The 100,585-nt window shown below is 61.7% G+C and carries 74 protein-coding genes and 2 tRNA genes; 32 read left to right on the top strand and 44 right to left on the bottom strand.

Translation table 11 applies throughout. The features are described from left to right. Positions 1-205: 205 nt before the first annotated feature. Positions 206-913 carry a cell division protein CrgA gene (locus ACO48X_RS00380; protein WP_484999455.1) on the top strand — a complete coding sequence of 236 codons (708 nt, stop codon included), beginning with the start codon at positions 206-208 and terminating at the stop codon, positions 911-913. Positions 914-1,016: 103 nt separating this feature from the next. Here ACO48X_RS00380 and ACO48X_RS00375 read toward each other — a convergent pair whose 3' ends face one another. Both ACO48X_RS00375 and ACO48X_RS00370 read right to left on the bottom strand, forming a co-directional pair. Then, entirely contained in the window at positions 1,017-1,745 is a 729-nt protein-coding gene (locus ACO48X_RS00375; protein WP_484999453.1) for a rhomboid family intramembrane serine protease, read from the bottom strand. Positions 1,746-1,845: 100 nt separating this feature from the next. Continuing rightward, a complete protein-coding gene (locus tag ACO48X_RS00370) occupies positions 1,846-2,355 on the bottom strand; it encodes a peptidylprolyl isomerase (protein WP_009198059.1) in 510 nt (169 codons plus the stop codon). Between the two features lie 196 nt (positions 2,356-2,551). Here ACO48X_RS00370 and ACO48X_RS00365 point away from each other — a divergent pair, with 196 nt between their 5' ends. Continuing rightward, positions 2,552-3,109, top strand: coding sequence for a hypothetical protein (locus ACO48X_RS00365; RefSeq protein ID WP_484999451.1), 558 nt, complete (start codon positions 2,552-2,554; stop codon positions 3,107-3,109). A 200-nt stretch (positions 3,110-3,309) separates the two neighbouring features. Then, positions 3,310-4,320: a YhdH/YhfP family quinone oxidoreductase gene (locus tag ACO48X_RS00360; protein WP_484999449.1), complete on the top strand. Its 1,011-nt coding sequence runs from the start codon at positions 3,310-3,312 to the stop codon at positions 4,318-4,320. Between the two features lie 137 nt (positions 4,321-4,457). On the opposite strand, the gene hemQ is transcribed toward ACO48X_RS00360, so the two are convergent. Together hemQ and ACO48X_RS00350 are read right to left on the bottom strand one after the other, a co-directional pair. Further along, positions 4,458-5,195 (bottom strand): hydrogen peroxide-dependent heme synthase, encoded by a 738-nt coding sequence (gene hemQ, locus ACO48X_RS00355; protein ID WP_484999447.1) that lies wholly within the window; start codon positions 5,193-5,195, stop codon positions 4,458-4,460. Positions 5,196-5,393: 198 nt separating this feature from the next. Then, positions 5,394-6,704: a ferrochelatase gene (locus tag ACO48X_RS00350; protein WP_484999445.1), complete on the bottom strand. Its 1,311-nt coding sequence runs from the start codon at positions 6,702-6,704 to the stop codon at positions 5,394-5,396. Between the two features lie 285 nt (positions 6,705-6,989). Here ACO48X_RS00350 and ACO48X_RS00345 point away from each other — a divergent pair, with 285 nt between their 5' ends. The 5 genes from ACO48X_RS00345 to ACO48X_RS00325 all read left to right on the top strand — a co-directional run bounded on the left by ACO48X_RS00345 (position 6,990) and on the right by ACO48X_RS00325 (position 11,000). After that, positions 6,990-7,922: an ABC transporter ATP-binding protein gene (locus ACO48X_RS00345; RefSeq protein WP_484999444.1), complete on the top strand. Its 933-nt coding sequence runs from the start codon at positions 6,990-6,992 to the stop codon at positions 7,920-7,922. 146 nt (positions 7,923-8,068) lie between these two features. Next, entirely contained in the window at positions 8,069-8,770 is a 702-nt protein-coding gene (locus ACO48X_RS00340) for an ABC transporter permease (protein ID WP_484999442.1), read from the top strand. A 155-nt stretch (positions 8,771-8,925) separates the two neighbouring features. Next, positions 8,926-9,135: a helix-turn-helix transcriptional regulator gene (locus ACO48X_RS00335; protein WP_040323003.1), complete on the top strand. Its 210-nt coding sequence runs from the start codon at positions 8,926-8,928 to the stop codon at positions 9,133-9,135. 148 nt (positions 9,136-9,283) lie between these two features. After that, the gene (locus tag ACO48X_RS00330; RefSeq protein WP_484999440.1) at positions 9,284-10,009 is read left to right on the top strand and encodes a M50 family metallopeptidase; all 726 of its coding nucleotides are present in this window, start codon (positions 9,284-9,286) and stop codon (positions 10,007-10,009) included. A gap of 262 nt (positions 10,010-10,271) precedes the next feature. Beyond that, positions 10,272-11,000, top strand: a complete 729-nt coding sequence (locus ACO48X_RS00325) for a class I SAM-dependent methyltransferase (protein ID WP_484999438.1) — start codon at positions 10,272-10,274, stop codon at positions 10,998-11,000. A 246-nt stretch (positions 11,001-11,246) separates the two neighbouring features. Here the strand turns inward: ACO48X_RS00325 and ACO48X_RS00320 are convergent, their stop codons facing one another. Then, entirely contained in the window at positions 11,247-14,918 is a 3,672-nt protein-coding gene (locus ACO48X_RS00320; protein WP_484999436.1) for a leucine-rich repeat protein, read from the bottom strand. A gap of 573 nt (positions 14,919-15,491) precedes the next feature. On the opposite strand from ACO48X_RS00320, the gene ACO48X_RS00315 reads away from it, so the two are divergent. After that, complete coding sequence (locus ACO48X_RS00315) at positions 15,492-15,992, top strand: GNAT family N-acetyltransferase (protein ID WP_484999434.1); 501 nt, start codon at positions 15,492-15,494, stop codon at positions 15,990-15,992. Positions 15,993-16,322: 330 nt separating this feature from the next. Here ACO48X_RS00315 and ACO48X_RS00310 read toward each other — a convergent pair. From ACO48X_RS00310 to dnaA, 9 genes are all read right to left on the bottom strand, one after another. Beyond that, a tRNA-Ala gene (locus ACO48X_RS00310) sits at positions 16,323-16,395 on the bottom strand. Between the two features lie 180 nt (positions 16,396-16,575). Then, positions 16,576-16,649 (bottom strand) — tRNA-Ile (locus tag ACO48X_RS00305). A 177-nt stretch (positions 16,650-16,826) separates the two neighbouring features. Beyond that, a complete protein-coding gene (locus tag ACO48X_RS00300) occupies positions 16,827-17,342 on the bottom strand; it encodes a DUF3566 domain-containing protein (protein ID WP_484999432.1) in 516 nt (171 codons plus the stop codon). Between the two features lie 3 nt (positions 17,343-17,345). Next, entirely contained in the window at positions 17,346-19,934 is a 2,589-nt protein-coding gene (gyrA, locus tag ACO48X_RS00295) for a DNA gyrase subunit A (RefSeq protein ID WP_484999430.1), read from the bottom strand. A gap of 12 nt (positions 19,935-19,946) precedes the next feature. Then, entirely contained in the window at positions 19,947-22,037 is a 2,091-nt protein-coding gene (gene gyrB, locus ACO48X_RS00290; RefSeq protein ID WP_484999428.1) for a DNA topoisomerase (ATP-hydrolyzing) subunit B, read from the bottom strand. 157 nt (positions 22,038-22,194) lie between these two features. Then, positions 22,195-22,812, bottom strand: a complete 618-nt coding sequence (locus tag ACO48X_RS00285) for a DciA family protein (protein ID WP_484999426.1) — start codon at positions 22,810-22,812, stop codon at positions 22,195-22,197. After that, a complete protein-coding gene (gene recF / locus ACO48X_RS00280; RefSeq protein ID WP_484999424.1) occupies positions 22,805-24,148 on the bottom strand; it encodes a DNA replication/repair protein RecF in 1,344 nt (447 codons plus the stop codon). Before recF ends, ACO48X_RS00285 begins: the two co-directional genes overlap by 8 nt. A 30-nt stretch (positions 24,149-24,178) precedes the next feature. Then, positions 24,179-25,312, bottom strand: coding sequence for a DNA polymerase III subunit beta (gene dnaN / locus ACO48X_RS00275; protein ID WP_484999422.1), 1,134 nt, complete (start codon positions 25,310-25,312; stop codon positions 24,179-24,181). 472 nt (positions 25,313-25,784) lie between these two features. Next, the gene (dnaA, locus tag ACO48X_RS00270) at positions 25,785-27,560 is read right to left on the bottom strand and encodes a chromosomal replication initiator protein DnaA (RefSeq protein ID WP_484999420.1); all 1,776 of its coding nucleotides are present in this window, start codon (positions 27,558-27,560) and stop codon (positions 25,785-25,787) included. Between the two features lie 388 nt (positions 27,561-27,948). Here dnaA and rpmH point away from each other — a divergent pair, with 388 nt between their 5' ends. From rpmH to ACO48X_RS00230, 8 genes are all read left to right on the top strand, one after another. Next, positions 27,949-28,086: a 50S ribosomal protein L34 gene (gene rpmH, locus ACO48X_RS00265; protein WP_082902995.1), complete on the top strand. Its 138-nt coding sequence runs from the start codon at positions 27,949-27,951 to the stop codon at positions 28,084-28,086. A 1-nt stretch (position 28,087) separates the two neighbouring features. Then, positions 28,088-28,570, top strand: coding sequence for a ribonuclease P protein component (locus ACO48X_RS00260; protein WP_484999419.1), 483 nt, complete (start codon positions 28,088-28,090; stop codon positions 28,568-28,570). A gap of 25 nt (positions 28,571-28,595) precedes the next feature. Then, positions 28,596-28,943 (top strand): membrane protein insertion efficiency factor YidD, encoded by a 348-nt coding sequence (gene yidD / locus ACO48X_RS00255; RefSeq protein WP_484999417.1) that lies wholly within the window; start codon positions 28,596-28,598, stop codon positions 28,941-28,943. 39 nt (positions 28,944-28,982) lie between these two features. Then, positions 28,983-30,155, top strand: coding sequence for a membrane protein insertase YidC (gene yidC, locus ACO48X_RS00250; protein WP_484999415.1), 1,173 nt, complete (start codon positions 28,983-28,985; stop codon positions 30,153-30,155). Between the two features lie 233 nt (positions 30,156-30,388). Further along, entirely contained in the window at positions 30,389-31,246 is an 858-nt protein-coding gene (locus ACO48X_RS00245; RefSeq protein ID WP_484999413.1) for a Jag family protein, read from the top strand. Positions 31,247-31,254: 8 nt separating this feature from the next. Continuing rightward, complete coding sequence (rsmG, locus tag ACO48X_RS00240; protein WP_484999411.1) at positions 31,255-31,917, top strand: 16S rRNA (guanine(527)-N(7))-methyltransferase RsmG; 663 nt, start codon at positions 31,255-31,257, stop codon at positions 31,915-31,917. 8,482 nt (positions 31,918-40,399) lie between these two features. After that, the gene (locus ACO48X_RS00235) at positions 40,400-41,236 is read left to right on the top strand and encodes a ParA family protein (RefSeq protein ID WP_484999457.1); all 837 of its coding nucleotides are present in this window, start codon (positions 40,400-40,402) and stop codon (positions 41,234-41,236) included. A 14-nt stretch (positions 41,237-41,250) separates the two neighbouring features. Beyond that, entirely contained in the window at positions 41,251-43,773 is a 2,523-nt protein-coding gene (locus ACO48X_RS00230) for a ParB/RepB/Spo0J family partition protein (RefSeq protein WP_484999409.1), read from the top strand. A 932-nt stretch (positions 43,774-44,705) separates the two neighbouring features. On the opposite strand, the gene ACO48X_RS00225 is transcribed toward ACO48X_RS00230, so the two are convergent. The 8 genes from ACO48X_RS00225 to ACO48X_RS00190 form a co-directional block, all read right to left on the bottom strand. Then, complete coding sequence (locus ACO48X_RS00225; protein ID WP_484999407.1) at positions 44,706-45,668, bottom strand: D-alanine--D-alanine ligase family protein; 963 nt, start codon at positions 45,666-45,668, stop codon at positions 44,706-44,708. Positions 45,669-45,926: 258 nt separating this feature from the next. Further along, positions 45,927-47,270: an aminotransferase-like domain-containing protein gene (locus ACO48X_RS00220; RefSeq protein WP_484999405.1), complete on the bottom strand. Its 1,344-nt coding sequence runs from the start codon at positions 47,268-47,270 to the stop codon at positions 45,927-45,929. Between the two features lie 93 nt (positions 47,271-47,363). After that, a complete protein-coding gene (locus tag ACO48X_RS00215; protein WP_484999403.1) occupies positions 47,364-47,933 on the bottom strand; it encodes a hypothetical protein in 570 nt (189 codons plus the stop codon). Continuing rightward, positions 47,923-49,725, bottom strand: a complete 1,803-nt coding sequence (locus ACO48X_RS00210; RefSeq protein ID WP_484999401.1) for an N-6 DNA methylase — start codon at positions 49,723-49,725, stop codon at positions 47,923-47,925. Before ACO48X_RS00210 ends, ACO48X_RS00215 begins: the two co-directional genes overlap by 11 nt. Positions 49,726-49,804: 79 nt before the next feature. Further along, on the bottom strand, positions 49,805-50,740 hold the full coding sequence (gene trxB, locus ACO48X_RS00205) for a thioredoxin-disulfide reductase (protein WP_484999399.1): 936 nt from the start codon (positions 50,738-50,740) through the stop codon (positions 49,805-49,807). 106 nt (positions 50,741-50,846) lie between these two features. Beyond that, a complete protein-coding gene (locus ACO48X_RS00200; protein WP_484999397.1) occupies positions 50,847-53,375 on the bottom strand; it encodes a protein kinase family protein in 2,529 nt (842 codons plus the stop codon). Between the two features lie 120 nt (positions 53,376-53,495). Further along, positions 53,496-55,892 carry a DUF6049 family protein gene (locus ACO48X_RS00195; protein WP_484999395.1) on the bottom strand — a complete coding sequence of 799 codons (2,397 nt, stop codon included), beginning with the start codon at positions 55,890-55,892 and terminating at the stop codon, positions 53,496-53,498. Further along, on the bottom strand, positions 55,885-56,415 hold the full coding sequence (locus ACO48X_RS00190; protein WP_484999393.1) for an NUDIX hydrolase: 531 nt from the start codon (positions 56,413-56,415) through the stop codon (positions 55,885-55,887). The genes ACO48X_RS00195 and ACO48X_RS00190 overlap by 8 nt, the downstream gene beginning before the upstream one ends. 75 nt (positions 56,416-56,490) lie before the next feature. Between ACO48X_RS00190 and ACO48X_RS00185 the strand changes: the two genes are divergently transcribed. The 8 genes from ACO48X_RS00185 to rplI all read left to right on the top strand — a co-directional run bounded on the left by ACO48X_RS00185 (position 56,491) and on the right by rplI (position 65,327). Next, complete coding sequence (locus ACO48X_RS00185) at positions 56,491-58,053, top strand: CCA tRNA nucleotidyltransferase (protein ID WP_484999391.1); 1,563 nt, start codon at positions 56,491-56,493, stop codon at positions 58,051-58,053. Next, on the top strand, positions 58,050-59,552 hold the full coding sequence (locus ACO48X_RS00180; protein WP_484999389.1) for an MFS transporter: 1,503 nt from the start codon (positions 58,050-58,052) through the stop codon (positions 59,550-59,552). The genes ACO48X_RS00185 and ACO48X_RS00180 overlap by 4 nt, the downstream gene beginning before the upstream one ends. 16 nt (positions 59,553-59,568) lie before the next feature. Further along, positions 59,569-60,933, top strand: coding sequence for an AI-2E family transporter (locus ACO48X_RS00175; RefSeq protein WP_484999386.1), 1,365 nt, complete (start codon positions 59,569-59,571; stop codon positions 60,931-60,933). Positions 60,934-61,071: 138 nt separating this feature from the next. After that, positions 61,072-63,522 carry a transglycosylase domain-containing protein gene (locus ACO48X_RS00170; protein WP_484999384.1) on the top strand — a complete coding sequence of 817 codons (2,451 nt, stop codon included), beginning with the start codon at positions 61,072-61,074 and terminating at the stop codon, positions 63,520-63,522. A gap of 175 nt (positions 63,523-63,697) precedes the next feature. After that, the gene (rpsF, locus tag ACO48X_RS00165; protein ID WP_484989816.1) at positions 63,698-63,985 is read left to right on the top strand and encodes a 30S ribosomal protein S6; all 288 of its coding nucleotides are present in this window, start codon (positions 63,698-63,700) and stop codon (positions 63,983-63,985) included. Between the two features lie 23 nt (positions 63,986-64,008). Beyond that, complete coding sequence (locus tag ACO48X_RS00160) at positions 64,009-64,539, top strand: single-stranded DNA-binding protein (RefSeq protein WP_484999382.1); 531 nt, start codon at positions 64,009-64,011, stop codon at positions 64,537-64,539. Positions 64,540-64,614: 75 nt separating this feature from the next. Next, positions 64,615-64,851 (top strand): 30S ribosomal protein S18, encoded by a 237-nt coding sequence (gene rpsR, locus ACO48X_RS00155; protein ID WP_009198124.1) that lies wholly within the window; start codon positions 64,615-64,617, stop codon positions 64,849-64,851. 14 nt (positions 64,852-64,865) lie between these two features. Continuing rightward, positions 64,866-65,327 (top strand): 50S ribosomal protein L9, encoded by a 462-nt coding sequence (gene rplI / locus ACO48X_RS00150; RefSeq protein ID WP_484999380.1) that lies wholly within the window; start codon positions 64,866-64,868, stop codon positions 65,325-65,327. A 121-nt stretch (positions 65,328-65,448) separates the two neighbouring features. On the opposite strand, the gene ACO48X_RS00145 is transcribed toward rplI, so the two are convergent. The 4 genes from ACO48X_RS00145 to ACO48X_RS00130 are packed head-to-tail and all read right to left on the bottom strand — an operon-like array spanning position 65,449 to position 71,999. Continuing rightward, on the bottom strand, positions 65,449-66,666 hold the full coding sequence (locus tag ACO48X_RS00145) for a type II toxin-antitoxin system HipA family toxin (protein ID WP_484999378.1): 1,218 nt from the start codon (positions 66,664-66,666) through the stop codon (positions 65,449-65,451). Beyond that, positions 66,663-68,324, bottom strand: a complete 1,662-nt coding sequence (locus ACO48X_RS00140; RefSeq protein ID WP_484999376.1) for a DUF262 domain-containing protein — start codon at positions 68,322-68,324, stop codon at positions 66,663-66,665. Before ACO48X_RS00140 ends, ACO48X_RS00145 begins: the two co-directional genes overlap by 4 nt. Positions 68,325-68,362: 38 nt before the next feature. Continuing rightward, positions 68,363-70,087: an ABC transporter ATP-binding protein gene (locus ACO48X_RS00135; RefSeq protein ID WP_484999374.1), complete on the bottom strand. Its 1,725-nt coding sequence runs from the start codon at positions 70,085-70,087 to the stop codon at positions 68,363-68,365. 1 nt (position 70,088) lies between these two features. Further along, positions 70,089-71,999: an ABC transporter ATP-binding protein gene (locus tag ACO48X_RS00130; RefSeq protein WP_484999372.1), complete on the bottom strand. Its 1,911-nt coding sequence runs from the start codon at positions 71,997-71,999 to the stop codon at positions 70,089-70,091. A 183-nt stretch (positions 72,000-72,182) separates the two neighbouring features. Between ACO48X_RS00130 and ACO48X_RS00125 the strand changes: the two genes are divergently transcribed. Next, complete coding sequence (locus ACO48X_RS00125; protein WP_484999370.1) at positions 72,183-72,338, top strand: hypothetical protein; 156 nt, start codon at positions 72,183-72,185, stop codon at positions 72,336-72,338. Between the two features lie 316 nt (positions 72,339-72,654). On the opposite strand, the gene ACO48X_RS00120 is transcribed toward ACO48X_RS00125, so the two are convergent. From ACO48X_RS00120 to ACO48X_RS00105, 4 genes are all read right to left on the bottom strand, one after another. Beyond that, the gene (locus tag ACO48X_RS00120; RefSeq protein ID WP_484999368.1) at positions 72,655-73,791 is read right to left on the bottom strand and encodes a trypsin-like serine peptidase; all 1,137 of its coding nucleotides are present in this window, start codon (positions 73,789-73,791) and stop codon (positions 72,655-72,657) included. Between the two features lie 579 nt (positions 73,792-74,370). After that, entirely contained in the window at positions 74,371-75,534 is a 1,164-nt protein-coding gene (locus ACO48X_RS00115; RefSeq protein ID WP_484999366.1) for a trypsin-like serine peptidase, read from the bottom strand. Positions 75,535-75,882: 348 nt separating this feature from the next. Then, positions 75,883-76,467 (bottom strand): hypothetical protein, encoded by a 585-nt coding sequence (locus ACO48X_RS00110; protein ID WP_484999364.1) that lies wholly within the window; start codon positions 76,465-76,467, stop codon positions 75,883-75,885. Positions 76,468-76,476: 9 nt separating this feature from the next. Further along, on the bottom strand, positions 76,477-77,631 hold the full coding sequence (locus ACO48X_RS00105) for a trypsin-like serine peptidase (protein ID WP_484999362.1): 1,155 nt from the start codon (positions 77,629-77,631) through the stop codon (positions 76,477-76,479). A gap of 636 nt (positions 77,632-78,267) precedes the next feature. Between ACO48X_RS00105 and ACO48X_RS00100 the strand changes: the two genes are divergently transcribed. From ACO48X_RS00100 to ACO48X_RS00090, 3 genes are all read left to right on the top strand, one after another. Continuing rightward, the gene (locus ACO48X_RS00100) at positions 78,268-79,233 is read left to right on the top strand and encodes a four-carbon acid sugar kinase family protein (RefSeq protein WP_484999360.1); all 966 of its coding nucleotides are present in this window, start codon (positions 78,268-78,270) and stop codon (positions 79,231-79,233) included. Then, complete coding sequence (locus ACO48X_RS00095) at positions 79,200-79,697, top strand: nucleotide-binding domain containing protein (protein ID WP_484999358.1); 498 nt, start codon at positions 79,200-79,202, stop codon at positions 79,695-79,697. The genes ACO48X_RS00100 and ACO48X_RS00095 overlap by 34 nt, the downstream gene beginning before the upstream one ends. 163 nt (positions 79,698-79,860) lie before the next feature. Then, positions 79,861-80,748: an NAD(P)-dependent oxidoreductase gene (locus ACO48X_RS00090; RefSeq protein WP_484999356.1), complete on the top strand. Its 888-nt coding sequence runs from the start codon at positions 79,861-79,863 to the stop codon at positions 80,746-80,748. A 126-nt stretch (positions 80,749-80,874) separates the two neighbouring features. Here the strand turns inward: ACO48X_RS00090 and ACO48X_RS00085 are convergent, their stop codons facing one another. Beyond that, positions 80,875-82,224: an MATE family efflux transporter gene (locus ACO48X_RS00085; RefSeq protein WP_484999354.1), complete on the bottom strand. Its 1,350-nt coding sequence runs from the start codon at positions 82,222-82,224 to the stop codon at positions 80,875-80,877. 436 nt (positions 82,225-82,660) lie between these two features. Between ACO48X_RS00085 and dnaB the strand changes: the two genes are divergently transcribed. Continuing rightward, positions 82,661-84,019: a replicative DNA helicase gene (dnaB, locus tag ACO48X_RS00080; RefSeq protein WP_484999352.1), complete on the top strand. Its 1,359-nt coding sequence runs from the start codon at positions 82,661-82,663 to the stop codon at positions 84,017-84,019. 161 nt (positions 84,020-84,180) lie between these two features. Here the strand turns inward: dnaB and thiD are convergent, their stop codons facing one another. From thiD to ACO48X_RS00020, 12 genes are all read right to left on the bottom strand, one after another. Continuing rightward, positions 84,181-84,975, bottom strand: a complete 795-nt coding sequence (gene thiD, locus ACO48X_RS00075) for a bifunctional hydroxymethylpyrimidine kinase/phosphomethylpyrimidine kinase (protein ID WP_484999350.1) — start codon at positions 84,973-84,975, stop codon at positions 84,181-84,183. 174 nt (positions 84,976-85,149) lie between these two features. Continuing rightward, a complete protein-coding gene (locus tag ACO48X_RS00070; RefSeq protein ID WP_484999348.1) occupies positions 85,150-85,995 on the bottom strand; it encodes an aldo/keto reductase in 846 nt (281 codons plus the stop codon). A 232-nt stretch (positions 85,996-86,227) separates the two neighbouring features. Further along, positions 86,228-86,548: a response regulator FrzS gene (locus ACO48X_RS00065; RefSeq protein WP_484999346.1), complete on the bottom strand. Its 321-nt coding sequence runs from the start codon at positions 86,546-86,548 to the stop codon at positions 86,228-86,230. Positions 86,549-86,628: 80 nt separating this feature from the next. Next, entirely contained in the window at positions 86,629-87,459 is an 831-nt protein-coding gene (locus ACO48X_RS00060; RefSeq protein ID WP_484999345.1) for an LppA family lipoprotein, read from the bottom strand. Positions 87,460-87,490: 31 nt separating this feature from the next. Continuing rightward, positions 87,491-88,219: an alpha/beta hydrolase gene (locus ACO48X_RS00055; protein ID WP_484999343.1), complete on the bottom strand. Its 729-nt coding sequence runs from the start codon at positions 88,217-88,219 to the stop codon at positions 87,491-87,493. After that, positions 88,150-89,121 (bottom strand): hypothetical protein, encoded by a 972-nt coding sequence (locus tag ACO48X_RS00050; RefSeq protein WP_484999341.1) that lies wholly within the window; start codon positions 89,119-89,121, stop codon positions 88,150-88,152. Before ACO48X_RS00050 ends, ACO48X_RS00055 begins: the two co-directional genes overlap by 70 nt. Before the next feature lie 210 nt (positions 89,122-89,331). Beyond that, the gene (locus tag ACO48X_RS00045) at positions 89,332-90,333 is read right to left on the bottom strand and encodes a siderophore-interacting protein (RefSeq protein WP_484999339.1); all 1,002 of its coding nucleotides are present in this window, start codon (positions 90,331-90,333) and stop codon (positions 89,332-89,334) included. Continuing rightward, positions 90,326-91,294, bottom strand: coding sequence for an ABC transporter ATP-binding protein (locus tag ACO48X_RS00040; RefSeq protein ID WP_484999337.1), 969 nt, complete (start codon positions 91,292-91,294; stop codon positions 90,326-90,328). The genes ACO48X_RS00045 and ACO48X_RS00040 overlap by 8 nt, the downstream gene beginning before the upstream one ends. A 66-nt stretch (positions 91,295-91,360) precedes the next feature. Then, on the bottom strand, positions 91,361-92,482 hold the full coding sequence (locus ACO48X_RS00035; RefSeq protein WP_484999335.1) for a FecCD family ABC transporter permease: 1,122 nt from the start codon (positions 92,480-92,482) through the stop codon (positions 91,361-91,363). Between the two features lie 17 nt (positions 92,483-92,499). Beyond that, a complete protein-coding gene (locus tag ACO48X_RS00030; RefSeq protein WP_484999333.1) occupies positions 92,500-93,639 on the bottom strand; it encodes a FecCD family ABC transporter permease in 1,140 nt (379 codons plus the stop codon). Further along, positions 93,632-94,642, bottom strand: coding sequence for a Fe2+-enterobactin ABC transporter substrate-binding protein (fepB, locus tag ACO48X_RS00025; RefSeq protein WP_484999331.1), 1,011 nt, complete (start codon positions 94,640-94,642; stop codon positions 93,632-93,634). The genes ACO48X_RS00030 and fepB overlap by 8 nt, the downstream gene beginning before the upstream one ends. A 220-nt stretch (positions 94,643-94,862) precedes the next feature. After that, positions 94,863-96,299, bottom strand: a complete 1,437-nt coding sequence (locus ACO48X_RS00020) for an NAD(P)-dependent malic enzyme (protein ID WP_484999329.1) — start codon at positions 96,297-96,299, stop codon at positions 94,863-94,865. A gap of 408 nt (positions 96,300-96,707) precedes the next feature. Between ACO48X_RS00020 and ACO48X_RS00015 the strand changes: the two genes are divergently transcribed. Beyond that, positions 96,708-98,150, top strand: coding sequence for an alpha/beta fold hydrolase (locus ACO48X_RS00015; RefSeq protein ID WP_484999327.1), 1,443 nt, complete (start codon positions 96,708-96,710; stop codon positions 98,148-98,150). 410 nt (positions 98,151-98,560) lie between these two features. After that, the gene (locus ACO48X_RS00010) at positions 98,561-99,358 is read left to right on the top strand and encodes an excalibur calcium-binding domain-containing protein (protein ID WP_484999325.1); all 798 of its coding nucleotides are present in this window, start codon (positions 98,561-98,563) and stop codon (positions 99,356-99,358) included. Between the two features lie 412 nt (positions 99,359-99,770). Here ACO48X_RS00010 and ACO48X_RS00005 read toward each other — a convergent pair. Next, a partial coding sequence (locus ACO48X_RS00005; protein WP_484999323.1) for an FG-GAP repeat domain-containing protein occupies positions 99,771-100,585 on the bottom strand: 815 nt, incomplete at its 5' end.

Here is a 100,585-nt window from a genome sequence, read left to right as displayed (position 1 = left end):
GCCGGGCGCCGGGCGCGGAGCCTCGCAGGCCCGCCGCTCCGGTTTCCGAGTCTGCTCGCCTTTCCGAGCCTGCCCGCCTTTCCGATCTCCAAGCTTGTCCACAACGATTTCGCAGCCGCGAATGTGTACAGTTTTCGATGGGCAGGTGCGCTCACTCCTGCCTTTGACTACTCTTGGCTGAGTACGCGTACCCGGAAGGACGACCATGGCTGATTCTGACAAGCTCGATTCCGACGAGCTGGGCGAAGTCGACGATCTCGACACGGCGAAAGAGGCTGAGACGACGGAAGGCTCGGACGTCGTGAACGACGCCGCCGAAGAACGAGGGGCCGACGAGGGCGGGATCGGCGCCGCTGAGGCGGACCCCGCCGAGGCAGACGGCGCTTCCGCAAAAGGCGACGAGGAGGACGTCAAGGCCGCCGCGAAAGATTCCGGCAAGGGCGAAGGGCCCGAGGAAGCCCCGGCAAAGGGCAAAAAAGGCAAGAAACGCGCATCGAAGAAGGACGCGGCGAAAGGCTCGTCTAAGAAGGACGGCTCATCTGAGGGGGAAACCACGGACGAGGCCTCGAAGACGTCTCGCAAACAGAAGGAATCCTCCGCCGAATCCTCGAAGAAAGGCTCGAAGAAGAGCTCCGGAAACCCCGAAAAGGGAACGAAGCGCTCTATAGAGAAGAAGGCCGCGGAAAAGAGGGCCTCGTCGAAGGAGCGCAAGCCGACCAGAGTCAAGGGGCTTCAATCGCCGAAGTGGTGGGCGCCCCTGCTTGTCACCCTCATGATCGTCGGCCTCGTCATCGTCGTCTCCGCCTACATTTTCGGCGGCAACTTCCCGATCAAGGGCCTGGGCAACGGCAACCTGTTCATCGGCTTCGGCTTCATGCTCACCGGATTCCTTATGACGATGGGGTGGAAGTGACGGCCTCCGGGTCGGCGCCCTTGCGGCCCGGCTTATACGGGCGCTGCGGCCTCGCATAGTCAAAGGTTTGATCGGGAAGGCGTCGCTGCCGGAGAAGACATCTTCAGGAATAGCCCCATACGGCGACGACGACGGCCAGCGTCTCGCTGAGCGCTGCGAAGACGACGGCGTCGACGATCCGCCTCTTCTCCGGCGAAAGGACGCGCGCCCGCGAAAAGGCGTACATGGTCGCCGCGCCCGCGACGAATCCGCCCGCATGGGACTGCCACGAGATCCCCGAGTCGGGGCTCAGGGAGATGACGGCGTTGAGCGCAATGAAGACCACCAAACCCGTCAGGTCCGCCCCGGACACCCGGGCGACGACGAGCTGGGCGCCCAGCAGGCCGAAGACCGCGCCCGACGCGCCGACCGTGGCGGTTAACCACGAGTTTCCCAAAGGGTCGGACGTGAGGATGACTGCGGCATTCCCGGCGACGGCCGAGAGAAGGTAGATCCCCAGGTACCTGGCGTGCCCGATGGCGGGCTCGAGAACGGATCCGAACACCCACAGCACGTACATGTTGAGCAGCAGGTGCCAAAAACTGACATGCACGAACGCCGAAGCGAGGAAACGATAAGGCTCCTGCTCCGCGAGCTTCGGCACGAACATGAGATAGGAGCCGATCGACCCCTCGACTCGGGTGACGAGGTCGACTCCTACGCAGGCCGCGATGAGCGCCATTGTCACGGCCGCTCTGGGCCAATGGCCGCTGAAGACGGTCAGCCTTCTGCGAGCGCCGCCCGCGGAGCCTCCGCCCGAGCCGCGCGCTTCGCCGGCGCTGGGAACATCCACGGAATTCCGCGGCTCCTCGGGGGTCGGCAAGTCGCCTGACGGCGAAAAGCCGGGGTCGTCTCGTTCGGAGGCAGATGCACTCATCGCGGCCTGCGGAATGTCATTCGGCGACGTCGACGGATTCGATGACGACGTCCTCGGCGGGCTTGTCGCGCATGTCGGTGGACACCTTCGCGATCTCGTCGACGACGGCCTTCGACGCGTCGTCGACCACCTTGCCGAAAACCGTGTGCTTGCCGTAAAGCCAGGTCGTCGGGGCCACGGTGATGAAGAACTGCGAGCCGTTGGTCCCCGGCCCGGCGTTCGCCATGGCGAGCACATAAGGGTCGTTGAAGTTCAACTCGGGGTGGATCTCGTCCTCAAACTGGTAGCCGGGGCCCCCGGTTCCGCGGCCCAGGGGATCGCCCCCCTGGATCATGAAGCCGTCGATCACGCGGTGGAAGATCGTGCCGTTGTAGAGCGGCTCGGTGGTCTTCTCTCCCGTAGCGGGGTTGGTCCACTCGCGCTTGCCCGTCGCCAACTCGACGAAGTTTGCGACTGTTTTGGGTGCGTGGTTAGGATACAGCTCCACGACGATGTCGCCGTGATTGGTGTGAAGTGTTGCTTCCATGCGTACATCTTCCCACAGCGCCGCGGCGGGAAGGGCAGCAGGGCGATTCACGGCAAACTAATGCGCTGCGGGCGAAAACAAGTGGGCAGAGACCGGCCAGAAAGCGCGTTCGGGCTGACATTTCGCCGAAAACCCGGCAAAATGGGAGAGTACAGTCATTTTCCGGTCGACGCCGGACAACCGAAGGAGGTTCACAGTGTTCTGCTGCCGTTCCAAGAAGAAGAAGGCTAAGAAGAAGGCCGCCGCCCAGGCTCAGGACCTCGTGGCCCAGGCCGGAGCCGCCGCGAGCCAGGCCGCCGAGAAGATCCGTCCGGTCGCCGCCCACTTGGCATCGCAAGCCCAAGAACTCGCCCACCAGGGCAAGGAGTGGGTCGCCCCCAAGGCCGCCCAAGCGGCCCATCTCGCAGCGGAGGCAAAGGAGAAGGCGGTCACCGACTACATTCCCAAGGCCAAGCGCGTCGCCCGCGCAGCCGTCGACGCCGCCCGCACGACCGAGGGCGATCTCAAGACCAAGGCCCAGGCCGTCCAAGCGTCCGCGGCAGCGGCCCTCGCCGACCCCAAGCCCAAGAAAAAGCGCCGGTTCCTCAAGGTGACGGGGACTCTGGCCATCCTCGGGGGCGCAGCAGGCGCAGCTTTCCTCCTGTGGAAGCGAAGCCAGCCCGTCGAGGACCCCTGGGCCGAGTCGTACTGGGAGGACGTCGAGGTTCCCACCGAGGCTTCCGACGAAGCCGAATCCGGCAAGCACAAGGCCTGAACGCAGACGCCCAGGGTTTGGGGCAGTTGAGGCAGCGCCCGGGGTTTGACGCAACGCCCAGGGTTTGGGGCAGTTGAGGCAGCGCCCGGGGTTTGACGCAACGTTCAGCCCCGATGCACAAGCCCGAGGTCGCAAGCCGAGAACCCGACGAACCTTTCCGCCGCGGGCTCCGCGGCTGCGCATCGAGAATTCGAGGAACGATGACGAACGACGCCGCAGCATACCAACTGTTTGAGACGCCTGAAGGAGTCCGCGGGCGATACGTGCGCGTGCCCCTCTCCGAGCTCGGGGAGGGGGACGCCCTCGTCCGGGTGACGCATTCCTCCGTCAATTACAAAGACGGACTAGCCGCGACGGGCCGAGCCCCCATCGCGCGATCGCTCCCGATGGTCGGGGGCTGCTGCGCCGTCGGCGTCGTCGTCGAACCCGGAGAATCCGGCCTCGGCGTCGGAGCTCCCGTCTCGATCGTGGGCACCACCCTTTCCGAACAGCACAGCGGCGGATACTGCGAGTATCTGCGGGTTCCCTCCGCCTGGCTCACCCCCGTGCCGTCGCGGTTTTCGCTCCTTGAGGCGGCGGCCATCGGAACGGCCGGCGTCACGGCCGCAATGGCGGTGCTCAAGCTCGAGGACGCCGGCCTCGCCCCCGGCGCCGGGCCTGTTGCGGTGACCGGGGCCAGCGGCGGCGCCGGTTCGATTGCAACAGCCCTGCTGGCCGCCCGCGGCTACGAGGTCACGGCCTTCACCGGCCGGCGGGACGCCGAAGACTACCTTGTTTCGCTCGGCGCCGCGCGCGTCGAGCCGCGGCCAGACACGTCTGGCAAGCGGCCGCTCGAAAAGGGCTTGTGGGCGGGGGCCATCGACGCCGTCGGCGGCGACACCCTCGCCTGGCTCACGCGAACGGCGGCGCCGGGAGCGTCGATCGCGGCCTTCGGCAACGCCGGCGGAAACGCTTTGAATGCCACCGTGCTCCCCTTTATTCTCCGAGGGGTCAACCTGCTCGGGGTCACTGTCACCTTCCCCTCGGACGACGTGCGGAAGCGCACGTGGCAGATTCTGACCGACTCCCTCACGGCCGACGCTCTTCGCGCGATCACCTCGGAGATCGCCTTCGACGAGCTCGAATCGTCGCTTTTCCAGATCGTCGAGGAAGGGGTTCGCGGCCGCGTCGTCGTTCGGATTTCTGAGGAGGACGCGCCCCAGTCACCGTGACAGGCCTCAATCGCCGTGACGGACCCCAATCACCGTCGTATGGCCGAGAGGCTGGTTTCCTCGATTGAAAGGACTGGTTGTTTTCGGGGGTTTCGCGCTGCGCTGCTCCTTCGACGCGCCGGTCCTCTCGCACCGCCTCAAGCTCGCGGCTGGCGTTCTCCCCACGCAATGGGATCCACGCGTCGGCCCGTGAAGAAAGGTGTGTCCTCGCGCACATAGAGGCGCGCCTCCGTGTAACGCTGCGCGTGGAGAACGCCTTCGAGGCGATCGAGCCTGTCCGCCTCGAAGCCCAGGATCCACTCGTAATCGCTCAACCCGAACGTCGCCAATGTCGAACCTTTGACGTCCGGGTACTGGCTGAAGCCGTTGCGCCCGTGTTCGGCCATGATGCGCGAACGCTCCTCTGCCTTGAGAAGGTACCAATCGTAAGATCGGACGAACGGGTAGACCATCAGCCAATCGCGCGGCGCCACGCCACTGAGGCATGCGGGCACGTGGCGACGGTTGAATTCCGCAGGAGTGTGAAGCCCCATACACGTCCAAACGGGCTCTAAAAAGCGGCCGAGGGCACTGGCGCGCAGCCTGTGATAGGCGTCTTGGAGACGCTCGGGGTCGTCGTCGATCCACCACACCATCAAATCGGCGTCGGCGCGAAAGCCCGCCGTGTCATACCAACCGCGCGTTGTGACGGCTGCGCCGTCGACGCACTCCGCGCTCTCGGCTATGAGCAGGCGTCGCGCGTCGGCGTCGGCGGGCAGTGGATCGGCCAAACGGAATACCGCGTACAACGCGTAGTGGAAAGCGTTGTTGATTGCGTCGAGGTCCACGTTCTGCGCGTCACGAGGATCGGGCACGCGCTGCATATGCTCATCCATAAGGATCTCCTTCGGGTTGGCGTGGGCGATTCGCAGTTTCTTCTGTTTCCGCCAGTCTATGCCTTTTCGCAGCCTAGAAGCCTTTCGCACCGTGGGCTGCCTGCGCGCCGCCTGGGCAAGCCCTAGTTGCTCGGCTTGGACGCCTTTCGCCCATAGGCTGCCTGCACCCGCAGCCCGCGTCTTGCGCCCTTCGGGATCTCACCGTTCGAGGCGGGGCCCGACTCGTGCCGCATCGGATTCGTCTCGCCGACGAACGCCGGGCCTCCCCGAGCGGCAACACTGCTCCGGACAAACGGTGTGGAACGGTCCGGCGCCCGTCAAGGTGACGGGCTGGACGTCTTCGCCCCGCGCTTGGGCGGCTCGCTCCTCGAGCACGTCGACGAGGCTCGCGATGAAATCCCCGTCCGTGGAAACGGTCGCGGCCCGCTCGTAGGGCAAGCCGACCTTGGCCGCGGTTTCCCGCGCTTCGACGTCAAGGTCGTAGACCACTTCCATGTGGTCGTAGATGAAACCGATGGGGGCGACGACAACCCCGCTCACCGAGGGCCTGCCGGTCGTCCCCTTGCGCGCAGGCCCCCCGTGCGTCGGCCCCCCGCCTGCCTTCCGCTCCAATTCTCGCCTTTCGCCGCCCGCGTCCTCGTCTGCCAGCTTCTCGAGAAGATCGTTGACGTCCGGTTCGAGCCACCGCGACGATGCCGGCCCGGAACGCGAACAGAACGCCAAATCCCATTCGATCCGGCTCAGCCCGAGGCTGCCGCGCACGAGAGGAAGCAACGCCCGTATCAACGCCCGGTGTTGGGCGACGTAACTGATCTCCGTCGAAAGATCGGGGGCGATCGACGATCGCTCCGCCTCGGTGGGCGCCGAGCCTTCTTCCATTGCGACCGGTATCGAGTGCGTGACCAAGACGAGGCGAACGTTTTCCACATCAATCCCATTGTCCGCGAGCTTCCGATAGGCCGCAGCGATCGCTTTCGCCTGCGCGCCGACCATTCCCGGCGTGTTGTAAAACGGACGGACTTTGTCGACGATCAACGAGGCGCCTTCGGCGTTGTCCGCACTTGACTCCGCGCCTAGCGCCGCGTGCCCGTAGCGCCCTTCGAAAGAGGCCAAAGCACTGTCAAGGTCCTCTCGATACTGGCGGCAACCGGAGTACGAAGCGTAAGCAGAGGTCGGCAGAACGAGGATGCGACGGGCACCGGCGTCGGCCAATTCCGCCAAACCTTCGTCGACGAACGGATGCCAGTTCCGATTTCCCCAACCGACGGAGATTTCGTGCCCGCGGCGGCGCAGCTCCCCGCGGAGGTCGGCAAGGAGCCTGCGGTTCCATGCGTTGATCGGCGAAACCCCCTGGAATCTCTCGTAGTGCCGGCCGACGGCGAGGAGCCTTTCATCGGGAATTCCGGTGCCTCGCGTCGCATTGCGCAAGAAGGGAAGAACGTCTTCGGGCCCGTTCGGTCCGCCGTAGGACAGCAGCAGCACGGCGTCGTAGGGGGTCAAACCTCGCATTTGTCGCCTTTCACTCAAGGAATCGGGAAAGCCGGAAACGGAAGGGCAAACGTCTGCAGCCGTCTGCGCGCATCCGCGAATTCGCCGCTGAAAGGGCTCCTGGATTCACTGGAACGGTTCAAGCTCACACTCGATGCTACACACAGGCGCTTGCTCAGGCGAGGGAAAGACGCGCACGCAAAGGGTTCGAAATGCCGGAAAGCGGCAAGCAGAATGTCGCATTGCTTGCATAGTTGATAGCACTACTGCTACATTTTGAAGTATCACTACAGTAAGGAGGGCGAGATGAAAGCCGATGCAGTCGTCAACGTCGTCAATCTGACGAAGAAGTACGGGGACGTCACAGTTCTCGACGGTCTGAACTTGCGCGTCGAGCGGGGGCAGACGGTTGCCTTGCTCGGGCCCAACGGCGCCGGAAAAACGACGACCGTCGAGATCATCAGAGGCCTGGTTCCTCGAAATGCGGGCTCCGTCGAAGTCTTCGGCGAAAATCCGACCAATAACTCCAATCCGCTTTGGCAGGCCAGGATAGGCATGACGCTCCAAGCTCAACGGGACCACGCGAAATGGCGCGTCATGGAGTTCCTAAACTGGATACGCGCCTCATACGAGGGAATCCGCGACTGCCGCGACGTCTCGGAGCTGATCGATTCTTTCGACCTGGGCAAGCATGCGTACAAGACGATCTCGACTCTCTCCGGGGGGCTGCGCAGGCGCCTCGACCTCGCTGCCGCACTCGTCATCAGTCCGGACCTCCTCATTCTCGACGAACCCACGTCCGGGCTCGATCCGACGGCAAAAAGAGCGGTTCACGACATCGTCGCCGACGAGGTCGACGCCGGAATGGCGCTGCTTCTGACAACCCACGACCTGTCGGAGGCCGACCGCCTCGCCGATGCGATTCTCATCCTCAACGAGGGACGAATCGCTGCGGAGGGGTCGCCCGAGTCTTTGCGGCTCCGTGTCGAGACGCAGGCCGAAGTCATGTGGACTTCGAATGGAAGCCGTTACGTGCACGCCACGCCGGAGCCAGAGCCATTTCTGCGAGAGCTGATGCAGGATCCGTCCGTGAGCGACCTCGAAGTTCGCAGGACGTCCCTCGAGGACGCCTACCTGGGCCTCGTCGAGGGGGCCCAGAACTCCGCCTTGACCAGAATGTCGGAGCCGACGCCCGAACCGCCGACCACAAGAAACTCGCCGAAGGAGGGCGACCAATGATCCACTCAATGCGAACTGCAGCCCGAGCGGGCTGTCTGCAGGCCCGCGCCGAACTGCGCATAGCTTTTCTTACGCGGAATTCTATCGGTCTACTATGCTTGGGCCCATTGTTCCTCCTGTTTTTGGCTTTCAACGAATGGAACGGTTTGGATTCAGAGCTGGTCCCAAACAGCGCTTTCGCCCTTGTGAGCGCGCTAGGATCGATCGGCCTGCTCGGTGCCGCTGAAATCATGGGCGAGATGTTCCGCGAACACAATGACGGCTCCTTTTTGCGTATGCGCATTTTGCCGCGCGGAACGGAATCGTGGATGTTCGGGAAGGTTCTGTCTTTTTCCGTCGTAAACGGATTCATTCTAGTAGTCGTTATGTCTGTGGGACTGCTCCTTTTCCCCGATCTGCGGCCGGCTTCCCTCACCGACTTCCTCGTCCTGGCGGCCAGCCTCGTTCTTTCCCTCGTCGTCCTCTTCCCCATCGGAGTGGCATTGGGATCGCTCGTGCACTCCACCCTGAGTTTTTTCGTCTGCTTGACCCTCCTATGCATGCTCTTCTTCGGCGCAGGCACTGTGTCTCCCATCAGCGTCTTTCCGAAGCCCCTCCAGTGGGTCACGGCCTCGACTCCGATCTACTGGGGCGCACACGCCGCCCGCAGTGCCGTGCTCCCACCCGAACTCGGATCGGTGGAGATATCCGGATCGTTCCAACCCCTGATCGCCTTCGCGGTCCTAACCGCATGGGCCGTGGCCGGATACATCGCCGCACCCCGCATTCTCCGACGCAGCATACGCCGCGAGACAATGGGATCGGTCGCGGCAGCACGGGAGAAGATCGTTTCGAGGGGTTACGCGTGAGCAGGACGAAACAACAAAGGAACCCGGATCCAAGCGGGAAAGAGGGCGGTGCGCCCGGTAAGGACGACGCTGTGGGCGCCAACGACGGCGGCACGCGCAGCAAGGACAAGAGCGCACGCACCAAAGACGACGCCGCGCGCAGTAGGGACGAACGCGTGCACAATCGCCTGGCGGTGCTGCGGGCAGCTCGCGGGGTAACGCGCCGCAAGCTTGCCGAGGAGCTCGGAATCCACTATCAGACGATGGGCTATCTCGAGCGCGGCGAGTACGCGCCCTCCCTGCATCTGGCCTTGAGGATCGCCCGATGGTTCGGCGTCCCGGTGGAATCGGTCTTCAGCCTCGACGAGTTCCCGCCGTTGATCTGAGGGAGCGTAGCCCGATTCGTCATGCGCGTGGACTGCCCGTCCGCCGCAAATGGCCTAAGCCTTAGATGCGCACCGCCCGAACGCCCAGCGTAGGGCAAGGTTCCGCCTTGTAGCCGTTTTCCAAGTTTCACGTGCAACACTGATACCCATGACGACCATCGCCGCTTCCTGGCTGGACTGGACCGAGCCTCGCTTGTCCACGAACGGACGAAGTATCGCCGTTTTGCTCATTGGGGCCGGCATTCTTGCGCTCACGCTCGCGGTCCCGGCCGTCAAGCGCGGAGGGCGCACGCTGGTAACCGTGGTCCACGAGGCCGGGCACGCCGTCGTCGGCATTGCCTGCGGACGGCGCTTCCAGGGCTTCGTCGTCCAACGCGACATGTCCGGGCATGCCGTCACAAAGGGCAAACCGACGGGCCCAGGCCGCATTCTCACCACATGGGCGGGTTATCCGGCCCCGGCGCTCCTTGGCGCTTTTCTCGTCGTCGGCGCTCTGAGCGGGTGGTCCAAGGCGATCGTCATCGTCACAATCGTGGCGCTCATCGGCCTGCTTGTCATGTCGCGATCCGTCCGAACGGTGCTGGTCATCCTCGGATCGGCGCTCGTCTTCGCCGCCCTGTGGCAGCTCGGGGACCGCATACAGGTCGGCGCGCTGGCCCAGGCGGGAGTTGTAGCGGGCATCGGTCTCGTACTCCTCATCGGCGCCTGGACCTCGCTGCAGGACGTCGCTCGCACGCGCGACCGCGAGCAGGACCACTTCACGCTGGCCGCGCTCACGCGCATGCCGTCTTGGATGTGGATCCTCACATGGTTCCTAGTCGACCTCGCCGCCAGCGCGTGGGCGGTCCACGTGGCGTTCGACGCCGTGACATGATTCCAACGCCGCAGAGTCCCACCGCCACGGAATCCCGACATCGGAGAAGCAGCGGCATTTGAGGCCGACACTTGGGAGCGCCGGCACAGAGATTGGCTTCGCGCCGTCCCCTTCCGACAACGAAATACCGACGCGGCGGGCGCGCCGTTTGCACGGCGCAACATCGACTGGCGGACCTCTGCCCTGGTTCGCCGTCGACACGCGTCCGCTCCGCAGAGTATCCTCACAGTTGTTGTAAACCATTGATACGCCAAGGAAGTCTATGAAAGTGAAACCGCGCGGATCGTATGGGATCGATGCCGCCTACGTGCCGATCCTGTGGTTCATACCCGGAGTCATGTTCGCGTCCGCGACGCTCGGGGCGCTTGGCGGCAGCGCGTGGCAGCCAATCGTCTATGGGTTGCTGGCGATCGAGTTCCTTGGGGGGACGGCAATCTACCTGCACACCACACTTCGAGGAAAGTTTGCGGTTTGGCGCAAGATTCTAAGCGAAACCGACGACGCCGCCGTCGAGCGGATCCTCGACATGGGCTGTGGTCGCGGAGCAGTGATCGTCATGGCGGCTCAGCGCTTCCCCAAGGCGAAGCTGACGGGTGTGGACCTGTGGCGCAAATCCGACCAGTCCGGCAACGGAGAAAAGGCGGCCACTGCCAACGCGAAAGCCAACGGAGTCGATTCGCGCATCGATTTCGTCACGGGCGACATGACCGAGCTTCCTTTCGAGGACGGCTCCTTCGATCTCGTCACCGCGAGCATGTCCATTCACAATATCCCGAAAGCCGAAGGCCGCGCCCGGGCGATCCGGGAAGCGGTTCGCGTGCTCAAACCGGGCGGAAGGATCGTCATCGCGGATCTTAAAGCGATGAACGAGTATGCCGACGAGCTGTCGAAGCTCGGTCTGAAGGTCGAGGGGCCGAAGAGCCTCGGCTGGCAGGTCTGGTGGAGCGGACCCTGGGTGTCCAGCAAGATGCTGCGAGCCGCGGCCGAGTAGCCGCGAGAACGCATCCTCTGACGCTTGCCGGTCCCCTGGCTTACCCTTGGCCGCTCGCCGGCCTTCTGGCGCTTTGCCGCCCTTTGACAGTCCGCCGGCCTTCTGGCGCTTTGCCTACTTTCGACGGTTTGCCCGCCTTTTGCCGTTTGCTCTTTGACGATTGGGGGTCGGTGCGACTGCATCGCACCGACTCCCAAGTCGCTTGCGCGTTGCGGCAGTTATCCGGCGCCGCTGCGCTCGCCGTTGTCACCCATGCAGTGCAAGGGTGTCGGGCGCCTTGTCCGCGAACACTCCGGAGAGGTACCGGGGAGCGCGCGCCACCTGCGACGAGTGCCCTCCCGCACCCTTCTGATCGAGGATTTGGAACGTTCCGTCGGAGACCAAGCCGATGGTGTCGGCCTTCTGACCCGAGACCCAGCGCCCGGCCAACGCGACCTCCTTGCCGTCGCCTGCGGTGAACTCGCTCGTCGCTTTGCCGCCCGCCAGCCGATCGATGAAGTAGAAGACGGCTCCGCGCCTGACTGCGAGGGTGTCCTTGCCGTCCCCGTTCCAGTCGCCGACGACCGGGGTGTCGCCGTCGCGCCCGAACATGAACGTCGCTTCGGCATTGCCGCCTTCAAGCCCTGTGTTGAGGTAGAAGGTGTGCCCGCGGCGCACCGAGATCGTCTGGCTCCCGTCGCCGTCCCAGTCGCCCACCAAAGGCGTGTCGCCTGCACGGCCGTAGGAGAAGACGACGTCGGCCTTCCCTCCCCGAATCGAATTGACCAAATAGTAGGTGTTGCCGCGCTTGACTCCCGGGGTGGCGATTCCGTCGCCGTCCCAGTCGCCCACCAAAGGCGTGTCGCCTGCGCGGCCGAAGAGCACTTCTTTGCCGCCGATGACGAACGCATTCTTGGCCGACGGCGCACCGGGCTGGGCGGTCGGCGACGCCGTGGCAGTCGGGCTGGACGTAGAAGTCGGGCTTGCCGTGGGCGAAGCGGTCGGAGAGGCCGTCGGTCCGTCAGAAGCGCTCGGCGACGGAGTCGGTGACGACGTTGCGGTCGGTGACGACGTGGGCGAAGCGGTAGGGCTGATCGAGGGAGAAGCGCTCGGCGAGGCCGTCGGCGTCGGGCTCGGCGCCGGATCGTTGCTTGCAGTGACGTCCTTCTGAACTGTCAACTCAGTGTGGTCGCGGACCTCGACCTTGACCTTCTGACCCGAGGCGGGGATGTCATACGTCAAAGTCGCCTGGTAGCCGTCGCCCACGGATTTCGCTTCAACCCAGTCCGAGGCCTTCGTCGAACCGGAACCGACGGTGAGGATCCGCGCCTGGTGGGAACCTTCGGCCACGCCGCCGCGGACGTTGACCGTAACGGTGACCTTCCCCTGAGAGGTTCGGGACTGTGTGGTCACGCTCATCGGCGCGTACCGTTTGAGCTGCTTGTTCGGATCCATGCCGACGCCCAGCATCTTCTCCCGCGCCAGCTTCCACGCGGACGAACCGGGGTCGGCAGCCACGTAGAACACTGCCGCAGCCCTTCGCGCCTCGTTCCCCCACGTGCCGTTGCCTAGCTCGAGATTCTTCAAGGTGCTGGGCAGGACGAGGACCTTCGGCAAGCGGCCGTCCGTGTACCGAATGTCCGTCATTCCCTCGCCAAAGTATGCCGACACGGTTTCATTCGAGTTCCCATAGGTCTGATCGTACTTTCCGTTCTTGCCTCCGCGCACGATGATCCGCTCGGGAGTCCTTCCGGTGAAGGCTCTGTCAATTGACGTGATTTGAGTGCCGAAATCGACCTTGTGAAGGGAATCAACTCTGTTGAAGCCGCCAACGACCTCCAAACTGTCGGGGAAATCAACGTTGCTCAGATTTGTCGCGTCCTCGAAAGAACGGCTTCCCAAAGTCTTGAGGCCCTCTGGCAGGTGGAGTGAGCGCATAGACGTAACGCCGAAGAATGCAGAGTCTCCGATCGCCACGGTGCCGTCCTTGACTCGAACGTCTGAGCCCACGGAGCCCCCGGCACACGCAACGAGGTGCAAGCCGTTCTCGCGCTTGGCGTAGAGCATCTTGCGCGAATCGTCGCTAAAGACGGGGTTGCCTTCTGCCACCTCTATCGAGCGAAGTTTCGGTGTGTCTGCGAGAGCCATTTCCTCTATAGTCGCCAGCCCGGAACCCAAGCGGATCTCGAGAAGGCTCTGGTTGGCACAGAAGGCGCGCTCGCCAATCGTCACCAGAGAGTCCGGCGTTTTCACCTTTTCCAATCCTGAATAGAAGAAGGCAAAGGCGCCGATCTCCTTGAGCCTGTTTAGCTCGGGATGCAAGTCGACGGTCTTAAGCGCCGAATCGTTCGAAAAGGCGGACGCGCCGATCTTGACGGCGCCTCCGACATCGGCGCTTTCCAAATTGGTGCATTCCGAAAAGGCGTTCTCTCCGATGCTCTCGACGCTAGAGGGAAGCTCCAGCCGCTTGAGCGCCGAATGGCTGAAAGCGAAGTCGCCGATGGTTCGAACGCTGCTTGGGAAATCGATCTCCTTGAAATCGGAGCCCGAGAACGCACTGTTGGCGATCTCTCTCACGCCGGCCGGCACTCTGTATTTTTTCACCGTGTCGTTGTCGAAAGTGCGGCCTAGGGGAATCGCGATGAGCTTGGTGCCTTCCCCGTTGAACAGCACATTGGCGATTATCTTGTAGTTTGGGTTTTCCTGGGAAACGGTGATCGTCTTAAGAGATTTGGTTCCGAAGAACGAACCGTCAAGCTGATCGGGCCCTACGCCCTTGCCAATGTGAAGGGTCACGAGTTTTCTCATGGCCCTCATCGCGCCTTTGGCTTCGACGACCGAATCGGGAATCGTCAGATCGGTGATGTCTGTGCCTGCGAAAGCCCCATCTCCAATGGACTTCAAATCCTTGTTGAAGGTCACTTTGGTCAAGTGCGAGCGGTCGAATGCGTCGTCGCCGATCGACTCCATTCCCGCGGGGAAAGTCACTTCCGTCATCGGCGAGTACCAGAAAGCATACCGGCCGATAGCCTTGAGTTTCGAAGGAAAACCCGTCGATACCCGTCCGTCCGCCCCAACGACCTTGAGAGCCTTGAGTTTGCCTGCTCTGCCGAACGCCCTGTATCCGATCTTCTCAACGTTGTCCGAGATGACGACGTCGCTGAGGAGGTTCGCGCGGAAGAAGGCCTCGTCGGAAATTTCCGTCACTCCTGCGGGCAGCGAAATCTTCTGAATCCCGCTCTTGCTGAAAACCTCCCGTCCGAGGGACGTCACCGAACGCGGGAGGGCCGTCTCCTTGAAGGCTCCCGTTCTGTAAAAGGCGAGCTCGCCGATCTTGGCCAGTTGGCTCGGTTTGGCGTCGGTGTCTTCGAATTCGACCGTCGTCAGTGAGCTGCAGCCGAAGAAGGCTCCCTTTTCGATCTCGACGACGGTGGCGGGGACCTTCGCCTTCACGACGCCGGTTTGCTTGAAGGCGTACTCGCCGATGACTTTGACGGAGTCGGGGATCGTCACGTCCGTGGCCGAACCCTTGTATCGCACGAGCTTCCCGTTGCCGTCGATGTCGAAATCCCCGGTCGGCGTAGAAGGCGTGTCAGCGGGCGTCGCGTCTGCGCTCGGGGCGTCCGCCGGAGTCGCGCCGGGGGATCCCGGAGAGGCTTTGTTTTCGGTGTTGTTCGAAGGCTCTTGCGAGGGGCCCTCGGATTCTTCCGGCGTCGGGGATTTTGACTGCGGCGAAGCGCCGTCGGGATCGTCCGGGTTGTTGTGGCCGTTCGGGTCGTCGGTTCTGTCTGCAGGGAAATGAGAGCCTAGAACGGTCGCAGCCGTCGAGGCGTCGGCGCCCTGTGTGGCCGCAGTCGCCGTTGGGGCCAACGCAGATGCGACCACGGCGAAAGCGGCGAAAGCCGCAGTGTAAGAGAATCTCTTAAAAGAGGTGGACATGATTCCCTCCATATAGTGACAATGAAGGCGTGCAAATGAGCGCGCATGGGGAGTGTGGTGGCGTCTCCGCCACGTTTGTGAGGCAATTTAAACTCTAGTCCGAGCCACTGCCGTGTCTGTCAGTACACGCGGCGAGGTGAAAAGCGCGGTTCTGCGCGAGACATTGCGTCTCGCACCTCGCCTGGGCGGCCGTCGCCGCGAGGAACTCGGAATTCTGTTTCAGTTACACATTTTCCTCCACATTAGAGGCAGGCGGTGAAGCGTTTAAGGGTGAGCGACGCGGCATCCCTGCCGCTTTAGAACGCTTTGATCCTATACCGTTTCGACGTTCGCGTCGATGGATTTCAATACCCATCCTTTCAGTTGAAAATGGAATGCCGAACTGATCGGCATTCGTTCATTGATGGAGCGGCTTATGCTCTGAATCCCTTCCGCACACCTCTTCGATTTCCGAGGCGAAGGGCTTCGATCGACGCGGCAAGAGCAAACAAAGGCGGTCGCGGCTCGATCGTTTCAATCTGGCTCGATCGTTTCAATCCGGCTCGATCGTTTCAATCCTGGTAGTTTGGACGGGTGGAAGCCACCGACCTGACCTTTAGACCTCTGTTGTCTTCGGATCGCGAGCTCATGCGAGCGGCGACGCTCGCGAACATGAACTGGACCGGCTCGCGCAGATTCACCTACGCCGACATCGATTCGACGCCGGAGTTCAGCCACTACTTCCGATTCGACGAGGAGTCGGGCGACTTCGGACTGGCCGCCGAATCAAACGGACGGCTCGTCGGCCTGGCGTGGCTGACGTTCTTCGATGCAACGGATCCGGGCTTCGGGTACATAGCGGACGGTGTTCCAGAATTGAGCATTTCCGTGTGGGACGGCTACCGACGCCGCGGCGCCGGCCGTTTGCTTCTGCGCGCGCTCCTCGGCGAGGCACGGAATCGCCGCATTGAGCGGGTGTCTCTTAGCGTCGAAGAGGGAAACGGCGCCGTCGACCTCTACAGGCAGTGCGGCTTCGCGCCCGTAGAAGGCAACCCCTACAACGCCTACATCGTTGATCTCGAGTCTGTCGCTTGATCGCCTGCCTCTCGCTCAATCTTCTGCCTCTCGCTCAACCTCCGCCTCCCGCCATTTCCTTGGGCGGCCGATTCGACGTAGGCTGATGGGCATGGAACTCGTATGCAACGTCGCATTGTGGCCGTCGAAGGTGGAATGTTCATTCAAAATGTCACGAGAGGAGATCTTGGCCGTAGGGCGCAACATTGCCTGCGTCATCGGGGGAGTCGCGTTGATCAAAGCGATCAAGGCGATTGACGTCCGCCGTCGTCGATGACGGAGCCTTTGAACGTACAGCTAAACCTCAAACGCAAACATCCCCAGTCCGAGGGAGGTCGGACTGGGGATGAGTGGAGCTAACGGGACTCGAACCCGTAACCCCCTGCTTGCAAAGCAGGTGCGCTACCAATTGCGCCATAGCCCCGAGCCGGCAGCAGTTACAAGAACATGCTTCCCGGACTATTCGACGGGATCGGAAACCTCGTACCAGACTGCCCGATCCTGAAGCTTCTTTTGAATGCCGACCCATCCGATGTATCCGATAACGAATGCGAGGGCCGTGACTGCGATCTTCTTCATGATTCATTCCCTCCGTGTTCTTGCGTGGGCCTAGCTGGACTCGAACCAGCGACCTCTTCCTTATCAGGGAAGCGCTCTAACCGACTGAGCTATAGGCCCTCGCACTTCTGGGTGCCGATCTAGATTACCCCAGTGTTTCGCTGATTTCCAAACCTAAATCAAGGGATGTGTGCGGTGCCTCAGTAAACCTCGGGCCGCTGAGCCCGCCAGACGACGCCGACGCGTTCGGCGGCGTCGAAATCCACGGAAGCAGGCGCAACTCCGGCACCCTGTTCGCTATTCGTCGGTGACGGTTATGCGTTGGCCTCCGACGAGAGAAGCTATGAGGTTGTACAGCAGCGCCCCGACTGCCGCCATCGCCGTCAGAAGCACGACGTCGATGATGGCGATGATGACGGCGAAGCTCATCCACCGCCCGAACTCGAGGTACTCGCCGAGTCTGAGCAGGTCGGGCTGGTTGAGCGTCTGAAGCAGGTCGTCGATCTGGCTGAAAACCTTCATGTTGTTCAGAACGAACCATAGGATCATCATCGCAACGACGATCATGATGCCTATCGCAACTGATGTGATGAAGCCAATCTTGAGGGCCGACAGGGGATCGATCTTTGAGATCGTCATCTTCACCCGTCGGATGCCCACTGACTGCTTCGGTTGGGGGTCGGCGGCGAACTTGGCCCCCAATGCGGCCTTTCCCTTTGCCGCTGCCGCTTTGAAACCTGTATTGCGGGTATCGGCGGCCTCGGCCTGCCCACTCGTGGGGCGCGGGGCCTCCGTCTTCGGCTTCTCACTCATCGATTACTCCGTTGCTCCAGCCTGGTTGGCGTGATCTGTGGCGGCTTCCGTGGAAACCTCCACCACAGAGGCTACCGTGTCCGCGGCGTTTTCGCCTTCGCCGTCGGCCTGCCCGACCTCCGCTTCGATCGTCGTTTCAATGTTTCGAGCGATTGCGATGATCCTGTCACCGCCGTCGGGACGGGCGAAAGTGACGCCTTGGGTGTTGCGTCCGGTCTTCGAAACCTCGGCGGCAGAGGCCCGCATCACTTTGCCCGATTCCATGATGACCATGACGTCTTCGCCCTCGGTGACGAGGGCTCCCACAAGGTCTCCCCGTTCCTCGGTGAGTTTGGCGACCTTGATTCCCAAGCCGGCACGGCCTTGGATCCGATACTCGTCGACCGACGTCCGCTTGGCGAAACCGCCCTCTGTGACGACGAAGACCTCCGCGTTGTCCCTGACCACCCTCATTGTCAGCAGCGAGTCGCCCTCGCGGAACTTCATTCCCGTCACGCCCGAGGAGGGGCGCCCCATGGGCCTCAGCGCATCGTCCGTCGCCTTGAAGCGAAGGGACATTCCCTTGCGGGAAACGAGGAGGAGGTCGTCGTCCTCATTGACCAGGCAGGCAGCCACGACATGATCTGTCCCGTTGCCGTTCTCACGGAGTTTGATCGCGATGAGACCGCCGGTGCGCGGCGAATCGTAGTCGCTCAGCCGCGTCTTCTTCACGAGGCCGTCTGCCGTGGCGAGCACGAGATACTGCGCCTGGTCGTAGTCCTTGAGCGTGATCGTCGAGGCGATCGTCTCACCCGGCTGGAAGGCGAGCAGGTTCGCAATGTGCTGGCCCTTCGCGTCGCGCCCCGCCTCGGGGATTTCATATCCCTTGATTCGATAGACCCTGCCCAGGTTCGTGAAGAAGAGATGCCATTCGTGGGTCGAGCCGACGTCGAAGTGCTCGACGACGTCGTCCCCGCGGAGCGAGGCGCCCTTGATCCCTTTGCCGCCGCGGTGCTGAGCGCGATACTCGGAGGTCTTGGTGCGTTTGATGAAGCCCCCGCGGGTGATGGTGACGACGACGTCTTCCTCGGGAATGAGGTCCTCGACCGACATCTCGCCGTCGAAGGGAAGGATCGTCGTGCGCCTGTCGTCTCCGTACTTGTCGACGATGGCGCCGAGCTCCTCGCCGATGATGGCGCGCTGGCGCTCCGGCTTGGCGATGATGTCCTTGTAGTCTGCGACGAGGGCGGCCTTCTCCTCGTACTCGTCGATGATCTTCTGGCGTTCGAGGGCCGCCAGGCGGCGCAGCTGCATCTCGAGGATCGCATTGGCCTGGTCTTCGTCGATCTCCAGCAGGTCCATGAGGCCCGTGCGGGCGAGGTCGACCGTCTGCGAGCCGCGGATGAGCGCGATGACGGCGTCCAGCTGGTCGAGCGCCTTGAGATAGCCCTCGAGGATGTGAAGGCGCTTGAGGGCCTCGCCGAGCCTGTATTCCGTGCGGCGGAGGATGACCTCCATTTGGAACGTCACCCAGTGGCGAACGAAGCCGTCAAGAGAAAGCGTGCGGGGAACGCCGTCGACGAGCGCCAGCATGTTGGCCGGGAAGTTGTTCTGAAGCTGGGTGTGCTTGTACAGGTTGTTGAGCACGACCTTGGCCACGGCGTCCTTCTTCAGAACGACGACGATGCGCTGACCGGCGCGCCCCGAGGTCTCGTCACGGATGTCGGCAATGCCGGGAAGGCGACCGTCCTTGATGCCCTCGACCATCTTGTCGAGCAGGCGGTCGGGGTTGACCTGATAAGGGAGGTCGGTGACGACGAGGCACTGCCTGCCATGGATCTCGTCCACTTCGACGATCGCCCGCTGGGTGATCGACCCGTGGCCGGTGCGATACATGTCCTCGATGCCACGGGTTCCGAGGATGAGGGCGCCCGTCGGGAAGTCAGGCCCCTTGATCCGCTGGATGAGGGCCGCGAGCAGCTCTTCTTTCGTCGCGTCGGGGTTCTCCAGATACCACTGGACGCCGGCCGCGACTTCTCGCAGGTTGTGCGGCGGAATCCGCGTCGCCATGCCGACGGCGATGCCTTCGGATCCGTTGACGAGCAGATTTGGGAAGCGCGACGTGAGAACGGTCGGCTCCAAAAGCGAGCCGTCGTAGTTGGGCTCGAAATCGACCGTCTGTTCCTTGATGTCGCGCACCATTTCCATGGCGAGGGGCGCCATCCGCACCTCGGTGTACCTGGGCGCGGCAGCGCCCAGGTCGCCGGGCGTGCCGAAGTTGCCTTGGCCCGCAACGAGCGGATAGCGCATCGACCACGGCTGAACGAGTCGCACGACGGTGTCGTAGATGGCGACGTCGCCGTGCGGGTGATAGTGGCCCATGACGTCGCCGACCACCTTCGCCGACTTCGAAAACGAGCTGTCGGGCCTGTAGCCGCCGTCGTACATCGCATAGATGACGCGCCTGTGCACGGGTTTGAGGCCGTCGCGCACGTCGGGCAGGGCGCGGCCCACGATGACCGACATTGCGTAGTCGAGGTACGACTTCTCCATCTCGCGCTGGAGGTCGACCCCCTTGATGAGGCCGTGATTGTAAACGGTGTCTTCGCTCACTGGTTCCTTGCCTTAGATGTCGAGGAATCGCACGTCGTGCGCGTTGCGCTGAATGAAGCCTCGGCGAGACTCGACGTCCTCGCCCATGAGGATGGAGAAGGTCTCGTCGGTCGCCGCGGCGTCGTCGATCGAAACCTGTTTGAGGGTGCGGGCCTCGGGATTCATCGTGGTGTCCCACAGCTCTTCGGCGTTCATCTCACCCAAGCCTTTGTATCGCTGGATGCGTTGGCTTTCCTCGCGGGGAAGGCGAAGGCCCTTGCCCTTGCCTTCGACGAGCTTCTCGTCACGCTCACGATCGGAGAAGACGTAGTCGTGGGCGGCATTCGTCCACTTGATGCGGTAGAGCGGCGGCATCGCCAGGTACACGTGCCCGCCTTCAATGAGGGGGCGCATGTATCTGTAGACGAGGGTCAGCAGCAAGGTTGCGATGTGGGACCCGTCGACGTCGGCGTCGGCCATGAACACGATCTTGTGATAGCGGAGCTTGGCCATGTCGAACTCGTCGCCGATGCCCGTGCCGAAGGCCGTGATGAGCCCCTGGATCGTGTCTGAGGAAAGCGCGCGGTCCAATCGCGCCTTCTCAACGTTGAGGATTTTCCCGCGAATCGGCATGATCGCCTGGTGTTCGGGGTCGCGCCCGTTGACGGCCGAGCCTCCTGCGGAATCGCCCTCGACGATGAAGATCTCGCACTCTTCCGGGTTGCGCGACGTGCAATCCTTGAGCTTGCCGGGCATCGATGCCGATTCGAGCACGCTTTTGCGACGCGTCGCCTCGCGGGCCTTGCGCGCCGCGGCCCTGGCGGCGAACGCCTGAAGGGCCTTGCGGATGATGTCCTTCGCCTCGTTCGGATGCATGTCGAGCCAGTCCGTCAGATGCGAATAGACCTGCTGCTGAACGAATGTCCGCGCCTCGGTGTTCCCGAGCTTCGTCTTCGTTTGGCCCTCGAACTGCGGGTTGCCGAGCTTGACCGAGATGATGGCCGTCAGGCCTTCGCGGATGTCGTCGCCCGAAAGGTTGGGGTCTTTGTCCTTGAGCAGCCCTTTGTCTCGGGCGTACTTGTTGATCACGGAGGTCAGCGCGGAGCGGAAGCCTTCCTCGTGGGTGCCGCCCTCGGTGGTGTTGATCGTATTGGCGAAGGTGTTGAGGGTCTCCGAGTAGGCGGACGTCCACTGCATCGCGACCTCGCATTGAATCTGCTTCTCGCGGTCCTCCGCTTCGAAGTAGACGACGTCCGGGTGGACGACTTCGACCTTCTTCGTCGTGTTGAGATGCTTGACGTAGTCGAGGAGCCCTCCCGAATACATGTAAGAGACGCTGCGGTATCCCGGCGTCGGAGAGCCTTCTCCGGTCTCGCCGGCGACCTCGTCGCCTTCGGGGGTGGCCGTCGGCCGTTCGTCGGTGAGCGTGATGCGCAGGTCTTTGTTGAGGAAGGCCATCTGGCGGAAGCGGCGGCGCAGGGTTTCGAAGTCGTAGTACGTCGTTTCGAAGATGTCGGGATTGGCCCAGAACGTCTGCGTCGTTCCGTGCTCGTCGGTTTGCGCGCCCCGCTCGAGGGGGCCCGTCGGGACGCCGTTTTCAAAGGAGATGCGCCAGATGTAGCCATCGCGGCGCACTTCCGTCTCCATTCGGGTCGAAAGGGCGTTGACGACGGAGACGCCGACTCCGTGCAGCCCTCCCGAAACCGCGTATCCGCCGTTTCCGAACTTGCCTCCGGCGTGCAAGATCGTCATGACCACCTCGACGGCGGGCTTGTGCTCCGTCGGGTGCTCGTTCACCGGGATGCCGCGGCCGTTGTCGCGCACCCTTAAGCCCCCGTCGGCCAAGATCGTCACCTCGATGTGGTCGCAGATTCCGGCCAGCGCCTCATCGACCGAATTGTCGACCACCTCGTATACGCAGTGGTGGAGTCCGCGCTCGCCTGTAGATCCGATGTACATGCCCGGGCGTTTGCGGACGGCTTCGAGACCCTCGAGAACGGTGATCGACGAGGCGTCGTAGGACTGGCCTTTTGAGACTTTGACGACGCTTTCCTCTTCGGGGACCGCGTTTTCTGCGGATGTTTCGTCTGTCGTCACGCTTGAGTTTCTCCTTCGCCTAAGCATGCGGAGCCCATCACGACGCCTGTGTGAAGCGCTGCCCCCGCTGCGGTAGGCCCCCACCAACAAAGGGGCCTAAGCAATTCTACCGCGCTTCACGGGATGAATGGACCAATCTGACCGTACGTGTGCTAGTGCACGTTTCCTCAGGGTTCCCCGCGCATCATCCGTACGTGTCACGCGGACCCCGCCCTCGAACCGAGAAGCGGCCGTGTTTCCAACTCGGCTGCGACGGCCCCTTGACCACGATTTCCTTGACGACTCCTTCGCCCACCTCTTTGGCGAGAGTCGCTTCAAGAGTCGCTTGAAGGGCGCGGATCTGGGTTTCCCACGACGTCGACGACGTGCGCAGCGTGAGCCGTCCGCCGTCAGAGAAGTCTTCGACCGTGCAGTGCTTGGCCACCGTCGGGCCGACGATCTCAGGCCATCTGCTGGCCACGGACGCCACCTCGAGCCTCTCACCCCATCCTTTGTCCCGAACATAGCGGGCGAGAATCTGGCCGATCGGGTGGGGGTCGCGGTGCGAAGGCCGCGGGCCGCTTCCGACGTCGCCCCATCCCGGGCCGGGGCTCTGCACCTCGTCGCCGAGAGGCTCGTCCGCATCGTGCGTCTCTCGGCTGCGGGCCTCCTCAAAAGTCCGCGCTGCCGACGGGCGCCGCGTACGCACGTCGCCGCGGGCGTACGCGGCCTCCCGAACCCGATCCAGGGCGCGAAGCGCAAGCACGTCGCCGTTGCGCTCAATCGCGGCCCTCCTCGCCGCATCGATCGCGCCGTCAGCCATCGCCGCCGCCCTCCACGCCGCCGTTCCCAGCGACCGACGCGTTTCCGCCGTCTTCCTCGGCATCGCCTCGAGATTCCTCGGCGAGACTGCCAAATCCTTCGGCGGCGCCTCCCGTTTCCGCCGAAACGCTCTCGAGTCCCTCCGAGACATTCCCCAGCGTCACCGTCAGGCGTCGCCCGCCCAGTCCGGCCGGCAGTTCGCTGCCGACGGCCGCGGTGACGATCGTCTGCTCGGCCTCTTCGACGATTCGCGCCAGCCGGTCTCTTCGCCGCGCGTCGAGCTCGGCGAAGACGTCGTCGAGAATGAGGACGGGCTCGCCGCCTTCCGCCCATTCTCCAGATTCGTCGCCGCGCAGAACTCGCCAGGACGCGAGCTTGAGAGCAAGCGCGTAGCTCCACGACTCTCCGTGGGAGGCGTAGCCTCTGGCGGGCAGCGTCCCGAGGGCGAGTTCGAGTTCGTCTCGGTGCGGGCCGACGAGGTTCACGCCGCGTCTGATCTCCTCCTCGCGTCGCTCGGCCATGGCGCTGATGAGCCGGATTTCGTTGAGTTCGACGTCGTGAAACTCTTCCTGCAAGCCTTCGCCGAAATCGGACGCGCCGCCTGCCCCGCTCGCCTCCGCTCGCCCTCCATGCCGCCCGACGCTTGCGCGGTAGACGATTTCAGCCGGGCCGCGTCCGCCCGAGACCTTCGCGTAGAACTCGTCGACGCAGGGCCGCAGCCTGGCGACGATCTCCGCGCGGGCGGCGGTTATCCTCGCTCCGAGCTTGGCCAATTGGACGTCCCAGACGTCCAGGGCTGCCGCGTCCACCGATCCGCCGCCCCTGCGGGCAGCCCCGACCGATTTCAACAGAGCCGCGCGCTGCCGCGCCGCCCTGTCGTATTCGGATTTGACCGCGACCATCCTCGGCCGAAGCTGAACCATGATTCCGTCGAGGAAAGACCGCCGCGCCGCGGGATCGCCGGAGACCAACTCCAAGTCTTCGGGGGCGAAGAGGACGCTGCGCACCGTGCCGACGATTTCGGGCGGACGCACGAGTCCGCGGTTGATCCTCGCGCGGTTGGCCCGGCCGGAGTAGATCTCCACCTCGACCGTCGTCGGCGCGGAAGAGCGGACGACGCGCGCCTGAACCACCGCGGCCGTCGCCCCTTTGCGGACCAATGCCGTGTCGCCCGAAACCCTGTGGGACGAGAGGGTCGACAGGTAGCCGACGGCCTCGATGAGATTCGTCTTCCCCTGCCCGTTCTCGCCGACGAGAACCGTCACCCCCGGCTCCAGGGCGACGATCGCCCGCTCGTAGGAGCGGAAATCCGTCAGCGCGAGGTCGCTAAGGTACACGCTCTCTCCGTCGCCTGCCCGCCTCGCAGGTCATCCGCCGTAGGTGCGGATCGGCATGAGCAAAAGCCGGAACTCCTGATCGTCCTCCCCGTCGATCTCGGGCTGCGCGGTGAGAACGGCCGGTTTCGAAGCGCTCGTGAACGACAGGCGGACGTAGGGGGCCGACGTCGCCCCGAGCCCCTCCTGGAGAAAACTCGGGTTGAAGGCCATGACGATGTCCTCGCCGTGGAGCGTCGCTTCGAGTGCCTCGCTCGTCTGGGCGTTGTCCCCCTGGCCCGCTTCGAGGATCACCTGGCCTTCGCTGAAGGAAAGCCTGACGGCGGAGTTCTTTTCGACGACGAGCCTCGCGCGCTTGATCGCGTCGAGCATCTCCTGGCGTCCGATGACGGCGTAACCCGTCGCCTCCGAGGGGAAGAGATTGCGGACCTGGGGGTACTCGCCGTCGATGAGCCGGGCGACGTTGTGGCGGCCGGCCGCCGAAAAGCCGATCATGCCCGTCCGGCCCGAGTTGTCTATCGCAAGTTCGACCTTGCCCACGGAGCCCAGCGCCTTTGCGATGTCCGACAGCCGCGAGGCCCGCACGAGGATCCTGTGCGAGACATCCTCGTTCGAGGGCTCCCACGTCAGATCGCGCACCGCGAGCCGGTAGCGGTCCGTGGCCATGAGGGACATCGTCTTCCCCTCGATCTCGATGCACACCGAGACGAGAAGCGGAAGAGTGTCGTCGGAGGAAGCGGCCGTCACCACCTGCGCGACGGTCTCCTGCCAAAGAGCCCCGTCGACGACGCCGGAGACCTCGGGCATGGGCGGCGGCGACGGGTAATCCTCGAGGGGCATCGACTGCATAGAGATGTGCGACGACCCGCACACCACCTCGAGCTTGGCGCCTTTCAGCTCCATGTCGATCGGCTTGTTGGGCAAGGCCCTGGCGAAATCCGAGAGAAGCCGGCCGTGGACCAGCGTCGTTCCGGGCTCGTCGACGGCGGCCTCTATCACGGCGTGCGAGGAAATGTCCGGGTCGTAGGAGGATAGGGCGACGACGCCGTCCTTGTCCGCTTCGATCTTCATTCCCGCGAGAACGGGAAGGGAAGGGCGCGAGGGGATCGTGCGGGCAACCCACGAAACGGCGTCGGCGAAGACGTCGTGTTCAACCCTAAGCTTCACTACAGACCTTCTTTCTTTGAATCCTTAAAGGATATACCTAACTCCACTTTACGCGAGAACGACTTGGCCGTCGTCCATATCCGCCTCGTTGCGCAGTCCGAGACCGACCGTTCCCTGTACTAGATAAGTTCTTAGTAGTAGTTGTAGCACCTGTGGAATCGGTGGATAACCGGACTTTTGTCAGTATTGTCAATGGATTTTGCTGTGGATGGAACTGTGCGGAACTTGGGAGCAAAACTTGGGAATCAGTGGATGAGACACTTTCGACCTTGAAAGATCCACAGACAAAAAGCTCTTGTCCACAGAGAATCAGGGGTATGCCACAGCCTCATGCACAGTGTGTGTGGATTCCACAAGCGCCTGGCACACGGCGAACCGCGTGAATCTCGGACCTGCGTTGGGCTGTGAGAGGCCCGGGCACTGCGATTGCGCGAATCCGGCGGGTGGCCGCGGCGAAGCCCGGGCACGCGGATTACAAAGAAGCCTGCTGGGCGGCTTGCTTGATTCGGCTCGTCAGCTCGGAAACCTGGTTGTACGTGGTTTGCCGCTCGGCCATCTGCTTGTCGATCTTTCGGCACGCGTGCATCACGGTGGTGTGATCGCGCTTGCCGAAAAGGTGGCCGATCTTAGGAAGCGACAGCTCCGTCATTTCCCGGCACAGGTACATGGCCACTTGGCGAGCGGAGACGAGGACCCTGCTCCGGTCGGTCGATATCATCTCTTCGATGGAAATGTCGAAGTATCCGGCCGTTTGGCTCATGATGAGGGTCGCGGTGATCTCGATGGCGTCGGGATTGGCTATGAGGTCCTTGAGTATCATTTCCGCCAGTCCGAGGCTGATCGTCTGCTTCGACAGATCGGCGAAGGCCGTGACTCGCCGAAGGGCGCCCTCCATCTCGCGCACGTTCGTCAGCATGTGGGTCGCGATGTACTCGTTGACCTCTCGGGGAACCGTGAAGCCGTCCGAGTGGGCCTTCTTCTCCAGGATCGCGATTCTCGTTTCGAGGTTGGGACGGTCGATGTTCGCCGTCACGCCCGAATTGAAGCGTGAGAGCATGCGCTCCTCGAATCCGTTGAGGAGGTTGGGAGACACGTCCGATGTGATGACGATTTGCTTGTTGGAGTTTGTCAGCGCGTTGAAGGTGTGAAAGAACTCCTCGACCGTCGAGTCCCGTCCGCCGATGAACTGAATGTCATCGATGAGAAGGATGTCCACCGTTCGGAATTGGTTCTTGAACTCGGCCTGATGTCCGTCGCGCACGGAGTTGATGAAGGCGTTCGTGAACTCCTCGGCGCTCACGTAGCGGACTTTGATCGAGGGAAAGAGGTTGAGAGCGTAGTTTCCGATGGCGTGCATGAGATGGGTCTTTCCCATGCCGGAATCCGAGTAGAGGAAGAGGGGGTTGTACGTCGTCCCGGGCGATTCGGCCACGGCCAGCGACGTCGCAGTGGCGAAGCGATTGTTGTCTCCGATGACGAAGTTGTCGAAGGTGTAGCGCGGATTGATCCGCGCCTTCTGGGATCGCGCCGCGGTGTCGGGACGCTTGGCGAGAGCCTCCTCCGCGATCGTCGTCTGGTCGACGTAGCGTATCCCCTGCGTGAAGGACTCGTGCGATTCGTCCTGCTTGTTTGGAAGCAGCGGCTCGTCCCCGGACCCGGAAACGTCCAGATGCCTGCGGCGAGCTCTGGTATAGCCTCCTTCGACGTCTGCCGAGCTTTCCCTGTATCTCGCTGTTTCCGAAAAGGAATGCTCGACGGATCTGGACGTTCCCGGATAGCGAGACGGCGGGTAGTCCGACGTCGCAGAATCCGAAGCGTCCTCTTCTCCCGCTTCGATGCCCGGCGGCGAAGCCAATGACGACGCCAACGGCGGCATGGTCAACGAGGACGCGGGCAGAGAATTTTCCGAGGGCGGGAGGACGCTGGGAGCGACCGCGCTCGGCGCAATGCTCGACGCCGTCGTCCCGACGGGCTGGGACTCGTTTACGCTCGGATCGACGGAAATGACGATGCGCACGGAACGTCCGAGTATGTTCGAGAGCATCGAAGTCATCGTCTCCGAAACGTGTTCCTCGATCCAGGTTTTCACAAACTCGGACCCGACGGCGATCATGAAGATCTCGTCCACCCAGGCCAAAGGATGGGCCATGCGCACAAAAGCGGCCTGGGAATCCGAGAGCGAGCCGTCTGCGCGCAGTAATTCGGTTGCCGCATTCCACGCGTCTTTGGCCGGATTACCGTCGCTCATTGGAACTCCTTGGACGTGTGAAACCCCAACGCCTATTGCCTCCTGCGTGGGACCTGACCAATTTGAACACAGGCTTGGGGACAATGCAACAAGTTTATCCACAGGCTTGTCCACAATTGTGGAAATTACATTGATGTTGTTCACAGGGAGATTTGCCCGTTTTGACGCCGAACATTCAAAGATCGGTCTTTATCCACATGTGTGGACACAGATGTGAATAACAATCGTGTAGTTTGTCGATAGCGAGATACTCTTGAGATTCCACTCACCAGAGAGGACGCTGCGTTGACCCCTGAGCGGACCCTCGCGTAAAGTTGTTTAGTCATGTGTGCCTCGCACACGAGCAGTCTTCGCGAGATCTTCTCGCGCCGTCTTAGGGAGAACAACCGTGACCAAGCGGACTTTTCAGCCCAACAACCGCCGCCGGGCCAAGGTGCACGGCTTCCGCAAGCGCATGTCGACCCGCGCCGGCCGCGCGATCCTCGCCGCTCGCCGTCGCAAGGGTCGCCGTTCGCTTTCCGCCTGACGTGCTTGCTGCCGAGAACCGCATGCGGCGCTCGGCGGAATTCGCCCGAGCTTTCCGAGGCGTTCGAGGCGGATCTGCCAGGCTTCTCGTAGCAATCGGCGCAGACCGCTCCGGCGTCGACCGGTCCAGCTCGGATTCCACGGGCAGCGTCACCGACCTTCCGCCGAAGGTCGGTTTTGTCATACCCAGGTCGGTCGGTAACTCGGTCGTCCGGCACCGTCTCTGTCGGCAGCTCCGCCATCTGATGAGGGAGCGCATTCAAATTCTTCGCCCGGGCGAGCTTGTTTCCGTTCGTGTTTTCCCTCCGGCCAGGGGTGCCAGTTTCCAAGATCTGGCTGCCGACCTCGACCGCTGCATCGCCTCGGTTCGCCGCAAGGAGTCCCTTCGCGAGGGGCGCGGAAAATCGCCTCGCGAGGGCAATGAGGCGTCGATTGGCGGCGAAGGCCACAACGAGGCGCTGCCGGCAGCATCCTCGCCGGCATGAGGAATTCCAACGGGAGCGGCGATCAATGAGCTTTCTCACCAGGTTTCTTTCGTGGCCCATTCGAGCCTATCAGCGGTGGCTTTCCCCGGGCCTTCCGGCAAGATGCCGCTATGCGCCGACCTGTTCGCAGTACGCGTTGGAATCTCTGCGAATTCACGGAGTTTTGAAAGGTACACTACTAGGAGTGTGGCGAGTTCTGCGGTGCAACCCGTGGAGCAAAGGCGGAGTGGACAGGGTTCCCGCCAAAGGACGGTGGCCCTCGAAACCCCTGGATGTGGACGGGCTTCACGCTCTCTACGAGCGGGAGGACGCTGAAGCGGCTCTAGCGGGCGATCGCCGCGGCGGCGAGGTCTGCTCGGCCTCGCAAGCTTGACAGCAAGAGCGGGTAACCGCCGAATACGAAAGAAGTAGCGTGGATACAATCCTTTTTCCACTCATGTGGGTGATCGCCTGGATCATGGAGATCCTGCGTCGAGTCTTCGTGGCGCTCGGCCTTCCGGACGGCGCCGGCGCGGCGTGGGTCTTGTCGATCATCGGCCTGACCGTCGTCGTTCGCCTTCTGGTTCTTCCCCTTTACAACAAACAGATTCGATCCTCGCGCCAGGCCCAGGTCATCCAACCCGAAGTCCAGAAGATCCAGAAGAAGTACAAGGGCAAGAAGGACATGGTTTCCCGGCGCCGGATGCAAGAGGAGATGCAGGCGGTTTACCGCAAGCATGGAACCTCTCCTTTTGCCACGTGTCTGCCGATGCTCGTCCAAATGCCCATTCTTTTCGCTCTTTACAGGGTTATCTCGGCGTTCCCCGGAATCTCCAGCGGGCGCCGCGACGCATTGGGCCCTATCACCAAAGAGCTTGCGACGGACTTCGAAAAGTCCACGGTTTTCGGAGCCCCGCTCGCCACGAATTTCAGAACTGCGACGTCGACGAACAGCCAGATCGTCATTGGGGTGCTGGTCCTCGTCATGAGCGCCACGATGTTCTACACCCAGCATCAGCTCATGCGCAAAAACATGCCCGAGTCCGCTTTGGACAAGAGCAACCCCATGTACCGCACCCAGCAGATCATGATGTACGGCATGCCGATCATGTACATCTTCATGGGTGGAGTCCTTCAGGTGGCGGTCCTGGTTTACTGGGTTGCCGGCAACATCTGGAATCTTTGCCAGCAGGCATGGTTCATTCGCAACAATCCGACGCCTGGATCGCAAGCCTACAAGGAACGCCAGAAGCGCCTTCGGGAAAAGCGCGAACGCAAGGGTCTGAGCAAGGAGGAAATCGAGAAGCTCGAATCTGAGGACGCAGCTCGCGCAGGGGTTCGGGTTCAGCCCCTCGGCAAGGAAAGGTCGAAGAAGGCTGCGGCGAAGGCCGCCAATCGAGCGCTCCACAACGACGCCGATGACTCTGATGGCGACGAAGCCGATTCCGACAAGCCCGAGGAAATTCGCGGCAAAGACGGTCTGACTGAGGCCGAGCGAGCTCGACGTCGCTATGAGCGGCGTCAGGCAGAGCGAGCGCGCGCGAAGAACAAAGCCGCCAATCGGAAGAAACGTGTCCAACAGAATCAGAAGAAGCGGAACTTCTGATCCTTTGCTCGCCTCACTTCAGTTATGAGTTCCTCTGTATTCATATCCATGAGTCCTTCCCTAGCCAACGATTCTCCTTGAGCTATGGCTTCACTTGAGCTGTGAAAGCTTTCCGACCGGAAGGTTTATAAGCTTCCATGCCGGAAGATTTCCCAAGTTCGCAACTACCAATCCCCACAACCACAACTACTTTTACGCACTGCAGCGGTGCTTGCCGAAGAAAGGACGATCCGATGGCTGACAGGGCCGAACTCGTCAAGAAGCTGAACGACGAAGGCGATTTTGGAGCCGACTACATTGAGGAGCTTCTCAACATTGCCGACTTAGACGGGGACATTGAGATTGGCGTCGAAGCCGACCGCGCGTCTGTCGCGGTTGTGACGGAAGGCGTCGCCGACCGCAGGCTCAAACGTCTTATCGGCCAGGGGGGCGAGGTCCTTGACGCGCTCCAGGAGCTCACGCGCCTGGCCGTTCAGGCGAAGACCGGCGAGCGTAGCCGTCTCATGCTCGACATCGCCGATTACAGAGAATCACATCGCCAGGAGGTCGCAGCGATTGCTCGCGAAGCGGTGGCCTCCGTTTTGGCCAACGGGGAGCCTGTTTCCCTGGAGCCGATGAATCCGTTTGAACGAAAAGTGGTTCACGACGTCGCTGCTGCCGCCGGTCTAGCCTCCGATTCCGAGGGACTCGGCAATGCGCGCCATGTGATCGTCAGCGAGGCCGTTGCGGACGAAGAAGCCTCGGAAGAAGAGGAAGTTTCCGATTCAGTCCCCTCTGGCGCTGCTGATGTCGCCGCTGCCGCCGTGTCTGAGGATGCTTCCGATGACGTGCCTGACGATTCCTCCGATGATGTGTCTGACGATGGTTCTAATGACGTTGCCTCTGGCTCTGCTGAGACTCGTACTGCCGATGAAGCTTCTTCTGATACTGAAGTTGCCTCAAGCTCGGATGCCGTTGTTTCAGAATCGGATGGCGTTGCTTCTGCCGCCGCAGATGTTGTTTCTGGTTCTGCCGACGCCGCGAAAGACTCTTCAGATCTGACCGATACCGATAATGTCGGCAAGGGCTCAACATCCTCGACTGCGAAGTAGATTTGCGCGTGGACGACAACTGTGTGTTCGTGGAGGCCCCTCCCGAAGGAGGGGCCTCCCATTTTGGGACGGATCCGTGGCAAAAGCTGGTGGACTATGCGGGAATGCTTGAAAGGGAAGGCGAGCTGCGCGGATTGCTTGGGCCTCGCGAACTCGGGCGCCTATGGACTAGACACGTCCTCAATTCCACGGCAATCCTTGACTTCATCCCGTTTGAAGCGAAGGTCGTCGACGTCGGTTCTGGTGCCGGCTTTCCGGGTATCGTCGCCGCGATAGTCCGCAAAGACCTTCGCCTTGTCCTCGTCGATTCGATGGAGCGGCGAACACGCTGGTTGAACGACGTCGTCAAGGCTCTTTCCCTTTCGAATGCCAAAGTCGTCCATGCACGATCCGAGGATCTTATTGGCAAGGTGGACGCGGATGTTGTCACGGCGAGGGCCGTGGCGGCACTGAAGAAGCTGCTCCCATGGACAATGCCGTTGCTCAAAGGCGGCGGTTCATTGCTGGCGCTCAAAGGAGCCCACGTCGATGACGAGATTGATGGCGCAATTCACCTTCTACGAAAGTATCGCGCCAAATGGGCCGATGTTCATGTGGTGACTCCCTTTGGAACGACGGAGGAGACTCGAGTACTGGAAATCAGAAAGAAGCACACAAACAAACGGAAGTGAACGATTGCTTTTTCATTGTGTTTTCTAGCGATAGATTGCATAAGAAGGTTGATTATTCGTATCTATTATTCTATAGGTGTTGTAGAAATAGATAATGCTTTATAATTTAAATGCTTTAACTATCTTCTATTAGAAGAGTCAACTACACGAAAAGTAGTTTGATATTTTATAGTTTTCAGTGGAAATATAAGCTTATGTTTACTATTATTGTGTATATTTTATTATGATTTTAACATGTAGGATTCTGTCCACGTTATACTGTTTTATGCAATTTCAACTGTTTCGTCTGACTTATACTGTTCTGTCCGGTTTATACTATTTTGTCTGACTTATACTGTTTTGCCCGGCTTATACTGTTATGTTTAACTGTATTGTTTTGCCCAGCTTATAGTGTTTGGTATAGCTTATACTGTTCTGTTTAACTTATGCATTTTTCTATCTTTAGTCTTCTAATCAACCTATGTTTTTCTAGTTTGTAGTTTTCTGTCCGATGAGCGAACTAGTTTAGATTGCGGAACATTGAACCAACTGTCAAAGATCTATTGTTGGTGCAACGACATTTCCGAACCTCAGATCTGGGCGAGCACAGAAATTTAATCGCCTTTAGGAGTAAGTGAAGCTGTAGATCAGCAGCGCGTCAGAATGACTTTTCGTACTGCTGCCTTGCTTGGCCGTTTTGAAGTTCTACGACTAAATGAGCAGCGCTTCCCAAGCGTCTCGAACACGCTTTCGTGTTAATCTTTCGAAAAACATGGCCGTCTGCAGAATGAAACTTGCTATACGCACGTTGAGATCGGTCGTGATGTCTTGACGACAGACGACGGACAGTCGTCTGGAACATGTTTCGTTGCCTGTCAGAGTTGATCCTCGTTCGCCACAGTTTCCGTTCATTCCGGAGCACATTCCGTGCATGAGGCGACTCTCTTCGGTGCACTAGCTACTATCTCATCGCCAGAATGTTGTCATTACAGTGGATTTCAGGAGCATGCTGTTCGCAGTAATAGTCTGAACCTGTCAACTATGGTCCGTAGGGACGACGATACATGTACTCAAAACGTTAGTACTTGGCAGTGTCTATGCTTGAAACTATTTGTGGCTACGCTGAAGAACCGCATATCTAAACTCGCGCGTTTCTCAGCCACACTTACATTTATTGCAGCCTCACGTAGAAAAAGCACTTTTCTCATTTCTGTGCTCTGGTATACCGATTGCCGTTTCGATGTATCAATCCGACGACCATGGTTGTTTCAATTGCTGCTGAGCGGTTGTCAATGTAGTGATTGAGGGTAAGGTTACGATTGTTTGCCGACCAGTACTTGATCTTGTTTTGACTATGGAAGAAAATGCTTACTACAACAAGCTGCAAAGTTAATCCATGTGTCGGAGCTAGTAAGCTGTCTGAAAATAGAACTCGGTTTTTACTTTCTATGGATACTTCGTGACGGGCGTTTCTGTGGAGGTCTGTAACTCATACAGAAAATCTATTCCGATCTTATCCTTTATGTTAAGAGGTTGTGAATACTGAACGTCTAGAGACTGTAAATTTTGCAGTTGAAGTTTTATAGAAGCCGTTTGACGTGCACCGCTAAAGAAAGTGACGCACTAGCTGGTATTGCGGCAATCCATACTGTGGGATCGTAGATTTGAACAGTGAATGTTGCAGGAGAGAAAGCTGAATTTGAACGGTATCAATTTGGACTGCAGTTGCGGCGACGATTTCAGCTACGATTGCTTACCGCTGTTTGAGCCGCGGTTGCCTGCCGCGGTTGCTATTTTTCGCCGTGTTCATGGACTAGTGTTAGGCACCAAATAACCCTGTAGTTGCCGTCATAGTGTTTAAATTGATGCGTCGGATCGAGCGACGTTGGACTGATGGATCCTTTTGGCAGTGGTGCTCTCGCGCGGGTCCACTCGATTCCGAAAGCTGTGCTTGCTACTTAGAGTAGCGGTCGTTTGCTTATCACGTAAGCTCGGGTTACTTATAGTTCATAGACAAGTGAGATGGTTCAAGGAGCGAATTCGCGTTAAGGGATAAGTGAGGTCCAGTGATTCTAAGTCCATTCAGGATGAGCTGCCGGTGCCACGTAGCTTGTTGTGATACTGCGGTAAGTCCGTCACGCAAGTTGAATTCCACAAGGTATTTTGCGCACCGCGTTGGTCGAGGACATTAGATTGAGGCGGATGTGTCTCAATTTTGGTGCGTACTGTTTTTTCTGCTTGAAAGCATTTGACAAACTTGTTCAGACCTCAGTTGTCTACTGGTTGTTACTAGTAAAGGGGTCGACGGCCTTTTGCGGTCGAATGGCCTACGAGACCTGAATGACCCACACTCGTTGTGTACGGGGCGTCGCTGGTTTCTCTATTCTAGTTAGGTTCTGTATGTTTGTAGGTTTGATAGTGACATTTTGTCTATAGGGCCGGCTGAGGCTGAGTGCTGGGTCGTATTTGACTACGATACTCAACCGAATAGAGTATTTCGATAGTTGTCTTTGACAACTAGACGAAGCAAAACTACATCGTGTTAGCTACGTCAGCCGGTTTGGCCTAGCTTTGTGGCAGAGCTGGCAGAATTCACCCAGCTTCGACGGTCGTTTGACTATTCCGCGGTAGTGACTAGTCTCGCCTGTTCTTCCCAAAACTATTCATAGCTATGTGTATGAATTGACTGGTAGGCCGAGTTTCGATCAGTGAACGGTGTTATACGAAAGGCTAATGTTTATCCTGTTCGTTTCACGTGAAACAGTCCAAGGCATTCATAACGTCCTGTCGCTTTCGGGATGCAAATCGTAGATAGCGTATCTGAGTGTGTTCATCGGTCTAACACTAAGTGTTTCTAGGCACCGATTGAACGACGTACTGACGCAATGGTGCGAGACATACGACGGATCTGCCGGTAGGACCTGCTATTTCATTTAAGTAATGTTAGTAACGAGCTGAACGAACACTTCGAATCATACGAGTAAGTTAGTCAGCGTTTGTATTTTCAAAGTGTGTTTGCGATAGTCTTCGGGAACATGTCTACTTGTAATAATGCCGACTTCCCTTAGGTGAGTCTAGCTTTGTCTATGCAGTGAATCGAATGTTAACTAATGATCATGGCCTCTGCTTTGCACGCAGGTTATATGCGGTTAACACGCTGAATGAATAGGACAGTTAGAGCTGAAATACTGTTTGTGCTTTGCAACTGAGCAATCAACTAGAAATTTATACATGTTGTCAGTGCTAAGTTCGTTATAAGGTTCATGAAATGTTAGTAACATTCACGCTTAAGGGAAGTCGCGATCTTAATGCTATCTGGTTGTAAACTGCACTGATCAACGACAACTTTCGGTCAACCCAATTAGTTGACTGTTCCTGTTCGACATCTGTCGCGATCCCTAACTGTGATATCAACGTTTCACGTGAAACAATGAACCGAAACCGGCTTAGTGCCATTAACGGTAGTTGTACAAACGCTAGATAATCATAACAACTATGCATATGCAAAACACTTCCCATTGTTTGCTAAGTACTTCGTGACAAGTACGGTAACCGACGATCGTCCATTAAGGTGGAACCGGGTCTTCGGTCGTATGAGGTTGAAACGGGGTTAAAGTTAGTACATTTGACAATAAACAGATAGCTTCAGTTCGGATACGGAGTTCGACAAAAGAACAAGTGGAGATGTTAAAAGCACGCAGGTACTAGGTTAGTATTCTTGTTCGGCACGGTCCGTTTAGGATGTGTATGTTTCACGTGAAACGTCCCCTTGGCAACGTATCCAGTTGGATAAAAGCAAGGTAAAGGCACTAGTGTAACTGAATTACTTAGCTGCCTTGTTTAGCTACAAGCTGAGATCTACAAGGAATGCTTTCCTAGAGGTAGGAGTTTGTAGAGCTCAGCCATCAAAAAGGCTGACAATACTGGAGCTAATAATAACCCTCTGTGTTGCGCATCGATGTGATAGCGATCTGTCTGGTATCGACTTGAGTAAGTTGACCAGACCACTGGATATTGCCCGTCTGGAACCAGTATTGGAAACTCGGCACCATAGGTTTGCGACGAAGGCCCTGTGCTTCTAGCAATTGAAGGAGTCAGGTACGTACTTGGTTTGTACTCAAAACAACGCAATAGAGACGCCAGTCAAATGTTTGGTGTGCATACCAAGCCAGTAGAGATGGCTGTTTCAGGTTTCACGCAGAATGTGTTGATGAGCCAAATAGTCTGTTGCGATCGTTGTTCACGATGGTTGCGTATGTTCGTTGAGCCGCACGCGTCAGATATCAATGAAAAAGCCGATTGATATACAAACTGTTTGAAGTAGCGTCGTTTACAACCATCTAAGACATCGAAGACTTTGCCAGTTAATAGAGATGCAGTAGATCGAAGCAGATCCCAACTTCCTGGGCCCACATACTAGCGAAATGGACCTAAGGCATTTTTGCTGCGGTATGCGGACAGCATTCTGCCTGTTTGGTACTTTCCGTGCTCTACAGGATTATCGTTGTTTCACGTGAAACCGTAATCTAGATTGAGATCTACTTGATTTGATTGGGTCAGCCTAACCCCATCACATGGGTCACGTAGTCCATTCAGAATATCGTCTTGCAGCTGCTCGTATTGTACGGAAACATGACTAACTACAGATAGACGCTCCAAAGGCTTCTGTGTCTGTATGCCCGTATGTCTTTACCGACGGTGGATTGAGGAAGCAACCAGGGACGCTTGGAACTGATCCAATCACCTATCTTTTAACTTCGTAGCTTTGCCAAGTTGAAGACTGTATACGTACCGATGTGCTATGAGCGGTAAGATCCACTAGAGCTTTCGGCAGCACAACAACATACTTCAAGTACTTCATAGTAGTTGGAGCCAGTTGATGCAGCCCATTTTTCTACTACGGAGATTCCGAAATGTGATAGGGCGACAAAACACAGATTTTACGAGTCAACCATCCTAATCAAACGCCCGTTAGTTTGGTTAAATGTATTGTAATCGATTTGGTTTACTATGACTGAAGGATTTACGAATCTTGTAGTAGGAGCCGTACGGATGTACCGTACTAAAAAAGTATCTGACCGCTTCAACTGCCATTCAAAAGTGGATACGTTCAATTTGGTAAAACCCATACAAACTGCAATCGGATATGGCGCGTTGAACGGTAGGTCCAATGATCGATGTTTCACGTGAAACAGACATTTGTCTAAAGACTTTGTAAGGCGCTTTCGATGACTTTACAGTGCAGACCGTCGAATACGCAGTGGGCTAAGCTAGCTGTACTCTACGAGAAGTGACTGTAGAAGACACAAAGCTTTTGTACTCTATCGACTAAACTGATTCATGATAGCGCTACCAGTATAATCATCTGACTATGTTGCTTGATTCTAAATGATTGGACTATAAAAAGGATTCGCAGTACTGCGTCGTTGCCATCCTCCATGGTGCCGAAAATAGACCGGCTAAGGCTCTATCCACATAGATCTACGTGTACCTTGGGCATTAGCAGCGCCTAGTTTTAGCTTAGAATGGCTAACCTAATAGCCATATGACTATGGCAAGCGTTGCAAACGCAGTCTTCACGCAAGAACCAGTATGATGTTCGTGGAAACATCGATGGTGACAGGCTTGTTGATTTACAAGTTACCGATGATGAGCGTTCCAATTACTATTATGCGGTGGGTGCTTGAGCTGCATTCGAAGCAAGTGTGAACGTGAGCGTTGGATCTTGTATCGAGATAAATCAGCGGCTTCCTATTCGAGGCTGAAGCAAGGGTGTTCCATAATCCCTAAGGGACGAAATGGATCAGCGACGGTAGCTGCACGAGTTGATGACTTGACGTTTCACGTGAAACGTTGAACTAGTAGCCCAAGAAGTTGCCTAAGCATTTCCACTGAATGTCTGACATGTAGGTTACCGAAAGCACCTCCGACTAGAACTAGTTATCTTAGCCTTCCCGCTAGTTAGCGTAGTTCAATCTCCTGTACAACGATCTGGTCTGTAGCAAGTAAACTAGTTGATCGTTGCGAAACTGTTTGGTGCTCTAGACGCATACAGAAGTTTTATCAGCGAGCATATAGATAGGCGGCTGAGGCGTTCAATCTTGTATAAGCTGCAAGGTAGGTATTCTAAACAGAGCGTTGCTCCAATCTCCACTGAGGTTTTGAAGTGACTAGATGCCTGATTGTGTTTCACGTGAAACATAGGCTTATACCAGGTCCGTGAGTAGTGCTTGCTTATTCGCGGTCGTCAAGGCTAAAGGTGTCATATGCGCGTTCCTGTACCTTTGGACGATATCAGGTCGGCCGTGCTGCGAAGGGCTAATCCGCTGCGGGGTTAGACAGAATGATATTAAGTCCATTCATCTGGCGAGACTGTTTCTGAAGGCTGCTGAAGATAAACGCAAAACGTTTTCACCGATTCGAGGCTTTACAAACATCGCATCAAACTGGAATGCAAGTATTGAATACTTGTTGTGTGAATAGAACTGGTGCTACGCATTGTCAGTTGCGCAGTTCCAGTCTAACAGCAGCGCCGTTATGCACGTCGAAACGGAGCAACATGCCGCAACGACAGCTTTTGCCTGTCCTAAATCCGTAAGTTGCTATCGGAACAATGCTATTAGCCTGACGTGTTCAGGGAATCCAGAGTCGAGATCGCTTATACGAAGCTGAAGCTAGTAGATGCGTGAAAGTATCTAGCAAGCTCAATAGTATGCCGACTTAAAGGGTTGACCTAACCAAAACTTGATCTCGCTACGCAACACAGAATCACCTCCCTTTATTTCGCCGCTAGCTAGATCAGAGTTGGCATTACAGAAACTTTGGTTTATATGCCTTCTCAGGGAATCACATAGACTGGCTGTAGATACTTGGCGAATTAAAGCTCAAATCTGTTCTGCATACTAAATGCAAAGGTGTAGGTAACCATGCAACGATCGACGTTGTCGGCACATAGTTGGAGATTTAGACGAGACGAAACTACCCACAGAACGATTGTTGAACTTGCTGGCCCTATTCCGTATCCATGGATGAAACACGCCCTTTTCCTCATGTGAGTGGCACTTCGTTGGGCAGTTCTGACGGATCGGGCACTAGTTTATAGAAACGTGTCCCTATATTTGTCTACCCTATAAGCAGCCATTACGACTTCAAGCATCTGTTAAAGTTTGCTGTTCTGGAGTTTCACGTGAAACACTGCTGACTTAAAAACGCTCTGCAACGTGAGGGCTCGACAATGTTGTTAATGCGTAGAAAGATCTGTGTTGTTTTAAGATTAACGACAAATACGCAATCTAAGGGTAAGGCTGTGATTGGTTAGAAGTATCTGACTGAATAGAAGTAATTACGGAAATGCTGCCATCTTGAACAAATTGCAGAAAGTCACATCGAAAACTTGCTTCGGAACGTCGGAAACGATTTCTAGTCATCGCGAGCTACTGCATTGTCTTTAGCTTTTCTTAGTGTTATAACTCAACGTAGTTATCTTTCCATGGCCAAGCATGCTTCAACTATTTCACAAGTTCAGGTGTGTTCTTGACACACCTTAGGCGGTGGCGGTGATGATGCACTTGAAGGAGGGGGCGCCATCAGCATATCTGATTAGTTTGGTTCGCCTGATGTACTCGATTTGCTTTCTGGCTCTAATGCTTCATCTGTGAAAACAGAACCGCAACTGGAATAGTCTTGAAAGGTAAAAGTGCTGGCATGAACGGCATCGGCGTATCCTCCTATCTATTTCTATGAGTGTTTTTACTCCTGATTAGTATCAGAGAGCGTTGCGCTGTTGTTAGGTGACGTCGTCTACTCGCGAAGTGCTCTAGTCCGTTAGCAAAGTTAGTTGCGGACAATTATGTGTGTTTTACTCAGGAAGGAATAACCTAATGGAACTGGGAAGGAAGGCAATGCACACTCGTCATGACGTTAAAACACAAGAGCTTCAGTTCCACGAAATGGCGAAGCATGTCTTGCGGCCTGAATCTAGAGGCAAAGTGAGAAGCAACAACGCCGTCGGTAACGACGTCTTCGGTAGCCAGACGGCAAACGGCTGAGTCGTAGTCTGGGCAGACTTTAGACTGTGAATGATAGAGTCTCAAACTGCGCACAACGATGTCGACGACTGTTTAGTTTGACGCATGTGAAAATGACTGTCAATGAAGCAAAGATTGAAAATCACGCCAGGTTCCTTTGAATGTTCTCGAGTGTAAAGCAATCCAACATATAGAAGCGCAAATCGAGAATGCCAAGCAAATGTGAGATTGCTTTGCAATGAACGTTTGGAAAATGGCGCAGTCAACCTGTGGAAAAGTCGGCCGCGAAATGCGGTGTGGATCGGACAATTTCAATCTCCGTTTTGCGTAGAATGTGATGAGACGAGAGGAGCGGATACGTGAGTGATCCCATAAGGAAGGCACGAAGGGCGACCGTGCGGGTTACCGAAGAGGAAAGCCCGTGGGATCGCCTGCGAGGCGAAGGATCTCCTCTTGCCAATAGTCTGGCTGAGGACATGAAAAGGCTTGATGCGATCGGGGGGTCGAAGTTCAAGTCTCCGGCGTCGACGAGGATCATCGCGATCGCCAATCAAAAAGGTGGCGTTGGTAAGACCACCACGGCTGTTAATATTGCAGCTGCCTTAGCGCAAGGAGGTCTTAACGTTCTTGTGGTCGATGACGATCCCCAAGGCAACGCGTCCACAGCTTTGGGTGCAAGTAGAGATGAAGACGTCGCGACTCTGTATGATGTGCTAGTTGGAAACGTGACTATGCGCGATGCTATGCAACCGACGGAGAAACTAGAGAATCTCTTTGTGGTTCCTTCGTCGATCAATCTGTCGCTGGTCGACGTCGAACTCGCTGACCAAGATGACCGTATGACCAGGCTTCGGGATACTTTGCGTGAGGGGCTTGCAGCGACCGCTGCTGAGGGAACGCCATTTGACTATGTGTTCATCGACTGTCCGCCCAGTATGTCTCTTTTGCCTATCAATGCGTTGATAGCTGCCAAAGAGGTGCTGATTCCCGTTCAGACGGAATATTACGCTCTAGAGGGTCTTACGCAGCTTCTGCATACAATTGAAGGTGCAAGCGCTTCTCATAATCCCGAGCTTCGAGTCAGTACCATTCTTCTGACTATGTCGTCGAAGAACACCAATCTTTCTGCAGAAGTCGCGGAGAATGTGAGAGACTACTTTCCCGAACAGACTCTTGAAACAGAGATTCCGCGGTCAGTTCGCATTGCTGAATCTCCTTCGTACGGCGAGACCGTCATCACATTTGCCCCCCGCTCCAGTGGAGCTATCGCATATCTGGCGGCGGCGCACGAACTAGCTAATCGAGCCGAGTAAGGAGCAGGACAGGAATGGCCGAACGCAGACGCGGTCTTGGAAGAGGAATTGGCGCCCTCATTCCTTCCGCGCAAAGGGAGTCTAAAGATCGTCCCATTGACGTATTCTTTGGCAGCGGCGTGACGTCGCCGAGTCATGAGAGTGGCAAAAGCCCATCGTCGAAGCAGAAGAAAGCAAAGAACTCTGCTACCCCTAAGGCTGCTGACGACTCTAAGACCGAAGCGGCCGTTGGGACTGCTGCCAAGGTAGAGAAAGCTTCGAAGAAGTCGCCTGGAAACAAACACCGTCCTTCTGGTGGCGGCGATGCATCGAATATGAGCAGCTCATTTCCTCTGAAGGAGAAAAGCGAAGCAACCGGCAAGGGGAAAGACGGTGCCGGGAGGAAAGACGCCGCCGGGAGGAAAGACGCCGCCGGGAGGAAAGACGCCGACAAGGAGAAAGGCACTGGCGGGAGGAAAGATGCCGACAAGGGCCGATCGGCCAGGCGGAAAACAGTTGTCGGCGGTTCGGCAGCCGTCGAGAACTCAGCCGTCGACAGTCATGCAGATGTCGGTGCAAAAGCCGTGAATGCCAATGCGAAAGCCTCCGGTGATTTCGAAGATGACTCTGCTGAAAGCAAGATGGACGGGAAGGCGACGTCGCAGGACGTCGATCGTCCCGCCACACAGAGATCAAAACGGACGAACGTAGCCGCTGACGCTGCGCCTGGGTCGACCGCTGAATCCGCGGAAGCGACTGCGAAGCCTGTGGATACTGTCGTAGAGCGCGCAGAGATGAAACCTTCAAAACTTGAGTCTGCGGAGGCTGTCGTCGAATCTGCGGGGTCCAAGTCCGTTGTCAAGGGCTTGGCAGAAGACGGAGAGGTTTCGTCTGGAAACGGAGAGGCTTCGACGCGAGATGGAGGGGCTTCGTCGGGAGACGAAACGCGAGAAGGGCTCAATCATAGTCAGGCTGCGCCATTCGATGACGAGATACAGACGTCCCCTGCCGATTCGAGAGGGAGCGAAGGAATGCATCCGAACTCTTCCGTTCAGCATAAGACGAGCGTCCGAGCTTTCGACCAAGCGGGCGCCGTCGAGTTTTCCGAGGAAGTCCCCTCCGTGGACGTGAGGCAAAACAAGACAAAAGATTCGAAGAGCTCCGCGTCTCGTGACAGTTCGACGTCCGGAACCACAGAAAATCAGGGCGGGCAAGAGACAGCTGATCCTGCAGCTCGACCCGCTGTTGTGGGCGCAGAGGCTTCGAGCCGGGGTGGCGCCTCCGGTGAAGACGGACATTCAACGCGAGCTGAAGCCTCGACGATTCGCGGCGACGTCGGCGGTGCGGTTGACGAGGATAGGAGCGACAAGCCCGAACTCGACGAAGGCGACAAGTCCATTCAGGCGAGTGGTGAGCCTGTTGAAGGCGGCGTCGGTCGGGCGGAAGTCGGCGACGACTCAGGGGTTAATGAGTCGGAGTCCGTTGACGTTGCAGAGAGCGGCAGCAGCGGTGTCGCAGAGAATGTCCGCCTTGTCGAAAGTGATGGCGAAGCCGAGAGCGGCGGCAGCATGCAAGACGGCCATCTGGAGAACAACGACGAGACCGAGGTCAGTGACGCCGTTGCGAGGGGAAACAACAGCGACGACGTTCTGGCAAAGGATGCGGACCACGCCCAAAATGAGCAAGATGAGGCGGACGAAGGCCTCGTTGAGGTTCCCGGCGCCACCTACGCGGAGCTCCCCCTCGACCAGATAATCCCGAATACGAGACAACCGCGAAATGTATTCGACGAAGAAGAGCTTGAGGAACTGGCAGCTTCGATTCGCGAAGTCGGAGTTCTTCAGCCCGTTATTGTTCGGCCGTTGGCGGCGCCGATTCCCGGGCAACCAAAGGCTCGCTACGAACTCATCATGGGCGAGCGTCGTTGGCGTGCCTCGGAGCTGGCCGGCATTGAGACCGTTCCCGCCATTATTCGGCATACGCAAGATGAGGATCTGCTTCGAGACGCCCTCTTGGAGAACTTGCATCGAGCGGAACTCAATCCGTTGGAAGAGGCGGCCGCCTACCAACAGCTCCTAGAAGACTTTCAGTGCACTCAAGAGGAATTGTCGCGTCGGATCGTGAGGTCGCGTCCACAGATCTCCAACACGCTGCGATTGCTCAAGCTGCCCCCTCTGGTCCAGCGGCGAGTGGCTGCCGGGGTTTTGTCTTCCGGACATGCGCGTGCACTGCTTGGTTTGTCCGACCCTGGCGCAATGGAGAGACTTGCTCAAAAGATCGTCTCCGAGGGCCTTTCTGTGCGACAGGTTGAGGAGATCGTCGCCCTTGGCGACGAACCAACTGCCTCGCCAACTGGCGGACGTAGGCGAGCTAGAAGATACGGCCCTGAACTCGGCGAACTGTCGAGCAGGCTGGCCGACCGCTTCGATACTCGCGTCAAAGTCGAAATGGGGGCAAAGAAGGGGTCTATTAAGATCGACTTTGCTTCAATCGACGATCTCAATCGCATCCTGGGCGTACTCAGCCCCGGTGAGACAGGCGTTGATATAGCCGAGTAGAAGTGCAAAGTGAGCTCTGGCGTTGAGGGTGCGGTTAATATGAATACTGTATCACGACGCGTAGCCGACAAGGTCGTTTTGTCAGTTTGTTTTCACGTGGGTTGGGACGGGGACCCCCGTCCCAACCGCAAGTTGCACGGGAAGGTCGTTGTGGGTCTGAAAGCCCCATATGACATGGAAAGGCCAAACCAATCTAAACGATTCTTGTTGCCCAAAGGACCAAACCGGACTTGAAGCTCCAAACTCACCTGGAAGACAAGACCGAAATTGTCAGTACAAAAGAGTCCGCCAAGGTTGTCGTATTCAAAAGGCTAGCTGCATGATCAGAAGATCGGTTGCTGTGTACAAGAGTTCAGCTGCTGTGATCAGAAGATCGGTTGCTGTGCTTAAAAGTTCAGCTGCCATAATCAGAAGTTCGGTTGCTGTGCTCAGAAGCTCGCCGAGATTCTCGGGCTGAGAAGTTCGTCCATCTGTCAGGCCGATAAAGTCAACAGGCTTTGCCGAACTGACGAAGTCCGACAGGTCGAAATGAAGACAGGATGGACTCAGAGAGTCTGCGCCTTGGAGGAAACCTCTAGGACGAGACGTCCGAGAGCAGACGGTTCCGGTTGTCTAGACGCCGTTTGCACTGGACGGAAAAACCGGATGCGACAGACGGAACGTGCGTGAGGGCGACGGAGATCTAGATTCGGCGGCGAGAATGTGCGTGCGATGGGAATGCGGGTTAGAACCTAGGTGCGACAGAGGGAATGCGTGTGACGCAGGAACGTGCGTGCAACGGACAGAACGCGTGTGACGCAGGAACGTGCATGCGACGGAGGGAATGCGTGTGACGCAGGAACGTGCATGCGACGGAGGGAATGCGTGCGACGGCGGAAATCCGAGCGTACGGCAAGACCTAGTCGCCTGTGCGGCGTGGGACGTGGTTTAAACTATCGCCCATCAGTTAGAGCCGCGTTCAGGATCTCCACGTAGAGATCGTCGACGGTTGTTTCGCTTTCTAAAGCACCGGCTGTTGCAGCTTGAGGGAAGAGCGAAGTCTCCGTCATTCCGGGGGCGACGTTGACGTCAAGGATCCAAGCGCGGCCGGCGTCGTCGAGAATAATGTCCGTGCGTGAAAGATATCTGAGCCCGAGAATGGAATGGGCGCGCTCGGCGGCCTCTTTGACGGCGGCGGTGTCCTCCTCGGAAAGGCGAGAGGGAACGAAGTATTCGGCACGCCCGGCGAAGTAGCGCGCATCGTAATCGTAGGGTCCGTCAGCCGCGATCTCGACCGGAGGAAGAGCGCGGGGCGCGCTTCCAGTTTGGACGACGGACACCGCCACTTCGGTGCCTTCGATGTACTGCTCGACGCGCGCTCGCTCATCGTAGGCAAAACAATCCACCATGGCGCGAGGCAAGCCAGCCGCCGAGGCCACAATGGTCACGCCGAGCGCCGAGCCTCCCTGGGCTGGCTTAACGACCAACGGAAAGTCAAAACGCGCCTTAACGAGGTCGAGGACTTGGCCCACCCCTACCTCGCGGAACAGCTTCTGCGGAATCGTCACCGAATCGGGGACGCTCAGGCCGGCGGCGGAGAGAACCGCGCCCGCCACCGCCTTGTCTGAGGCGATCCTGCATGCGGCAGGGGACGTGCCGACGTAGGGAACGCCGACGAGTTCCAGCAGGCCCTGAAGCGACCCGTCCTCCCCGGTGCTTCCGTGGATGAGCGGCCAAACAACGTCGGGCTGCATAGATTTGAGGGACTGCAGAAGATTGGCGTCGACGTCGAGCACCTTGACGTGCATGCCTGCCTCGGAAAGGACCGCTGCAAGGCGGCGCCCCGAGTGAAGGGACACTTCGCGCTCATGCGTGAGTCCTCCTGCAAGAATCGCCACCGTGAGAGGTCCGGACATTTTTCTCCTTTGGTCGGGGTGACCCGTTTGTTGTTTGGCTTGTTTGTTGTCTGGATCAGGATTGTCGGTTGTGTTGTGGTTGATTGGATTGGATTGAGATCGTTCGGGTTGGGCTGAGATCGATCGGATTGAAATCGATTGGACTGAGATCGGTCGGGTTGGATTGGGGTCGGTCGGGTTGGTCTAAAGGTTGGCCGGGTTGGGATCGTCTGCGACGAGCGGCCGCTGTGCGGCGTCGTCAGAGTCTTTGCGCCGGCCTTACACTCGCGGCCATGCGAACTCTCCAGGCGAAGGTTTGGCGCCGTCGCCGCCGCGCAGGCCGAACATGTCGACGAGCTCAGCCTCCGCGCGAACCACCCTGGCCAGGCGTTGCACGCCCTCGCGAATTCGCTCCGGCGTCGGATAACAGAAAGACAAGCGCATATGGTCCCGTCCTTGGCCGTCGGCATAGAAGGCGGTTCCCGAAACGTAAGCCACCAGATTGGTGACGGCGCGCGGCAACATGGCCTGTGCGTCGAGACCCTCCGGCAGCCTGACCCAGGTGTAAAAGCCGCCTTCGGGGCTATTCCAAGAACACATGGGCATGTACTCTTCGAGCGCCGCCTGCATGGCGCACCCCCGTTCACGGTACATCTCGCGATATTCCTTGACCTGTTGATACCAGTCGTAGGTGCGCAGGTACTCGTTGATCGAAAGCTGCGCGAAGGTAGACGGGCACAGAAGCGCATTCTCGTTGGCGAGGGTGAGCCGTGCGGCGACGGCCGTGGGCGCCAGCGCCCAACCAACGCGGTAGCCGGGCGCGAACGTCTTCGAAAAGGAGCCAAGGTAGACGACGCCGTCGGGGTTGATCGACTGAATGGCCGGGATCGGGTCTCCGTCAAAACCCAGCAAGCCGTAGGGATTGTCTTCAACCACGAGAATACGGCGGCGTTGACAGATTTCAGCGATGCGCGGGCGGCGCTCGGCCGAAAGGCACACCCCGCCCGGGTTGTGGAAATTGGGAATCGTGTAGAGAAACTTTATCGGTTTGCCCTCGGCCTCGAGCTCGTCGATGACGCGCTCGAGCTCTTCGGGAACGAGGCCCTCGGAGTCCATCGGAACGTGCACGACGTTCGCCTGATAGGCCCGAAAAGTTCCAAGGGCCCCGACATACGAGGGGGCTTCCGCAAGGACGACGTCGCCCGGGTTGACAAAAATTTGAGAGATGAGGTCGAGAGCCTGTTGGGAGCCGGTTGTGACGACGACGTCGTCCGCATGGCCGCGAATGCCGTCGGGGCGCATGACCTCGACGATCATCTCGCGCAATTCATCGGATCCTTGGCCTGAACCGTATTGGAGGATCGACGCGCCGCGATCGCGCAGAAGGCGGCTGCTCATCTCCGCGAGGAACTCGAGGGGCAGGCCTTCGATGTTGGGCATGCCTCCCGCGAGCGAGACGACCTCGGGGCGGTTTGCCACCGCGAAGAGCGAACGAACCTCGGACTGCCTCATTCCGAGCGCGCGGTCGGCATAGGTGTTGTACCAGGGGTCCAGGCGTGTGCCGGTGGCAACGGCGGCGCGATTGGCGCTCACCCGGTCGGCGTTCCTCTGCTTGTCGCTCATGGCGTCTCCTTGGTCGACTGTGCGCACCCCGGTTTCCGGATGCGTTCCCGCCGGGAGTGCGACCCTTCTAAGTTTGCCACGGATCGGCTAAACTCACGCAGCCGGAGGAAGAAGGTCGTCGCCGAGCGCCTCGAGAATCCGGTCGCGAATGTGAAGCTTTGGCAACTGACCGGCGAAGCGCACCAGTTCCTCGCCCTCTGTGGACCGGTTCCCTTCGCGTATGAGGACGATCATGGGGACGAAGTCAATCGTTTCGGCGAAGGCGGGGGAAATGAGCGGATCGAGCTCGAAAGCGGGATCGGGGGGTCGGCCGGATGCGGCGTCGTCGGCCCTCGAGTCAAGGACCGCGTCGACTTCGTCGACGTCGAGGACGACGCCGCGCACGCCTGCGATGCGCGAAAAGGCCGAAGCGAGAAGCGAGTTGGACCCGGCAGGCGGCGAGGCTTCACTGGCGGGCAGGTTTTCGCCGACGGGCAAAGCTACCCGGCGGCGGGCCTCGACGACCCTGCGTTGGAGGTCGCGGACCACCTCGTTGAAGATGACGCGCATGGGAACGGCGGGCTCGCACCAGCGTGCCGTCGCGAAAACGAGCGCATAACGCGGTCGGCCTTCTGGCCCGGTTCCAACTTCCTCGGTTCTGGCTTCTTCGGCTTTATCGGCCAAGCTTCCTCCCTCTGTCCATGCGCCGACGCGACAGAGCCGCGGCGGCCGCGAAAAGGCCGCCGGGTTCGGCCGAGCCCGGCTTTGCGCTAGCCAGTCCGAGGGCGGCGTCGACCATTTCGGTTGCGCGGGACAGCTCGCCCCGCCGCAGAGCCCGCGCAACCGAGGCTTTGATCGACCGCAGTTCTTCAAGCCGTTCGCTTATGAGCGCGGGCGAAGGGACGAGCCATCTGCGGGCTTCGCCGGGCTCCAGTTTGAGAATGCCGCCTCCGTAGCTGCGGCCGGAGAGCTCGGCGCTGAGCCTGCTCGCAGAATTGAGGCAGGCCAGGGGAAGCAGCTCCGTTCCCAAGCGGCGGAGTTCTTCCGCCAGGCAGACTCCGTGGACGGAATTGAGATGGCGCACGCGGGCGCTGTTGGCAGCGAGGCGCGGCATTTCGGCATTCATCGCCGTCAAGAAAAGGTCTGGGACGGCCGTGAGCGGGACGATGTACCACGGGTCCCGCGCTCTGCATTTGTACGCGAGGTCGACGCCGGTTTCGCTGCCCGCGCGAATGTAGTGCCGTGCGGCGGCGGACAAAGGGGTTCGCGGCCTGAAAAGCAGCGTTCCTCGGCCTTCTTCTCCCAGAGCCGCCAACGCCCTTGACGTGAGGGACAGCCCGCGCAAATGAGAGCTTCCCGCCGGGCTGATTCTGAGCAGGTCGCGGCGGTCCAAGCCAAGCTCGCGGGCGCGAGAGGGAGAAAGCGTGAAATAGCCGTTGTTGCCGGTGACTGCTCCAAGTTTGACCGCGCCCCACTCGGAGAGCGGCGTCAATGCCGAAGAATCGCGCAGTTCGTCGAGGGCGGCAAGCGCGGCCGCGGGCGCGAGCAACTCGGTCCATTTGGCTTCCGGGGCGGCGGGCGCCCACGTCCTTTCGCCGCGGGCCGCGCGCGGACGCGCAGATGCGGCGGCCAGATCGCGCTCGTCGCGGACCTGGCGGACTGCGGCGTGCGACGTCGAGCCTCCGTATCCTTCGGCCAGCAGGAGGACGACGTCGGCTTGGGCCTCGTCGAACACCCGGCGTTCGAAAAGGACCAGTTCGATGCTTGAAAAGCTGTCAAAAAGAAAACGGCGAACGGGTGCTGCATAGTTGACGCTGAGCAGTTCGGCCGGAAGGACGAAGCCGAGCCTGCCCCCTCGCACAAGAAATTGGCAGGCGTGGACAACGAAGGGCGCCCAGCTCGAGGCGAGCGCCGTCAAAGACACCCCCGCTCGCAAGGCCGCCTCTCTGCCGACGGTTCGCGAGGCGCCCGCAAACCCCTGATACCTGACGTAGGGAGGATTGCCCACGACGGCGTCGTAGCGGGCTTCGGCCGGAATTGCGAAGAAATCGGAGACCAGGACACGTGCGCGCGCACCGAGCGCGCCGACGCGTTCGCGGGCCGCCGCCGCGCTAGGAGGGTCAATGTCCACTCCATCGACCCGGATCTCGCGGGGCTCGGCCTCGCAGGCCGCTGCCTCGCAGACTGCGGACTTTTCGCCGACAGGACTCTCCCCGCAGATTTCCCTCTCTTTGCGTGCGGTTTGCCCTTTGCCAATCGCGGACCTTCGAACGCAGGCCTCGACCGGCCGCGCCGAGGAAAGCTCGAGAAGCTTCATCGCGGCCGGCGCAAGAAAGGCGGCGTCGCCGCACGAGGGGTCGAGGACGCTGTCACCCGCCCTGCGCACCGCCCAATCGACGATGAACCGCGCGATCGGAGCGGGAGTGAAGAAAGCTCCGCGAGCTTTGCGAGCGTCGGAAGCGGAGGTCTCGGACATACTCATACGGTGCTGCGCCCCTCCGACAGAATTCGGAGGGGCGACGCCGGAGGTTGGCGCGGGACGCGGAAGCCTCCGGTCAGCCGTGCAGGTTTTCGAGGTAAGCCTGGGCGTCCAGTGCGGCGCGGGCTCCGGAACCTGCCGCCGTGATGGCTTGGCGGTACGTGTGATCGACGGCGTCGCCGGCCGCGAAGACTCCGGGGACGTTTGTGCGGGTGGAGGGTTCATCGACCAAGATGTACCCCGCGCCGTCCAAGGCGACTTCATCGCGAACGAGCGCGGTGCGCGGGTCATGGCCGATCGCCACAAAAAGTCCCGCGACGGGAAGCACCGAGGTCTCGCCCGTGACGGTGTCGGCGAGCGTGACGGATTCGAGGGTCTCGCCGCCGGAAAGCTCGGAGACTGTCTTGTTCCAGTGAATCTCGATCTTGGGGTCGGCCGCGACGCGGTCGGTCAGCACCTTCGACGCACGGAACTGGTCGCGGCGGTGGATCAGGTGGACCTTCGAGCCGAAACGTGTGAGGAAAAGCGCCTCCGTCAGCGCCGAGTCGCCGCCTCCGACGACGGCGATCTCCTTGTCTTTGAAGAAGAAACCGTCGCATGTTGCGCAGTACGACACGCCCTTGCCTGAATAAAGCCGTTCGCCCTCGAGGCCGAGCTTCTTGTACGCCGAGCCGAGCGCGAGGATCACCGCTTTCGCCTTGTAGGTCGAAGAGTCTGTGACGACAGTCTTGACGTCGCCTTCGAGCCGGAGCTCTGTCGCGTCTTCGTACTCGACCGAAGCGCCGAACTTCTGTGCCTGGGCCTGGAACTTGTCCATGAGGTCGGGACCCATGATCCCATCGGGCCAGCCCGGGAAGTTCTCGACTTCGGTGGTGTTCATGAGCGCTCCGCCCGCCTCGAGGGCGCCGGCCACGACCATCGGCTCGAATCCCGCGCGCGCTGTGTATATGGCGGCCGTCCAGCCGGCAGGGCCGGATCCGACGATGACGACGTCGTGAACTTTCTCAGTCATGTCTGCCTTTCGTAGGTGTCGAGAAGTGAACGCGCGCGAAGGGGCCTGCTATTCCCGACGTCCGGGTCCGGCTTCCGCGCGCCGCTGCAGCGGGGCGCACCGTTCGTCACTCGACGGTGATCTCCGAAATGTCGAGCCTGTACTTCTTGGCGCTCTCCTTCGACAGCTCCGGGAACCAGAGGATGACGGTGTCGGTGGCCACCGATTCCGAAGCTGAAAGGGTCAATCCCGGCTTGAGTCCGCCTTCGGCGACGACGTCGCCGCTGTTGGGCGAAGACTCCGAGGAGTTGCGCCACTCGACTTTCCCGCCGGAAAGCTTGGATTCGATCTTGACAGAGGTCACTTTCGATTTGCCCGAAAGCTTGATGGCCAAGCCTATCCCTTCTTTGTTCTTGTTGTAGGAGGCGTCTCCGTACCACCAGGACTGCCACGAGGTCGAGGGCTTTCGATCCGTCAGATACCTGATTTGAGAGGGATTGTCCTGTTCGTTGACTGTGGACGGTTCCATCTGGGCGCCGTAGGGGTTGAGGAGGGAGACGCTCGAGACTTTCGGCTCGGGAAGCTTGTCCGGATCCTCTTTCTTCGTCGGGTTCTCAGTCGGCTTTTTGGCGCTGCTTGGAGCCTTGGTCGGCTCCAGCGATTTCGTGGCCGTGGGCTTGGTCGTGGAGACGCTCGTCGGAGAGAAGAACTTGAAAACGGCCCAGGCCCCGACGACGAGGATGAGCACAAGGGCAAGCGCCACAACGACCTTCGAGGGATTGTAGAGCGGCCTGTCGATCTCCTCTCCGGCCAGGTTTCCGGGAGAAACCGGCTCCTCCGGCTGGGCGCCGAGAAGCCAGGGGTCTTCCTGGGCTGCCGAAGCCGTTTGGCTTGCCGGAGCCGCGTGGCCTTGCGAAGGCGCCTGGCCCGGAGAGGCCTGGCCCGGCGCAGACGTCTGGCCGCCCGAGGAAACGGGCATGCGAACAGTGGCCGCCCCCGCCGCATTGCCCGAATGAGGCAGGAACGACGGAGGCATTTCGGAGGCCTCCTCTGTTTTCGCCGCCGAGGATTTGCCTTTCCCTTTGCCTGCCTTGGCGCGGTTTGCTTCCGCCGCGGCGTGGCCCGCGGCTTGTTTCTCCGCCGACTGCCCGGCGAGCGTTGCCTCGCCGCTCCCCGCGTTCGCTTTCCGTTTCTCCTCCCCGACGAAGGCGGCCCCGTCGTCAGCGGAAGAGCCGGAGGGCTTTGACGGAGTGCGGGCTGTTTCGGCTGCGGGATCGGCTGCATTGGCCGCCTGCAAAGATTCCGAAGGCCCGGTTGCCTGCAAAGACACCGCCGTCTGAGAGAGCTCGACTTGAGTCTGAGAAAGCTCGGCTTGCCTCGCCGCGTCGGCGGCCGCGCCGCCGCTTGCTTTATTTTTGCCCTGCGCGGACTTCTTCTTGCCGCCTTGAGTCTTCTTCTTGCCTTGTGAAGCCTTCTTGCCCTGTGGCGCTTTCTTGCCTTCTGCGGTCTCCTTGTCCCTCGCCGCCGCGGTTTCAATCGTCTTGTCTTCAGAGACCTCGTCCTCGGGGCCGTCCGCAATGCTCACGTAGTCGCCTTCGGGGGCGTCGCCGAAGTCTTCGGGACGGAAGATGGCGGTGGCCGAGGGATCGACCGCCTCGGGGTGCTCCTCCGCGAAGGCGCCCAGACTCGACCATTTCGGCTTCATGCCGCCGGACTTGACGGAATCGTCGGAAAGGGGGTCGATGTCGCTGCGCGCAGAGCCGGTTTCGTCCGGGGCCCCGTGCCCTCCGGCGGCCGGCTCGCCGCCCCGATTCGCGTCCGCCTCCTTCGGTGCGCGGTCGGAAGAGTCTCCCGCCGCGGCCGGCTCGGCCGACGGCGAGGCCGATTTGCCTGAGGTTTTCGTGGAAGGGAACTCCGAGGGCTCGACGGCGCCCCAGGGAGCGAGCTCGCGAACAAGGTCGGCCGGGGACAGTGCGCCCAATCCTCGGAGCTCTCGCGTGCACGTGCTGCGCAGCGCTCCGGGCAGGGAGCCGTTTTCGGCTGCGGACCGCAGAACGGCGTCGGCCTTGGATTGCCCGTCTCCGGTGAGGAGCCGGGCCAGGAGAACCGCGATCCCCCGAGACTCCATGCGGTCTGCCTGAGAGCTGGACATCGAATCCGCGCGAAGGTTGGCCAACGCCGCCTCGACGCCCAGCCCGTCGATGAAGACCTCGCCCAACACGCCCACCCGGACGTGCTGAGGCGCCAGCTGAAGATGGCGGACTCCTCTGGCCCGCGCCGAGTTCAGCGCGCTCGCGACCTCGCCCGTGAGCGCCTGCGCTTGGTCGGGGGCGAAGGGGGCGCCGTGGAGATAGGCGGACAGCGGCGTCCCGAGCGGGATCTCGGTGGCCACGTAGTGGGCGGCGGGGTCTTCGCCGACGGAGATGATGCGCACGACGTGCGGGTCGTCGATGAGCGAGCTGCGCCTTGCCGCGTCGAGCACCTCGCTCGCATTCGGGTTGCCGGGGTCCAACGCGAGGATGCGCAGCGAGGTCCCGAGGAGCGTGTCGACCACGTTCCATGCTTGAACGCCGGGATACGGCGGCTGCTCGGAAAACGGCTCGGTGAGCCTGTAGCGGCCGGCGATCACTTGACCCGCCTGGGCGAAGCTATTCATGACACTCCCTTCGTGGACACGCGCGAGAACTCCTAACCACGTGTGCGACGCCGTCCATATTACCGGGGAAACTTGATAGGGTCAGGCTCGCCTTGCCAGGGGATTCGAGGGGAATTCCCTTCATGCAGCCTCCTTTGCAGCGGCTGCCCTTGCAGCGGCTTCCCTACGTGCCTTACGGACCTCTTCGGGGCTGAATGAGCGCGAACGGCGTCCCTTGCGAAGCGATTTGACGGTGCCGACGATGAGGAGGGTGAGAAAGAAAGCCAAGAAAACGCCGGTTCCGATGTTTTCCCAGTCAGAACGCACACGCGTCTGTAGCGACTTCGTCACACCCACGGAGGCCCCCGCCTCGTTGAGAATTCTGACGTCGGCGGTTATGTTTCCGGAGCCGAAGGCCCTGACGGGAATGAGGACCTTGGTCGAGGAGCTGGGCGCCAAAGTCGCCTTGACCTTCTTGCCGGCTTTCAAACGCGGGTCGCGCGAGTGCAATTCGACCCAGACGGTGACCGGCACCGGCAGAGAGTTGCCCACGTGAATCGGGATCTCCGATTTCGTGGAGATGATGTTGATCGTCGAGGACCGCTCGGCCGCGATGCTCCTGAGGAAGATCTGTCCGTCGGCTTCGTAGGCCTTGAGGACTTCCGTCCGAGAGTCCCTCGAAGCCCGCCAGGCGACGCCGGTCAGCGAGTAGGCGCGGGCCGTGACCGTCTGGTTGAGCAGCGCTTTGCTTCCGGAGACGTCGACGATGACGTCAAAGTTCTTCCGCGCCGAGTCGATGCGCTCGAGTTCCTTGCGGGTGAGCATCCCGGTCGGCGAGCGATACTCCGGGAGCGAGCTTCGAGCCGCCGTCGACGGGCTTTGGTCGAAGGCGCCGCTCACGGTGGTCGGCGCCACCCACGGCGCCGACATCAAGGCCCGGACCGTTTCGCCCATGTTCTCGGGGCTGAGGGCGCTGTCCGTCGAGGCCTTCGCCGGATCTGCCTGCCCGAGGTAGGGCATGCCCGCGCGGTCCCCCTCTATCAAAGTGACTCGGGACGTGCTCGGCCGCTCCCTGTAGGTGGCCGCCGACAGGCCGAGCACGAGCTGGCGGGCGTCCAAAGCGTCGAGGGTCTCCGATCCCGACGGGGTCGAGTCGGCGTCGGCGTTGTCTGGGAGAGTTCCGGAGAACGCGGCGCTCATGGCGGTGTCCGATGCCAGGGCGGCGGTCGACGTGCCCGGAAGCCGCATCCGCGCCGACGGCGTGGTTCCCTTGCCTCTGACCGGAGTCTGATTGCCGGAGAGCACCGCGGGGCCGCCGCCTGCGCTGGCAAGGCCGGTGGCCGTCAGCGAATCGGTCTGCGGCGGCAAAAGGGCGATGTCCGTGCGCGGGGCGTCGATGTTCAGCCTCGCGGAGATGTCTTCGGAGACCCTCGTCGCGAGGGCCTTTTCGGCATCGAGATAGGCTTTGGCGCACGAGTTGAGCTCGCCGGCGTCGTCGCAGGCGTGCATCCTCGCGGCGACGTCGGAGTCCCCCGGCGCCGTGAGAATGAGCTGGGTGGCGCGCTGGCGGGAAAAGGAGGCGAGCGCCTTGGTCAGATCGGCTCCGGCGACGTCGGCGATGAGCGGGTCGAGGGCGAGCGTCACTCCGGGCGCCGAAAGCTCCTTGACCGCCCGAGGGATTCTTTCCGGGACCGTCGGCGTGCGATGTTCGGCCTGCGACTTCACGGAAGGATTCGAGGCGATTTCGGCGGGGGAAGACGTTAGCGGAATGAGTGCGGCCGTCGGCATCGGCGTCACCGGCGCCGTGGGCGCCATGACGACGATCGAACGGTCTTTGACCCGTTTCTCGCCGATCGTCGCAGAGACTTCGACTCCTCGCGGCCCCCAGTCTTCGTCCGTCGCGCCCCACGGCAGCATGAATCGCCGGACGGTGAAGGTCAGGGTCGTCGTCGATCCGGCGGGGACGACGACGGAGTCCTTGCGCTCGGCGAGCGTCTCCATGCCCGCCGAGCCTCGGGCGGACCCGGATCCATGGAGGAATGCGAGCACCTGCGAACGCGACCCGGGGACGTTCTTCTGAGAGGCGAGCTTAGAGGCAGAGACCGTGATCGGCGTCGAGCCCGGATTTTTCACCTCCGCCGAAACGCTGAGATTCTCGTCGGGCTGGAGAATCGGAGAGCCCACCGAGGTTATCCGAACGGTCGGCTGCGCCTTCCTCTCCGCCGGGACGGTCGAGGCGGGCCTGCCGATTCGCGCCGGAGCTGACTCCGAGCGGGCGTTCGAGGCTGCGGAGCGGCCCGAAGCTGTGCCCGCATTCGAGAGGCGCTCGCCTGAAGCGCCGTGTGCGCTCGACGCCGTGTGCGTGCCTGAGGCCGGAGCGGCAAAGGCGCCGGAGAGGCAGACGAGCGCGGCCAGAAAGGCCGAAATCCACCGTCCCCCGCGCGACCCGCCTTTGGCGTTGTCCGCAGATCCCGCCTTGCCTGCGACTTTCGCGTCGCCGACGCCCGTCGTCCTGGTTGCGTCTTTCACGTCAATCACGTCCCGAAAGGATGGCGCGCGCGGCGGCCACGATTCGGCGCTCGTTCGGGTAGGCGAGGCGCGAGCCGACCTTGTCGATGCGGACCCACTCGACTTTCTCCGCCTCCTGATCGGGGTCGTTTTCCGTTGTCAGGACGCCCGACAGCGCCTCGAGGAGGAAGTGATGGACCACTTTGTGGACGCGGCGGTCAGCGCCCGAGAACCAGTAGTCGATGCTCGCCAGATGGGTGAGAACCCTTCCGAATATGCCGGTCTCCTCCGAAACCTCCCTCACGGCGGCTTCCTCCGGGGTCTCGGTTCCTTCCAGATGGCCCTTGGGAAGGCACCATTCGAGGCGGCCGCCCCTGTTGCGGCGTGCAATGACGGCGACGTAAGCCCATCCGTCTTTGACGGACAGGACCACGCCGCCCGCGCTAGTCTCATTCACCACGGGATAGGGATGGTGGATGGCGGAAACGGCCCGGGGCGTGCGCTTGCGCCGGTGCCGTCCCGTCGGCGAAGGCCGCGGTGCTGATGTCGACATGTTTCTCACGTAGGTTGTGGCGCACCGGAAGTATGCAGAGACGATCGAACATGGCACCCTTATAAGGTGCAACGCGTGAATCCCTCCTACGAACCGATACACAATGCGGCGACAACCGGAGTCAACCGCCGGGCCCTGCTCCTTGCTCAGGGGCATAAGACCCTTGGGTCCCTCCCTCCGGCCATCGATGAACTGGGATCCATTTTCGCAGATGCGGGGCACGAAGTGTCACTCGTGGGAGGGCCGGTCCGCGACGCCTTCCTCGGATTGCCCATTCACGACTTCGATTTGACGACGTCGGCGCCCCCTGAAATCACCGAGAAGCTCCTCTCGTCGTGGGGCGCCGCCACCTGGGACGTCGGCCGAGAGTTCGGCACGATAGGATCCGTCCGCGACGACCTGACTGTGGAGGTGACCACGTATCGGTCCGACTCTTACGAGGTCGGCTCGCGCAAACCGAAGGTCGACTTCGGCCGCACTCTCGAGGGCGACCTCTCTCGGCGCGACTTCACCGTCAACGCCATGGCCGTCCGGCTCCCCGAGCTTGAGCTGGTCGACCCGTGCGGCGGCCTTGACGACCTCGTCGGCGGGGTTTTGAGAACCCCCGTAACCGCGGTTCAATCCTTTGACGACGATCCCCTGCGGATCATGCGCGCGGCCCGCTTCGCCGCGCAGCTGGGGTTCGACGTGGGCGAGGACGTCATGTCCGCCATGGCCGAGATGGCCGAGCGCCTCGCGATCGTCTCCGCCGAGCGGATCCGGGCCGAGCTCGAAAGGCTCATGCTCTCGCCCGCGCCGCGCCGAGGAATCGAGCTGCTCGTCTACACCGGCGTGGCCGACGTCGTCCTTCCCGAGATCGCCCGGCTGCGCGACACGGCGGACGAGCACAATCGCCACAAGGACGTCTACGAGCACACACTCACCGTCGTCGATCAGGCGATCGCCCTCGAGGACCCCGCGTCCAAGGAGGAGTACGAGGCGTACCTTCTGGGAGGCGAACTTGCGGGCCCCGACCTCACGCTGCGGCTGGCCGCCCTCTTCCACGACGTCGGCAAGCCGCGCACGAGGCGTTTCGAGAAAGACGGATCGGTCACGTTCCGGGCCCACGACGTCGTCGGCGCGCGCATGGCGGCCAAGCGGATGGCGGCGCTGCGCTTCGACAAGCAGACGGAGAAGGACGTGGCGAGGCTCGTCGAGCTCCACCTGCGCGCCTTCGGATTCTCGGAGGCCGGATGGACCGATTCGGCCGTGCGCCGTTTCGTGCGCGACGCCGGGGACCTGCTTCCGCATCTCATGCGCCTTATTCGCGCGGATGTGACGTCCCAAAACCGCCGCAAGGTCGGCAGGCTTCAGGCGGGCAACGACGAGCTCGCGGCGCGCATCCGCGACCTCGCCGAGCAGGAGGCGCTCGACGCCATCCGTCCTGACCTGGACGGCGCCCGCATCATGGAGATCCTCGGCCTCAAGCCCGGGCCCGAGGTCGGCGCCGCCCGCAACCACCTGCTCGAGCTCCGCCTCGACGAGGGCCCCCTCGGAGAGGAAGAAGCCGAACGCCGCCTGCTGGCCTGGTGGGCCGAGCGAAGCTCCGGCGCGAAAGACTCCGCTCCAGCCGCCGGCGCCGCTTCGAGCGAGCCGTGAGCGTCCTCGCGGATCTGTCGGCGCTCGCGAAATCCGTCGGCTTTCGCAAGCTCCTGGGCGTGCGGCTTGTTTCCCAGGTCGGAGACGGCATGTTCCAGGCCGGGCTGGCCTCCCTGTTCTTTTTCAGCCCTCAGTCCATGACCTCTGCGGCCGGGGTCGCTGCGGCCATCGTCGTGATGTTCGGCCCGTACAGCCTCGTCGGCCCTTTTTTCGGCCCGCTCCTCGACAGGTGGCGACGTCGCCAAATCCTCCTGTTCGGAAACGCCGTGCGCTGCCTCCTCGCGCTGTGCGTCGCCGCCGCCACGTGGGGATCGGCCGGGATCGGGATCGTCTACGCGCTGACGCTCAGCGCATTGGGCCTGAGCCGTTTCCTCCTTTCCTGCCTTTCGGCCGGGCTGCCGTCGGTCGTCGGCGAACGCGAGCTCCTGACCGCCAATTCCGTGGTTCCCACGCTCGGCGGGCTGGCGATGGGGATCGGCGCCGTCGCCGGTTTTCTCATCCGCGTTTTGCTGCCGGAAGGATCTTCGCGGGACGTCGCCTCGCTGTTCGTCGCGGCGGTTCTCTACCTCGCCGCCTCCGGCCTGGCGAGCCTCCTGAGCCCCGACCAGCTGGGCCCGAAGCGCGAAGGGCTTGGATCGCAGCCGGCCTCGCCCTCCTTTCGCTCGACGGTTCGCGACCTCGTCGGCGCCGCAGTCTATCTGACCCGCAGGCGGACCCCGGCGTTGGCCCTCGCGACGATGTCCTTCCATCGATTCGTGTACGAGATGGAATTCATCACGATCATCCTCGTCTCAAGGAACCTCCTCGCCGAGCCGTCCGACGCCGACGCCGGCCTCGCCTACTTCGGCACGCTCGGCGGGGCGATGGTCGCCGGGCAGTTCGTCGCCGTCGTCCTCACGCCGATCGCCCACGAGAAGATCGCCCCTTGGCGGTGGGTCGTCACCTGCCTCATCGGGGGATCCGCGGGTCAGGCGACCTTCGTCCTCGCCCCGAGGACGGGCACGCTGGCGGTCGGGGCGTTCTTCGTCGGCCTCGGGGTGCAGGGCGCCAAGATCGCCGTCGACACGATCGTGCAGTCCGACGCCTCTGACGCCTATCGCGGACGAGCCTTCGCCCTGTACGACGTCTTGTTCAATCTGGGCGTGTGCGCGGCGGCGGGGGTCGGCCTCGTTGCGCTTCCCGACGTCGGATGGTCGCGCGAGGTTCAAACGGCGCTGTTCGCGCTCGTTTGGATCTTGGCTCTCGTCTTTTTCTGGGCCATGGCGCGGCTCGGCGGGAATCCCAGGGACGCAGGCTCTCCTCCGGACGAAACAGCCCCTCCCGCGGACGAAACAGACCCTTCTTCGGATGAAACAGGCTCCCAGGCAACGGACTCAGAGCTCGAAAAGGGGAAGGCGAAGCCCCAGGCGGGCGAAAAGTGTGACACGCGCTTGTTTTCGCGCATTGACGGCTATGGCGTGCGGTCCATAGGGCAGACTAGATTAGATGTACACGATTGAGGAGGGTGGAGCCTAGATGGCCTCGCAGGATGAAGAGCCTTTGCCCGGCTCCCAGACGGCCTCACAGGAAGAGCCGTCGAAGTCGGCCGAAGCGGACGGCGGGTCAGGCGGGAACGCCGAGTCGACAGTGCGCAAGGTCATGGCGGAGCACGCCGCACAGGATCGGGGGCGGACCCTTCCTGCGGGGATGAAGGCGCTCATCGTCCTCTCCCTTGTGACGTTCGGCTGCATCGGGCTGCACGAGGTCAGCAACCTGTTCGGCCCGGCCTTTTTTGCGCTCACGCTCGTCCTCACCGTGCGGCCCATCCACAGGTGGCTCATACGCAAGGGGCTGCCTCCCTGGCTTTCGGCCATCTTCACGATGACCGCCCTGTTCGGCTTCCTGCTGGGAATGGTCGGCCTGACCGTGTGGTCCTTGATCGACCTCCCCGAAACTCTCAAGGGCTATTCGGGAAGCTTCAAAGGCCTCGTCGAGAACGTCGTCGACCTGGCCGAAAAGTACAATCTCTCTTCGGGCAAGCTTTCCAAAGACCTGCTCGACAACCTCGATTTCGACAAGATCGTCACAGCGGTCACCACCGTTCTCGAATACTTGACCTCCGCGGGAAGCCTGCTCGGAATGATCGCCTTGTCGATGCTTTTCATAACCGTCGACACGATGACGATGAAGTTCCGTTCGAAGATCGTCTACGAACACGATTCGCATTTCCACGACGCCCTCGAAGGCTTCGAAGGGCGGGTCCGCCAGTACTGGATCGTCTCCTCGATCTTTGGCGCGATCGTCGCGGTCATCAACGGGATCGTCCTGGCCTTCCTCCATGTGCCCATGCCGGCGGCGTGGGCGATATTCAGCTTTGTCACGAACTACATACCGAACATCGGCTTCGTCATCGGCCTCGTGCCGCCCGCGCTCTTGGGGCTGCTCGATTCCGGCTGGCTCACGGCCCTGTGGGTGGTGATCGCCTACAGCGTCATCAACTCCGTGATCCAGGGGATCTTCCAGCCGAAGATCACGGGGGACGCCGTCGGCCTGTCGACAACCGTCACTTTCCTTTCGCTTCTTTTCTGGACCGTCGTCATCGGCCCCCTAGGCGCCATTCTGGCCGTCCCGCTTACGCTTTTCGCGAAGGCGCTTCTCATCGACTCGAGCGTTCAGACCAGATGGCTCGAAGTGTTCGTCATCCCCGAGTCCGAAGCGAAAAAACGTTATGACAGCGGTTTCTACGACGTCGAGAACCCCGCCGACGACGACTTCGTCGATTTTATGTCCGCCGAGCTCGACGAACACTCGGAATCCGAGCGCTCCAAAGCGGGGTTGGGCCGTTCCAAGGTGAGGTTGCGGCGCAAATCGGCCCCGGAAGGCGGAGAGTCCGGAGGCTGAGAAAGCTATCCGCCGCCTTCAGCCAAGGCTGCGCAGGATGAGCATTCAAGATAGTCTAAGAAACAAGCCAAACAGTCCTCTATATACTAGGTGCCTCACGGAACCGTTTCGATTCCGAGAGAGAACACGGGAGGTCCGATGCCCACCACTACCGGAAACGTGCGGGGAGACAAGGACACACAGGCAACTTCGCACAAGTTGGCGAAGGGGCGTTCCGCAGAGGCGACCGAGCACGCCGAAGGACGACGCAAAGGGAAGCCCAAGCGCAAGCGCGGCTGGAACTATCCCAGAAGGGGATACGGGCCGATTCATCGGTGGATCCCCAGTTGGCGGGTCGTCCTCGCGTCCTTCATCTCGATGTTCGCCCTACTCGTCGGGTCCTTCGTCGCGCTGTACGCCACCACGGAAATTCCCGAGCCGGACGATTTCGCCTTGGCGCAGACCACCACCGTCTACTATTCCGACGGCGTGACAAAGATGGGGACATTCGCGGACTACGAACGCGAACCCGTCAAATTGAAGACGCTGCCGAAGCATCTTTCGAACGCGCTCGTGGCCTCCGAGGACTCGACTTTCTACACGAACAACGGCGTCTCCCCGAAGGGTATCTTCCGCGCGCTCGTCAACAACATCAAAGGCGGTCCGAGGCAGGGCGGCTCCACCCTGACCCAGCAGTACGTCGAGCGTTACTACCTCGGCAGCACGAAAGGGTACTTGGGCAAGATCAAAGAAGCCATCCTGGCCATAAAAATCGACAAGCAGCAGTCCAAGGACCAAATCCTCGAAAACTATCTCAACACCATCTACTTTGGCCGCGGAGCCTACGGAATTGAAGTGGCTTCCCAGAAGTACTTCGGCATTCCCGCAAGCAAGCTCTCCGTTTCGCAGGCCGCGCTGCTCGCCGGCATCATTCCCGGTCCCACGATTTACGATCCCGCCGTAAACCCCCAAAAAGCGAAAGAAAAGTGGGATCGCGTCCTCGACCGAATGGTCGGCGAGGGTTACCTGAGCAAAGCGGACAGACAGGCCCAGAAGTTCCCCGAAACGATTGAGCGCAAGCAGGCCACGGCCTTCAAAGGCCCCAACGGATACCTCCTTTCCGCGGTGAGCAACGAGCTCCTCGCGAGCGGCAAGTTCACCCTTGACGACCTCAATCAGGGCGGTCTGAAGATTGTGACGTCGATCGACAAGGACAAGCAGGACGCCGCGGTGGCGGCCGTCAACGGGCTGCCCAAGGACCGGCCGAAGAACAACTACGTCGGCCTCGTCTCGGTCGACCCCCGCAACGGCGAAATCTATGCGATGTACGGCGGTGCGGACTACCTCGCGCGCCAGCGCAACTCGGTGACGCAGGACCGCGCGCAGGCGGGTTCCACCTTCAAACCTTTCGGTCTGCTCGCCGCGCTCCAGAAGGACTATTCGCTCTCGAAGACATACGATTCGAAGACCCCCAGAACGTTCTACAACGGCTCTGTCACCGTTCAGAACTTCGACGGAAAGGACCGCGGCCGGATCGACCTCGTCACTGCGACGAAGCATTCGGTCAACACCGTCTTCGCCCAGCTCAACGACACCGTGGGGCCCGCGAACACCAGGAAGGCGGCTGTCGAATCGGGCATTCCCGATTCGACGCCGGGACTGGACAACAACCTGACGAACATCCTCGGCTCGGCCTCGCCCCGCCCGATCGACATGGCCAAAAGCTATTCGACCTTCGCCAATCAAGGGGTGACCACCACCCCGCACATTGTGCGCGCGGTCGAGGACAGAAAAGGCCAGTCTAAGTACAAGGGTCCGACGGCTGGAAAGCGGACGTTCGAAAAGGAGACGATGAACCAGCTCAACTACGCCTTGCAATCGGTGACCGAGAGCGACGGAACGGGTTCGACTGCGGGCACCCTCGGCAGGCCGGTCGCCGGCAAGACGGGAACGTCGTCCGGACCCTGGTCCGCGTGGTTCATCGGCTATATCCCGCAAATGGTCACGGTCGTGGACATGTACCAGATCGGCGCGAACGGCAAGGAGGAGATTCTCACTCCCTTCGGCAAGTACTACTACGGCATTGGAGGAGGATCGTTCCCCGCCGAAATATGGCTTCGATACATGAAGAAGGCCACCGCGGGCATGGAGGTTGAGAAGTTCGCGAAGCCTTCGTACGTGCCAAAGAGGTCCGACGGCGACAGCCGCGTCCCAACGAAGAAAAAGACCGCGACGCCGACGCCCGCCCGCACGACCGGTCCCACGGCAACGCCGACCCCGAGCGGGACAACGGGCACTCCCGAGCCGACCACAAGTTCCACGGATGACGACGACGATCACAAGCATCCGTCGCCTGATCCTTCAGATCAAGACGAGCCTGATCCGCCAACGCATCCGACGCCGCAGACGCCCGTGCAGCCTAGCGAGGATCCTCCCAACGGGCCCGCCAACAGAAACGGGGGCAGAAACGGCTACGGCGGCCAGCAAGGCTATGGCGGACAAGGCGGCTACGGAGGCTACGGACGTTATGGAGGCTACGGAGGTTACGGGGGCTACGGAGGTTACGGACGTTATGGAGGTTACGGGGGCTACGGCGCCGCAGGAGGTTAGCGATGTGGCTGTGGCCCGCGGGCCTTCCTGCCCATGTGGAAGCGATGGCGTGAAGCCTGCGATCCGAGTAAACTTGTAACTCGGTGTGTTTTCCCGGCGGGAAGACCCCGAAACGCATTGTCCCTCCTGTCATGGAAAGACCATGACCGCATAGACCAGAGGAGGTGGGAACAGCATGCGTGATTACGAGATGATGATCATCATCGATCCGACCGTCGACGAGCGCAACATCACAACCTTCGTCGACAAACTGCTTCAAGTCGTCCCCAATGAGGGCGGCACGCTGGAGAAGGTCGATATCTGGGGCAAGCGCCGCCTTGCCTACGACATCAACAAGCGCTCCGAAGGCATCTACGTGGTCGTCGACATGAAGGCGACGCCGGAAACCGCTCAGGAGCTCGATCGTCAGCTTGGCCTGAACGAGGCCATTCTTCGCACGAAGCTGCTGCGCGCAGAGGCCTGAGGCCAGTACACCGAAGGAGAAACATGGCAGGCGAACCGATCATTACCGTCGTCGGAAATCTGACCGGCGATCCGGAACTCCGCTACGTGAGTTCGGGCACGCCCGTCGCGTCTTTCACTGTCGCGTCTACCCCGCGCACGCTCAATCGCCAGACCCAGCAATGGGAGGACGGCGAGGCGATGTTCATTCGCTGCTCCGTGTGGCGCGAGTACGGCGAGAACGTCGCCGAATCGCTCAGCAAGGGCATGCGGGTGCTCGTGACCGGACGGCTGACCGTCCGCAGCTACGAGTACAACGGCCAGCAGCGCACGAGCCTTGAGATGCAGGTCGATGAGATCGGCCCGTCTTTGCGGTACGCGCGCGCTCAGGTCACGAAGGTCGCGGGCGGCGGCTCGGGAGGCGGAAACTTCGGTGGCGGCAACAGCTACCAGGGCGGCGGAGGTTACGGCGGCGGCCGTGCCTCGTACGACGCGCCCCAGGGAGGCTCGGCACACGATCCGTGGAGCAGCGCCCCCCAGGGCGGTTCCGCTTTCGACGACAACCCCCCGTTCTGATTTCGCAATTCGACTTTCTCGGCGGCTCAAGCCGCCTGGCGGCCGACGGGCCGCCGCAACTGAAGGAGCAAAACTATGGCGAAGCCAGTTCTTCGCAAGCCCAAGAAGAAGGCCAACCCTCTGAAGTCGGCCAAGATCGAGAACATCGATTACAAGGACACCGCCACGCTGCGCAAGTTCATCTCGGACCGCGGCAAGATCCGCGCCCGCCGCGTCACCGGTGTCACCGTTCAGGAGCAGCGCAAGATCGCCCGCGCCGTCAAGAATGCGCGCGAAATGGCACTGCTTCCCTACTCGAGCTCGGCTCGCTGAGGGAGGGGTTCTGCATGAAGATCATCCTTACCCACGACGTCGACCGGCTTGGCGTCGCCGGCGACGTCGTCACCGTCAAAGACGGCTACGGCCGCAACTACCTGATCCCCCGCGGCTATGCGGTGCGCTGGACGAAGGGCGGTCAGAAGCAGATCGACCAGATCGCCGAGGCTCGCCGCCGCCGCGCGATCCAGTCGCTTGACGAGGCGAACGCGATCCAGGAGGCTCTCCAGGCCAACGTCCTGAAGATCGTGAAGCCGGCCGGAGAGAACGGCCGCCTTTTCGGCTCCGTCACCAACGCAGAGATCGCCGAGGCCGCTTTGGCCGCCACCGGCAAGAAGGTCGATCGCCGCACGATCACCCTCGTCTCGCCGATCAAGTCGACCGGTTCCTACAAGGCTGCGGCAAAGCTTCATGACGACGTCGTTGCCACCATCTCGATCGAGGTCGTGGCTGAGAAGAGGAAAAAGAAGTAACTGCGCCGCGAAAGCGCCCCGCGTGCCGCAGCCGCTTCAGCGGTTTGCGACGGCGGGGCGCTTTCTTGTTCGATTTTCCGTGGGAAGGGCGCAGCAGATTCTTCATGGCAGCGCCGATAGGTCAGCCGGTCAGCTGAGTGCGAGTATGGGACGCATGGCCGTCGATCCAACGGGCGACGTCGGCTGGCATTTCCTCGCGCATGCTGGGCCAAACGTTGAAGAAGTTCTCGAGCGTGACATCCAGAATATCGAGAATGTCCGCGGATCCGACTTGCAGTTTTTCTTGGAGTCGCTTGAAATGGCTTCGAGAAATCTGTTCTAGGCGTTCGTCGCCGAAGAAGGGAAGGCCAAGTTCGGCGTGATTGGGGTAAGCTGCGGTGGAGACAAGATCATAGGCGGGAGAGAGTTTTGCCGTCTTCCGATCGGGATAGATCAACGACCAGTTCTTCAAATGTGCGTCACCGTTGCCGACGAGGAGATTGAAAACGATCCGACGGACCGTCTCCTGGAGAGAATCATGGTCGTATCCTCGAAAAGCAAGGCCTGCGACGGTTTCGACATTCGATTTGTACTTGCTTTCGCCCATTCCAAAACGTCCCAGAACCTGAGCAAAATCCTCAATGTGAACTCGACCGTTGTCGGTACGGTCAAATCGCAGAATGGTGTAGGCAACCTCCTCATCAGAGACCCAAGCGCCGTCTCCGAGGTCGTCGATCTGATCACGGCGATATAGCTTCACATCGGGCACTTCAATGCCGATGCTTCCGGCCAGTTTCATAACAGCGAACTCGTTGACGGGAAGATTCGGATAGTGCCCGTCAGGCGTCTTCAGTATGACGTCCCCTGATTCTCCGTGAGCTGGCAGGACGAGCCTGTCCCCTTGTCGACAGACGGAAAATTTCATCGTCATACCGGCCAGCGAGGCGCGTACGGGGAAACGCGGCGTGGATTCCAGAGGATCCGGAATGTGAATGACGTCGGCGACGTCGATGTTCGCAGTGATATCCGGATCTGGGACTACCTCGACGGCACCGGGAAGGTCTCGCCCGATTCGACCGAGCAAGGCCATCTCGTTATAGATGCTTACCCCCTGCTCGCGAGCAACGAGTTCCCGTAAACGCCCCTCTGGCAGAAGGTTCGAGAACCACTGCGGCACTTGGTTTGTAGCGCTCGGCTGTCTGCGAGGATGATTTTCGAACCACTGTCCAAGGACTGGCCGCTTTGAGCGATTCCAGTAATCTTCGTCGAAGACGAACTTGGTGTATCGACCACGATGCTGAAGGATCCCCACGTGTTCGCCGTGGAGGAATACCGCATAGGCCGAGGATTCGCTGTTCATGCCGGCGCCCCTGGGCCACCGTCCGGGTCACCGTCGTCGAAGATGAAGTCCTCCAAAGGAGGCCGATCCTCTTGCCCGTAGGCGGTGCGCGCGTCAAGGAAGTCATTGAGGTAACGCCGAAGAACCCCGGATCTCATTCTGAGGAAGTCTTCGTGGCGGTTCTCTTGAAGGGCGCTCAGCATCTTTTCGTCGAGAAGAAGCGAGTCAAGGTTGGTTTCCGCACTTGCACGCTCGATGAATTCTTGGCGGTCGACGAAGGAAATGAGCCGGTTCGCGGCGAATCCCGCGCTTTCCGCGGAATCTGGCGCAAGCTTGATCGTCACGGCTTGCGGCGTGGAGTCGTTTTCGAGCTGATCGGCAAGCTGGTCCGGCGTCATGGCAGAGTTCGTTCGAACGTCCACTGGATGCTTGTTCCACAAGGCTGCGAGGACGACTTTTGAATTCGCCCGATCCGTGCGGAACGTTGTCAGATCGAGGAGGTTGGTGAAGTCGCTTTCCGGTTTCATTGTCAGTTTGGCGGCTTTGATGAGCCGCTGAACTGAGCTGGACTCCTTGCCCGGCGCGATGAGCTTGGCCATATAGCGCAAATCTCTTTGTGAGCCGCTGATGCCTAGTGTTTCGGCTCCCACGCTCGTTCGCCAGAACCATCTGCAGATGAGCTCGAGATTGCGATCATGCGGCTTGGGAAACAACGCGAAGAACCTGGTGAGAACCAGAAGTTGGAAGCGGAAGGGAAGGAAGGTTATATGCGGAACGCCGGCGACCTGCTGGAGGAATCGAATTGCCGATACAAGTGCGCGCTCAGTCTCTTTGTAAGCCTCCTCTTTGTTCTCTTCGGGGAAGGCGCTGACATTTCGGCGCGACGGCGAAAACTCGTTGTGGAGGTCACGGGTGATATCTGGGTGCCTGCGAACGAGCAGGGCTTGCACCACAACCGTGTCGTCAAGCCTGCCAAAACGAGTCTGCTCGTTTACGTGCGTGGCGATCCCTGAGGTAGTGAGCCCACGGTCGGGTCCGCCGTGGATGGCGTCAAAGATCTCCGCGGGATTGAGCCGCTTGCCACGGGAGTTTATCCTGTCGAAGATTTCTCGTAGAGTCCCTTCATTCGCTTCTTCCATGATTATGGCGGGAATGGAAAGTCTGTTGAGCCTGGCCGCGACCTCCTGGATGTTCTCAGCTGCATTCGATACGTCGGGGTTGTTCCTCAACCATTCGAGTGCCCGTGCGAAATCGAAGAGGTCAGGAAGCGGGATCACGGACGAGCCTTCATTCCGATTCAACAGAACGACCTTCTTCGCTCTCAGGGAGTAGCCGAGCGCGAACCGAGGGTCCGCCATTCCTCTTGGGTCGACGGCGTTGACAAGGCTTGTGATGCGCTGTTGGCCGTCGACCACCCACAGGGCGTCTTGGCGTGCTCCGGCTTGAACTTCGAGCGCCCCGATCCTCAGATCATCGGCCCCGGCATCGCGTTGCCATAGAAGAAGGCTTCCGAAAGGATACCCGCGGAGTATGGAATCGAAGAGATTGAGGACATCTTGAGCATCCCAGCGAAACGAACGCTGGAACTGCGGCAGCCGCAGTCTGCCTGATGTCACGAGCGCAGAAAGCTCAGCGATCGTGTAATCGCGGTTCGTTGAAGATGCTTGAGAGTCGTCCATGCGTCAATCTTAAAGGGGCGAAAGCTTCGTCGGCTGCCTCACGCCTGCATGCTGGCCCGCAGGAATTCCTTGAACGGCCCCTCTCGGGAGGCCAGCTCCTCCGGGGAGCCGAATTGCACGATGCGGGCCGGGCCGCCGTTGTCGGACGGCTCGAGGAAGGCGACGTGATCGGCGTCGCGAATCGTCGACAGCCGGTGGGCCACGACCACGACAGTTCTGCCGCGCGCCAGCTCGCGCATAACCTCGGTGATGGCCGCCTCGTTCTCGCCGTCCAGGGCCGAGGTGATCTCGTCGAGCAGGATGATTGGCGCGTCCTTGAGGAAGTCCCGCCCGATGGAGACCCGCCGGCGCTCGCCGCCGGGAAGCTTGAGGCCGCCCTGGCCTACCTCCGTGTCCCAGCCGTTGGGCAACGCCTCGATCACGCGGTCGAGCCTGGCACGGCGCGCGGCCTCCTCGAGCTCGGCGTCCGTGGCCCCGGGGCGGGCCATCCGCACGTTCTCGCGAATCGTCGTGTCGAAAAGAAAGACCTCCTGAAACACCATTGACATCATCGACATGAGCGCTTCCGTGGGAATCTTGCGCACGTCGACGCCGCCGACGCTCACGCTCCCGCCGTCGACGTCCCAGAACCGCGCGATGAGCCGCAGCAAGGTCGACTTCCCGGCGCCCGAAGGCCCGACGAGCGCCGTGATTTCTCCGGTCCCCACCCGAAGGTCGATCGCCTCGACCACGGGGCGGCCATCCTCGTACCCGAACGTCACATCCGCGAATTCGACGTCGTTCGACGGCGGATCCGCAACCGCCTCGTCGGCGCCCGGCTCGGGCAGCGGCTGGCTGTCGATGATGTGTGCGACCGCGCGAAGCGCAACCTCGGAGTTGTGCACCTCGTCGCTGTAAAGGATGGAGACCGACAGCGGGGCGACCATGCGCGCGCATATTGTCATGACGGCCAGGTATCCGACGGCGTCCAGGCTCCCGCCCAGAACGGAGGAGAGGCCGACGGCGAGAACGAGGGCGAAGGCAGCTTGGACGGTCAATGTGAAAAGCATGGCCGGGCGGCCCACCGCTTTGAGGGCGCGGTGGACGGATTCGTTTTCCTCGGCGAGCTCGCGCTCGAGCGGCTCCCAACCTCGGGAGGCGACGCCGGTGGCTCTGAGAACGGGTTGGAGCCTGGCAAACTCAATGAGGCGCCCGGCCGCTTTGATTCCGGCCCGGGTGGAGGCTTCGTGCGATTCGTTGGACACGCGCCGCATGATCCGCCACACCTGTCTGAGCGGGACGGTCGTCAGAAAGAGGATGAGCGCCAGCCTCCAATCGACGAAGGCCACTGACACGGTCATCACGGCCGGAACGACGAACGCGTTGCACAGGGCGGGTATGACGATCGACGCGACGTGCGAGAGGGTGTTGACCTCGCGCGAGACGGCCGAGGCCACGGCGGCCTCCGTGGAGGCGTCGAACCATCCCAGCGGCAGTTTGAGCGCTTTGTCCGCGATCCGGCGGATGAGGACGTCGCACACTTCGTAAACGCTGATTTTGTACGAGGCGATCATTCCGTATGTTCCAAGGGCGAGAGTCGCCGCACCCGCGACGAGGACGGCCGCCAGCCACCCGCCAAGGCCTTCGCGATTGCCCAAAAACGAGCGCAGGAAAGGGATCATGAGGGTCAGGGCCAACCCTTGCGCCACCGCGAACGTCACGAAGATCAGCGTGAGTTTGCGCAGCTCCTTGATTCCAACCATGCGCGCCATGAGGGTCCACATCTCAGCCGTCCTCCCTTTCGACGTCGGCTTCTGCTGTTTCGGCGGGCGCCGGGCACTTCGTCGGCGATTCCTTTGCCGCCGGCTCTTGCCCGGCAGCGGCGCCTTCCGCATCTGTCTGAGGGGCTCCGCCAATGTGTTTCCACATGTCCGCGTAAACCCCTCCCGCACGCAGGAGCTCTTCGTGTGTGCCTCGTTCGGCGATTTTTCCGTCGACCACCGTCAGGATGGCGTCGGCGCCGGCGATTGTCGCGAGCCTGTGGGCGATGACGATCACGGTGCGCCCGCGTGAAAGCCTCGTGAGGGCGCGGTGTATCTCCCGCTCGGAGCGCGGGTCGGACTGGGCCGTCGCCTCATCGAGGATGAGTATCGGCGCATCCTGGATGTAGGCTCGTGCGATCGTCAGGCGCTGGCGCTCCCCGCCCGAGAGCAAGCCGCCTTTTTCTCCGATCACCGTGTCATACCCCCGGGGAAGCCTGAGGATTCGGTCGTGGATCTGTGCGGCGCGGGCGGCTTCTTCGATCTGCGCCTGCGTGGCGTCGGGTTTGCCGAGGGCGATGTTGGCAGCCACGGTGTCGTGGGCCAGCGCGACGTCTTGGAGCACGATCGCCACGCGCGAGAGCAGCCACTGGAAACTCGTATCGCGCACGTCCTTCCCGTCGATCGCCACGCTTCCGATGTCGACGTCGTAGAACCGGGCGATCAGCCGGGCAAGGGTCGTCTTTCCGCCGCCCGACGGGCCGACGAGCGCGGTGACCGAACCGGCGGGCGCCTCGAAGGAAACGCCGCGGATGATTGGGCTCTCCGGGTCGTAGCCGAAGACGACGTCGGTCAGCCTCACGGAAGCGCCGCCCGCCCGGGGGTCTGCCGTGGCTTCGCCACGCCCGTCGTTCCCGTTTTCCGCTGCGTGCGAGCCCTTTGTCTCCGCGTTTCGGCCTTCGGCTTGCGAATCCTTGCCTTCGGGCATCGGAGGAATCGAAAGCACGGCGGCGGTGTCCACCGCGGCCTGGCGGGCCTCGTAGAGGTGCTGCATCATCTGGACCAGTTGGACGAGCCCGGCCGGTATTCCCAAACCGACCATGAAGAATGGGAGGGTGTGGGCGGCGTCGATCCATCCGGCGTCGACGAACCAGACGGCGATGGGCGCGACGGTGGCGAAGATGACCGCCGGCTGGAAGAAGGAGCTGAGGAACGCCATGCCCTTGCCGGATTTCGCGGTCCAGGAGAAGGAAAGGTCAGAAAAATGCTCGCGCGCTTTCGTGAAACGGGTGTGCGCCGCGTCTGCGCCCTGAAAGTTCTTGATTTCCTTGATGCCCTCCACCATTTCGACAGTTGCCGCCGAAAGGCGCCCCTGAGCCTCGGAGAAGCCTTCCGTCAAGCCCTCGAGCCCGCGGAACGTCAAGCTCACGACGAGGATCATGACGAGCGCCCAGACGGCGAGCAGAATCGCGCTCATGCGCCAATCGACCCACACGAGATAGGCGAAGCCGGCGAGGAAGGCTACGGCGGTGTTGGTCGCGTCGCCGGCGAGATGGGCGACGAGGGTGTGGATCGAGCTCGTGTCGTCGGCGACTATCTTCCTGATCTTTCCCGAGGACGTCTGATCGACGGCCCCCAGCGGAATGCGGCCGAGCGTGGCCACGAGCCGACGGCGCAGATCGTAGCGCAGGTCCGCCTCGGCCACGTGGGTCAGTCCCAGCCCCGCGCTGTACAGAAAGCCTCCGGCGGCGATTCCGACAATGCCCGCGGCGGCCCAGCGCCAGAGCGTCGAAGCTGAGGCGTCGCCCAAAAGGCCGGCGGCGATCTCCGTGAGCGCCACGTAGGGCAGGATCGAGAAAACCGCGCCGAGCCCCGTCAAGGCGGCGGATACGAGCATCGCCCTTTTTGCGGGTGCAATGAGCTCCCATACGGTCATCCCGACCGTCTCCCTTCCGACCCGTGCGCGGGGCCGCCTTGCGTCCGTCTCCGATCCGCCCGCCGCTCAGCAGTCGAGGCGCCCAGATAGTTAGGTTGCCCTAACTCTACGCCTGCGCGCCCAGTTGGGAAAGGGGCGGGGGTTCCGATATGCGCTTTCTGCGTTCGGGCTGCTTCTTGAGACGTGCGAGACGAATGTACGCTTGAAGGGCGCGACCGCATTTCCCAATGGCTCGCGACGCTCGACGCTCCCGTAGGTCCTCTGCGGTCGAATCTCTTCGCCAGGACGATCATCGCTTTGATGCTCGACGACGACGCAGAAAGGCTTCTCGACGTCTAAAGTGCGGAGCACACGGGCCGCATGAGGAAACTGCGAAAGGCCAAGAGGGAAGGCAGCCTCGCCGACGTCCTTCTCGCCGATCATGCGTTTTTCACATCGAAGCCGATCTGCGGCGGATCGATCTGACGGCCTCGCGGCTGAGCGAGCTGCGCGAGGACGTGCGACCGTGATTGGGCAAACGGCCGACCCGGCGGCGCCGGGCGATTCGATGAACTGCACCGCCCGGCGCCTTCCGCCTCACTGAGTCCTTGGATACGCCAGGCTCGGTTTTGGCCGCTCGCAAGCCTTTGCGTTCCCGGTCCCGGCTCGCGCGAGGTCACTTGTCACTGTTGGCTTCCTCAAACAGCTTCTTCGCGCGATCGTCGAAACGAGGCCCGCCAAGATACGCTTCGGTTTCGGACCCGAACGATGTGACGGTGCGAATCTCGCCGACCCCCGTTTTCTCATTGTAATTTTCCAGCCAAGGTCCGCCGGAGGCGCCTTCTTTCAGATTGCATCCCGTGACGGTATGGAAGTGGTATTTGCGGTTGGCCCACGTGTCCTTGGTCATCTTGCTGCACGTCTGCAGGGTCAGGCCCTTGTCGATATTGTGGGGGTAGCCGAAGATAGTCGCGTTGAACTCGGTGGTCTTCCCGGTCACGACCTTGTGCCCGCCGACGGCGTCCACGAGGCGCTTGCCCTGCTCGCTGTCCTTCGTCGTCACGAAGGCGACGTCGGAGTTCCAATCGCTTCCCGCGTCGTTGCCGCGGTGGATGTAGTCCTGGAGCACGTGGAAGTGCTGAGCCTGGAACGTGCCGTAGGGCTTGTTTCCATTGTCGTATCCGGGGATGAACATCCAATTCGAAAAGTATTTGTTCTTCCCTGCATAGACGCAGTGCGCGGCGGTGACGACGACCCTCTTCGAGGCGCTGTCCACCGCCGAGGCCGAGCATTCGTACTTGCCGCCCCGATCGTCGTTGAAGAAGACCTTTCCGTTCACTCGTGTCGTTTTGCCGGCGGCCTTGTCCGCCTTGAGGGTCCGTTCGGCTTTCGCAGCGCCCTTGCGGAGGGAGGATTTGTCGGCCTTGGGCCCGCTGGGCAGAGGCATGGGCTTTGCGCTCGCAAGGCGCTCGCGCGTCCAATACTCCCGGACGGCCTTGCGCGCCGCGGCGTCGCGCTCGGCGGCGCGACCGGTGGGGGCGCCCGAGGCAAGGGCCGTCTTGCGTTCGCCCGCGGAGACTTTGTGGGCGGTGACGACCTTTGTGCCGTCGGCCTTCGTGACTGGCGCGGTCACGCTCACGGTCTCCGATGCGGCGGAGGCCGATTTCCCTGTGCGCGCGGAGCCCGATTGCGACGTCGAACTCCCCGAGGAATCGCCTTTCGAACCGCTGTCGGCGTGCGAGGCGGCGACGGGAACCGTCATGGCGAGAGCGAACGCGACGACGGTGCGTGAAAAAGTGTGGCGTTTACTCATTGATTAACCTGCTTTCGTTCCGATTGGCCCGGCACTGTTCGGGCTCGTCGGTGTGGTCTGAATTGAACAGTGCAGTATTTCGAGATCTTGTCGATCATGTCCTTCGGAAGGGCCGACGCCGAAGCCTTGCGGCCAGCCGTTCCGATGCAATCGACCGTAGAACAAAGAAAGCGCTCGCGTCAACGGTTTTGACAACTTTGATATAATCATGTATTATAAAGAACAGCCGAACAAATGCTTTCGATGAGATTGGAAGATATATTCTTCGCTTTTCGGTGCAAATGTTGCGGGTGGTGCTGTGCACAAATTGTTTTGTGCACAGCACCACCCGCTTAGTCGGCGCAATGTCAGGCGATGCGGTTTTGTGTCTTTGAGCCGCTGAGCCTGGAACGGTCGGATGCGCGTTCGCTGACTATTGATTTACCCGTCGCAGCGATCGCCGTTCCGTTCTAAGGGTTCCGGGGCCCGATTGATCTGTTCTTCGGGTCTCGGAATCCAATTTGTGGTCCTGGGACCTCTTTCCACACTCTTCAAAACTTGTGTTCCGCGGCTGCCGGACGCCGCACGCCCCTGCGCCCGTCATCGGTCGTTGTTGGCTTTCGCGAACAAGTCGGCGGTCCGATTGTCGAAGATCGGCGCCCCGATATAGGACACGTCGTTCTCGTCACTCGGCTTGTACGAGGTGATTGAACGGACATCGCCCAACCCCGTCTTTGGATCGTAGTTTTCGAGCCAGGGGCCGCCCGAGGCGCCGCCCCCGAAACCGCATCCCCACACCTGGAGGAAGGGGAACCCGTTGTTAACGATGCGCCTCGTGGTTTTTTTGCAGACCTCCATCGTCTCGCCGCCGTTGACGTTCTGCGGATAGCCGATGATCGTCGTGTCGAAGTCCGTCCGGTCGCTGAGGACCAGCCTGTGTCCGCCCACGGTGTCGACCAGGCGCTGGCCGCGCTCGTTGTTCTTCGTCGTCACGAAGGCGACGTCGGACTCGAACCCCTTTCCATGGTCGGGATCGGCCTCCCGCTGCCACTCGTCCATAGCGTGCATGTGGTAGGCCGGGAACGTGCCGTAAGGCCTGTTCTTCTTGTCATAGGCGGGAACGAACATCCAATTGCTGTACCAGGTGCCGCCCTTGCCGCCGTGGACGCAGTGCGCGGCGGTGACGACGATTCTCTTCGTGGGGCTGTCGACGGCCGAGGCCGAGCAGACGTAGTCTTTGCCCTTTTTGTCGTCGTAGTAGAGAACCTTGCCGTTGGCATGGGCGATCTGCTTGTCGTTGGCCAGCTTCTCTTCCTTTTGCAAAGCCTTCTTGGCCTTCTCCACGCTCTTTTTGAGCGACTTCTGAGAAGAGGCGCCGGACGATCTGACCGGCGCCGGCTTGGCGTTCGCGATGCGCTCGGGAGTCCAGTACTCCTGAACCGTCTTATACGCCTCCGTCTCCCGCTCCTTGGCCATCTCCTCGGGCGAGTCGCTCGCTGCGAGGTCCGCCTTGCGCTCGGCGGCGGAGACGGGGCGGGCGGTGACGACCTTCGTGCCGTCGGCCCTGGTGACCGGCGCGGTCACGCTGACTGTGCCGGACCCGTCGGAGGCCGGCTTTCCCTTTTTCGCGGAACTCGATTGCGACGTCGAACTCCCCGAGGAATCGCCTTTCGAACCGCTGTCGGCGTGCGAGGCGGCGACGGGAACGGACATCATAAGCGCGACGGCGACGGCTGCGCGCGGAAGTATATGGCGTTTACTCATGAAACAACCTGCTTTCCCCCGTGCACAGGGTGCACGAGTCTTGTTGTAGCGTCGTGTTGTATGCGATTAATGCAATTTTCAAAAGCGAAACCGTGGGCAATTGCCTGCGATTCGCCCTGAAATTGCCGCCAAGGGCGCCGGTGCGCTTAGAATTCAGCGCTGAGACAGGCTGAAATCTTTCCAGATGCGTTCCAATTGCGCCGCGTGGCATTGGGCCGGCGGACATTATATTTTTCGGGGTGCCGCGTGGGCCGACCCTAGTGTGTTCCTCCCCCGACGAGGAAGTCTAACGGGGCGGCGTCGAAACGAATGCTCTACATGTTGCGCGTTTGACGCCGCCCCGGTCGGTCAATGGAGTTGAATGCCCTCGAGGTGGCGGACTTTGCGTTCGCCGATGGGCTTGTCGGTCTTGACCGTCACCGAGGCCTTGCGCAACTCCAAAGTGCATTCCCTCGGGGCGTTGGGAAGTCGGCCGATGACGGTGGCGACTTCCACGCTTGTGTCTGTTTCTTTGACTGCGACCCGGGTCCCGTAGCATCTCTCCGTGCCCGAGGCGAAGTAGAACTTCAGCCGGTTGGGGGCGATCTGCTCGAACCTCGACCACGGGGCGATCTGTTCGTTCATCAGATCGTCGCGAGACTTGTCGTCGTTGCCCGTCGATGCGTCTGAGCCGCTCGGGGGCGACCCAGACCCATCCGCAGACGAGCTCGAACTGGACGCCGACGCATCGGCGGACCCGCCTTCGCTTCCTGTGCCTTCGGGGCCCGGCTCGCTGGGAGCCGAAGGCACAGGCGAACTTGCGTTCGCCGAGGACGGCTGGCTTGCCGTGGACGACGGGTTCGAGGAAGGGCCCTTCGAACATCCCGATGCCGCAAGCAATGCGACGATCGGCAGAATCGCCCATTTGCGAAGCCGGTTAACTGCGCCTGTCATGAGCGCATGTCACTTGTCGTTGTTGGCAAGGTCGAACAGGCCCTTGACACGCTTGTCGAAGTGCGGGCCGCCGTTGTCGATGTACTTCGTAGGCGCGGACGCCTCAGTCTCGACGAACGAGGTGACCGAGCGAATCTCACCGGTGCCAGTGACGCCGTTGTAGTTCTCCAGCCAGGGGCCGCCGGAGGACCCGGGGCCGAAGTTGCAGCCCTTGACGCCGTTGAAGCTCAGCTTGTCGCCGCCCTGCAATGCGAAAGTGTTCCCGTTGCAGATTTGCAGGCTTTCGCCGTTGTTCAAGTTGCTGGGGTAGCCGAACACGGTGGCGTTGAACTTCGAGGTTTTGCCGGTCACGAGTTTGTGCCCGCCGACGACGTCCGTGAGGTGCTTGCCCTGTTCGTTGTCCTTGACTGTCACAAAGGCGACGTCGGAGGCGTATCCCTTGAACTTGCGAGCTCCGCTGGTCTGGTCGTCCCCGTTGTTCACCCAATCGCGAAGAGTGTGCATGTACTGGGCGTGGAAGGTGCCGTACGGCTTGTTGTGGTTGTCATAGCTGGGAACGAACATCCAGTTCGTGTGCCACTTGTGGCCCTTGCCGCCGTGGACGCAATGCCCGGCGGTGACGACGATTCGCTTCGTCGGGCTGCTGACCGCCGAACCGGTGCATGCGTAGTCCGCGCCGTCGTCGCCGCGATAAAAAATCCTGCCGTTGGCGCGCGAAAGCTTGTCATTGGCGAGCTTGTCGCCGTTCTTGAGGGCCTGCTCGGCTTTGGCGACGTTCCTCTCGGCCGAGGCCTTGACGGAATCGGAGCTCAGAACAGGCGCCGGCTTGGCCTTGGCCATTCGCTCGGGGGTCCAGTACTCCTCAACGGTTTTGTAGGCTTGGGATTGTTGCTGTTTCCTGCTCTTGGCCGGAGTGTCGCTCTTGGCGAGGGCCGACTTGCGAGCTTGAAGCGATGCCGTGCGGGCGGTGACGACCTTCGTTCCGTCGGCCTTGGCGATGGGCGCCGTCACGCTGACGGTGTTCGAAGCCGCCGACGCCGACGGCGAGGATGCCGCGGTGGAATCGCCTTTCGAGCCGTTGTCGGCGTGCGAGGCCGCAACGGGAATCGTCATGACGAGCGCAACTGCGGCCGTAGTGCGTGTGAGTATGCGTCGTTTGCTCAAAATTACCTACTTTCACCCCGAGGGCGGCGGACACCGCTCGGGCGCGTGTGCGTACAATGAAACTGTTTGCATAGTTTCGGCGTTGCGTGAACGCCTGTCTATTCGGGGGCGATCGACGTCGACGCGAGGTCGCTGGAACCGGCCGAAGCCAACCCATATTGTGAAAAAGCAAGTCTGGATTCGACGTCGCCGACTCCGTTTGACTATGTCTTTACAAGTTACCCTTGTGGTCCGGCTTCTGACAAGCCCCGGGAGATCGGGTTGTAAAGCTATGATAAATTTGCGCACGAAGCGTCAAACCCCGGGATGCTCCGATAGAGGCAAGGGCGATCGAAACGAGCACAAGCCTCAGATCTCTTGCCAGGAAAAGCTGATATCGTAAGTGTGATACCGATTTGAATCTTTGAACACTTAAATGTGCATGGAAGGCCTGGCAACGGCGCCCGAATCGCCGCCGCGCCGAAGGCTTTATGGGGCCGACGGAGCCCTTGCCGGCGGCCGAGCGCCCCGTCCGGGCGGGTCCCATGACGCCCAAAGGCGCGAGGTGGAGCCGAAGTGTTTTGCGGCCCGCCGCGATCGGGGGATAAGCTATCCCGAAGCCCTCGCCGAAGGGCGATGCGACACGAAGGAGTGACGATGCCCCGCTTATCACGCGATCGATTGCTCGGCAGCCTCCCGCCGGTTCCCCCGGTTTCGGCGGGCGACGTCGTCCGGGCGCAAGAAGCGAGCGGGATGCGGCCCGTGTACGTGGTCCTCGACGACGACCCCACCGGGACCCAGTCGGTGGCGGGCCTTCCCGTTCTGACGTCTTGGGAGGTCGGCGATTTCGCCTGGGCCTTCGAAACGGGCGCCCCGGCCGTGTACGTCATGACCAATTCGCGCTCGCTCGCCCCCGAGGACGCCGAACGCGTCAACCGGGAGGCCGTGGCCGCGGCGGTCGAAGCGGCTGAGGCGGGCGGCGCCGACGTCGCCTTCGTCTCCCGTTCGGACTCGACTTTGCGCGGCCACTTCCCGCTGGAGCCGAACACGATAGCCGAATGCCTGAGATCCGCGACGGGAGCCCGCGCAGACGGCATAGTGGTGGTCCCCGCCTTCGGCGACGCCGGGCGGATCACCGTCCATGGCACGCACTACGCAGGAGATCCGCAGGAGGGCTATCTGCCCGTGGGCGAGACCGAGTTCGCGCGCGACGCGACCTTCGGATACGCGGCGTCGAACCTGGCCGAATGGGTCGAGGAAAAAACGGGCGGGGCCGTGCCCGCCTCCGACGTGCTCGTGCTCGACATTGAGACTCTGCGCACCGACCTCGACGGGGCGGTCGCCCTGCTGACCTCGGCGCGCGACGCCCGGCCGATCGTCGTGGACGCCGTCGAGGAGGAAGACCTGCGCCAGCTTGCCCTGGCGCTCATCCGCGCGGAGCGGGCCGGCTCGCGCTTCGTTTACAGGGTCGGGCCGCCCTTCGTCCGCGCGAGGGTCGGACAGGGGGTCCTCTCACCCCCGAGGAAGTCGAGGCCTCTCGGGCCGACCGGGAATTCGCCGCCGGCGGTCTCGTCGTCGTCGGCTCGCACGTGGATCTCACCACCCGCCAGCTGGCCGAGCTGAGGGCCCGCCGCCGCCCCCTCGAGTTGGAGATCGACGTGGCGAAGGTCGTCGATCCCTCCTCCCGAGGCCCGCACTTGTCCGAGCTGATCGACGCCGCGGCCGCCGGCCTGAAAGAGGGCGACGTGGCAGTGCGCACGTCGCGGACCCTCGTCACGGGCGCAGACGCGGGCGATTCGCTCGCGATTTCCCGGAAGGTCTCGGCGGCGGTCGTCGAGGCGGTCAAGGGCGTCCTCGCGCGGGCGACGCCCCGCTTCGTCGTCGCCAAGGGCGGCATAACGTCTTCCGACGTCGCCTCCAAGGGCCTCGGCATTCGGCGCGCGACGGTCGTGGGCCCCATGCTCCCGGGAATCGTCTCGCTGTGGTCCGGCCAGGACGGTCCGGCCGCGGGAATCCCATACATCGTCTTTGCAGGCAACGTCGGGACGGCCTCCTCGCTTGCCGACGTCGTCGACAAACTCGCTTAGCGGGAGGTCCGAATCGCGCAGCCGGCCGACGAACCCGCTTGGCAGGCAAGGCCTTCGCCGCAAGCACAACCCGCGCAGCGGGCCGGCGGGCCCGCGCAACAGATCGAACAGGACGCACATGTGCGTCGGATCCGCCCGAACGGCGGATGCGAAAGGAGAGAACATGACCAGAATCGCGGTGCTCGGCCTGGGGGCGATGGGGCTTCCCATGGCGACGCGGCTCGCAAAGGACTTTGACGTCCTCGCCTACGACGTCTCGGACGAACGGCGCAAGCTGGCCGAAAAGGCCGGGTTGAAGGTCGCGGCCGGCACGCCGGAGGCGGTCGAAGGGGCCGACGTCGCCCTCGTCGCCGTGCGAAACGCCGCCCAACTCGAGGCCCTGCTCTACGGCCCAGGGGGAATCGTGGCGGCTCTTCCCAAGGGCGCCGTCGTCATTCTGACCTCCACTGTGGGAATCGCGGCGGCCGAATCAGTCGCCGCCCGGCTGGAAAAAGACGGGATAGGGCTGGTGGACGCCCCCGTCTCCGGCGGGCCGACTCGCGCGGGCGAAGGCGACCTCCTCGTGGCATGCGGAGCCCTCCCGCGCGATTTCGAGAAAGTCCGCGAGGTTCTCGAGGCGATGGCCGGCAAGCTGGTTCTCGTCGGCGACGAGCCGGGCAAAGGCCAGGCTCTCAAGACGGTCAACCAGCTTTTGTGCGGCGTGCACATCGCGGCCGCGGGAGAGGCCCTCGCGCTCGCGGGCAAGCTTGGACTCGATCAGCGCACCGCGCTCGAAGCGCTGATGTCCGGGGCCGCGGAGTCGTTCATGCTGGGGCATCGCGGGCCTCGCGCCATCGAGGCCTACGAGGGCGGCGACCCCGACGTCGCCTCGCGCTTGGACATTTTCGTCAAAGACATGGGAATCGTGACGTCCGCGGCGAAGGACGCGGGCATGGCCGTTCCCGTGGCGGCTGCCGCCGAACAGCTTTACCTCATGGGGTATGTGCGCGGTCAGGGGGCCATGGACGATTCGACGGTCATCCGTGTTCTCGCCCCGGATTCGGAGGGCTGAGGCGCAAGCCGGCTTGCGCGGAGGATCGGAGCGTGCCGTCGCTCAAGACGTGGAGGGCCGAGGCCGGCCGCGGCCCTCGGCCAGGTGCAGCAAGGGCACTGGGCGCGCAGACAGCCGGCGGGCCGGTCAGGGCTTTTCGAAAGGCCTCCCGCTGCGCGCGCGGATCAGCATCGTGACCGCGCGGGTGGCCATGAAAAGGCCCGCGTAGGCCGTCCACAGGGCGGCGAACAGGAGCGAGGTGGGCACTCCTGGCCACACGGCGTGCGCCCGCCCGAGGGCCCACGCGACCGGAGCGAAGATCGCAAGCGAGGCGAGCATGAACCAGGCGAGCCGCCGCGTGTCGAGGGCGCCGATGAGGACGCCGTCGAGGATGTAGGCGACGGAGGCGACGGGCAGGCAGCATGCGGCGACGATGAGAGAGAGCGTCGCCAAGCCGCCGACTCCGGCTTCCGCGCCCATAGCCGATGGCAGCGCAAAGCTCGCCGCGGCGAGCGCCGTGCCGAGAACCGCCCCCGTGACGACGCCGAAGCGCAGGCAGCGATCGAGGACTTCGCGCACGGCGTCCGCGCGGCCTTCGGACGCCCCCATGGCGGTGGCGACGAGGATCTGCGCCGCGGTTGCCAGAGAGTCGAGCCCGTAGGCGGCGAAATGCCAGACCGTCATCGTGATCTGATTCGCCGCGAGAGACTCGGCTCCCAGATCTGTGGCCACGGCGATCTCGGCCAGCATGACCGCGCGCAGGCACAGGGTTCGGACGATGAGCGGGCCGGCCTGGCCCAGCGCCGAAACGATCCCGCCGCGGGTGGGCATGAGCGACGCGCCCTCCTTGCGGGCGATTCTCGATATCTGCCAGGCCATCCACAGGCCCATTCCGGTCTGGACGATCGCCGTTCCGGCACCGGCGCCGGCGACGCCCCAGCCGAGCGGATAGATGAGGGCGTAGTTGACGGGGATGTTGGCCAAAGCGCCGGCCGTCGCGGCGTACATCGGCCGCTTCGTGTCTCCGAAACCGCGAAGCGTGCCGGTTGCGGCGAGGACGAGGAGCATCCCCGGAAGGCCGGGCGAGGATGCGCGAAGGTAGCGTTCGGCTTGCGCGAGAGTCGCTGCGTCCGGGCCGAAGAGCCTCAAGACCGGCTCCCCGAAGGCGAAGAGGACGAGGGCCAGCCCTGCGCCGATGCCCAGGGCGAGCCACATTCCCTCGATTCCCTGCCGGGCCGCCTCGCCTCGCCTGCCCGCTCCCACGAGCTTTCCGGCGGCCGACGTCGTCGCGTACGCGAGAAATATGCACAGGCCCACGACCGTCGACATGATCGTCGAGGAAAGCGACAGCCCCGCAAGCGGGAGCGTGCCGAGGTGCCCGACCATCGCGGTGTCCGAGGCGAGCAGCAGAGGCTCGGCCAGCAGAGTGGCGAGCGAAGGCAGGGCGTATGCACGAATTTGACGGTCGAGGATCCGTCCGCGGTCGGGTGAGGTCACCCGGCTAGACTAACCCCGCGGAGGTAGGCAGGCCAGTAACTTCAAGTGCAACTTGAGGTAAGGGCGTGTCTCACCATCGTGGATATCTCGCGGTCGGCCGCCGCCGCTTTCCACTCCTGTGGACAGACTTGGGGACGGAATCGAGGGCTTCTCACCCCTGTTGTCCACAGATGTGGACAGAGAAGCCGCAGTCTGTGGATTCTCGGCATGCAATATCCACATGGGGTCCACATGCCGCCCACAGCGTCGGCGGCGTGTCTCCACAAGTTATCCACAACTGGGGGTGATACGAGTTTGTGGACGGACGCCTGGGCGATACCCTTGGATGGCCGAAAGCGAGGGCGGGCATGGGCTGTCAAACTCAATTCCATCACCGGCCAATTCCCGCGTCGTCGCTGGCTGTCCACCGTGTCGATCACCGATAAGCGAGGCCAATGTGAGCATTGTGAGCGAGGGGGCTCAGGGCGGTTCCTCTTTCGAGCGGGTCCCGCCGCAGAACGTCGATGCGGAGATGTCCGTTTTAGGGGGCATGATGCTGTCGAAGGACGCCATCGCCGACGTCATCGAGATTCTCCGCTCCACGGACTTTTACAGGCCGGCGCACGCCTCCGTGTACGACGTCGTCGTTGAGCTGTTCGGACGCGGCGACCCCGCCGACGCCGTGACCGTCGGCGCCGAGCTGAAGAGGAAGGGCGAACTGGAGCGCATCGGAGGCCTTCCCTATCTTCATACGCTTGTGGCGACGGTCCCGACGGCCGCCAATGCCGCATATTACGCGGGCATCGTGCGCGAGCAGGCGCAACTGCGCTCCCTTGTGGAGGTCGGAACGCGGATCGTCCAGCTTGGATACACGACGGACGGCGCGGACGTCGAGGGCCTAGTCAATCTGGCGCAGTCGGAGGTTTTCGCGGTTTCGGAGCAGCGCAATTCGACGGACTACGTCACCCTCGAACAGGTGGTTCCCGAACTTTACGAGGAGTTGGAGCGCAACGCGAACCGCGACGGCGGGCTGGACGGCGTGCCCACGGGCTTTTCGGAGCTTGACGCGAAGCTCAACGGGCTGCGCGCGGGCCAGATGATCATCATCGCGGCGCGTCCGGGCGGCGGCAAATCGACCTTGGCGATGGACATCTGCCGCTCGTGCGCCGTCCACAACAACAAGGCCGCCGCCTACTTTTCGTTGGAGATGAACCGGACGGAGCTCTCGATGCGGCTGCTCGCGGCCGAATCCCGTGTGTTTCTCGACCGGATGATCAAGGGCGAGCTGGAGACCCGGGACTGGCAGGAGATCGCCCGAACCCTCGACAAGATCTCGCAGGCGCCCCTCATCGTAGACGATTCGCCGAATATGACGATGGGGGAGATTCGCGCCAAGTCGCGCCGGATGAAGCAGCAGTTCGACATTCAGCTCATCGTCATCGACTATTTGCAGCTGTTGACGTCGGGCGGAAAGTCGGTGGAGTCTCGCCAGCAGGAGGTTTCCGAGTTCTCCCGTTCGATCAAGCTTTTGGCCAAGGAGCTTGAGATACCGATCGTCGCCGTCGCCCAGCTCAATCGAGATTCGGAAAAGCGCAACGACAAGCGCCCGCAGGTTGCGGACCTTCGCGAGTCGGGCTCGTTGGAGCAGGACGCCGACGTCGTGCTTCTCATCCACCGCGAGGACATGTTCAACGAGAACACGGAAAAGCAGGGCATGGCCGACATCATCATCGGCAAGCAGCGTTCGGGCCCGACGGGGATCGTGGAACTGGCGTTCCAGGGGCATTTCTCGCGTTTTGCGGAGGTCGCTGACTGACCGCGGAAGGACGTCGGCGGCGTCGCCGTGCCGCAGCGGAGCGTGCCGCAATCGGTTGACGCCTCTGCGCCGCGGACAAAGCCGTCCCGGCGGCACGTCCATCGGGGCCGCCGGGGCGGGTGGCGGCACGATTCAGCCGCGCCGCCGAAGCATCGCGTCAATCAGCCGCGGTAGGCCCCCTGCCACGCCCAGTCGTAGGTCGTGCGAGCGGGAACCCTGCCTTTGATGGCCGCGGTCACCATGTCCTTTGCGACGCGGACGGCGTCCTCGATCGCCGCGCCCTTGGCGAGCTCGGCGGTGACGGCCGCCGCCAGCGTGCAGCCCGCTCCGGAGACCTTGTACTCGCCGATCTTCGGCTCGGCGAACACGGCCGCCTTCTCGCCGTCCCAGAGCAGGTCGACGGCGTCCGGCCCGGGGAAGTCCACGCCGCCCTTGACGACCACGTGCTTCGGGCCGAGGGCGCTGATCCTGCGTGCGGCCTCCGTCATGTCCTCGATCGTTTCAAGCTTGTCCATCCCGGCCAGCGTGCACGCCTCGAAATAGTTCGGCGTGGCCACCGTGGCGAGCGGGAGAATCTTGGCTTTCAGGGCCTCGTCCGTGGATGCCCCTAGCTCCCCGCCCTTGCAGATGAGCACAGGGTCGAGGACGACGTTCTTCCACCCCTGGCTCTTGAGCCCTTCCTCGACGACGTCGATCGTCTCCGGCGTTCCGAGCATGCCGATCTTCACCGTGTCGATGTCCCGAATTCCGAGGGCGGCCTCGATCTGGTCGTGTATGAGCTCGGGGGCGATCGGGACGAAACGATGGTTGAAGTCGTTCTTCGGATCGACGGAGACGATGCACGTCAGGGTTCCCATGCCATAGACGCCCAGCTGGTGGAAAGTTTTGAGATCGACCTGGATTCCGGCGCCGCCGGTCGCTTCAGACCCGGCAATGACATAGGCGTACGTGACCATAATGCTCCTTAGTTAGCGGCCCGCGAAAGCGGGCGTGCGGCAATCTGCCGCGACGTCGGTACGATACTAGTACGCCAGGCGGGGCGCTGTCGTTGGCGCTTCTCACGGTTTGCCGGTAGTCCTTTCCAGTTTCCGTCGGCCGCATCGGGGCCGAGTCGAAACCGGGGCGGTCCGCTACCGTGCAGCTCTCTCCATCGTCTCGGGGTGGTACCCGGTGCGCCCGGCCTCGCCGCGGTCGAGCGAGTCGATCGCTTCGACGTCGGCGGGGGTGAGGGCGACGTCGGCGGAAGCGAAGTTCTCCGCTATCCGGGCAGGCGTGACGGACTTGGGGAAAACGATGTGCCCCTTGGCGAAATGCCAGGCGAGAACCGCCTGAGCGGGCGTGCAGCCGTGTGTGGAGGCAATGTTCGCGACGACCGGGTTGTCCGCTATCGCGCCGCGCACGAGGGGCGCCCACGCTTCGACGGCGATGCCGCTGTCGCGGCAGAACTGCGCCACCTCGCGGTTTTGGAACAGCGGATGCAGCTCGATCTGGTTGACCGCGGGAACCGTGCCCGACTCGTCGATGAGCAGCTGCAGATGGTCGCGCTCGAAGTTCGAGACGCCGATCGAGCGTGCGCGGCCGTCCTCGACGAACTCCTCCATGGTCTTCCACGCGGCGAGATACCCGGTCCCGTAGAGGTTGGGCAGCGGCCAGTGGATGAGGAACAGGTCTACGTAGTCGAGCCCGAGCTTCGTCAGGGATTCCGCGAAAGATTCGCGCGCGCGATCCGGGGCGTGGTTGCCGTTGTCGAGTTTCGTTGTGACGAACAATTCCTCGCGGGGGACGGGCGACGCCGCTATCGCCGCCCCGACCTCCGCCTCGTTGCCGTACATCTGCGCAGTGTCGATGTGCCGGTAGCCGATCGAGAGGGCGTGCTCGACCGTCCGTTGCGTGTCCTCCCCTGTGATCTTGTATGTGCCGAAGCCGAGTTGGGGGATCGTGTGGCCGCTGTTGAGGGTGATGTTTCGAATGCTCATGTCTCTATTCTCTTGGCTTTTCGGCCTCGACGGAAGCGGCGCTGGTTCGGCAGAGCCTGGCTTTTTGCCGGAGCGCGGCCGTTCGGCTAATGTCCCAGGGGTTTCAATGCCGGGCAGGACGCCTTCGTGCAAAGCCTGGCCGTTCGGCGAATGCCCGCCGGTTCCGCGTCCCCGCGATTCGTCGAAGGCCGGGCTAGGCCGGGCGCTGTTGATCGGTTGCCATTTCAGCCTTCTATTCGATGGTGTGGCCATAGCGGCCGACTCTCGCTTTGCGGAAGCCTTGAGCCGAGTTGGCGTCTTGCTCCTCGAGCGCTTTTGCCGCTTGGGTCAGCGCCTCGGCATGCTGGTCGAAGCGACTGGTGAGAATCGTGCGCGTCTTCGTCAGGGCATTGGCGGCACGTTCGGCGGCTGCGCCGAGATTTGTTCCCGTAAGCTGATCGTTGGATGCTCGTGCTTGGACTTCGCCCGACATGGCGCGGATGCGCGCGGACATGTCGGTCACCTTCGCTCCTGCCTGCTTGACGGCCGTCGGATTGATGGCGGTTTCCTTCATAGTCAGTGCTCCTTTGTGGGAAGTATGCATGTTTTGATAAATGCTGATACGTGTTGAATGGATAATTTGGGAGAAGCAGTTTAGGGAATGTAAGGGAAGCGTGAGGAGGTCAAGCGATTATGGATTGAGTCAGAACCACTGGTTACCGCACTCTTCCCAATGCTACTGTTGTCCTTTGTTGAGAAATTGCTCGATGGCGTGGCTTGTTCGCCGAACCGTGCTGTTTGGCTGCTTTTTGTGGGTGACGTTGGCGTTGTGGAATTGTCGCTTGGCGTCCCTGCCGGCCAGACTTCGTGTTCGAGGTGGATGGGGGCGCGGCCTGTGGTGCGGAGGCGTTCGGGGAGGACTTCTGTGCCGTCGGGCCAGTCTTCCCAGGTCTCGCCTTTGGCGCATCCTGTGTTGACAATAATTACTGTGGCTTTGTCGTATCCAAGCTCAACGTATCCGCCGGTTCCGGGGTGGCTGAAGACGGCGATGTGGTCGTTGCGGCGGGAGTTGCGGATTTGCCTGACCCCGGGTTTGTCGTATCCGAGGGGTTTGAGGGTCTTGTAAACGCGTTCGACGGCCTGCCTCCACTGGGATTCTTTGATTGGCCCGGCGGTGGCAAAGTCCCAGGACTCGGTGACGTATCCGTCCGGGCAGTTCACCGTTGAAGATGTTGAGACTTGCGGAATGCCTTTCTTCTGTGGTGGGTTCCATTGCCCGACGCCGTATTCGCGGGTGAGGAGGTCTTGGATCTTGAGCTCGAGTTGGATTGCGTTGCGTCGTGCATCGACGAGGGGGATGGCCCGGGTGGGCGAAACGGTCCCTTCGCCCTCGCCGTGTCCGGGTTCTGGCGTTGCCCCGCATGCTGCCATGATGACTCCTAAGGTTGCCAGAAGGGATGAGATTTTGCGTGTTTTCTTTGTCATTGGTGCCTCCTCGGTTACGGATGTCGGCGACTCAATCGTCTTTGACGGCGACGCCGTCGCCGATGAGGATGCTTGCCTGGTTGTAGGTGGATGTGTATCCCTTGTTCATGTACTCGGAATGGCCTTCCGAGTACTCGTATTCGGTGCCGTCCGGAGCAGTCCAGTCGTCGCAGCTCCAGTGGGTGAATTCTTTGCTGTAAGACGGGTCGCCGCCGAATCTGCCTAGATCGGCGACTCCGTCCCATGCGGCTTCGCCGAGACCCGTGTGGCCGGGAAGCATGTTGAGGTCCTTGTTGTTCATCGTCGTCACCCCCGGAGAGCCGGAGAACATGGCGTCGTCTGCGACCGTCGAGTGCTGCAGCGCCCAGCCGGTCGCCGACGACCCGTAAGAATGGCCCGAGGCGACCAGATGCGGGTCGCCCGAATGGGGGGCCTGGACCGCGTAGAGCATGTCGGCTCCCGACTTTCCGCCGACCTCGACCTGATGGTTCCCGGCCACCGAGTGATTCGGCGTCCCGATCTCGCCCCAGCGCGGAGCGTCGTAATTGAGAACGGTGATGCCGGCGACCTGCTCGTTCCGTCCTTTTCGATCTAGTATGTCCTCCCCTTGCGCAAGGACGTTGTCGACGCCGGAGACGCCCGACCCCCACCCTTTGCCCTTGCCCATGAGGTGGGATTCGACGGTGGCCGTCATTCCCGGGGTGTGGACCGCGACGTGGTCGGCGTTGTCGATGTCGCCCGAGCCGACGGCCGCCCACAAGTGGTCGCCCTTGAATGCGTCCAAGCTGACCAAAGAATGCGTCCCGTCCGGCGCTCCGCCGAACTTCCGTTTGACTGACAGCAAGTCGCGGTGCTTCTCTTTGAGGATCCTAAGTTTTGTTTCTCTTCGTCCCAGCTGGTTCCCTCGATCGAAGAACTGCCGTGTTCCTCCATGTAGGCTAGATTGCTCTGTGCCTTCGCTATACGAGCATTCAGTTCGGAGAGCATGGGGTCGATGCGGCGGCGGTTGGCTCGGTCGCGCACGGCGAAGGGCACGCCGCCGAGGTTGCCGACCCAATCGGGGTGCATTACCTCGATTCGCTGCTGCTCCTCGGGCGAGAGGGAGGTCCACCAGTCGTTGACCTCCTCGACATTCCACGACGGATTCGGCTTGGCCACGCCGTGCGAAAGAATCGCCTTGCTCGCCTCCTTTGCCCTCTCCAAAAGGTCTTCAACGACCTTGTACGCCAGGCCCAACGCGTTGACGATCGCGGCGGCCTCGCGCATGATCAATTCCCCCTCAAGCGTCTCGTTGACTTTCTCTTCTGGAACTCGGTCGTCGGGAATGAACACCCTTCCTCGAGTGCTGATGTTGCAGCCATCGGCATCCGCGCGCCGCTTGAGGTCCTTGGCCTTCCTGGCCACGGCGTCGGCCTCGTCGGCCGCTGCCAAGAAGTCGTGAGCGGCCCGTTCGAACTGCTTGTACACGTCGCCGACGTCGTCCACAAGCGCCCTGCGTGCCCGAGCCTCGGCTTCAGCGCATGCGCCGAGGAACTTGTCGGTGAACAAACGCTGTGACTCGTCATGGACCTGCTCGAGATCGCGGGCGTTTTTTACAAGCACAGAGCGAAAGGCCCTTAAACCTCCGCTCTTCCATGTCAAGATATCCTGAAACGTGATCATTGCCCGATCCTTTCTGGTGCGTAACCGGAATGTCATGAACTCTATCATGCTTTTCATATGTGAGCATGGGAAATAATGCCCATTGCATTTTCGTTCATTGCCTGCCAAGAACTTCTGTTGAGCAGGCAATTTGCTGGGAGCGAGCGGGATTGAACGGCGTCTTCGTGGACTGCGATTTGCCTTTCTGTCGATCTAAACCGCGCCGTGCTTTCAGTCCGTGCCGCGCATTGCGAGGCCGAGGGAGTCGGCGGTAAGCGCCGAGGCTTCCGGTATGGCGATCATCGACTCGTCGGCCACCCGATCATGGTTCGACTCCGCCGAATACTCCGATTCCGCCCTGCCCGCGTGCCAATACCCTATGATGAGCTGGTTTCGCCGCGGCACACCCCGGTCGCGCAGGTCTTTGCGCATGTCGCGGACCACGTGGGACTCCGCCGAAACCCAGGCGAAAACGCCGCTGAGGTCCGGCGGGAGCTCGAGATCCTTCCCGGCCTCCGTCAGCAGGCGCGACGCCGCCGGATCCGCACCTCGCCGGTGCAGCCACCGCACGGACACGCCGGGCGGGCACGCGAGCGGCTGCTCGTCGGCCTCGGCGTCGACCTCGATGAGCGCAACGCCCCGCTGCTCCTCGGGCAGAGTTTCCAGGATCGCGGCAAGTGCTGGAACTCCCGTGTCGTCGGCCATGAGGAGAATCCAGTCGCAGGCCCGAGGGAGCCTGCCGCCCCCGCCGACGGCGCCTATGACGTCTCCCGGACGGGCGGACTCCGCCCAGGAGGAGGCCAAGCCCGCGCCGTGCCGCACGAAGTCGACGTCCATCCAGGATTCCTCCACGCTGTAGGCGCGGACCGTGTACGTTCTGACCCTTTCGCGCTGGCCCGGCGCATAGGCGTACCGCCCGCGCTCGCCGAATTTCGGGAGGTCGAGCACGGGCCCGTCGGGGAAGAACAACTTGACGTTTGGAACCCTGGGGCGGCTGAGATAGCCCGCCACGGCCGGGCCTGCGAAACGTATTCTCCGCATCGAGCGGGTGACGTCGCTGACCTTTTCCACGACGATGGCGGCGGGCAGCCCCTCCGTGGCTATGGAGTGCTCGTGGTGTTCGTGGCGTTCATGCTTCTCGTGGCGCTCGCGGCCTTCGCGCCGTTTGTGGGGGCCGCTGCCAGCAGGGGCGTCGTTGTCGTTATGGTCGGCATTTCCTTTTGCGTCAGGCATTTCTGACCTTTCCTTGAATTGTCTGCTTTGTCTGGTCTGCGCGGCCGATGGGTTGCGCGGTGGATGGTGCGTGGAGGATGGGCTGCGCGGCGGAGGGATCGGGGGCGGACGGCTCGCGCTGCGGATGGTTTGCACTGCGGACGGTTTGCCGGGCGTCAAGCGGCACGACTAGCGGGAGCCCCGTGTGAGGGTCGGGAATGCACATGCAGGAGATTCCGTAGATTTCGTCGATGAGCTCCGCCGTGACGATTTCGGCCGGCGCGCCGGTGGCTGCGATGCGCCCTTCCTTCATGACGATGAGATGGGTGGCGTAGCGGAATGCGAGATTGAGGTCGTGGAGCACCGTAACCAGCGTGAAATCGCCGGATTCGTGGAGGCTGCGGCAAAGGTCGAGCACCTCGAGCTGGTGGGCGATGTCCAGGTACGTGGTCGGTTCGTCGAGAAGGAGAAGAGGGGTCTCCTGCGCCAGCACGAGCGCGATCCAGGCGCGTTGGCGTTGCCCTCCGGAGAGGCTGTCGACCGCGCGGTCGGCCAGCTCGAGCGTCCGAGTCGCGGCCAATGCGGCGTCGACGGCGGCGTCGTCTTTCGCCGACCACTGCCTGAAGAACGACTGGTGGGGAAACCGCCCGCGGGCGACGAGGTCGCGCACCGTGATGCCGTGGGGCGCGTTTGAGCTTTGAGGAAGGAGGCCGAGCCTGCGCGCGACCTTCTTCGCCGGGTAGGAGGCGATTTCCCTTCCGTCGAGCAGCACCGTGCCCTCGCGCGGTTCGAGGAGGCGCGACAGAGCGCGCAAAAGGGTCGATTTTCCGCACGCATTCGGCCCGATGACGGCCGTGAAGGATTGGGCGGGCACTTCGACGTCGAGCTCTCGGCTGACCGTCGTGTTCCCGTAGGCCAGGTGCAGGCCGCGGCCGACGAGCGGGTTGCCCGCGCCGCCTTTCGTTCTTTTGACGCCGTCCATTCTCCTCTTTCGGATCGAGAGCCGCGAAAGCCTTCGGCTCAGTCTGGTCGAGTCGGTCTGATTGGATCAGTCCTTGCCTTTGCCGCCTACACCCGTCGGCGACCGGGCGATGAGCCACAGCAGATACACGCCGCCGATCAGCGCGGTCGCCAGGCCGACGGGCACGTCGACGCCCACGGGCACGCGCATCGAGGCGACGTCGGCGGCCGTGAGCATCGTTGAGCCCATGAGCGCCGATGTGAAAATGTGGAGGCGCCCGCTGCGGGTCAGCCTTGCCACGGCCTGCGGCGCGGCCAGAGCGACGAAGGCGATGGGGCCGGTGGCCGCCACCGCGGTCGACGTCAGGGCAACCGCGGCGAGCATTGCGGCGACCCTCAGGCGCTCGGGCCGGATCCCCGCCTGCGTCGCCTGGTCGTCGCCCATCTCCAATATGTCGAGGCGCCGCGACATTCCGCACAGCGCAGGCACAAGGAGGGCAACGGCGACGGCTACGACAAGCGCCTGCTCCCATGTGCGTGCGTTGAGCGAGCCGGACAGCCACATCGACGCGAGGGCGGTTTGCTCGGCATCGCCGTAGGCGAGCAGGAGCGAGTTGACGGCCGTCAAGAAAGAACTGACGCCGATGCCCACGAGAACCAGTTGGTATCCGGTGCTGTGCCCGGCGCGCCGCGCGAGCAGGTAAACGGCCGTCGCGGTCGCCATTCCGCCGCAAGTCGCCGCAAACGCCGTTTCTCGGGCTTCGCCTGCGAGCACCGCCACGCTGACGATGCCTCCCGTCGCGGCCCCCGTGGTGAAGCCGATGACGTCGGGTGAGCCCAAAGGGTTGCGAGAGACCGATTGGAAAACCGCGCCGGCCGCCCCGAGTGCGGCTCCCACTGCCAAGGCGGCGACGAATCTGGGGAGGCGGACGGTCTCGACGATGCGCACAGTCTGTTCGTCGCCGGAGTGTCCGAAAAGGACCTTGACGATTTCCTCGGCCCCGATGGGCGTGCTGCCCGTGCCGATGTGCACGAGGCCGACGGCTGCGAGAAGCGCCGCGGCCGCCGCGCCGACGACGAGGGCGCTCCTTGTCGCCTCCAGGCGAACGGGGCCCGCCGCGATCCTGATTTTGCCCCGGGCCTTCCTTCCGCCGCGCGAAATAGGCGGGTGCCTGACTTTCCCGCTCACGTCCGCCCCTTCTCCGTTCACGTCTGCCCCTTTCCCGCTCACAGGCCCAACACCTTGCCGCGCCGAACGAGCCAGACGAAGAAGGGCGCTCCGATGATGCTCGTCATCGCACCCACCCCAACTTCCCCTGGATAGACGACGATCCGCCCCAGCGTGTCCGAGGCCAGCGTCGCCGTTGCGCCGAGAAGCGCCGAGAAAGGGAGAAGGCGCCGGTGGTCCGTTCCCGCCAGCGCCCGCGCCGCATGCGGGCAGGCCATCCCGACGAAGACGACGGGGCCCGCAGCGGCCGTCGCGCCTCCCGCGAGCACGATGATCGCGAGGTTCGTCAAAGCCGACGTGGCTCGGGACTTGACGCCCAGCGCCTTCGACATGTCCGCGCCCAGCGTCGCGGCATTGAGCGACGGCGCCAGCGCGAAGGAGGCGGCCGCCCCCGCGGCCAGGCAGGCGATGAGGACGGGAAGGTTGTCCCAGCCGCGTCCCGCCAGCGATCCGAGCGCCCAATTCCTGTAGATCTGCTGCACCCAGGCGGGCTGGGCCAGGAGCAGAATCGTGTTGAGCGCCCACAACACGATCGACAGGGCGGCGCCCGCGAGGATGAGGCGCGTCGGGTTGGTTCCGGCCGTCTCGGCGCGCCCCAGCCTGTGAACCAAGGCCCCGGTCAGCGCGGCGCCGATGAAAGCGAACCAGACGTAGACGGCCACGTGCGAAGCGCTCGTGAAGAACAGGCCGACGATCACCCCGGAGGCTGCGCCCTGGCTGATGCCGAGCGTTCCCGGCTCGGCCAGGGGGTTGCGCGTCAGTGATTGCGCGAGCGCCCCGGCCAGGCCCATGCATGCGCCGGCCATAATTGCCGTGAATGTGCGCGGAAGCCTCAGTTCGCGCACCACCAAGTGGGCGTCGTTCTTCGGATCGAAGTCGAAAAGCGCGTCCCAGACCTCGGGCAGCGGCACGAGCCGCGAGCCTGTCGCGATGCTCGCGGCCGCAAGCGCGACGAGCAGGCCGGTTGACAGCGCCGCCCAAGGCAGCAGGCCGAAGGCTCGGAGGCCTCGGGGCCTGCCTGCGCGGAGACCGTCGGATTCGCGTGTGCCCGGGGGGTTCGGCCCGCCTTCGGAGCCGACGGCGGAGTTGCGTTCTCCGCCGGCCCCGAAGGCCTCGGCCACGGCGCGCCCGTCAGCCACCGAGTCGCTTGACGACGGCGTCGATCATTTGCTTGCCGGAGTAATAGTCGATCCTGAACGACGTGGGGCCGAGCCCGTAGACCTGCTTTGATTTGACCGCCGGCATGTTGGCGACCACCGGGTCGGCCAGGAAGGAGGACTCGGTCTTCTGGTCTCCCGTCAGGAGGAAGACGGTCTGGGGATTGACGGCTTTCGTCAGGTTCTCATGAGTGACAAAGGAAAAGTCGCCGCGCTTGTCTTTCCTCGCTTCGAGGTCGGCGGGCGCTTCGACGATCCTGAAGCCGAGCTTTTCCAAAAGCCTGCTTTGGGGCCCGCTTTTCTTGGCCACGCCCTGCTCCTTGCCCGGGCCGTTGTAGGAAACGACAGCGGCGTTGCCCTCGGGCGCCTTGATCTTTTTGGCGGCGTCGGCGACGTACTTGTCGAAGTCCGCGGTCGCTTTCTTGGCGTTGGCCTCCTGACCGGTGGCCTCTCCGAGTTGCTTCGACAGCTCTTGCCACGTTTGCTTCGAATAGTCGACGACGATCGTCGGGTACTGGGCGGCTATCTCCTTGTAATGGTCGATGGCGCTGTCCGCTCCCGAGCTCGCGATGACCACGAGGTCGGGATTGGCCGCAATGAGGGCCTCCTTGTCGAATTTGAGGTTGGGGTAGAGGACGTCGACGCCTTTTTTCTTGGCGATGGAGGACCACTGGGAGAAGAAGCCCTTGTCGTCGGTTATGTTCGACGGGGTCGTGGCGGCCGAGGCCTTGACCGGAGCGTCGATGGCCAGAAGGGTCCCCGTGAGGGTCACCGACGTCGACACGATTCTCTTAGGTTTGCTTTTGAGCGTCAGCTCCCCTTTTTCATGCTTGATTTTCCGAGGCCAGGTCCCGGATTCCGCTCCCGAGGAGTTCGATGCTCCGTCCGACGACGTCGCGTCTTTCGAGTCCGAGGAGCACGCCGACAAGAACGTTGTCAGCGTAAAAAGAAGCGCTGCAAGAACGCGCGAGAGGCGAGATGTCATACTTCTCTCCCTGTGATGCCGAGTGCCGTTTCCGGCGCGATGTAAAGATAGGTAGAGTCAGGGTAGCAGTCCCTTACTCACGAGGGAAAGGGGGTGCAGGACCCATGTGCGAAAGCACCCACTGCGTAGAGGCGCTCGGCCCGGCCGCGCCTCGCGCCCGGGCGGCGAGACGCCTCGGCGAATTCTCCGCAACGGCCCAGCCGGGGCCGGAGGCAGGCCGCTACTTGGCGTTGCCCGCCTTGTCCCGCTTGGACTTCTTCTTGCGGCGCGGCTCCTTGCCCGTGACGTACCTGACCACGGCGTCGGCGACCTTGTCGACGACGCGCGGGTCGAACACTCCGGGGATGATGTAGTTGGAGTTGCGTTCCTCGTCGCTGACGACGTCCGCCACGGCGATGGCTGCCTGGCGGAGCATTTCGTCGTCGATCTTCGATGCGCCGGCGTCGAGCATTCCCCGGAAGAGGCCGGGGAAGACGAGGACGTTGTTGATCTGGTTCGGGAAGTCGGAGCGGCCGGTGGCGACTATGGCGGCGTGGCGGCCCGCGGCGATGGGGTCGACTTCCGGCGTCGGGTTGGCCATGGCGAAGACGATCGCGTCGTCGGCCATCGTGGCGATGTCGTCCCCGGTGAGGATGTTGCCGGAGGAGACGCCGATGAGCACGTCCGCGCCGACGAGCGCCTCCTTGAGCGATCCTTCGAAGCCGCGGGGGTTGGTGTTCTGCGCCAGCCAATTGCGGTGAGGGTTGGCCTCTTCGCGGAAGGGGCCGAGGGCGCCGTTGCGGCCGCAGCCGATGACGTCGGTCGCCCCGTGGAGCATGAGGAGGCGGATGATCGCCGAGCCGGCGGCGCCGACGCCGGAGACGACGATCCGTGCGTCTTCGATGCGCTTGCCGACGAGCTTGAGGGCGTTGATGAGCGCCGAGAGGGTGACGATCGCGGTTCCGTGCTGATCGTCGTGGAACACCGGGATGTCGAGCTCTTCGCGCAGGCGCTCCTCGATTTCGAAGCATCGGGGCGCCGAGATGTCTTCCAGGTTGATCCCGCCGTAGACCGGGGCGATGGCCTTGACGATGGAGATGATCTCCTCGGTGTCCTTGGTGTCGAGGCACACGGGCCACGCGTCGACGTCGCCGAATCGCTTGAACAGGGCCGCCTTGCCCTCCATGACCGGCAGGGCCGCCTCGGGGCCGATGTCGCCGAGGCCGAGGACGGCGGTTCCGTCAGTGACCACCGCGACGGCGTTTCCTTTGACGGTCAGGCGCCGCGCCTCGGCCGTGTTCTTGTGGATCGCCTTGCACACGCGCGCGACGCCGGGCGTGTAGACGCGGGCGAGGTCCTGCCGGGTGCGAAGGGGATTCTTGAGCTCCACCGAAATCTTGCCGCCGATGTGCGCCTGCATTGTGGCGTCGGAGACCTCTTCGACGACGGTTCCGACCATCATCTCGATGTTGCCCCGAACCTCCTGGACGTGGGCGGTGGTGACGCAGTCGCAGGGGACCCAGACGATCAGATGCTTCTCCAGCGACTCGACCGTGTCGATTCCGGTCACGAGGCCTCCGGCGTCCGCGACCGCCTCGACGAGGTGTTGCGTGGCCCGCGGGTGGGCGGGAACGCTCACGCGAAGGGTAACGGTGTAGCTGGGACTCGGCATTGCCATAGGAACCGCCTTCATTCAGGACGCCTGCACCGCTCTTTGGCACGCCCGCGCTTCCTTGGGACAACCCGCACTGCGACGTCGGAAAACAAACGCCTCTATGATAATGCCTTGTGCGGCGAACCGCACCGCGAGGCTGTTCGCTCCGGATTGCCGGCGTAGTCTCGTCGGTTGCCTGCATAGTCTCGTCGGTTGCCGACACCGCCCCGGCGGCTGCCTGCGCGTCTTCGATGATCGCCGGTGCGCAAACCTTTGCCGTGCGGTGCGCTCAGCTTTTCAACGATCCTGGTGTTCCAGTGTTGTCACATCGACACGTTTAGCCCTGTTCCCCCGAAAACGCTTGCCGTTTAGGCCGTCCGTTTTCAGACGAAATGACGCGATGTTCACAGGCGGGCGGATTAGACTCGGGCCATGTACGACGCGACGTTCAGCCTGCCGGGGCACACAATGATCGAGCACTCGCTTTGGGTTCCGCTCGATCGCTTCGGGGCCTTGTCCCGTTTTGCAGGGGACGAAACGGCGGCAATCCCGGAGAAGATCGAGCTCTTCGCACGCGAATATGTGAGGCACGGCAACGAGAAACTGCCGCGGCTCGTCTATTTTCAGGGAGGGCCGGGATTCGGCGGCCCCAGAATGGCGCCGATCGGTTCGTGGCTCGACACCGCGCTCAACCACTACCGCGTGGTCCTGCTCGACGAGCGAGGCACCGGCCGCTCCCATCCCATCGAGGCGCAGGCCGTTTCCGCCGTCGGGCCGACCTCCGTGCAAGCCGCCTTCATTTCCTGTTTCCGCCAGGATTCCATAGCCGCCGACGCCGAGGACCTCCGCCTCGCCTTCGGGGGCGAACCCTGGGCGGTGCTCGGCCAGAGCTTCGGAGGCTTCGTCGTCACCGCCTGCCTTTCCCAAGCACCGCAAGGCCTGTCCGAAGCTTTCATCACCGCCGGGCTTCCGTCGGTTGAAGGGCATGCCGACGACGTCTACCGGCTGACCTACGCCCAAACCGACGTGCGCAACCGTGAGTTTTTCGCCCGGTATCCCGGCGACGAGCCGGTCGCGTGGAGCGTGGCCAAGCACCTGGCCGACGTCGAGGAGCGCCTGCCGACCGGCGAGCGGCTCACACCCGGCCGATTCCGCCAGATTGGCATCTGCCTCGGCCGCTCCTACGGGCTGGAGCAGCTGCATTTCCTGCTCGAAGACCCGTTTTGGACCGCGCGGGGGGTGCGTCGGCTGCGCCCGCAGTTTCTCGATCGGATAGGGGCGCAGGTCTCGCTCGCGCCCGCGCCGCTGTACGGCGTGATGCACGAGGCGATCTACGCCCAGGCCTCCACCGGCGCCACGGCATGGAGCGCCGACCGCATCCGCGGCGAGTTCCCGCAATTTCGCCTGCCCGACGTCGCCGCCGGGGCCGCAGCCGAATCGGAGCTGGAGGCTGAGGGCCGCGGCTTCCGCTTCACCGGCGAGCACATGTATCCGTGGCAGATGCGCGAGGATCCGGCGCTCGCGCCCATCGCCGACGCCGCCGACGCCCTGGCCGCCGACCCCTCGCTGCGTCGCCTCTACGACGCCGAGGCCCTCGCGGCAAACGGGGCTGCCGCGGAGCGCGGGGTTCGAGCCGGGCGCGGGGGCTCTGCGGCGCGCGAGGCCGCCGCGGGACACGACGCAACCGCTGCGCGAAGGGTTCCTGCGGCCGCCTGGGTGTACAAACGGGACATGTTCGTGCCCTACTCGATCTCGATGGAGACGGCGCGCCTTGCAGGCTTCCGCACGCTTGTTTCCGACACCTTCCACCACGACGGCCTCCACTCGGGCGGCCCGCAGATGATCCTCAAGCTCATCGAAGCGGTGCGGGGGTAAGGAAGCACAACGGCTTAGTTCCATCTGCCAAGGAAAGCGCTTCTTAGCTAAATGGCTCTTTTTCGTCATAGAATGCATTTGCATAGTGTAAACCACAAAATAATCAATATAAGGAACGGCAGTGTTTTCCATATCTTCCTACGTATTCCGCACACTCTTCCGACCCTAGCCGATTGGCCATTTGAGGCATTTCGTCACCGGATAAAGGTTTGGGTCGTAGGCGTAGCCAAATGCTGGATTTCTCCCATTCGTCAAAGAGTGTTCGGTTGAGAAGATCGGAACCAGGGTGTTTCCCACGGTTGAATAGATTTCGAGCTGGTAGAATCCCTCTGCGGTCTGGCTTACCACGGATCGCAATGCGTGGTGGTCGCTACGGCGTTGAAGCGACTTAAGACGATGGAGGCAGCACCATGACCGAAGGTCAATACAATTCTTCCCCCTACGGCGCCTGGGAGGCGGCCGGAGGCTTTCCGGCGGTGGGCGGCGCCGGCGCGCTCAGACAAGCCGTGGCGCCGGGACAAGCAGGCGAGTTCAACCAAACCGGCGTTCCCCCGCAAGGGCTTCGAGCGGCGGATTCGGGGTCCCGCCAGACGACGGCGAAGCGCTGGGCCGCGCGCGGCGGACTCGTGGCGCTGGGATTGCTATTCGGGTATGGAATTCATTCCCAGGGCGACGTCACCGATTCGCCGCAGTTCCGGCAGCTCCAAACCCGATCGGCGGCCGTTGAGCAAGATCTGAACTCGGCCCGGCAAGAGCTGAAAGATCTGCGCAATGAAAAATCGACGTTGGAGCAGAAGGTTAAAGCGCAGAAGTCGAACTCGAAGCGTGTTTCCGAGCTCTCTACGCAGATTTCGACCCTGACGAGCGAGCGGGATTCTTGCAAATCTCAGCTGGACAATGCGAAGCAGGCGTCCCAGAATTCTCAGCGGTCGTCCGCAGTGACGCAGACTTTCGGCGGTTCGGGGACGGCAGGCGATTCTGGAGCCTCGAGCGGCGCGGGAGCGTCGGGCGCCTCGGGTGCGTCCGGCGGTTCCGATTCATCCGGCGGATCCGGGTACGGGACAGACCGCTCGTCGGGCGGGTCGGCGTACTACCCAAATTGCGCAGCGGCGCGGGCCGCGGGGGCGGCGCCCCTTTACAGAGGCCAGCCCGGGTATCGGCCCGGTTTGGATAGGGACAACGACGGCGTCGCCTGCGAGCGCAGATAGGGGAGGCGGATGGAGACGGCCGATAAAACTGGAGACAGCCGATAGAGAGGCAGCGGCGGCGGATGAGTCACGAACTCATCCGCCGCCGCTGACCTGACTTTCAACTAGGCGGATGTGCCCGCGCGAGGGACACGCCTATACACGTCTGGCGCGGACTGAAACGCAGTGCTCGCAAGTCATGCCGGTGACGACAGGCTTGTACGCATCTGGCGCGGACGACATCGGTTCGAGGTCGGCGCGTCTGCGAGGCCGGCCCGCCGTCGGGCAGCACCCGACATGCCGCGGGGCGAGCTGAACCCAGTTACCCCATTGGATAGCCATCAGAGCAGCATCCGACATGCCGCGGGGCGAGCGCAGCGTGCCGTCAGGCGACGCCGCACCCGCCCCGCAACGAGGCGTTGCTCAGCAGCACTCAGCCAAGGCCGCCCTTTGCTTGCTCGCGTACGACGGCCACGGAGTCCTTGCCCGTGCCGGTCCAGTCGCCCACGACGAGCTTGTCACTGGCCCGCCCGTAGGTGAAGGACGTGTCCGCGTCGCCTCCGGAGAGGGCGTTCTTCACGAACAGGGTCGCACCGCGGCGGACGGACACGGTGTCCTTGCCGTCGCCGTTCCAATCGCCGACGAAGGCGACGTCGTCGCTGCGCCCGTAGGCGAAGGTGCGATCGGCCTCGCCGCCCGTCAGGGTGTCGCGAAGAAGGTTGGTGTACCCGCGGCGGACGCCGAGGGTGGCCTTGCCGTCGCCGTCCCAGTCGCCCGCGAGGCCGCGATCCGAAGCCTTGCCGTAGGGAACGGCGGCATCGGCTGCGCCCGAGGCGGTGGCGTTGTACTTGATCGAGAAGACGTTGCCGTTCTTGACGGCGATATCGTCCTTCTTGTCGCCGTTGAAGTCAGCCACGAGCACCTGACCCGATCCCGTCCCGGGGAAGGTCGCAGCGGTGGTCTTCGCGTCAGACCGGTTGGAATCGTAGAAGGTGTAGTTCTCGCCATTGCGGATTGCGACGGTCGAAACGCCGTCGCCGTCCCAGTCACCCGCGATGACCTCGCCGCCTGCAGGGATCTTCATGCCGAGCTTCGCGATGGAAGCCGGGAACTGGTCGGCGAAGTAGAGGTTGCAGGCGTCATCAGCCAGGCAGGGATCCGCGATCGGCTTCTGGCTGTTGTCTGCCGGAGGCTTGGGCGTCGGGTTGCTGGGCGAGGGGTTCGGCGTCGGCTCCGGTGAGGGAGCCG

This window comes from Peptidiphaga sp. (assembly GCF_057238965.1).
Note: the sequence above shows the minus strand (reverse complement) of the source record. Positions and strands in the feature narration are given on the sequence as shown.

Bases quoted from the DNA above. Each gene is read 5' to 3' on its own strand.
- ACO48X_RS00010 (WP_484999325.1), top strand. From the start codon at position 98,561: ATGACCGAAGGTCAATACAATTCTTCCCCCTACGGCGCCTGGGAGGCG.
- ACO48X_RS00120 (WP_484999368.1), bottom strand. From the start codon at position 73,791: ATGAGTAAACGCCACACTTTTTCACGCACCGTCGTCGCGTTCGCTCTC.
- ACO48X_RS00220 (WP_484999405.1), bottom strand. From the start codon at position 47,270: ATGAGCGACAAGCAGAGGAACGCCGACCGGGTGAGCGCCAATCGCGCC.
- ACO48X_RS00330 (WP_484999440.1), top strand. From the start codon at position 9,284: ATGACGACCATCGCCGCTTCCTGGCTGGACTGGACCGAGCCTCGCTTG.
- yidD (WP_484999417.1), top strand. From the start codon at position 28,596: ATGAGCTTTCTCACCAGGTTTCTTTCGTGGCCCATTCGAGCCTATCAG.
- ACO48X_RS00370 (WP_009198059.1), bottom strand. From the start codon at position 2,355: ATGGAAGCAACACTTCACACCAATCACGGCGACATCGTCGTGGAGCTG.
- ACO48X_RS00360 (WP_484999449.1), top strand. From the start codon at position 3,310: ATGACGAACGACGCCGCAGCATACCAACTGTTTGAGACGCCTGAAGGA.
- ACO48X_RS00320 (WP_484999436.1), bottom strand. From the start codon at position 14,918: ATGTCCACCTCTTTTAAGAGATTCTCTTACACTGCGGCTTTCGCCGCT.
- ACO48X_RS00070 (WP_484999348.1), bottom strand. From the start codon at position 85,995: ATGAGCATTCGAAACATCACCCTCAACAGCGGCCACACGATCCCCCAA.
- ACO48X_RS00110 (WP_484999364.1), bottom strand. From the start codon at position 76,467: ATGACAGGCGCAGTTAACCGGCTTCGCAAATGGGCGATTCTGCCGATC.
- ACO48X_RS00235 (WP_484999457.1), top strand. From the start codon at position 40,400: ATGAAAAGGCTTGATGCGATCGGGGGGTCGAAGTTCAAGTCTCCGGCG.
- ACO48X_RS00325 (WP_484999438.1), top strand. From the start codon at position 10,272: ATGAAAGTGAAACCGCGCGGATCGTATGGGATCGATGCCGCCTACGTG.
- ACO48X_RS00090 (WP_484999356.1), top strand. From the start codon at position 79,861: ATGACCAGAATCGCGGTGCTCGGCCTGGGGGCGATGGGGCTTCCCATG.
- ACO48X_RS00380 (WP_484999455.1), top strand. From the start codon at position 206: ATGGCTGATTCTGACAAGCTCGATTCCGACGAGCTGGGCGAAGTCGAC.
- ACO48X_RS00230 (WP_484999409.1), top strand. From the start codon at position 41,251: ATGGCCGAACGCAGACGCGGTCTTGGAAGAGGAATTGGCGCCCTCATT.
- rpsF (WP_484989816.1), top strand. From the start codon at position 63,698: ATGCGTGATTACGAGATGATGATCATCATCGATCCGACCGTCGACGAG.
- ACO48X_RS00160 (WP_484999382.1), top strand. From the start codon at position 64,009: ATGGCAGGCGAACCGATCATTACCGTCGTCGGAAATCTGACCGGCGAT.
- dnaA (WP_484999420.1), bottom strand. From the start codon at position 27,560: ATGAGCGACGGTAATCCGGCCAAAGACGCGTGGAATGCGGCAACCGAA.
- ACO48X_RS00140 (WP_484999376.1), bottom strand. From the start codon at position 68,324: ATGGACGACTCTCAAGCATCTTCAACGAACCGCGATTACACGATCGCT.
- ACO48X_RS00100 (WP_484999360.1), top strand. From the start codon at position 78,268: ATGCCCCGCTTATCACGCGATCGATTGCTCGGCAGCCTCCCGCCGGTT.
- thiD (WP_484999350.1), bottom strand. From the start codon at position 84,975: ATGGTCACGTACGCCTATGTCATTGCCGGGTCTGAAGCGACCGGCGGC.
- ACO48X_RS00020 (WP_484999329.1), bottom strand. From the start codon at position 96,299: ATGGCAATGCCGAGTCCCAGCTACACCGTTACCCTTCGCGTGAGCGTT.
- ACO48X_RS00145 (WP_484999378.1), bottom strand. From the start codon at position 66,666: ATGAACAGCGAATCCTCGGCCTATGCGGTATTCCTCCACGGCGAACAC.
- gyrB (WP_484999428.1), bottom strand. From the start codon at position 22,037: ATGCTTAGGCGAAGGAGAAACTCAAGCGTGACGACAGACGAAACATCC.
- trxB (WP_484999399.1), bottom strand. From the start codon at position 50,740: ATGACTGAGAAAGTTCACGACGTCGTCATCGTCGGATCCGGCCCTGCC.
- ACO48X_RS00060 (WP_484999345.1), bottom strand. From the start codon at position 87,459: ATGACAAAGAAAACACGCAAAATCTCATCCCTTCTGGCAACCTTAGGA.
- ACO48X_RS00065 (WP_484999346.1), bottom strand. From the start codon at position 86,548: ATGAAGGAAACCGCCATCAATCCGACGGCCGTCAAGCAGGCAGGAGCG.
- ACO48X_RS00245 (WP_484999413.1), top strand. From the start codon at position 30,389: ATGGCTGACAGGGCCGAACTCGTCAAGAAGCTGAACGACGAAGGCGAT.
- ACO48X_RS00350 (WP_484999445.1), bottom strand. From the start codon at position 6,704: ATGCGAGGTTTGACCCCCTACGACGCCGTGCTGCTGCTGTCCTACGGC.
- fepB (WP_484999331.1), bottom strand. From the start codon at position 94,642: ATGACATCTCGCCTCTCGCGCGTTCTTGCAGCGCTTCTTTTTACGCTG.
- ACO48X_RS00015 (WP_484999327.1), top strand. From the start codon at position 96,708: ATGTACGACGCGACGTTCAGCCTGCCGGGGCACACAATGATCGAGCAC.
- ACO48X_RS00190 (WP_484999393.1), bottom strand. From the start codon at position 56,415: ATGTCGACATCAGCACCGCGGCCTTCGCCGACGGGACGGCACCGGCGC.
- ACO48X_RS00050 (WP_484999341.1), bottom strand. From the start codon at position 89,121: ATGATCACGTTTCAGGATATCTTGACATGGAAGAGCGGAGGTTTAAGG.
- ACO48X_RS00175 (WP_484999386.1), top strand. From the start codon at position 59,569: ATGGCCTCGCAGGATGAAGAGCCTTTGCCCGGCTCCCAGACGGCCTCA.
- ACO48X_RS00045 (WP_484999339.1), bottom strand. From the start codon at position 90,333: ATGCCTGACGCAAAAGGAAATGCCGACCATAACGACAACGACGCCCCT.
- hemQ (WP_484999447.1), bottom strand. From the start codon at position 5,195: ATGGATGAGCATATGCAGCGCGTGCCCGATCCTCGTGACGCGCAGAAC.
- ACO48X_RS00210 (WP_484999401.1), bottom strand. From the start codon at position 49,725: ATGTCCGAGACCTCCGCTTCCGACGCTCGCAAAGCTCGCGGAGCTTTC.
- ACO48X_RS00170 (WP_484999384.1), top strand. From the start codon at position 61,072: ATGCCCACCACTACCGGAAACGTGCGGGGAGACAAGGACACACAGGCA.
- ACO48X_RS00135 (WP_484999374.1), bottom strand. From the start codon at position 70,087: ATGTGGACCCTCATGGCGCGCATGGTTGGAATCAAGGAGCTGCGCAAA.
- ACO48X_RS00285 (WP_484999426.1), bottom strand. From the start codon at position 22,812: ATGGCTGACGGCGCGATCGATGCGGCGAGGAGGGCCGCGATTGAGCGC.
- ACO48X_RS00200 (WP_484999397.1), bottom strand. From the start codon at position 53,375: ATGAATAGCTTCGCCCAGGCGGGTCAAGTGATCGCCGGCCGCTACAGG.
- ACO48X_RS00345 (WP_484999444.1), top strand. From the start codon at position 6,990: ATGAAAGCCGATGCAGTCGTCAACGTCGTCAATCTGACGAAGAAGTAC.
- rpsR (WP_009198124.1), top strand. From the start codon at position 64,615: ATGGCGAAGCCAGTTCTTCGCAAGCCCAAGAAGAAGGCCAACCCTCTG.
- ACO48X_RS00040 (WP_484999337.1), bottom strand. From the start codon at position 91,294: ATGGACGGCGTCAAAAGAACGAAAGGCGGCGCGGGCAACCCGCTCGTC.
- ACO48X_RS00115 (WP_484999366.1), bottom strand. From the start codon at position 75,534: ATGAGTAAACGCCATATACTTCCGCGCGCAGCCGTCGCCGTCGCGCTT.
- ACO48X_RS00300 (WP_484999432.1), bottom strand. From the start codon at position 17,342: ATGAGTGAGAAGCCGAAGACGGAGGCCCCGCGCCCCACGAGTGGGCAG.
- ACO48X_RS00225 (WP_484999407.1), bottom strand. From the start codon at position 45,668: ATGTCCGGACCTCTCACGGTGGCGATTCTTGCAGGAGGACTCACGCAT.
- rplI (WP_484999380.1), top strand. From the start codon at position 64,866: ATGAAGATCATCCTTACCCACGACGTCGACCGGCTTGGCGTCGCCGGC.
- ACO48X_RS00130 (WP_484999372.1), bottom strand. From the start codon at position 71,999: ATGACCGTATGGGAGCTCATTGCACCCGCAAAAAGGGCGATGCTCGTA.